Here is a 115,343-nt window from a genome sequence, read left to right on the forward strand (position 1 = left end):
TTAAATTGCATGCGCAATTTAACTAAGTTCGAGAAACCAAATACAAGATTTGGACTTGTTTTTTATTTTCATGTGCCTTAATAAAAAATTAGTATAAAAATAATTAAAAAGTAAGAAATTTATAATTCTCTTTATATCTATGAGTATAATAATTGTTGTATAATTTTAATATAAGAGATAAGAAGAGAGGTGAGAAATTTGCAAGAACTTTTATCTATGTTAGAAAAAAGCTTTTCTAATATGTCATTATGGTCTGTATTAGATATATTAGTGGTATCTTATATATTCTATAAAGGATACATGTTAATAAAGGAAACAAGAGCGGAACAGTTATTAAAAGGGATAGTATTAATTATAGCTCTAATTCCAATTAGTTATTTATTAAAATTAGATATGTTGTATTTTATATTAAATAAAACATTAACTATCGGGGTATTATCTGTTATTATAATTTTTCAACCAGAAATTAGAAGAGCTTTAGAACACTTGGGAAGAAGTGCTTTTGATGATAAGCATTATTTTTACAATAAGGAAGACTTAAATACAATGATTAACGAGGTTGCAGTAGCAGTACAAAATCTATCTGAAAGCAAAACGGGTGCATTAATTGTTATAGAACAAAGAACAGGTCTTAACGAATTAATTGGTGCGGGAACGTTATTAGATGCAAATGTAACCTCAAACCTTTTAGAAAATATATTTGTAGTGAATACTCCGCTTCATGATGGAGCAACCATAATAAGAAATAATAGAATCTTAGCATCAGGGTGTGTTTTACCGTTAACCGGAAACAATACCATTAATAAAAAATTAGGAACTAGGCATAGGGCTGCGCTGGGGTTATCAGAAGTATCTGATGCAGTAATAATAATTGTTTCAGAAGAAACAGGTGTAGTGTCATTAGCGATAAATGGACGAATAACAAGAGGGTATGATAAAGAAAGATTAAAAACTGTAATATCTAAAATAATAGAAAATAGATATGAGAAAAAAGTAAAAACTGCTGGGGAGAAGGTGAGGTCATGGATAAAAGTGAAAACGGAACGTTAATTGTGAAAATTATTTGTTTATTGTTATCCTTTGGCTTGTGGCTGTATATCTCAAATGTTGAAAATCCTTCAAGAACTTATGATCTCAAAAATATTCCAGTAGAATTAATTAATGAAAATTCTGTAACTGATGCAAAATTTGCAATAGTGAATAAGCAGCAGTTTACGGTTGATTTAAAATTAGAGGGACCATCAAGTGAAGTGCTGAAGGTTAAAAAGGAAGACTTTAAAATTGTAGCTGATATGTCGGCTTATGCGCTGAAAAGTGGGGAAAATACCATACCAGTTCAAATTGTAAGTTATCCAGATAATGTTAATATTAAAAATAATGGTTTTCTAGGAATAAAGGTTAGTTTAGAAGAACTAACTCAGAAACAATTTACTATAAAGTCTAAGGTAAAGGTGAATTATAAAGAAAATATTTATGAGAAGCAGCAAACAATAAATCCACAAACGGTAACAGTAACAGGAGGTAAAAGTTCAATAGAAAGAATTAGTGATGCAATAATAACTGGAGAAGAAAAAGATGTAGATAAAAATAGGGAAAGTGATTATAGCATAAAACTTGTGGATTCACTTGGAAATGAAATTACTAATGTTGAACCTGATAATAAAACAGCTAAATTATCAATTGCAGTAACAAATGGGAAAGTAGTACCTATTAATTTAAAGACTACAGGAGCGGTGCCACAGGGATTTATTTTGGATGGCTATGATTTAAGTAAAAATAATGTAAATATATTAGGTGATAGTCAGAATTTAGATAAGATACAATCAATAGACACTGAACCGGTGGACATGTCATCGTTGAAATCTGATAGTGAAATGAATGTTAAGCTTATTTTGCCTGAAGGAATCTCGGTTCAAGATGGAGAGGGCATTATTGATGTTAAATTTAGAATAAAAAAGGAAGAAAGTGCAACTAAAAATTTAGTTTGTAATATTCAATATAGCAACTTAAACGAGGCATTTTCTTTAGATAATCCGAATTTGACAGCGAACGTAACATTAACTGGAACTCAGGCGGATTTAGATAAGATAACTCCTCAAAATGTAAGTGTTGTACTAGATTTGTCTAGTGTAAAAGCGGAAGGGACTTTTGAGTATACACCTAAAGCGACTCTTACCGGTGCAGGAAATGTATTAATATCAGATGTCGGAAGTGTAAGTATAGTAGTTAAAAAGAAAACCTAGTAAAAGGCCACAGTATTATTCAAATTATTAATACTGTGGTTTTTTATGATATAATTTCATTAACTTAGTTTGAATTAATACTAGATAGGATATAATACATTTTGTATGATTTTAAGATTAAGGTTTAAAGCAGGAAAGACGATTTTATTTGAAAGGATATGGTGAAAAAACTGTGGCTATAAGAATAAATAACATAAATTTAGGTTTAGATGATGACATAAGCAGTTTGGAAAATAGAATATGTAAAAAGTTAAGTATATCTAAGGAATACATAAACAAAGTAAATATAGTAAAGAGAAGTATAGATGCAAGAAAAAAGAATGATATAAAAATAAGTTATGCCGTTGATGTAATTTGTGATAAGGAAAAAAAGATATTATCTAGAATACATGATAAAGATATAAAGCTTGAAGAAATAAAAAAAATTGAATCTGTAAAGCAAGGTACAGAAGAACTAAAATCCCGGCCTGTAGTAATCGGATTTGGTCCGGCAGGAATTTTTGCTGCATTAACTTTAGCGAGGTATGGTTATAAACCAATAGTATATGAGCGTGGAGAGGATGTGGATCAAAGAACAGCAACCGTAGAAAAGTTTTGGAAAACTGGAGAACTTAATCTTGAATCAAATGTTCAATTTGGAGAAGGAGGAGCTGGTACATTTTCTGATGGCAAATTAACTACACGAATTAAAGATCATAGATGTGCATTTGTGCTGGATGAACTAATAAAGGCAGGGGCGCCGGCAGAAATAAAATATGAAAGTAAAGCTCATGTAGGAACAGATCTTTTAAAGAATGTAGTTAAGAATATAAGAGAAGAAATCAAGAGTCTTGGTGGAGAAGTTTCCTTTAACTCCAAGTTAGAGAAAATATCATATAGGGACGGAAAATTAAAAAGTATTATTGTAAATGGTAAGGAAATATTATGTACGGCTTTAGTGCTTGCCATAGGTCATAGTTCGAGAGATACCTATGAAATGCTTCATAAAGAACAGGTTTCTATGGATGCAAAAGCTTTTGCTATAGGAGTAAGAATTGAACATCCGCAAGAATTGATAAATATTAGTCAATACGGTGAAAGTCATAAACATCCGAAATTACAAGCAGCAGATTATAGATTAACTTATCAAAGTGAAAAATTAAAAAGAGGAATATATTCATTTTGTATGTGTCCTGGAGGCGTAGTAGTTGCCGCAGCATCGGAAGAGGGCAGGCTTGTATCAAATGGTATGAGCTATCATGCAAGAGATTTAGAAAATGCTAATTCAGCTTTAGTGGTAACTGTCTCCCCAGAAGATTTTGAAGGGAATTCTCCGCTATGCGGTATGGAGTTTCAAAGACATTATGAAAGTCTTGCATTTAAGTTAGGTGGAGGTAATTATAAAGCACCAATTCAACTTGTTGGAGATTTTATGAAAGATAGAGCATCTACTAAATTGGGGAAAGTTATACCAAGTTATACCGCAGGATATGAATTCAAGGAATTAAAGGAATGCTTACCTAGTTATGTTGTAGAAGCACTTAAAGAAGGAATTTTGAATTTTGATAAAAAAATAAAGGGATACGCTAGAGAGGATGCAGTTTTAACGGGAATTGAAACAAGAACTTCAGCTCCAGTTAGAATTAATAGAAATTCTACTCTTGAAAGCATAAATGTTTGTGGACTCTACCCAACAGGAGAAGGTGCTGGATTTGCAGGGGGTATAATATCAGCAGCAGTTGATGGGATAAGGGTTGCTGAGCATATAATTGAAAAGTTTGATTTACCCCAGAATACGTAAGGGTAACAGGATAATGGGTTAAGAAAAATATTAATTATATATTAATAATGGTGCTATAGGAATTGAAAAAGATTAAAAAATAGTTAAATAATAAAAATAATATTCTGAAAATTTAACATTTCCAGTAATTTTTTGTTACAATAGAATATAGAAGGAATATCTATAAACTAGATTGACACAAATTTAACAAATAATTAAACTAATTATAATATAAGTTAAAAATTATTAAGGTAAGAGGTGTAAAAAGATGAGTAAAAACTTCGATGATTTATTATCAAGACTAAAGGAAGTTCCAACAAAGAAAGTGGCAGTAGCAGTAGCGCAAGATGAACCTGTGTTAGAGGCTATAAAGGAAGCTACAGAAAAAAATATTGCTCAAGCAATATTAGTTGGAGATAAACAACAAATACATGAAATAGCAAAAAAGATAGACTTAGATTTATCAGATTATGAAATAATGGATATCAAAGATCCAAAGAAGGCTACTTTAGAAGCTGTAAAATTAGTTTCAAGCGGTCATGCTGATATGCTAATGAAAGGATTAGTAGATACTGCTACATTTTTAAGAAGTGTATTAAATAAAGAAGTTGGATTAAGAACAGGAAAATTAATGTCACATGTTGCAGTTTTTGATATAGAAGGCTGGGATAAGTTATTATTTTTAACTGATGCAGCATTTAATACATACCCTGAATTTAAGGATAAAGTTGGGATGATAAATAACGCAGTAGTAGTTGCACATGCATGTGGAATAGAAGTTCCTAAGGTAGCACCTATATGTCCGGTTGAAGTTGTAAATGCTAGTATGCAATCAACAGTTGATGCTGCATTATTAGCTAAAATGAGTGATAGAGGACAAATTAAAGGTTGTATCGTAGATGGACCTTTCGCATTAGATAATGCAATATCAGAAGAAGCTGCTCATCATAAAGGCGTTACAGGTCCTGTTGCCGGTAAAGCAGATATATTATTATTACCAAATATTGAAGCAGCTAATGTAATGTATAAAACATTAACATATTTCTCAAAGTCAAGAAATGGTGGACTTTTAGTAGGTACATCAGCACCAGTAATTTTAACTTCAAGAGCTGATTCATTTGAAACAAAAGTTAATTCAATAGCTTTAGCAGCATTAGTTGCAGCAAAAAATAAGTAATAAGTAAACATATAATTATCAATGCATAATTATGGGAAAATTTATATAGAATTTATTAAATATTTTAAATTCTGTAGGATTTTTCCCTGATTTGTGCATTGTGAATTTTTATCATGCATAAGTTTAAGGGGGATTCGGAATGTCATATAAGCTATTAATAATAAATCCAGGTTCAACATCAACTAAAATTGGTGTTTATGAAGATGAAAAAGAACTATTTGAAGAAACATTAAGACACACAAATGAAGAAATAAAGAGATATGATACAATATATGACCAATTTGGATTTAGAAAAGAGGTAATATTAAATGTTCTAAAAGAAAAGAACTTTGATATAACTACTTTAAGTGCCGTTGTTGGAAGAGGTGGAATGCTTAAACCTGTTGAAGGTGGAACATACGCAGTAAATGATGCAATGGTTGAAGATTTAAAAGTTGGAGTTCAAGGGCCACATGCTTCTAACCTTGGTGGAATAATTGCGAAATCAATTGGGGATGAATTAAATATTCCTTCATTTATAGTAGATCCAGTTGTTACAGATGAATTAGCAGATGTAGCTAGATTATCAGGAGTACCAGAACTTCCAAGAAAGAGTAAATTCCATGCTTTAAATCAAAAAGCAGTAGCTAAAAGATATGGTAAAGAAAGTGGAAAGGGATACGAAAACCTAAACCTTGTAGTTGTACATATGGGTGGTGGTGTTTCTGTTGGAGCTCATAACCATGGAAAAGTTGTAGATGTAAACAACGCTTTAGATGGAGATGGACCATTTTCACCAGAAAGAGCTGGATCAGTTCCAATTGGTGATTTAATTAAAATGTGCTTTAGTGGAAAATATAGCGAAGCAGAAGTATATGGTAAGGTTGTAGGAAAAGGCGGATTTGTTGGATACCTAAACACAAATGATGTAAAAGGTGTTATTGACAATATGGAAGCAGGAGATAAAGAATGCGGAGCAATATATAAAGCATTTGTTTATCAAATTGCAAAATCAATTGGGGAAATGTCAGTAGTACTAGAAGGTAAAGTAGATCAAATTATCTTTACTGGAGGAATTGCATATTCACCAACTCTTGTTCCAGACCTAAAAGCAAAAGTAGAATGGATAGCTCCAGTTACAGTTTATCCAGGAGAAGATGAATTACTTGCTTTAGCTCAAGGTGCTATTAGAGTACTTGATGGGGAAGAACAAGCTAAAGTTTATTAATAAGTAAGGGTAACACTTAGAAATTATTTTTAATTATTTCTAAGTGTTATTTTTTATTTAAAAATAAATGATATAATAATAAAATAATCATGATGATACTTAGTAAATAGTAAATGTAGTTGGGGTATGTTATGGATAGATTTAATTGTATTTTAAATGACGAAAGATATATGTATTATTTAAAAAGGAACAAGAAGTTTGAAAAGGGTAGAAAGTATTGTAAACATAATTTGAAACATTTTTTAGATGTAGCACGAATTGCCCAATCAATAAATTTAGAAGAAAATTTATGCTTTGAAAAAGAAATTATATATACGACTGCAATTTTACATGATATAGGAAAGTCTTATCAATATGAAAATGGTACGCCTCATGAAATAGCTTCATGGGAAATTGCAAAAGATATTTTAATAGATTATGAATTTAATGAGGAAGAAGTAGAATCTATAAAACAAGGCATATTGGGACACAGGGATAAAGAAAGTGAGGGATTTTCATTACTCATATATAGAGCAGATAAGCTTTCTAGATTGTGTATTACTTGTAAATCTAAAGATAACTGTAATTGGAGCGATGAAAAGAAGAATTTGAAAATATATTATTAGGAGGCTTTAAATCAGATGAAAATAGGAAATGCTGAATTTAGAATTGGAGAAAAAACATATATTATGGGGATACTAAATTTCACCCCTGATTCTTTTTCAGATGGAGGAAAATTTAATAATATAGATATTGCAATGCAGCATGTAAGAAAAATGATAAATGATGGAGCAGATATAATAGATGTAGGCGGGGAATCTACAAGACCAGGCTACACAATAGTAAGTGATGAAGAGGAGATTAGCCGAGTTGTACCAATAATAAAGGCTATAAAGGAAAATTTCAATATCCCAGTATCTATAGATACTTATAAGGCAAGAGTAGCTGAAAAAGCAATAGAAGCTGGAGCAGATCTTATTAATGATATATGGGGCTTTAAAAAGGAAAAAGATATAGCAAAGGTTGCCGCAAAATATTGCGTACCTTGCTGTTTAATGCATAATAGAGATAATACAGCTTATAAAAATTTAATTGAAGAGATATTAGAAGACTTAAAAGAAAGCATAAAAATTGCTAAGGATGCTGGAGTTAAGGATGAGAATATAATATTAGATCCAGGTATAGGGTTTGGAAAGACTTATGAGCAGAATCTGGAGACTATGAATAATCTAGAAAAGCTTAAAGAGTTAGGCTATCCTATACTACTAGGAACCTCTAGAAAATCTATGATAGGATTAACTTTAGATTTACCTGTAGAAGAAAGAGTAGAGGGAACAGTAGCTACTACAGTTATAGGTATAATGAAAGATGCCTGCGATTTTGTAAGAGTTCATGATGTGCTCGAAAATTCACGAGCTGCAAAAATGACTGATGCAATTGTAAGAAGATAGGATGGATGAATTTTGGATAAAATGTATATAAAAGACTTAGAGTTATTTGGTTTTCATGGAGTTTTTGAAGAAGAGAAAAAGTTAGGCCAAAAGTTTATATTATCCTTTGAATTAGAATTAGATTTAAAGCTGGCTGGTAAGACTGGAGACTTAACAAAATCAGTACACTATGGTGAATTATGTGAAAAAATAGAAGAAGAATTTAATAGGGAAAACTATGATCTTATAGAAACAGTAACTTTAAATTTAGCAGACTTTATTCTTAATGAATATAAGCTTATAAGTGGTGTTAAGGTATTCTTGAAAAAGCCTTGGGCGCCAATTAAAAAGCATTTAGATACTGTTGAAATAATGATTGAAAGAAGAAGGCATAAAGCATACATAGGATTAGGTTCTAATATGGGAGACAAAGAAAGATATTTAGAAAGCGCAATAAGCAAAATATCAAAAGAAAAAAACATAGATTTGAAAAAACAATCATCGTTTATAATAACAAAACCATGGGGATACTTAGAACAAGAAGATTTTGTAAATGCGGTTATTGAAGTAGAGACAACATTAGAGGCAGAAGAGCTTATGGATTTACTTCTTAAAACTGAAGAAGAGTTAAATAGGGAAAGAACAATAAAATGGGGACCTAGAACAATTGATTTAGATATTATTATGTATGATTCAGTAATCTCTTCTGATGAAAAAGTAGTTCTTCCACATCCAAGGATGCATGAAAGGGAGTTCGTATTAAAACCATTAAATGAAATTGCACCATATCTTATGCATCCAGTACTTAATAAGAGGATATTTACATTACTGGAAGAATTAAATCTAAATAAGTAATTTAAGATATATAATAATTATTATAAGACAGGAGTAATTTATGAGAAGTTCATTAAAATTTAGTAACAAATTAAGTATGTTATCGGAAATGGCGTGTGAATCTAGATTTCAAATATTAGAATACGAAAATTTAGATGGAGCAACTGATGTTCAAACTGCTTTGGGACTTAACATAATGAAAGAAAGTGGTATAAAACTAAAGCAAGTTAGAATAATATTGGAGGATAGTTCAGTAAAGCTAGAACCAGGGTCTTTAAGCTATATGAAGGGTAATATAGAAATAAAGAGTAAGCAAGGTGGCTTAATAGGATTTGGTAAAAAAATAATATCAAGTAAGTTGACAGGGGATACTGCATTTAAACCTACGTACAGTGGAACTGGAGAAATATTTTTAGAACCTTCTTTTGGCCATTTTGCACTGGTAGAGTTAGAGGATGATGAGATAATAGTAAGTGATAATATGTTTTGTGCATGTGAGGAAGGCATCGAAATAAATGCAGCCATGCAAAAGAATGTATCCTCAGCGTTTTTAGGCAATGAAGGTTTATATCAAACTAGGATAGAAGGAAACGGGATAGTTGTTCTCAAGGTTCCAGTTCCAGAGACTGAAATTTTCAAATGTATATTAATTAATGATACATTGAAGGTAGATGGAAATTTAGCTATTTTAAGAACCGGAAATATTGAATTTTCAGTAGAGAAATCTTCTAAATCCATTATTGGGACTGCTGTTAGTGGAGAAGGCATGGTTAATGTATACAGAGGAACAGGCGAAGTGTGGCTTATGCCAACAAAAAGTGTATATAAAGATTTGAATATAAGAGGAATGAGTCAAATAATTAAACCACAATATGAAATGGATGCTGAAGATGTTTAATTTAAAATAATCACATTAGGGCAGTAGATAATTTTTTATAACAAAACTATCTACTGTCCATTCGAATTATATAGACTGTTAATTTAAAATTGATGCTTTCATATATTAAAGTTGTAAAGTAAGCTGCAGATGGGTATAATTAAAGGTAAATAATTATACAGTGAGGTGGTAAAATGAGTTCTTTAGAGTCAAAGATCAAAAGTAAAGAATTAGATTTATTTTTTAAAGCAATTCTAGAACTTAAAGATATAGATGAATGTTATAAGTTTTTTGAAGATGTGGCAACTATAAACGAAGTAAAAGCCTTAGCTCAAAGAATACATGTGGCTAAGTTGCTTAAATATAAAAAGACTTACTCAGAAATAGCTGAAATAACAGGTGCAAGTACAGCTACTATAAGCAGAGTAAATAGATGTCTAAACTATGGAAGTGACGGATATAATTTGGTGCTGGATAGGTTAAAGAATGAAGAGATAGAGTAATTTAGGATGAAAATTTTAATATACTTAACTGATGTATAAAAATAGCTAATTTTAATAAAAAGAGGAGATTGTAAATAGCAATCAAAAGCATTATACTATTTAAGGTGATAAATTTGGAAAGGTCATAAATAATAGTGACTTTTACTATTAGCTAAAAATATTATAGTATAAGGAAATAGCTATATATATTGAATAAAAAAGTGAGGTAAAATTATGAGTAGAATGTTTGGAACTGATGGCGTTAGAGGAGTTGCAAATACAGAATTGACAGCAATAACAGCATATAATCTTGGAAGAGCAGGGGCATATGTATTAACAGAAGGAGCTCATAAACCCAAGATATTGGTTGCAAAAGACACAAGAATATCAGGAGATATGTTGGAATCGGCATTAATATCAGGAATACTATCAGTTGGAGCTGAAGCTGTAGTATTAGGAGTTGTACCTACACCTGCTGTTGCATATTTAACAAGAAAGTACGGTGCTGATGCAGGTGTTATGATTTCAGCATCACATAATCCAGTAGAATATAATGGTATAAAGTTCTTTAACGACAAAGGGTACAAGCTTTCGGATGAATTAGAAGATGAGATTCAAAGCGTTATTGAAAGTAATTTTGAAGGAGTGCCAAGCCCAATTGGTACAGATTTGGGAAGAGAAACAATTGAAGTTTCAGCTTTAGACGATTATATAGAATTTGCTAAGAATACAATACCTTATAATTTAAAGGGATTAAAAATAGCTTTAGATTGTGCAAATGGAGCAGCATATAAGTCATCAGTAAAGGCATTTAGAGAATTAGGTGCGGATGTATTTGTAATTAATGATAATCCAGATGGAACAAATATCAATGAAAATTGTGGTTCAACACATCCAGAAGAGCTAATGGAATATGTAGTTAAAAAAGGATGTGATTTGGGATTTGCCTTTGATGGTGATGCAGATAGGTGCTTAGCAGTAGATGAAAAGGGAAATTTAATAAATGGTGATTTTATTTTAATGCTATGTGCAAAGCACTTAAAGGAACTTGGGAAGTTAAAGGATGATACATTAGTAGTAACAGTAATGAGTAACCTTGGTTTGGATATATGCAGTAAAAAAGAAGGGATTAATCTCGTTAAAACCAGTGTTGGTGATAGATATGTTTTAGAAGAAATGATTAAAGATAAATATGTTTTAGGTGGAGAACAATCAGGACATGTTATATTTTTAGATTATAACTCAACTGGTGACGGTTTGGTTACAGCACTTCAAATTGCTAATATTGTTAAGAAAAAGGAAACTCCTCTATCAGAGTTATGTACAATAATGAAGGAGCTACCACAAGTATTGGCTAATGCAACAGTGCCAAATGATAAAAAAGATTTATACCTAACTGATCCTGAAATACAAATGGAAATTAAAAAAATAGAAGATGCGTTAAATGGTGTTGGAAGAGTTCTAATAAGACCATCTGGAACAGAACCACTAGTTAGAGTAATGCTTGAAGGTGAAGACCAGGCAGAAATAGATAAAATGGCTCATAATCTAGCTGAATTGATAGAAAAGAAATATAATTAAAGTTTTTTTATATTAGCATAAGAGAATCCTATTAAAATAGGGTTCTTTTTAGTTTATTGATTTTTAGGATAAAAAATACATAAAATATTATAATTATAGGTACAAAAGAAATAATTAAAGGTTAAAATTATAAATGATTTAAAAATAATTCAATTAGCTTATTATGAATAACAAATACTTATTAAGGGGATAAATAAAGTAATAATATGTACAAAGGAGGCAATTATATGGAAAAAGAACCTTATAACGAGTATTTAGTAGTTATGCCAACTGGTAATTGCAAAGGATTTAACGATATAGAGGGTGCAAAAGCATATATAAATATGTATTATGAATTAAGACTTGATGATGTTTTTCATAAAGATGGTTACAATGATGCTACAGAAATAGGTGGAGATGAATATAGATATAACGTATTTACTCAATTAGGTGCTGAAGAAGGAGCTAAATGTGAAATCTACAAGACTGAAGCATTTATTGAGGAAGTTAATAAGGAATTAATATTTGATGAAGATAAGGAAGAGGTAATTTCTAAACTTTGTGAAGCAAAAATAAATTTTAATATATTTGATTATGGTTTAGATGAACTTTTAGCAAATATTCAAGAGGTAGAATATATGGAGGATTTTGGAACTCATATAGCTAGATTCTAAAACACATATGTAAATACTTACAATAAAAGTATAAAAGTGAGTATGTTTAAATTGTCAATCAATATCAAATAAATGATTTATATATTCAAAAAATATGCAAAATGATTAACAAATTAACAAAAAAATCGACATTAAGATGATAAATAGTTAATTTGCATGTTTGTTTTACGGATAAAAAAACAAGAATGAAAAATATATTACTAAATTATTGACAATAGTAAAAACAAAGAGTACAATTCTATCTAACAGGAAAATTTAATAGGTCCTTAAGTATTAAATGCTGAGATGGAGACAATTGTTTAGCAGACAAGTTGCAGAGAGTCGATGGTTGGTGAGAATCGATACTTTAGCTTAATGGTTATCGCTCCTGAGCAGAATAAAGAAAGAGAAAGAAATTTCTCGAGTAAAAGATATCCGGTGTGCATCCGTTATATGCAAGGGTTTGTTAGAACCTAGTGATATTATATAAGGCGGAATATTATCCCACTTCTTATGATTCATATCATTAAGGGTGGATTTTTTTAACCATTTTTAAGGGGGGAAAGCTATGGAGAAGCATGTACTATCTGCTTTAGTTAAGAATTCATCTGGTGTTTTAAGCAGAGTAAGCGGATTGTTTTCAAGAAGAGGGTATAACATAGACAGTTTAACTGTTGGCAGAACTGAAGATCCTTCGATTTCAAGAATGACAATTACACTTATGGGCGATGATAATGTATTAGAGCAAGTTAAAAAGCAATTAAATAAATTAGAAGATGTAATAAGGGTTATAGACTTTAAGCCTAATGAATCTGTCTACAGAGAATTAGTGTTGATAAAAGTAAGAGCAAATGCTGAAAATAGAGCAGCAATAAATGAAACAGTAAAGATTTTTAGAAGTAAGATAATTGATTTGTCTACTGATACATTAACAATAGAACTAACTGGGGATGAAAATAAAATATCTGCATTAATAAACTTAATGGAGGAATACGGAATAGAAGAATTAGTTAGAACTGGTGTTACAGCTCTACAAAGAGGGGAAAAAACAATTAAAAATTCTATTGAAAGTTATTAATGTATAAGAAATATGGATAATGGCAATAAAGCAGTAAAAATGAAAAGGGGGGTAATGATATATGGCTCAGAATCAGGTAAAAATATTTGATTCTACTCTAAGAGATGGAGCACAAGGTCAAGGAATTTCATTTTCATTAGAAGATAAGATTAAAATAGTAAAGGCCTTGGATGAGATGCAGATCGATTATATTGAAGCTGGTAATCCTGGATCAAATCCAAAGGATATGGAATTCTTTAAAAGGCTTAAAGATATGCACCTTAAAAATTCTAGAGTTGCAGCATTTGGATCGACAAGAAGACCTAATATTAATGTTGAAGATGATAAAAATTTGAAAGATTTATTATCATCAGAAGCAAATACGATCGTTATATTCGGAAAGTCATGGGATTTTCAAGTGACAGATATCATAAAGACTTCTTTAGATGAAAATATTAATATGATAAAAGACACAATAAAATACTTGAGCAAAAAAGAAAAGGAAGTAATCTTTGATGCAGAGCATTTTTATGATGGATACAAAGCAAATAAAGATTATGCAATGGCAACTTTAAGTGCAGCCGAGGAAGCTGGAGCAGAAGTAGTTGTGTTATGTGATACTAATGGAGGAACACTACCTCAGGATATATATGAAATAACTAAAGCTGTGAGAGCACAATTATCTATAGAGGTAGGAGTTCACAGTCATAATGATGTGGGGATGGCAGTTGCAAATTCAGTTATGGCAGTGCAAGCAGGGGCAGTGCAAGTTCAGGGGACTTTTATTGGTATAGGTGAAAGATGTGGAAATGCTAATTTAAGTGTAATAATACCTACATTAAAATTAAAACTTGGATATGAGGTTCTAAACAATATCGAATTAACAAATCTTACAAAGACATCAAGATATATTGCAGAAATCTGTAATATTACATTAGCAGACGAAAATCCTTTTGTAGGAAGTTCTGCATTTGCTCATAAAGGTGGAATGCATATAGATGCAGTAACTAAATCACCAAAGTCTTATGAGCATATAGAACCTGAATTAGTAGGAAATAAAAGAAGATTTTTAGTTTCTGAAGTTAGTGGAAAGAGCACAATATTGCAGGAAATAAAAAAAGTATTTCCCAATATATCTAAGGATGATAATTCAGTTCAAAAAATTACTGATAGATTAAAAGAATTAGAATATGAAGGGTATCAATTTGAAGGTGCAGAAGGAACTGTTGAGTTAGTTATAAGAAAGATTATTGGAAAATATAAACCTTTCTTTAAATTAAATCATTTTAAGATAATTGGAGAACAGCCTTATGGAACCGAAGAATTCTCATCAACAGCAGTAATAAATATTACCGTTGATGGAAAGAGTGAAATGACAGCAGCAGAAGGAGAAGGACCTGTAAATGCGTTAGATAAGGCAATTAGAAAAGCTCTAGAGGTATTTTATCCTGAAATAAAACAAGCAAGACTTGTGGATTATAAGGTTAGAGTTTTAGATTCAGAAAGTGCAACTGAAGCAAAGGTAAGAGTTTTAATTGAATCAACAGATGGAATTGAGAATTGGAGTACTGTTGGAGTATCCCGAGACGTAATTCAAGCTAGCTGGATAGCTCTAGTGGATTCAATAGAATATAAATTAATCAAAGATATTGAAAGAAAAGTAAAAGCATATTTTTAAGGAGATGATTAAAAATGGGAATGACAATGACACAAAAAATCTTAGCAGCACATGCAGGTCTAGAAACTGTAAAAGCTGGACAATTAATCGAAGCAAATCTTGATTTAGTTTTAGGAAATGATATTACTACTCCAGTAGCTGTAAATGAATTTAAAAAGTTTGGGGCAGATAAAGTATTTAGTAAAAGCCAAATAGCTATAGTTCCAGATCACTTTACTCCAAATAAGGATATAAATTCAGCAGAACAAGTTAAGTATATTAGAGAATTTGCTGATAAAATGGAAATAGAGAACTTCTTTGAAGTTGGAGAAATGGGAATTGAACATTGCTTACTTCCTGAAAAAGGATTAGTAGTTGCTGGAGATGTTGTTATAGGTGCTGACTCGCATACTTGTACATATGGAGCTCTTGGTGCTTTCTCAACAGGTATAGGATCAACTGATATGGCAGCTGGTATGGCTATAGGAAAGTGTTGGTTTAAAGTACCATCAGCTTTAAAGTTTGTTCTTAAGAATAAACCTGCAAAATGGATAAGTGGAAAAGATATTATATTACACATAATCGGAATGATTGGTGTTGACGGAGCATTATACAAATCAATGGAATTTGTTGGTGATGGATTACAATACCTTTCAATGGATGATAGATTTACAATGGCTAATATGGCAATAGAAGCTGGTGGAAAGAATGGAATTTTCCCAGTTGATGATAAAACTGTTGAATATTTAAAAGATCATGCATCTAGAGAATGGAAAGTTTATGAAGCTGATGAAGATGCAGAATATGATGAAGTGTTTGAAATTGATTTAAGTACTTTAAGACCAACAGTTTCATTCCCACATTTACCAGATAACACAAGAACAATTGATAATACTGGAGATGTAGCTGTTGACCAAGTTGTAATTGGATCATGTACTAATGGTAGAATTTCAGATTTAAGAATAGCTAGAGATATCTTAAAAGGAAAGAAAGTTAAGAAGGGTATCAGATGTATAGTTATTCCTGGAACTCAAAAGATTTATTTACAAGCAATAAAAGAGGGAATAGTTACAGACTTGGTTGAAGCTGGAGCAGCATTCTCAACACCAACTTGTGGACCATGTTTAGGTGGGCATATGGGAATCTTAGCAAAAGGTGAAAGATGTGTATCAACAACAAACAGAAATTTTGTAGGAAGAATGGGGCATGTTGAATCAGAAGTATATCTTGCAAGTCCAGCTGTGGCAGCAGCATCTGCTTTAACTGGAAAAATCACTGACCCAGAATTAGTCTAGGAGGTATTTAGTAATGAGCGTAAAAGGTAAAGTTTTCAAATACGGAGATAATGTAGATACAGACGTAATAATCCCAGCAAGATATTTAAACACATCAGATGCTAAAGAGCTTGCTGCACACTGTATGGAAGATATAGATGTTGATTTTGTTAAAAATGTAAAAGATGGGGACATAATCGTTGCAAATAAAAACTTTGGTTGTGGTTCTTCAAGAGAGCATGCACCACTTGCAATTAAGACAGCTGGAGTTAGTTGTGTTATAGCATCAACTTTTGCTAGAATATTCTATAGAAATGCAATTAATATTGGTTTACCAATTCTAGAATGTGATGAAGCAGTAAAAAATATTGATGCTGGGGATGAATTAGAAGTTGACTTCTCAACAGGTCTTATTAAAAATTTAACTAAGAACCAAGAATATCAAGGAGAAGCATTCCCTGAATTCATGCAAAAGATTATCGATAATGATGGATTAATTGGATATATAAGAAATAAATAAGCGAAAATTCAATTAATATGAAAATTATAACAGAGTTGACTTGATATAATTTAGCAATAAAGAGATAATAATAAGTAAAGATTATTTAATATGAAATAAGCAATAAGAATTAGGTAATTAAGGGGGATTTTATAATGAAATATAATATAGCGGTAATACCAGGAGATGGTATAGGCCCAGAAGTAATTAATGAAACTATTAAAGTTTTAAAAGTTATAGGGGATAAGTTTGGACATAGATTCGAATATGAATATGTATTAGCAGGTGGTTGTGCTATAGATAAAGAAGGAACACCACTTTCAGACGAATCATTAGAGGTATGTAAGAAAAGTGATGCGGTTTTATTAGGAGCTGTTGGTGGACCAAAATGGGATAATGGTAAAGTAAGACCAGAACAAGGATTATTTAAATTAAGAAGTGGAATGAATCTTTATTGTAATTTAAGACCAGCGGTTTTATATGCGCCATTAAAAAATGAATCACCACTTAAAGACAGTATTGTTAAAGATGGTATAGATATCTGCATAGTAAGAGAATTAACTGGTGGTATTTATTTTGGTCAAAGAGGAACAGAAGAAGTTGATGGTGTAAAAAGTGCTTATGATACTGAAAGATATAATGTAAATGAGATAACTAGAATTGCTAAAAGTGGATTTGAAATAGCAATGAAGAGAAACAAAAAGCTTACAAGTGTTGATAAAGCTAATGTTTTAGATAGTTCAAGACTTTGGAGAAGTGTAGTTAATGAAATAGCTAAGGATTATCCAGAAGTAGAAGTAAATCATTTATATGTTGATAATGCAGCAATGCAAATAGTAAGAGACCCGAACCAATTTGATGTAATGGTAACTTCAAATTTATTTGGAGACATCTTATCAGATGAAGCAAGTATGGTTACAGGATCAATAGGATTATTGCCTTCAGCATCTCTTGGGGACGGCACACTTGGTATGTATGAACCAATTCACGGAAGTGCTCCTGATATAGCAGGGCAAGGAATTGCAAATCCTTTAGCAACTATTCTTTCAGCAGCTATGATGCTTAGATACAGTTTTTCATTAGAAGAAGAAGCTAAATCAATTGAAAATGCAGTTCTTGCAGTTCTTGAAGATGGATACAGAACAGGTGATATAATGACAGAAGGTAAGAAGAGAGTTGGAACTGTTGAAATGGGAGAACTAGTTTGCGAAAAACTAAAGGCTGCAAAATAGTGTATAATTAACATAGGAGAAGTTACTGTATAATTCCTATAGAACATCAAGTTTTATAGGAGTTATATGGGAACTTTATTATTAACAAATAATAATGTATAATTCACAATATATAATAAAGGAACAAAATGCATGATTTAAAAAGATATTATTAGAAATTTCAGAGAGATTTCATCCTTAATTGTGAATTGAAAATCATTTTATAAGCAAAGGAGTGAGTAAAATGTTATTAACGGGGGCTGAAATCTTAATAAAGTCGTTACTTGATGAAGGAGTAGAGACTATATTTGGATATCCAGGCGGAGCAGTATTAAATATATATGATGAATTATATAAATATAAAGATAAAATTCATCATGTTTTAACTTGTCACGAACAAGGTGCATCTCATGCAGCGGATGGGTATGCAAGAGCTACTGGTAAAGTGGGAGTTTGTCTTGCAACATCAGGGCCAGGAGCTACTAATTTAGTAACAGGTATTGCTACTGCATACATGGATTCAATTCCTATGGTTGCTATAACAGGAAATGTAGCAAAGCCATTGCTTGGGAAAGATAGTTTTCAGGAAGTTGACATAACTGGAATTACAATGCCTATAACAAAACATAATTATATAGTAAGGGATGTTAATGATCTACAAAACATAATTAGAGAAGCTTTTTATATAGCTCAAGAAGGTCGTCCAGGACCAGTTTTAATTGATATTCCTAAGGATGTTACTGCAGATAAAACGCAGTATGTTAAATTAATTCCTAAAGAAGTTATTAGAAATTCAGAGTATATTACAGAAAAATCATTACAAGAAGCTGTAGAGTTAATAAATCAAAGCAAGAAACCGCTTATATACGCAGGTGGTGGCGTGGGAATATCTGGTGCAACATCAGAATTGATAAGTTTTGCAGAAAAGATAAATGCGCCTGTATCAACATCGCTTATGTGTATGGCAGAATTTCCGAATGATCATGAACTATATACTGGAATGATAGGTATGCATGGAACAAAAGCATCTAATATTGCTGCAACTAAATGTGATTTATTAATAACCCTTGGAGCTAGATTTAGTGATAGAGTTATAAGTAATCAAAACCATATTAAGAATGCAAAAGTATTACAAATAGATGTTGATCCAGCAGAAATAAATAAAAATATAAAAGTTGATACATGTATTGTAGGAGACTTAAAGGTAGCATTAAGTCAATTAATGCCGTTAATTGAAGAAAAGAGAAATGATGAATGGATTAATACAATAAACAATTTGAAAGAAAATAAAAAAGTGGTATCAAATTGTGGTTTAACTCCAGAGTTATTTTTTGATAAATTAAATAAATTAAATGATGGGAATTTTATAATTTCTACTGAAGTTGGCCAACATCAAATGTGGGCAGCACAATATTTTAATTTCAGAACCGAAAGAACTTTTGTAACTTCAGGTGGTCTTGGAACAATGGGATATGGACTTGGAGCTGCAATAGGAGCGCAAATCGGTAAGCCGGATAAAAGAGTATTTAATATTGCTGGAGATGGTAGCTTCGGAATGAACTGTAATGAATTAGTTACTGCAGTAAAAAATAAGCTTCCATTAATACAAGTAGTAATGAATAACAATTGTCTAGGAATGGTTAGACAATGGCAAGATTTCTTCTATGAAGGAAGATATTCTGAAACCACTTTAGATAGACCAACAGATTATGTCAAACTTGCTGAAGCTTTTGGAGCTAAGGCATTTAGAATAACAGAAGTAGATGAAATAGATGATGTTTTAAGAAAAGCTCTGGATTCAGAAGGTCCAGTTCTTATAGATTATTTAATAAACAGTGATAAAAAAGTTTTTCCTATGGTTGCACCTGGTGCACCAATTAATCAAATAATAAGCGAAGAAGATATTAATAACAATTAGGAGGTCATTGAACATGGCAAAAATGTATTATGAAAAGGACACAGATTTAAATTTATTAAAAGGTAAGACAGTTGCTATAATAGGTTATGGTAGCCAAGGTCATGCACATGCATTAAATCTTCATGAAAGTGGAATAGATGTTGTTGTTGGTTTATACAATGGAAGTAAGTCTTGGGCTAAAGCGGAAGCAGCTGGATTAAAAGTTGCAACAGTTGCAGATGCAGCAAAAGCAGCTGATCTTATAATGATCTTATTACCAGATGAAAAACAAGCTAAAATCTATAATGAAGAAATAGCTCCAAACTTAGAAGAAGGAAATGCATTAGTATTTGCTCATGGATTTAACATTCACTTTGGTCAAATAGTACCACCTTCTTATGTTGACGTATTTATGGTTGCTCCTAAGGGGCCAGGACATTTAGTAAGAAGAACATATACTGAAGGTGCTGGAGTACCTTGCTTAATAGCTATACATCAAGATGCATCAGGAAAAGCAAAACAATACGCTTTAGCATATGCTAATGGAGTTGGTGGAGCAAGAGCTGGTATTCTTGAAACTACTTTTAAAGATGAAACAGAAACTGACTTATTTGGAGAACAAGCAGTACTTTGTGGTGGATGTGCAGAACTTATAAAAGCTGGTTTTGAAACTTTAGTAGAAGCTGGATATGCTCCAGAAAATGCATATTTTGAATGCTTACACGAAATGAAATTAATCGTTGATTTATTATATCAAGGTGGATTAAGCATGATGAGATACTCAATTTCAGATACTGCTGAATATGGAGATTACCAAATTGGTAAGAGAATCATCACTGATGAAACTAAGAAAGAAATGAAGAAAGTTCTTACTGAAATCCAAGATGGTACATTTGCTAGAAACTGGCTATTAGAAAATGCTATGAATAGACCAGGATTCAATGCAAGAAGAAGAATGGAAGCAGAACATCCAATCGAAAAAGTTGGTAAAGAATTAAGAGGAATGATGAGCTGGATTGATACAGCAAAAGTAGATTAATATTTAATTAATACTATTTTTAATAAGGCGGGATGTTTAACAAATATCTCGTCTTATTTTTTTGGTATAATATAATTGAGAAGTATTTATTTTATTTATAATAATTATAAATTTGCTATAGGCGTTTCCATTAAGATTTAGCAGTATGAGATTGTATTTTTTAAATCACAAATTAGTTATCGTTTTTGGACAATGTAAGATAGAATAGTAGTGAAGAAGTTGGGGTAATAAAATGAATTATGTATACATTGTAGAATGTTCAGATGGTACATTTTACACAGGTTGGACAAATAATTTAGAAAAAAGGATTGAAGCGCATTCAAAAGGAATTGGAGCAAAGTACACAAAAGGGAGAGGTCCTGTTAAACTAATATATCATGAAATATTTGCAGATAAAAAAGACGCAATGCGAAGAGAATTCGAAATAAAAAAGTTAGCCAAAAAAGAAAAGTTATTATTAGTCTATGGATTTCGCAAAGAAGATAAAGATAAATAATAAAAAATCATGTTATGCAACCGATTTTATTAAAAACGTACTATACTAGAGGAAATCGTAATAAATTAAAGAAAAACAATTAAATTTAGCCTAAAACGAATAAAAATATTACTTGTAAAAGTTTTCTTTGACTGTTATACTTAAATCATAAAATGAATAGCACAAGAAAAGGTTAACAAAAGGTCTGAATAGTATGTAAAGCTATAAAGACTAAATTTTTTCAGGTTTTCGCAAACGCTTGCGAAAAGGAAATACTTATATAAAGTTAACATTATATATCTAAAAATATTTATTTTAGATATATGTTATAATTAAATATATAATTTTTAATTTTTGACAATAGCCAAAAATTAGATGAATTTCAATGGAGGGGTATTCATATGAAAACAAAAAAAGTATTATCAACAATTTTAGCTTCAACATTAATAGTTGGAACTATGGTTGGATGTGGAACATCATCAAGCAATGGTTCTCAAAGTTCAAGCAATTCTGGAAGTGGTAAAACAATTAAAGTATTTCAATTAAAAGTTGAAATCAATGACCAACTTCAAGCACTTGCTAAAAAATATGAAGAAGAAAAAGGAGTAAAAGTAGAAATAAATTCAGTAGGTGGTGGAGCTGACTACGGTGCAGCATTAAAAGCTGAATTTGCAAAAGGTGCTGATGCTGAACCAGATATATTCATGATTCAAGGTACTTCAGACTATGAGCTTTGGAAACATAAGATTGATGATTTAAGTGATCAAGGATGGGTTAAAAATGCTGTTAAAGGTACACTTGATGCAGTAACAGTTGATGGGAAGGTATACGGTATGCCTGCAGCAACAGAAGGATATGGACTAGCATACAATAAAGCAATCTTAGATAAAGCTGGTATCGATCCCAAATCTATAACTTCATTTGATAAATTAAAAGCTGCTTTTGAAACATTAGACAGCAAAAAAGCAGACCTTGGAATTGAAAATGTTGTATCTTATACAACAAAAGAAAATTGGGTAACTGGTAATCATACATTCAATATACCATTTGCAGCACAAGAAAAACCAAAAGATTTTCTTGCAGATTATATGAACAAAAAAGCAGATTTAGTAAATAATAAAGAATTTAATGATTGGGCTAATTTAGTTGCATTATTGTGTAAATATGGTGGAGGAAAAGCATTAGATACTATAGACTATAGTACTCAAGTTGGTAACTTCGCACTTGGTAAGACAGCATTTATCCAACAAGGTAACTGGTGTGCTGGAGATTTAAAAAACTTAAAAGCAAACTTCGATATGGGATTTGTTCCATTATGTATTAACAACGATGCTAACGACAAAGCAAATACATCTATTCCAGTAGGAGTACCAATGTACTGGGTAGCTAATAAGGATTCTAAAGTTAATAAAGAAGCTAAGGAATTCTTAGATTGGATGGTTTCTAGCAAAACTGGACAAGAAGCTTTAGTTAAAGATATGAATATGATTCCTGCATTCACAAACTTTACAGTTGAAAGCGATAATCAGTTAAATAAATCAATTTCTGAATACAACAAAGCTGGAAAGACTCTTCCATGGACATTCACTGGTTTCCCAGATGGATTTACTATGAATAACATAGGACCTGTATTCTCTGAATTCTTAAAAACAGATATGGGAGATGCAGCTAAGAAAGACTTCTTACAAAAACTTCAGGATGTAAAGAGAGAAACTCAAAGACCTGCTTCTAATTAATAATTAAATTTAATTCATGGGGAAAATAACTTTCCTCATGAATATTTTATACATAAGATTAAATAATAAAAATATGTGGAATTTAAAATGCAGTAATAAGTCTTACTAAGAAAGGAGTAACTATATGAGTAAAATATCAAAAGCTAATAGAGATTTTTGGATATTTGTTGGACCTGCTTTGTTTGCTATAACAATGGTTGTAATAATACCATTTATAATAGGTATATATTATACATTTACAAATTGGAATGGTGCTAGTCCACAATATAATTTTGTAGGAATAAGTAACTATTCAAGTCTTCTTGATGATCAACAATTTATATATTCTTTGAAAATAACTATTTTATATACGATTGCCAGCGTAATAACCATTAACTTAGTGGGATTTGGGTTAGCGTATGCTGTTACAAGAAGGTTAAAAACTAGTAACTTTTTAAGAACAGGTTTCTTTATGCCAAATTTAATTGGAGGATTAATCTTAGGATTTATATGGCAATTTATGTTCAATTCGGTATTTACAGGAGTAGGACAAAATTTAGGCAGTAAAGTGCTTGCAACATCAATGTTACAAGAGCCAACTACAGCAATGTTTGCAATGTTAATTGTTTCAACATGGCAATATGCAGGATATATAATGGTTATATATATAGCTGCACTTGAAAATGTACCAGCTGATTTAATAGAGGCTGCTCATATTGATGGAGCTAATGGATGGCATACGTTTAAGAATATAACAATACCTATGGTAAGACAAGGAATAACAATTTGTATGTTCTTAACCTTGGCAAACTCGTTTAAGTTATTTGATTTAAATTTCTCCCTAACACCTGCAAAAACTACTGAGATGTTAGCTTTAAATATATATAAGGAAGCATTTGTATTGAATAATATGGGGATAGGACAAGCAAAAGCCATTATATTCTTTATACTTGTAACTGCTATTTCTTTAACACAAGTTTACTTTAATAAGAAGAAGGAGGTAGAGGCATAATGGAAGCAAATAAAGCTGTTGATACTGCACAAAAAACTAAATCAAACAAAAAGTTAAAAACTCTAGATACTTATACAGGTAAATTAGGACTATTAGAAGTGTTTGCATGGTTGTTACTAATATTATATATGGTGCCATTTTATTTAATGATTATTAACTCATTTAAACAAAGAAGAGAAATTTTTGCGAATACCACAGGATTACCAGAAATGTGGAATTACAGTAACTATATAGACGCCGCTAATAAAATGAACTTGGTAAGTTCTTTTGTTAATTCTATGATAATAACTGTTGGCAGTGTAATATTATTACTTCTATTTTCTTCAATGGCTGCTTGGCTATTAGTACGTGATCAAACTAAAAAGAGTAAAATAATATTTTATGTATTTACAGCCGGAATGATTGTTCCATTCCAAGCGGTAATGTTACCACTTGTAAAGTGGATGGGTAAAATTCAATTAGGACCATTTAAGATGATAGGATCATATTATGGATTGATATTTATGTATATAGGATTTGGTGTAAGTATGAGCATATTCTTATATCATGGATTCATTAAAGGTATACCTCAAGAAGTTGAAGAAGCTGCAACTATTGATGGATGTAGTAAATGGCAAACTTATACAAAGGTAGTTTTACCATTGTTAAAGCCTATTACTGTTACAGTAGCTGTATTAAATAGCATATGGATATGGAATGACTTCTTATTACCTTTCTTAACATTAGGCAAAGATTTAAGAACTATACCATTAGCTATGAATAATTTCTTTGGAGCATTTTCAAAGCAATGGGAACTTGCAATGGCAGCTTTAGTTATGGCAATAATACCAATAATTATATTCTATTTCTTTGTTCAAAAACATATAATCGCAGGTATTGTTCAAGGGTCAATAAAATAGTTATCGAGAAAAATAGAGAGACTATTATAAAAGTTTAAATATAAAATGATTAGATAAGGATTTTTAATCAAAATTTAACCTATATCAATAAGTCTTATAACTATATATTTGGCCTATGCAGGTATATAATTTAAATTTTAGTTAAGAAACCTGTAAATTAAGAAGGTCTAAGAAATATTTTTGAGATAGTCTCTCAATTTTTACTATAGCAATATATGATTCATATTTTGTTATAAGTCATCAATAGCTAGTTTATAGGTTGTAGCGCAAGCGGTTGCCTAAAGAATATCTGATATTAAGGCCTTTCGTGCAAAATAAATTCAGAACAAAAGTCGAATTAGGAGGAAAATATGAATAGAGGTAGTGGTATTATTATGCACATTGCTTCTCTACCAGGAAAGTATGGGATTGGAACATTTGGTAATGAAGCATATGAATTTGGAGATTTCTTAAAAAAAGCGGGACAAAGGTATTGGCAAATATTACCCTTAGGCCCAACAAGTTTTGGAGATTCACCATATCAGTCTTTTTCAGCATTTGCTGGAAATCCATATTTTATAGATTTTGATATACTAGAGAAAGATGGATTGTTAAGTAAGGAAGACTATGAATCAATTAATTTTGGTGATAATTCTGAAGATATAGATTATGGAGTAATATTTACAGAAAAATTTAAAGTATTAAAAAAAGCCTTTGAAAATTATAAGTTAAAAGGTTTGAAGGAATTAGAAGAATTTGAAGAAAAAGAAGCTTATTGGTTAGAAGATTATGCATTTTATATGGCAGTTAAAAATCATTTTGATTTAAAAAGCTGGCAAACGTGGGATGAAGATATTAGGCTAAGAGAGCCAGATGCTATATCCAAGTATAAAAAGTTGTTAAGTAATGAAATAGAGTATTGGAAGTTTTTACAGTATGAATTTTATAAACAGTGGAAAGCATTAAAATCATATGTGAATGAACTAGGCATCGAAATAATCGGTGATATGCCTATATATGTTGCAGAAGATAGTGCTGATGTATGGGCAAATCCTGAAGCATTTTTACTTCATAAAAAGACATTAAAACCACTTAAAGTTGCCGGCTGTCCGCCAGATATATTTTCAGCAACTGGACAACTATGGGGAAATCCAATTTATGATTGGAATTACATGGAGAAAACGGATTACAAATGGTGGGTTGACCGTATAAGACAAAGTTTAAATTTATATGATGTTCTTAGGATAGATCATTTTAAAGGATTTGAATCATATTGGTCAATTCCTTATGGTGATACGACAGCGGAAAATGGTGAATGGGTTAAGGGACCAGGAATAAAAGTATTTAATGCAATTAAGGACGAGCTTGGAGATGTAAATATAATTGCAGAAGATTTAGGAACGTTAACTGAAGAAACAATTAAGCTAAGGAATGATACAGGTTTCCCAGGAATGAAAATATTAACATTTGGATTTGACTCAGGTAGCGAAAATCCTTTTTTACCTCATAACTATGAAAAGAATTTTATTGTTTACACAGGTACTCATGACAATGACACTGTTAGAGGATGGATGGAGACAACTGCTCCGAAAGAACAAGTGAAAAATGCAATGGAGTACTTAGGGTTAAATAAAGAAGAAGGCTATAACTGGGGCTTTGTAAGAGGAGCCTGGAGCAGTATTGCTGATACTGCAATAGCTCAAATGCAGGATTTTCTGGATTTAGGAAATGAAGCTAGAATTAATTTACCATCAACACTTGGCAATAATTGGAGATGGAGAGTTAAGAAAACATCAATTACCGACGAGCTAGCTGAAAAAATTAATAAGATTACTAAGCTTTATGGAAGAAGTAGGCAAGAAAGCAAAGTGGAATTGGCTGAGAATTTATTAAATTAATATAACCTTTACTAAATAATCTTTACGATATTAATATTGTAGAGATTATTTGTATATTATATGAAAATTATTTAGAATCTAATTTTTACTTATTTCTTATAAGTTTCTCAATATTTGTCTAAAAGTTTTAGTTAAAAATGATATATAAGATGTTTATGTATTGTCTAATAAAACTAAATAATATACTGTTTGTAACATTATTATAAATATGATAATATTAAAAATATTAGTACTATTTAATTTAAAATGTTGGAATAAATAATATTATGTTTGAAATAAATGTTAAAATAGTTTATTAATATGGAAAGGAGCAGAGGATATGAAAGTCACAATAAAAGAAGTAGCAAAAGAAGCAAACGTATCACCATCCACGGTATCTAGAGTTATATCTGATAGTTCACAAATAAGTGAAGAGACTAAAGAAAAAGTTAGAGAAGCAATAAAAAGACTGAAATATAAGCCAAATGCAATTGCAAGAAGTCTTGCTAATAAGAAAAGCAGGATTTTAGGAGTGGTTGTTCCAAATGAAGCACAAGATTTGATTACTAACACATTCTTCATTCAAGCAATGAAGGGAATGAGCAGATATGCTCAAAATAAAAAATATTATATAACTTATGCATTTAGCGAAGATGAAAAGACAGAACTAGAGTATATGAATAATTTTATAACAAGTAATTTAGTGGATGGCATTTGTTTACTACGTGCTAGAAGTGATGATAAAAGTATTAAATTCCTAAAAGAAATGCAATTTCCTTTTGTAGTAATAGGACGGCCTGAGGAGACAGAGGATTTATTATGGGTAGATAATGATAATTTTCAAGCTACTTATAACTTAGTGAATGAACTCGTAAAAAAGGGACATAAATCTATTGCTTTTTTAGGAGCAAAGAAGGAATGGAATGTAACAAAAGATAGATTTAAGGGATTTAAAGTAGCCTGTGAGATCAATGGAATTTCAATACAAGAAAATAGTGTTGTAATGGTGAAAGATTTTAATGAGGAAGAAGGAAGAAGCGGGACTATTAAATTATTAGAAGGTTCTAATCCAACTGCAATAATAGTAGAGGATGATGTACTAGCCTTTGGTGCACTTAAAGTTCTAAATGAGAGAAATATTAAGGATATTGATGTAATAGGCTTTAATAACAATCCATTGGATGAATTTCAGAGTCCACCTTTATCATCAGTAGATATCAATTCAGCAGAGCTTGGATACTATGCCACAAAAATTTTAATAGATTTTTTAGAAAGTAACGAAAGAACTACAGACCATTATATTATTGATACTAAGTTGGTAAAAAGAGAGTCATTTAAGTAGAGATTAAATAAATTTATGTTTTTTTGATATATTCGCAAGCGATTGCAAATAAAAGGAGATTTTTATGACTCACTTACCCTGAAGATGGCGGGTTATTTTGCAGATTATTTTTTAATTGCCTAATATAATATGAAAGGAATTCTTTATAATTAAAATATTTTTAGTTTTAAAGAATTCTTTTAATTACACTTTTCCATAATTAGTCATGGTAATTATGAAAAAAATAGTCTATAATATTGTTAACGTTTAACAACGTTACAGTCTTAAATATATTAGGAAAAATTAAAATTCAACATGCATCATTGCAAAAGATTTTTACGCGATAACTATAAGTAAATTAGTGTTGTTTAAAACATGTATTGTCAATATATATTTCTTATATAAAAGTCTACTGTGGAAGAGGGGAGTACAATGAAAACAAAGAAGGAACAAGACAAGACCAATAAAAGGAAAACCAGGAAGATTGGAAAGAGTCTTAAAACTAAAATAATAATAAGTTATATAATAGTGTTAAGCTTTATGACATTTATAGCAAGCGTTTGCGTTGTGCAAATGAGAAATGTGCTTGTAGAGCTTGGATCAACCCAAGAAGTAATCAATAATGCAGCAGTTCAAGCTATCACAAAACAAAACATGAGAGCATCAATTACAACACTTCAAGGTTCGGTAAGTAAATTTAGCAATATAGCTATTATAGTCTCAATTATTGGATTTATAGTTACATTGCTTCTTGCAATTATAATAATTAGAGGAATTCTTAGCCCATTAAAAGATTTGAGCAAGCTTTCTCATTCATTAAGAGAAGGTGATTTAACAGCTAGACTTGCGGGAAATTATGACAAAGAATTTGGGGACGTTATAGAAAGTTTAAATGATGCAATAAATGCCAATAGAGCAATGGTTGGAAATATATATTCATACGCAAAATTATTAATAAAATCTAGTGTAGATCTCAACGAAATAATGAAAAGCATAGATAATAGAATATTGGAAGTGAATTCTTCTACACAAATTATTTCTGGAGAAGTTGAGCAATTAAGTGCAGTATCGCAAGAGGTTAATGCATCTACATTTGAAATAAAAAGTGTCGTATCAGGATTAAATGAACTTGCTGTGACAGATAATAAATCAGCAGAAATTATTAGAGGTAAAGCGGTTAAGGTTAAGGAAAAAGGCCAAACAGCAGCAGAAAATGCCAGAAAAATATATGCAGAGAAAATAGAGAATATTACCCATGCAATTGAACAAGGTAAAGTGGTTCAAGATATTAAAATGATGGCAGATGTAATAGCTGGAGTATCAGAACAAACTAACTTATTAGCACTTAATGCAGCTATAGAAGCAGCAAGAGCTGGGGAGCAAGGAAAAGGATTTGCAGTAGTCGCTGATGAAGTTAGAAAATTAGCTGAACAAAGCACTGATGCAGTTGATAAAATAAAAAAGGTCATTACGGAAGTACATGGTGCATTTAAGAATTTAAGTGAACACAGCAAAGATTTATTAAATTTCTTAGAAGAAGATGTTGATGAAGATTATGAATTGTTAATAGAAACTGCGACAAGTTACGAAAATGATTCAAGACTAATTACTAATATGGCAGAAGAGATTCAAAATACAAGTATGACCATTGAAGAAATTATTACACAAATTACACAAGGAATAAATAGAGTTAGCTTAAATGCTGAAGAGACAGCAGGTAAATCCCAAGATATACAAAGAAATGTGGACGAAGTTACAAGTCAGGTTGGCAATATAGTTAAAGCTATTAATGAACAAACTACTATTGCGGAAGAACTTAAGGACGTAATAAACGTATATAAAATATAGTTTAAATAAAATTATATTTGTAGAAACCTAAAGCATAATATGCTAGTATTTGTATAAGAATAACTCCAAGTCTAAAAATTAGGGGATTATATATGAATAAAAGAGGTATTAAGCGAAGGTATGAGAAAAAGCATAATGGAGGTATTAAAAATATAATATTAGTTATTACAACTATATTTATTATTAGTGCATTCGGAATATATTTAAAGAGCGGAAATATATTGATTATGCATAAAAATGAAACGAGTGAAAATGATAAGCAAGTTAGTACCGAGGAAAATAATCTATCTGAGATGAATAATCAAGAAGAAATTATTGTAGAAAAACCAGTTAAAAAACAGATTTTATTGTCTTTTGCAGGAGATTTTACTTTAGGAACCGATACTAAATTTGCATATGAGGGTAGTTTGCCAGCAGCATTTATAAAAAGTGGGAAAAACTATTCATATTTTATGCAAAATGTTTCAGAAATATTTAAAAAAGATGATTATACATTAGTAAACTTAGAGACTACGCTTACAGATTCAAATGTGAAGGCCAATAAAGATGGAGATGTATTTTATAACTTTAAAGGCCCTAAGGAATATGTTAACATTCTAACTCAGGCATCTATAGATGGGGTTACGATAGCTAATAATCATATTTATGATTATGGAAGTCAAGGTGCAAAGGATACTATTGATACCTTAAAGGAAAGTAATGTTGATGTTTGTGGGGAAGGATATAAAATTTTAAAGGATATTAAAGGCGTTAAATTTGGATTCTTAGGATATACGGGTTGGGAATTTTCGAAAGATCTAAAAGCAAAGATAGTAAGTGATATTAGTGAATTAAGAAAGCAAGGAGCAGAAGTTGTTATTCCTTATTTTCACTGGGGAATAGAGAGAACATACGAACCATATGATGTTCAGCAGAGTTTGGCTAGGTTTTCCATTGACAATGGTGCCGATGCAGTTATAGGATCACATCCCCATGTTATTCAAAGCATGGAAAATTACAAAGGCAAGCTTATAGCTTATTCTATGGGAAATTTTTGTTTTGGGGGAAACTCAAATCCTCCAGATAAGAGGACATTTATACTTCAAGCTAGGATAAATATTGAGAATGATAAATTAATAGATATTGAATATAAGGTACTCCCTGCAATGATATCGTCGAGAAATGATAGAAATGATTACATTCCAACTTTAGCAGCTGGCGAAAATAAAGCTAATATATTAAAAACTCTAAATCAATTATCTCCAACTTTAAATGGCAATATTAATGGGGAATTTTTTAAATTAAATTCTCAATAATAGTTTTAGCAGTTATATATAATCAAATTAAAAGAGGCAAAAATGAAGCAGACACTTAATAGTATTAGGAATATATACTTAAGATTTTATTCCGGATACTACCAAGTGTCTTTTGTTTTTGATTTCTATCTTTAAGAATTGTTTATATGGGATTAAGAAAATTTTAATGTTTTGTTAAGATATAATTTAACGTCTCAGTGTTATACTTAAAAAATATTATAGGAAAAATATGATTATTAAATAAAAATATGGTTATGTGTATCTTATTAAATAAGTACATAATATGCGAAAATAAAGGAGGAAATACTTTTAACACAACAGTATTAGAAATCTTAATTATTGGATAAGTGAAAGAAGGTTATTAACAGTGGGGGTAAAAATAAATATGCCAAAATTAGATATTAAAAAATTAAAACCTAAAGGTATTAGCGTTAAAGGTTTTAAATTGAAAAAGAGACCAAGCAAAAAGGTAATATTCATAGGTATTGCATTAATAGTGATATTATCATTTACAGTTGTAAGACTTATAATGCCAAAACCGGCACCTGAAATTAAACACACAGTACTTTCAAAAGGGAAAATTGTAAACAGTGTTAATGTTTTAGGAGAAATAAAATGTGAAAATACTGTGAACATATATAGTACATTAAGTAATGTAGTTAAAGAGGTTAAGGTAAAGGCTGGAGATAAGGTAAAAGCGGGGGATGTTTTAGCAATATTAGATTCAGCAGATTTAGAAAAAGATGTTGAGCAGACAGAAGCTACAGTTAAAGCAGCAGAAGCTGACGATAAAATTAAGCTAGATGATGCAAAAAAGGCTTATGATGATGAGTTAAGCTTATATAATAGTAATTCTAATACAGAGGTTAAAAATGCAGAAGAAACTTTAAGATTAGCAAAAATCAACTTAGATGATAAGAAGAAAATATATGAAAATAATAAAGCATTATATGATGCAGAAGCAATTACTCAAAGTGACTTAAATAAGTTTGAAATAGATTATGAGACTGCAAAGTCAGACCATGAAAAAGCCTCAGTAGCATTAGAAAATGCAAAAGTTAAAGCTAGTCAATCTTTAAATACAGCCAAAGTTAATTATGAGACAGCACTAAATAAAGTTAATAATAATAGTCAGGAGATCGGACTTGAAAAGCAAAAACAACAATTAGAAAATTGTACAATAAAAGCAACTACTGATGGAACAGTTACTGCTGTTAATGCTGCTGTAGGAAATTCAGGCAGCGGAGTTTTATTCGAAATTGAAAAATTGGATGACCTGGAAATAACTGCTTCAATTAAGGAAGTTGATATAGCAAATATTAAAGCCGGTCAAAGAGTAGAAATAAAAACAGACGGAACAGGGGAAGATATTATATCTGGGGAAGTAATAAGCGTCACACCAGCAGCTAAAAAAGGAAGTGTTTCTCAAAGCCAAGGTCAAAGTACATCTGGAACCCAATCCGGAGGGACAAGTTCTGATGCAACTTTTGAAGCTAAAATTAAAATCAACGATTTAAATGAGAATATGAGATCTGGTATGAGTGCAAGAGTAAATATTATTACAAGTGAAAAGTCTGATATCTATGCAGTTTCATCTGAAAGTATAGTTCAAAATAATGATAGTAAAAGCATATATGTGGCAGAAAAGAGTGGTAAAAATCCAAATGAATATATAATTAAGGAAGTACCAGTAAATATAGGCCTTGAATCAGATTTTAATGTAGAGATTTCAGGTGACGGAATTACTGATGGAATTATAGTGATTGACGACCCTTCAACTTGTAAAGTTGGAGATAAAGTTCAAATAAAATAGGGGGTGAGTTTATTGAATGATAATATAATAGAAATGAAGAATATTGTCAAAAGTTTTTATGTTGGAACTCCCAATCAATTAGACATTCTTAAGAATATTGATATAACAATAAAAAAGGGTGAATTTGTATCCATAGTTGGTGCATCTGGGTCTGGAAAAAGTACCTTAATGAATATTATAGGTGCTTTGGACAGGCCTACAGCCGGAACATATTTCTTAGATGGTACTAATGTTAATGAAAAAACAGATAATGGATTATCGGATGTTAGAAATAAACAAATAGGTTTTGTATTTCAAACATATAACTTAATACCAAGAAGCTCAGCCTTGAAAAATGTTGAACTACCAATGCTTTACTATGGAGCGAATAGACATGAAAGAAGAGAAAGAGCAGGAAAACTTTTAGAGCTTGTTGAAATGAGAGATAGGATGATGCATCTACCTAATGAATTATCAGGTGGGCAAAAACAAAGAGTAGCTATTGCACGGGCGCTTGCTAATGATCCAAGTATAATACTTGCAGATGAACCCACTGGAGCTCTTGATTCTGCAACAGGAAGATTAGTTATGGATTTATTTCACAAGGTTCATGAATTGGAAGGTAAGACTATTGTTTTCATAACTCATAACTATGAATTGGCAGAAGAAACAGAGAGAATTATAACATTAAAGGATGGAAAAATTGTATCTGATAAGTACAATGACAATTATGTAAGAAAATTTCCAAGTGGTGAAGAGATATGTTTATAAAAGAAAATATATTACTTGCAATAGCAGGTATAAAATCAAGTAAAATGCGTTCGTTATTAACTATGCTTGGGATTATTATAGGAATATCAGCTGTTATAGGAATTGTTTCTATAGGAAATGCAATTACTGCAAAAGTGTCAGGAGAGTTGGATAAACTAGGTGCAAATAATATGTACGTCCAAGTAAGAGAGAAAAGTGACAATGGTTCTGAAGGGGAAAGGTATTCAGGCAAATCCCCAGAAGATAGCGATCTTATTTCTTTAGATCAAGTTAATTCTATTAAAGAGGCGTTTAGCGATAGAATTAGCAATGTGAGTATAGAAGCAAATACTGGTCAAGGGAAAGTAAAAGACGGATACTTATATGCCAATGTGGCAATTACAGGGGTAAATGATGAGTATAAAGATGTTAGCAATGTTAAAATGATTAGTGGAAGATTTATTTCTGATAAAGACATTAAAGGAATGAAAAAGACAGCTGTTGTTTCGGATAAGCTTGTTAATAATATGTTTAAAGGGAAGACTGATCCTTTAGGTAAAGAAATTAAAGCTTATGTCCAAGATAGTATTGAAACATATGTTATTGTGGGCATATATAAGTATGAACCGCCTTCATTCCTTGAAGGGGGAGGAACTGCAGCTAAAGAAAAAGATATCCAATCTAATCTGTATATTCCAGTAACTACAGCAAAATCGGAACAAAAGACTAAAAACTATAGTTATTTCATGATTAAACCTAAGGCTAATGTTGATTCGGATAAGCTTGTTAAGGATATAAAAAAATATACTGATAAGTTATATAAGAACAATAAATATTGGGAGTTACAAGTTTTTAACCTCCAAAATCAGGCAGAATCTATTACATCAGTACTTGGTATGATATCTTTAGGAATATCTGTAATTGCGGCTATAGCATTGCTCGTAGGAGGAATAGGAGTAATGAATATAATGCTTGTATCAGTTACGGAAAGAACTAGGGAAATTGGGACACGAAAAGCTCTTGGTGCTAAAAGCAGTCATATAAAAATGCAGTTTATAACTGAATCAGTTATAATATGTTCAATTGGGGGGACAATAGGAATAATATTAGGAATAGGAATGGGGATAATAGCCTGCTTGATATTAAAATCACCAATATCAATATCTATACCAACAATCCTAGTAAGCTTTACTTTTTCAATGGCTATAGGTGTTTTCTTTGGATATTATCCAGCGAAAAAAGCAGCAAGCCTTGATCCAATTGAAGCCTTAAGATATGAGTAAATTTACTATTTTAATCACATAGAAAGTCGATAATTTTACTATTATTTATTGACAAGTGAATTTAACTATGTATAATTAGTATTAACAAATAAATATTTGGATAAGTTAATCTTATTAAGAGTGGTGGAGGGACTGGCCCTTTGAAGCCCGGCAACCTGAAAAAAATTTCATATAAATTTTTTCGTTGGTGCTAAATCCTGCAAGAGAATATCTTGAAAAATGAGAGGAATTAAGTCTTATTAGAACTTATAGTATGGCTACAAAGTCACTTCTTATTTTTGAAGTGGCTTTTTTTAATTACTATTATCTGCAAAGCATTAAGCAAACATAAACTAAAGGAGGCAAAACAATGACTTTAAAAAAATCTTTTGAAACAATTGCAGTCAGTGGAGTATCAGGTGGAGATAAAGCTACAGGAGCAATAAGCTATCCAATATATCAGGCCGCAACATTTAAGCATCATGGACTTAATAATAGCACAGGATATGATTATGCAAGAGCTCAAAATCCTACACGAGAAGAAGCTGAAAAAACATTAGCTGTTTTAGAAGGTGGAAAATCAGCAATAGGATTTTCGTCAGGAGTTGCAGCAATTACTGCCTGTATACACTTGTTTAAATCCGGGGACCATGTGATTTTATCTGATGACTTATATGGAGGAACATATAGATTATTTGATGATATTTTTAAAGATTTTGGTCTTGAAGTTACCTTTATTGATACGACAAAGATTGAAAATATAGCAAATTGCATAAAAGAAAATACGAAAGCCGTTCTTATAGAGACTCCTTCTAATCCGATGATGAAGGTTACGGATATAAAGGCAGTTGCAGAAATAACAAAAGCAAATAATTTACTACTAATTGTAGATAATACGTTTTTAACTCCTTATTATCAAAGACCACTAGAACTAGGTGCAGACTTGGTAGTACATAGTGGAACAAAGTTTTTAGGTGGGCACCATGATTTACTGGCTGGTTTTATAGTTGGAAATGATGAAGAAATTTTACAAAAGCTTAGGAGAATTCACATGTCAACTGGCGCAACCTTATCTCCGTTTGATTCATGGCTAGTTTTAAGAGGCCTAAAAACCTTGCATATAAGGTTAGACAGGTCACAAGAAAACACAATAAAAATAGCAAACTTCTTAAAGAACAATCCTAATGTAGAAAAGGTCTATTATGTGGGATTAGAGGATTTCGAAGGATATGAATTAAATAAAAAACAAGCAACGGGCTTTGGAGCAACCTTATCTTTTAGAGTTAAAGATAAGCAACTAGTAGCTAAGATTCTAGAAAGCGTTAAAGTTATAAGGTTCGCTGAAAGTTTAGGCGGAGTTGAAACCTTAATTACATATCCGATAACTCAAACCCATTCAGAAATTCCAGAAGATATTAAGAAAAGATTAGGTGTAGATGAATATTTACTTAGATTATCAGTTGGTATAGAGAATGTTGATGATTTAATAAATGATTTAGAAAATGCTATTGGTAAATAAATGAAAAATGAATGATTAATAATGAATGATTAAGGAAAAAAGTCAGAGACTTTTTGAAAATTATAAATTGTTAACTGAAAGAAAGAGGGGCAAATTATGAATTTCGGAACTAAATTAATACATGCAAGTGGAGATATAGATCCTACAACAGGTTCTGTAAGTACTCCAATATATCAAACATCAACATTTCATCAATTTGATATAGAGAATTTTGGTAAATATGATTACGCAAGGTCGGGAAATCCAACTAGAGACGTAGTGGAAAAATTAATAGCAGAGCTTGAAGGCGGTGAGTGTGGATTTGCATTTGCTTCAGGGATGGCAGCTATTTGCTCTGTATTATCAATATTTTCAGCAGGAGATCACATTATAATCTGTGGGGACGTTTATGGTGGTACATATAGAGCAGCTACAAAATTATTTTCAAGGTTTAATATTCAATTTACTTTTGTAGATGCTTCAAATATTGAAGAAATAAAACAATCATTTAAGGAAAATACGAAGGGATTGTATTTAGAAACACCTTCAAATCCATTATTAAAGGTAATAGACTTGAGAGCAGCTAGTAGATTAGCCAAAGAAAACAATTCAATTACAATAGTAGATAACACATTTATGTCACCATATCTTCAAAGACCATTAGAACTGGGTGTTGATATAGTTGTACATAGTGCAACTAAGTTCCTTGGGGGGCACAGTGATGTTATAGCAGGTCTTGTTGTAGCTAAAACAAAAGAGCTTGGGGATAGAATTTATCAAATACAAAATACTTTCGGAGCAGTTCTTGGACCGCAAGACTCATGGCTTTTAGTTAGAGGCATTAAAACCTTAAAAGTTAGATTAGATGCACTTCAAAAAAGTGCTCAAAAGTTAGCAGAATGGCTTGAATCAAGAGAAGAAGTAGAAAAGGTATATTATCTTGGATTACCTTCTATGGAAGGAAGAGAGTTGCACTTAGAGCAAGCGGATGGTGCTGGCGCAGTGCTATCATTTAAATTTAAAACTTTTGAGAGAACTAAAGTTTTCTTAAATAATGTTAAAAACGTAGCTGTGGCAGTAAGTTTAGGTAGTGTAGAAACTATAGTTTCATATCCAGCTAAAATGAGTCATGCCTCAATTCCAAAAGAAGAAAGAGAAGAACTTGGGATAACAGATACACTAATAAGAGTTTCTGTAGGTCTAGAGGATATTGATGATTTAATAGAATCATTTAAAGAGGCGATGGAAAAATAAATTGTGAAGCATTGGTAATAATATAATATAAATGATTAAGGGGATGATTGAATTAATCATCCCTTTAATCATACTTTTGGTTGATAAAATAATTCTATTTAATTCAGTAAAATATAAGTGAAGAAATAGAAAATATAAAGATATTATCTAATTATATATTTTGCTTTATAGTTAGTAATAATGAGAAAATTTTACTTCAACTTTTTCAATATAGTTATAAGGTTTGATATAGAATCGTTCAACATAATTATCTCATCATCAGAAAGAGTTGAGATTTTATCAGCAAATGATTTGCTAATTGCAATACGAAAAGCATCTAGCAATTCACAAGCTTTTGAAGTAAGTTCAACTCTTAAAATTCTTCTATCATTAGGATCAGGATATCTATTAACTAATCCATAACTAATTAAGTTATCAATGATTGGAGTCATATTAGGTTTTGATATATTTAAGTTATCTGCAATTTGTGAGATAGGAGATGATTTAACCTCTGCAAGATAAAAAATAACCTTTATATGCGATGGAGGAATAGAAAAACCAGGAATACAATTTTCTAATTCCTTTGATGGAGAATGAAAATTTTTAGCTATATCATTTTCCTTAAGTATATACTTTTTAACAATCCATAAAAAGTTAACTAAGGAATCGGCAACTTTAAATAAATTATCTTTATCCATATTCAAACAAATCCTTCCTAAGTTAATTTATGAGTAAATTATAAACTATTAACAATTTGAAAACAATAGAAAAGATTATTGACTTATAATAGTTATAAAAATATAATCAATATATGATTAGAATATATTAGTATAATAATTTAAAAATAAACAAAAAAATTATAAAAAATATAAGTTGGAATTAAGTATTAATTAAGGAAAAGATAATATATTTAACTTATTATTAGTTTAATGGAATACTTTTTGTTTTTTCGTATTGGATAAAGTTTTACATTTAGTTTATAAAACTAACTAAGATATAAGAAATTTATTGTAAATAGGGGGACAGGGAATGAAAAACGTAAAAAAAATAGTTATATATGCAGTAATTGTTATGGCCGTAATAGGTTGTGCTGTTGTAGCTAAAAATAAACTATCGGCAAGTAAAAAAAATACTAATACAGTAGCTGTTGCAGCTAAAACATCAGTTGAGGTACAGACTGTTGCAACAACAGAGAAAAATTTTGGGGATACATATAAAGCTACATTAGAAGCATATCAGCAAGGTATTATAACAAGCAAGATATCAGCAAAGGTTGTTTCAGTATCAATTGAAAATGGCCAATACGTAAATGCGGGTGATACAATAGCTACCTTAGATGACCAAGATATACAAAATAGTATAAAAACTGCACAAGCTCAATTGCAAGTATATGAGAATCAATTAAATTCCTCAAAAGCATCTTTAGAAAAGTTTAAAGTGAATTTAGATGATGCGCAACGTAACTATGATAGGCAAAAAACTCTTTTTGAAGGTAACGCAATATCGCAAGCGGATTTTGAAGCTGCTGAAAAAACTTTAAACAATGCAAAAGCTGACTATGATTCTGGAAATGCAAGTATTGGGACATCTCAAGCTAATATTGAAGCACAAAAAGTGACTATAGCAAATTACCAGGATAATTTAAAGAATACAGTAATTAAGTCGCCTATAAGTGGTGTGATAAGTGATAAAAGTTTAAATATTGGACAGATGGCAACTCAAGGTGGAGTACTATCAAAAATCAATGATATTTCATCTGTATATGCAACAATACAAGTACCGCAAGACAAGGTAAATAGCGTAAAAATAGGACAAGCAGCTACGATTAAAGTTGACGGAAGCGATAGGACATATGATGGGACTGTACAAAATATGGATTTATCAGCTGATACAACTTCTAGAGTTTTTAATTGTAAAATAAAAATAGATAATAGCGATAAATCGTTATTACCTGGAACTTATGGAAAAGTAACTCTTGTAAGTGATCAAAAGATTGAAGTGATTACAGTACCAGTAAATGCTTTGGTTGGAAATGAAGGTAATTATTCAGTATTTATAAATGATAATGGAACTGCCAAAAAAATAAAAGTTACTATTGGAGAAACTAACGATAATAATGTAGAAATAACATCTGGTATCAAAAATGGAGATCAAATAATTTGTACAAATACAAGTACGCTACAGGATGGTGATTCTATAGATGCAGTTTCTAAACAAGATGGCGGTGCTGAAGACACAGCTTCTAAATAGGGGGGATGACAAATGAATATTGCAAATATTAGTATTAAAAGGCCCGTATTTATTTCAGTTGTAATGATTGTCCTTACTATTTTAGGATACGTATCTTATGGAAAGCTTGCAATTAATGATATGCCAGATGCTGATTTGCCTTATGTGTCAGTTAGAGTTACAGAAAATGGGGCAACGCCGGAAGCAATCGAAAGTAAAATAACTAAAAAGGTAGAGGATGCAGTACAGCAGATTTCAGGGGTTCAAAATATAACTTCAACTGTAAATTCAGGATCTTCACAAACTGTAATAGAGTTTGATTTAAGTAAGGATGGAGAAATTGCAGCACAGGAGGTTAGAGATAAAATTTCAAGTGTTAGAGGGCAATTACCAACAGATGCAGATGATCCGGTCATTTCAAAGTTTGATATGTCTGCAACGTCTATTATATCTATAGCTGTTTATGGTTCAAGTAATAATCAGGAAATGGCAGATTTTGTAGATAACACTCTAAAGCCAAAGTTGTATGCAGTTTCAGGTGTTGGAGCAATAAATGTATCTGGTGAAGATACAAGGGAAATTCATATAAAATTAGATAATAATAAGTTACAACAATATGGCCTTACTTCAAGTGCTGTGATTAATAGTATTAAAAGTGATAATATTGACCAGTCTACCGGAAAAGTTATAGATGGAGATAATGAAATCTCTATTACTACAACCAGTAAAATACAAAAAGTAGAAGATTTTAAGAATATTTTAGTATCTAATAAAAATGGTAAAGAAATTAGAGTTAAAGATATTGCAACGGTTGAAGATGGCATTGTGGAGAGAACAAGCCAGGCTTATTATCAAGGAAATCCATCAATCGGTATTGACATAATTAAGCAATCTGGTTCTAATACTGTTGAAGTTGCAAAAGACGTTAAAGCAGCATTAAATAAAGTTAAATCGTCATTGCCTAAGGATATGAAGGTTGAAGTAGTTAGTGATAATTCAACCTCAATACAAGATACAGTAAATGATGTTATGAAAACTATTCAACAAGGATGTATATTGGCAGTTATCATTGTATTCTTGTTTCTAAATGAATGGGAAAGTACTCTTATAAGTGCATTGTCTCTTCCAATTTCAATAATAACTACATTTATTTGTCTGAAACAGATGAACTTCTCATTAAATACAATGTCTTTAATGGCGCTGTCATTGGCAGTAGGTCTTTTGATTGATGATGCTATAGTTGTTATAGAAAATATTGTACGACATCTGCATATGGGAAAATCAGCAATAGATGCTGCCAGAGAGGCTACATCGGAAATTGGTTTTGCAGTAATAGCAACAACTTCAGCTGTTATTGCCGTATTTTTACCTATGGCAATGATAGAAGGAATGCTTGGAAAGTTCTTCATTGAATTTGCGCTTACAATTGTTTTTAGTATGGCGATTTCATTATTTGTATCCTTTACTCTTGTACCTATGTTGTCATCCAAAATGCTTAAGGAAGGGAAAAAGGAAGGCAAAACCTTTATTGGTAAGTTCTTTAGATGGTTTAATGATAAATTTGATGTTTTAGCTGAGAAGTATTCACATCTTTTGGCTTTTCTTCTTCATAGAAGACTGATAGTTTTAATTGCTTGTGCAGGTATGTTTGTTGGAAGTATATTTATTGTTCCAGTGTTAGGTTTTGCTATGATGCCTTCAACAGATAAAGGACAATTAACTGTTAGTGCAGACTTTGATGCAGGAATAACCTTAAATAATGCAGAACAGAAAACAAAACAGCTTGAAGAAATTGTTAAGAAAAATCCAGAGGTTCAATATATTTATTCAACTGTAACTAGTGGAAGTACGTCAATTAATATTACATTAGTTGATAAAAAGCAACGTAAGGATAGTGCAAGAGATATAGCTGAGAAACTTAGAACTGATTTAAAGGGGCTTCCAGGAATGGAGGTTACAGTAACGGCACCATCTATGGGAGGCGGTGGAAGATCGTCTAAAGATGTAACTTATGATCTTGTTGGAAGTGATAGAGAAAAAGTTCAAGCTTTTGCAGAAAAAATAAAAGCAGATATGGCAAAAGATCCACAAGCAAGTGATGTGGGCATTAATACCAGTTCGGGTAGACCAGAAGTAAAGATTGATGTGGATCGTGATAAAGCAGCTGATTTAGGAGTTAATGCTTCAGACGTTGCCAATACTTTGACTACGCTATTTAATGGTTCAACTGTAACTAAATATGATGGTGGAACAGATAGGTATGATGTTAAAGTTCTATTGCAGGATGATGAACGTAGTAATATTAATGATCTTAATGAAATTTATGTTTCAAGCTCAAGTGGCAAGCTGATTCCTATAACTCAGGTAACTAAAAAAGTTATTGGAACCACTTCTTCAACATTGCACAGATATAACAAGCAGGCACAAGTGGAACTCTCAACTAATGTTAAAGGTGCAGCTACAGGTACTTTCCAAGATCAATATTTGGCTAAGATAAAAAGTGAGATGCCGGAAGGAGTTTCATTATCTATTGGAGGATCAAATGGAAGCATGCAAAAGAGCATGGTTAGTATGGAACAGAATGCAGTTTTGTCAATTTTATTTTTATATTTAATTATGGCAGCTCAATTTGAAAGTTTTGTTGATCCGATAGCTATAATGTTTGCATTACCACTTGCGATTATTGGAGCAATACTAGGGCTATTTGTTTGCGGAAGTCAATTAAGTATGGTAGCCTTAATAGGTACAATAATGCTTATGGGACTTGTTGCGAAAAATGGTATCTTGCTTGTTGATGCCGCTAAGGAGAGAATAAAAAAAGGCATGCCGCGAAATGAAGCTTTGGTACAAGCTGGACTTGTAAGATTGCGTCCAATAGTAATGACTACTTTAGCTATGATATTTGGTATGATTCCTACAGCATTAGCTACAGGAGCAGGTACTGAGATGCGTAAACCAATGGCACAAGCAATAATCGGAGGATTAATTACATCAACAATATTGACATTGTTTGTAGTACCAATAATATACACGTTACTTGATGGTTTAAAGAGAAGATTTAGAAGAGTATTTCAAAAGAAAGTGTCAAAAGATAGTGAAGAAACAAATTTAAGCTTATAAACATGTGAAATTTTTAAAAAGACCATGCTAAAATTTAATTTAATTTTAGATATGGTCCCTACAAGTATTAAGAAAAATGTATTATATAGTAAGACAAAAATTTAGTGAAGAGGAGAATATACATGAGAAAGAATATAAATAAATTAGTTGCTTTTGCAATAGGAGTAAGTATTATGAGCGGAAGTATCATACCAGCATTTGCGGCAGATACTACACAACAAACTGCAACAACTGCTATTGCAGGAACACAAATAGTAAATGGAAAACCACTTCTAACTTTAAAAGATGCAATAAATGCAGCTATTAGCAATAGTGATACATTGGCTCTTGATGAAAAGAAGATAAATTATCAGGATAAGATTAATGATCTTAATGAAAAAATGGACGACAATACTGGCGTTAGTGGTGATAAGAAGGATCTTAATGATGATACTCGTGATAATACATTAAATCAACTTAAGCAACAAAGAGATTTTGATGAAGATTCACTAATACAAAAAACTACAACTGCTTATAATGGCATTGTTACAAGCCAAATGAAGATAGATAAGGCGACAAAGGATATAGCGGTTAAAAACACACAATTGAATAATGCAAAACTAAAGCAAAGTTTAGGAATTACAACAACTCTTGATTTACAAGCCACAGCACTTCAAGTTGAAAATTTACAAAATGCACTAAAATCTAGTCAAAACGCATTGAAGGATGCAGAATATAGCTTTAAAGTATTAACTGGTAAAGATGTAACACTATATAGCTTAGAGCAAGATATTAAATATGAGGCATTTAAAATAGATGGTTCTGTAGATGAATATCTAGATAATGTTATAGATTCAGAATTAAAATATAAAGAGCAATTAAGTAAGCTTAATAAAGATTATTATAATGATTCAAATAATCAAGTGACTGAAGATGATGTAAATACTGCAAAAAATACATCTGATAGTGCTACAATGCCAACAATAGGAAGTAGTGAAACTTTCGATCAATATATGAATGATTATAATACGTACGAAAAAAAGAAAAGTGCCTATACAAATGCTTTGTCAGGGCGTTTAGCATATTTAAATACTAAATTAGGTGTTTATACAGCTGAAACAACTTTAAATGATACTAAAAAGCAATTAAAGGATACTTTAAGAACATTATATACCAACCTTCTTACAACAGAAGATAATATCAATTATATAAAGCAGAATATAGAATTAACAAATAAACAACTTAGTAATGCGAAGCTTAAATATGATTTAGGATTAATGACTAAATCTGATTATGACGCTTTAGTTGTTAATAGTTTGGACTTAGACATTCAATTAAGAAGTGCTATTGATGGATATAATACTTTAAAAGAGGAGATTCAAAAGCCTTGGACACTTTCTTCTGGTGCAAGTGGACAAAGTAGCGCTAAGTAGTTTGTTTTACATTAAAAATAGAATTAGTAGAGATTGATTCATTAATATATATAACTAATTTATATATGCATAAAATTAGTGAAAGTGGTGAAAGTGTACTTATGCTGCGTTAGTATAGGTACACTTTTTTTGTATTTTAAATTTGTCATTGAAAACGTAACTCAATTTTGAAGTTGTTTAAATTGAAAAGGTTTTAGACATGCTATAAGATAATAACTGAAAGAACTAATACTAAAGTATATAAATAAAATAAATGGAGGTTTTATTATGGAAACTAACAAATCGTCTCTAAAAGGAAGCGTACAAAGATTAGGTAGTTTTTTAAGTGGTATGGTATTACCTAACATCGGTGCATTTATTGCTTGGGGTTTAATTACGGCTTTATTTATTCCTACTGGATGGATTCCAAATGAATACTTTGGAAAGCTAGTAGGTCCAATGATAACTTACTTATTACCATTACTTATTGGGTATACAGGTGGTAAGCTTGTATATGGACAAAGAGGAGCAGTAGTTGGTGCAATAGCAACTGCAGGTGTTGTAGTCGGAGCTTCTATTCCAATGTTCTTAGGAGCAATGATTATGGGACCATTTGGTGGATATGTTATCAAAAAAGTGGATCAATTGTTAGAAGGAAAAGTTCCAACAGGTTTTGAAATGTTAATTAATAACTTTTCAGCTGGAATTTTTGGAGGAATCGTATCACTTATAGGTTATACTTGTATTGAACCAGTGGTTACTGCTTTTTCAAACACATTAGGAAGTTTGGCTACTGTAGTTACTAATATGGGACTTTTACCTTTAATCGATATATTTATTGAGCCAGCGAAGGTATTATTTTTAAACAATGCAATTAACCATGGTATATTATCTCCACTTGGAATTCAACAAGCACAAGAATTAGGTAAATCAATATTCTTCTTACTTGAAGCAAATCCAGGTCCAGGTCTTGGTATACTTTTAGCTTATACATTCTATGGTAAAGGCAATGCAAAACAATCAGCTCCAGGAGCTATAATCATTCACTTCCTTGGAGGAATACATGAAATATACTTCCCATATATCTTGATGAAACCAATATTAATATTAGCAGCAATAGCTGGAGGAATTTGTGCAGATTTAACTTTCGTATTAACTGGGGCAGGACTTCAAGCACCAGCTTCACCAGGAAGTATCTTTGCAGTAATGGCTATGACACCTAAAGGTGGATATGCATCTGTTTTAGCAGGAGTTGTTGTAGGTGCAATCGTATCTTTCTTAGTTGGATCAATAATTCTTAAAGCTTCAAAAGACAATGGAGAAGAACAAGACATTAATGAAGCTCAAGCTAAAATGAAAGACATGAAAGCTGAAAGCAAAGGTGTAAAGGCTACAGAAACTACAGTTAACATATCAACAACTGATGTTAAGTTAATAGTATTTGCTTGTGATGCAGGTATGGGATCTTCTGCAATGGGAGAATCAATCCTTAAAAAAGCTTTAAAAGATGCCGGAATTAATGATGTTGCTGTTAAGCATTCATCAGTTGATAGTATTCCACAAGATGCTGATGTAGTATTTACTCAAGAAAACCTAGTTGAAAGAGCAAGAAAATCAGCAAATACAGCTAATATAATTACAATTAAGAACTTCTTAGATCGTTCAAAATATGATGAGTTCATAAGTACATTAAAATAGCAAAAGGTTAATCTAATAACAGGTTATAAAATCTTAGCAATAAAGGACAATTGATGTGATTGTCCTTTGTTGTAAGATTTATAAATATAAGTAATGATACTGGGTATTTTTTTTGCACATGTAAGTTAAAAAATTATCAAAGTTTAATATTTTGGAATAATTACTTTATTAAAATGATAATGTAACAAACAAAAGATAATATAGTTTAAAAGAAAAATTATAATTTATTCAATAAATAATCAATGGTGTTTGAATTTTATTTCCAATTAAGAATATTTAATGGGAGAAAACAAAAGTTTTTTCTTAAAAGATCAAAAATATTGATTGATAATTAACAAACAATGTTTAAGTACATACAGTCTTATTGAAAAAGTATAAACCAAGTTCACTAATTGAGTATAAATCAGATATGTTAAATAAATTAAAAGGGGAGAATATTAATGAAAGTGACAAATGTTGAGCAATTAAAGAAGAAAATGGAGCAAATTAGAGCTGCTCAAAAGAAATACGCTACTTATACACAAGAACAAGTAGACAAAATTTTTAGAGAAGCAGCAATGGCAGCACTTGATGCAAGAATACCACTTGCTAAGATGGCTGTAGAAGAATCTCGCATGGGTATATTTGAAGATAAAGTTATTAAGAACCATTTAGCTTCTGAGTATGTTTATAATAAATACAAAAATGAGAAGACTTGTGGTGTTTTGGAAACAGATGATGCTTTTGGTATCACAAAAGTTGCAGAACCAATTGGTGTTGTTGCAGCTATCGTTCCAACAACTAATCCAACATCTACTGCTATATTTAAAGCATTAATATCTTTAAAAACAAGAAATGGTGTAATCTTCTCACCACATCCAAGAGCAAAAAAATCAACAATAGAAGCAGCTAGAATAGTTCTTGAAGCAGCCGTTAAAGCAGGTGCTCCAGAAGGAATAATAGGCTGGATAGATGAACCATCAATTGAACTTTCAGGAATAGTAATGAAAGAAGCTGATATTACACTTGCGACTGGTGGTCCGGCAATGGTTAAGGCGGCTTATTCATCAGGTAAACCAGCGTTAGGTGTTGGTGCAGGTAATACACCAGTTATAATTGATGAAACTGCTCATATTAAAATGGCTGTTAACTCAATTCTTCTTTCAAAAACTTTTGATAATGGTGTTATCTGTGCATCAGAACAAGCTATCATTGCAATAGATAAAATTTATGATGAAGTTAAAAATGAGTTTATCGAAAGAGGATCTTATTTTTTAACAGGTGATGAGGTTGACAAAGTAAGAAAAACAGTAATGATTAATGGTACTGTAAATGGAGAAATAGTTGGTCAATCAGCTTTTAGAATAGCACAATTAGCTGGAATTGAAGTTCCAGAAGATACAAAAGTATTAATTGGAGAAGTAGAATTAATCGGACCTGAAGAACCATTATCTCATGAAAAATTATCTCCAGTCTTAGCTATGTATAAGGCAAAAACTTTTGATGATGCTTTAGATAAAGCTTGTAAGGTTTTAGCATACGGAGGTATGGGTCATACTTCAGTTCTATATACCAATGAATTAACTTGCAAAGATAGAATTGAAGCCTTTGGAGCAGCAATGAAAACTTCAAGAACATTTGTTAATATGCCAGCTTCACACGGTGCAGCAGGTGACACATATAACTTCAGAATAGCACCATCATTTACTTTAGGCTGCGGTTCTTGGGGTGGAAATTCAATATCAGAAAATGTTGGAGTTAAGCATTTATTAAATATTAAGAGCGTGGCAAGAAGGAGAGAAAATATGCTTTGGTTTAAGGTTCCTGAAAAGATTTATTTTAAGTATGGTTGTTTAGGAATGGCTCTTGAAGAACTAAAGGATATGGAAAAGAAAAAAGCATTTATTGTAACGGATAAGATTTTGTACGATTTAGGAGTTCTTGATAATGTTACTAAGGTATTAGAACAAATAGGTGTAGACTATAGAATATTCTATGATGTACAGCCAGATCCAACTCTTGAAAGCGCAAGAAAAGGTGCTAAAGAAATGCTTAACTTTGAACCTGATACAATAATAGCAGTTGGTGGTGGTTCACCAATGGATGCTGCTAAAATCATGTGGGTTCTTTATGAACAACCAGATGTTGCATTTGAAGATTTAGCAATGATATTTATGGATATCAGAAAGAGAATCTACAATATGCCTAAGATTGGCAAAAAAGCTTCTTTTGTTGCTGTACCAACATCAGCAGGTACTGGTTCAGAAGTTACACCATTTGCTGTTATCACTGATGAAAAAACAGGGGTAAAATATCCATTAGCGGATTATCAATTAACTCCTAACATGGCTATCATTGATGCAGAATTAATGATGAATATGCCAAGAGGATTAACGGCATCATCAGGTATAGATGCTCTAGTTCATGCAATAGAAGCTTATGTATCGGTGCTTGCGTCAGATTATTCTAATGGTTTAGCATTAGAAGCAGCAAGATTGATATTTAAATATTTACCAATCGCATACACTGAAGGAACAATTAATATAAAGGCAAGAGAAAAGATGGCTCATGCATCAACAATAGCTGGTATGGCATTTGCAAATGCATTCCTTGGAGTATGTCACTCAATGGCGCATAAACTAGGTGCAGAACATCACGTACCACACGGAACAGCAAATGCATTATTAATTAATGAAGTAATCAGATTTAATTCAGTAGAGGATCCAAGAAAGCAAACTGCATTCCCACAATATAAATATCCAAGTGCTAAATCTAGATATGCTAAGATAGCGGATTATCTACAATTAGGCGGAGAAACAGAAGACGAAAAGATAGAAGCATTAATCAAGGCTATAGATGAATTAAAGATGAAGTTAAATCTGCCAATGACAATTAAAGAAGCAGGGGTATCAGAAAAGAAATTCTATGCTACCTTATATAAGATGTCTGAATTATCTTTTGATGATCTATGCACAGGCGCAAATCCAAGATATCCATTAGTGAGCGAAATAAAACAAATGTTTATTAATGTTTATGATCAAAAAGAAGAAATTAAGGAAGAAGTTGCAATAACAGAAAAGTAATTCTTAAATCAATGTTTAGGCACCTGAAAATTTTGATTGTGCCTTATATAAAAGGGGCGATAAATGTGAATGTTGAAGAAAACAAAGCAATAGCAAGCATGAAAGAAGAAATATCAGAGCTAAAAGAAGAAATGCTTAAGTTGAATAATTTAGTCTTTGATATGATAAAAGAACTTAAAATTAATGCAAGTATGAAAATGGACAGTGAAAACTCTAAAGAAATTGATGATATTTTGAAAAAATGCATGGATAATTTTTAACATAATAATCTCCCAGCTTAAGTGCTGGGAGCCCTTTATACTAAAAACATATACTTAATTAAAAGTTCAGTCAAATCAATATTTTCAAAGTTTAAATTTGTCATTGAAAACGTACCACAAATTTGAACTTGTTTAAATTGAAAACGTATTTGGTATGATTTAATATAGAAAGTGAAAGAAGCAATATTAATTAACATTGATGCATTTGCTTGAAAATTAATTAAGATTCTAGTTACATTCGCATTATTATTTCTAAATGAATGTCGACTAAAGTGATACAAATAATTAAAATAAATTTACGTCAAGTTAATGACTTTGTTTCTAGTGGATGCATGGAATTTTCTGCAAAGGGAAAATCTATTTTCAAAGAAATTAAAAAAATGTAGTTAATAATAATTTAAGCATTCATGAAAATAGATTCTTAGGTTATTACAAAAAATATAAAAAATAAAAAGTAAGTCAGGTGATATATAATGAATAGTTTAACGCCGAGACAGCAATTTATATTGAGCACAGTATTAAACGAAGAAACTTTCAATATTAAGCGTCTTCATAAAGATCTTGATATCAGTGAAAGAACTATTTTAAGAGAAATTTCTGCTATTAACAAGAGATTGAAAAAAAATAGTATAACTATATTTAATGACGAAGATATGAACTTAAGCATTTCAGGTAAAAAAGAAAATATAGAAGATATAAGGAAATCTTTAGAGATGGTTCCAATTCCATGGTTATTCAGCAAAGAGCAAAGACAAATAGTAATTATATGTGAACTATTAGTTAGCAAGGAACCATTAAAAGCTTCTTATTTTTCTCACAAGTTTAATGTTGTAATGGGAAGCATAAGTCTAGATATAGATAATATTGAAGAAAGACTTATTTCTAAGAATCTATGCATTATCAGAAAAAGAAGTTATGGCATAAGTATTCAAGGGTCAGAATGGAATAAAAGGAATGCACTAGTGGAATTACTTTTTGAATTTAAACCATTTGAAGATCTATTAGCATTTCTTTATGATGAGAAAGTTGATCCTATAATTAAGAATTTTTTTAATATTGTTTTTGGAAGCGAAGATATTAAATTAATAAAAGATATATTGAAAAATATTGATTTAGGTTACCTTAAGGGGAATGATGTAAAGTATTTTAGTCTATTTATCCAATTGCTATTATCTATAAAAAAGACTAAAAATGAAGAAATTATACATTTACCTAACGATATTAAAGAAAATATATTATCCTTGGAGGAATATAAAAGAATACAACACCTAGGTGAAGTATTACAAGAAAACAATATAAATATACCTGAAGATGAACTTGTTTATTTGTGCTTGTACTTGAGTGACTATAAATATTACATTAATAATAAAAAATTCATAGAATCAGATATTAATTATGAGAATATATCTAAGGAAGTTACTGAAGAAGTATCAAAAAAGATACATGTAAATATTGTGGAAGATGAGCAATTAATAAGGGATTTGGCTCAGCATTTCAGGCAAACATTTTATATGTTAAATTTAGGCTTAAAAGTAATAAATCCATTAATTAGTGAAATAAAAGAGCATTATTCAGATTTATATACGGTTATAAAAAATACTTGCAGACTAATATTTTCTAGGTATAATTTAAAAATTCCACCAGAAGAAGTTGGATATATAACTATGCATATTGCAGTTGCAATACAAAAGCAGCAAGCAATGTTAGGGAATATTAAGGTGCTTGTAGTATGTCCAAGTGGCATAGGAACTTCAAGAATCTTATGTAATAAAATCAAAGCACTTTTTAATGAAATAGGAGTTATTGATGTAGTGTCATTGCATGATATCAATAGTGAAATGGATAAAAATAATTATGATTTGATTTTATCAACAGTACCAGTAAACTTAAAAACGAAAGACAATGTAATTGTAATTTCACATTTTATGACAGAAACTGATATAGATAAAGTTAGCAATTTCATATCTAATTTCAAAGCTAATAATACTGTAAAAGAACTGGAGTTATTTGCTGAAACAAAAGCTAATGAGGTTACAAGTAATGAGTATGAATTAGCTAATGTCATGGTTAAAAACTTTCAATTAAAAAAATCAAATAGTGAATCATTTGTGGATTTGATAAATTTTATTGTAGAGGATATTCATGAAATAAATATTGGAAAAGATAAGGAAGTAATAAGAAACCTTATTTTTAAAAGAGAAGAAAATGGTAATGTAGTTATTCCAGGAACTAATATTGCACTTATACACACTAGAAGTGATGAAATAGTAAATCCTTTTGTAGGAGTTTATAGAATTAATAACCCTTTGGCAATGAAAAGTGTAGGATTTTCAGAAGAAAAGGTAGATACATTTATAGTTATGTTTGCAAGAAATAATGAAAGTAATTATATACTTAAAATTCTTGGGAAGATAAGTGCATCATTAATAGAAAAGGAAGAGTTTGTAGATATTTTAAAATTAGGTAATGCTATAGAGATTAGAGATTATTTGATTAATATTATTAATAACGAGGAGGAAGATTAAATGGAAAAAGGAATTTTAGCAAAAGAAGGAATAGTATTAAATGTTGAGTCAGAATCTAAGGACAAGGCGATAGAAAGAGTAGGTAATCTCTTAATTAAAGGTGGCTATGTTAAAGATAATTATATAGAGGGAATGAAAGCTAGAGACGCAGAAGTTACAACTTATATGGGAAATGGCGTAGCAATACCTCATGGTATGAATGAATATAAGAAAGAGATACTTGAATCAGGAATAGTAATAGCACAATATCCTGATGGAGTAGATTTTGGTGATGGAAATACAGCATATATAGTAATCGGAATAGCTGGAAAAGGTGATGAGCATATGGAGATATTGTCAAAAATAGCTTTAACTGTTCAATACGAAGAAAATGTTGAAAGACTTAGAAATGCAAAATCCCCAGAAGAAATAATTGAAATTATAGAAGAGGGAGAGATGTAATATGAAAGCAATTCAATTTGGAGCAGGAAACATAGGAAGAGGATTCATAGGTGCATTACTTTCAAAAGCAGGATATCATGTAGTTTTTGCAGACGTAAATAAAGAAGTAATTGATAAAATTAACGAAGATAAAAAGTATACAATACATGTTATGGATGTAGAGTGTGAAGAAATAGTAGTTGAAAACATAAGTGGAGTTATTTCAATAAATAATGAGATTTTAGATGAGATAAAGGAAGCTGAAATTATAACAACAGCAGTGGGGCTTGTAGTGTTGCCGAGAATAGCCCCAACAATTGCTAGAGGAATAAAGCTTAGAAAAGAAGCTGGAATTAAAACTCCATTGAATATTATCGCATGTGAAAATGCCATAAAAGCAAGCTCTCAGTTAAAGGCAGAAGTTGAGAAGTACCTAGATGAAGATGAAATTGTTTACTTAGAAGAATTTGTTGGATTCCCAGATTGTTCAGTAGACAGAATAGTTCCACCAGTTAAAAGCGAAAATATTCTAGATGTGGTAGTTGAGAAATTCCATGAATGGAATGTTGAAGAAAAAGCTTTTAAAGGAACAATTCCAGCAATAGAAGGTATGAACTTAGCTGATAATTTAATGGCATATATAGAAAGAAAACTATTCACATTAAATACTGGTCATGCTATTACAGCATATATCGGAAATTTAAAAGGATATAGCACTATAGATGAAAGTATAGCTGATGAAAAAATATATAATATTGTTAAAAATGCCATGACAGAAAGCGGAATGGGATTAGTAGAAAAATATAAATTTGATGAGGAAGCTCATCTTAAATATATTAATAAAATAATTGGTAGATTTAAAAATCCTTATTTAAAAGATGATGTATCAAGAGTTGGAAGAGAACCTCTTAGAAAATTAAGTGAAAGTGATAGATTAATAAAACCACTAATGACTGCTAGAGGGTTTAATTTATATGTGGACAACCTATTACTAGGAGTAGGTGCAGCGCTTCATTATAAGAATGAAGAAGACCCACAAAGTGTAAAATTACAAGAATTGATAAGTAAAAAAGGAATAAAAGATGCTGTAGCAGAGATAGCAAATATAAATGATAATGATTTGTTAGAAAAGATAGAAAAGGCTTATACAGATATTTTAGAAGTATAAGAATTTAAGGTGGGTTTTTATCCACCTTAAATGTATTGTCGCATTATGATATTACTTGTACATTTTCCATAAGAATCCATGTAATACTTGCAATGGATCTTGTAACAAAAAAGTAATATTTAAATATATATAATATATAGACAATTGAAAATAATATGATAAAATAGTCAGTAGGCATAAAAGAAAGTGTGGAGGTGATGATTAGAGGGAAGAGTAATTTATATTTTGAAAAAAAGCGCCAGGACTAAGTGAAAAAGGAGGTTAATTAGCTGAAGCTAATTAACTAAGTTCGACTAACCAAATCATAGATTTGGAGTCTCACTTATCACTTAAGTTGACGAGGTTGGGGAGTATCGAAACTTCGGCGGGTGCCCCACGGTATCGCACTACCGTAAACGACTGGTAAAACTGTAAAGCGATTTGCAGCACAAATTCAGTCTGGTGTTAAAACCTTTGTTTTAGTTTTAATTCCTAGGATTATTATGCCTTTTTATATGATTTTTCTGCTAGGATGGAATTAAAAGAGGACTAAAATTAAATATGCAAAAAAAGAGAGGAAGAATAAAAATGTGCGGAATAGTTGGATATTTTGGAAATAAGACAGCAAAAACTTTTTTAGTAGATGGATTATCAAAGTTAGAGTATAGAGGTTACGATTCAGCAGGTATTGCAGTAGTTAATGAAGGTAAGGTAAATGTGGTCAAGCATAAAGGTCGTCTTACTAATTTAACAGAAAATTTAGATGGCAATAAAGCTGAAGGTACAGTTGGTATCGGTCATACTAGATGGGCAACTCATGGAGAACCATCAGATATTAATTCACATCCACACCAAAGTTCTAAAGGAGATATTACTGTAGTTCACAATGGGATTATAGAAAACTATTTAGAATTAAGACAATGGCTTAAAGAACAAGGATATGAATTTATCTCTCAAACAGATACTGAAGTAATACCAAATTTAGTTCACTACTATTATAAAGGAAATCTTTTGGAAGCAGTAGTAAAGGCAACTGAAAGATTAGAAGGAAGTTATGCTTTAGGAGTAATAAGTGGACAAGAACCAGATAAATTAGTAGCAGTAAGAAAAGACAGTCCATTAATTGTAGGTTTAGGACAAGGCGAAACATTTATTGCTTCAGATATTCCAGCGATAATAAGTTATACAAGAGATATTTATCTTTTAGAAGATAGAGAATTTGTTGTATTAGATAAAGATGGTGCTAAAATCTTTAGCGCTGACGGAACAGAAATAAAGAAAGATGTCTTCAAAGTAACTTGGAATGAAGATGCTGCTGAAAAAGGTGGATATGACTCATTCATGTTAAAAGAAATCAACGAACAACCAAAAGCTATTAAAGACACAATGGCTTCAAGATTATCAATGAATAATCCTATTAATTTTGAAGACTTTAAATTATCAAAAGAAGATCTTGATAAAATAGATAGAATCTTTATAGTAGCTTGTGGAACTGCATATAATGCAGGTTTAATGGGAAGAGTAGCTATTGAAAGATTAGCAAAGATTCCAGTTGAAGTTGATATAGCATCAGAATTTAGATATAAAGATCCATTAGTAACTAATAAATCTCTTGTAATCACATTAAGCCAATCAGGAGAAACTGCTGATACATTAGCAGTTCTTAGAGATTGTAAGAAAGTTGGAGCTAGAACTTTAGCTATAACTAATGTTGTAGGAAGTAGCATTTCTAGAGAAGCTGACAATGTAATCTATACAATGGCAGGTCCAGAAATAGCTGTAGCTTCTACTAAAGCATATACAACACAAGTAGTTGTAATGTATTTAATGGCAATGTATTTCAGTGAATTAAAGGGATTAATGACTAAGGAATTAGATAAAGAATTAAGAGAAGCTTTACTATTAGTACCTGAAAAAGTTCAAGTAATCTTAGATAAAGCAAATGAAATAGAAGAAATTGCAAATCTTTTAACTAACGAAAAAGATGTATTCTATTTAGGAAGAGGTGCTGATTATGCATTATGTATAGAAGCATCATTAAAGCTTAAGGAAATTTCATATATCCATTCAGAAGCTTATGCTGGTGGAGAATTAAAACACGGAACAATTGCGCTAATAGAAAAAGGAACTAAAGTAATAGCTTTATTAACTCAAAAATCATTAAGAGAAAAAATGGTAAGTAATATAGTTGAAGTTAAGGCTAGAGGAGCAGAAGTAATTGGTATTGCTTATGAAAATGATGTATTAGATGAATCAATTTTCGATAAAGTAATCAGAATTCCAGAACTTCTTAACTTAGTTTCACCAATAGTAGCTGTAATTGCATTACAACTTTTAGCTTATTACACAGCTAAGAATAAGGGTTGCGATATAGACAAGCCAAGAAACTTAGCTAAATCAGTAACTGTTGAATAATTAATGAGATAAAATATTTTATAGAGCATAAAGGAGTCAGGATTAAATCCTAAACCTTTATGCTCTTTTTATCTTTTTAATTATTTATAAAGAGTATTTAGGCATTAGGAGAATTATTAAATAAATTAATTTTTATTGAAACATAGGTCCGATATATTCTTCGTATGGAATAAGAACCGCCACTCCCGTTTCATCTAATTTATATGGTATAGATATACCCTCAACAGGATTTCTATCATAAACTAAATTCATCCCTACAGTATAAATTGCATTAGCTACATCAGCAGTACTTTGTGAAGCAGTCCCTAACATAAAGCCCTTTGAAACTAATTCTTTAGCCTCGGGTACACCGTCTAATCCAACAACCGGAATCGACTGAGACTTATTTCCATTATTATATCCATATCTTTGAAGAGCTTGAACAGCACCTATTGCCATGGAATCATCATTCGAAATTATTGCTTCTATTTTATTACCATATCTGAAAAACAATGAGCCAACAGTGTTTTTAGCTGATTCTTCGTCCCACTCCAAAATAGGTGATGCAAGTTCTTCTGTTTTTATGCCAGCTCCTTGAATAGTTGAAATTGAATATGCTGACCTATCAATAGATGTCTTATTAAGCTTTTCACCAACTAGCAATACATATTGCAATATGTTATCTTTATTTTTATCAATCAATTGTTTATGACTATTCCAGGCATCTACAATCATTTTTCCTTGCAAAGTGCCACCTTGTACTGAATCTGTTCCTACATAAAAAGCTTTTTTATATGATTTAATGGGATCCAGTGAAAATGGTACTCTATTAAAGACCACTACAGGGACGTTATATTTTGCAATTGTGTCAATTTCACCTCGTATTTCAATTAGATTAACCATATCTAATAATATAAGATCAACGCCTTTATTAAGTGCGTTTTGAATATCTGTGTCTTGTGTTGATTGATTAAAATTGGCATTATAAAAAGTAAATACAACTTTCCCTGGATTATTCTTTTGAATATCTTCAAAAGTTTTGCGAAGGAGTATAATGTAATCATCATTAAGATCTCTTGTAAATAAGCCTACTCTAACAGGGGGCACTTGGCGATATTGTGTGCTAGCATCGATAGGCATGTATAAATTAGTTCCTAGCACAATAATGAATATAATTGTAAGTAAAGCTATATTTAAGAGTCTCCTAAATATTTTCATTTGAATCCTCCTAGCAATTTATTTTATGGTCTTATTATGCGTTAACAAAGAAGAGTTTATACTAAATCAATATTTTAATGGAGATATTAGTTATCAGCAATCTAACGTAACAATTTCTATATTATTTCTAAAAACTCTAGGCATATATCTAGAAGGAATTTACTGAGTTTGGTATAATTAGTTTATGTAAAGGCGGTGAGACGATGAAAGTTGAATTTTGTTATGCTGATGGTGGTCAAGTTAAAATCGTTCAAGACTCAGAAGAAATAAAAGATATTTTAAACATTGTAACCAAAGAAGGCTCTAAAGTTCATATATTTAATGAGCAACAGGAAAATCTATATGGATATGTAAGTGAAGTTTTATATCAGATAGATCAAGATACTGGGGAAGCATTCTTGTCAATATATATATCAGAAGATTTTAAATACACAACGCAAGGTCGTATTTTAGATAAGCTGTCAGCTATAGAAAAGAAGATAAAAGAATTAGGTTAAGATCAAAGAACTCTAAAAAATAGGGTTCTTTTTAATTAGAAAATCTTGTATCCAATTAATAAGGTTTCCTCCCCCAAAAAGGAAGAGGAATCTTATATAAAATCAAAGGTGCTTTAGGTGTGTGCGATAGTGACGCAATTTTGATTCACTTTGAGTTTTGCACATTTTCTCAAGATTTGAAACCATCTCATCCTTATCCTTTGGAAGCTGACCTTGAACAAAGATGGCGTTTGAGGCACCTAGAGTAGCGAAGTATACTGGAATATTTAAATTTTTAATAAGTGTTTTTAATTCATCCAATTTCTCTAATTCTGTCTCCTCAGCCCATTTGCCTGACTGAATCTCTGCAAACAGTTCAGATTCTGGATAAACAGTAAGCATAGAGGAACCAATAATCTGTGGATTAGTCTGATTAAATATTTTAGCGGTTTCCATTGCACCAATTTTTCCTCGTCCAGCACCAGATATGCCTGCTAGATAGAAATAATTATATTTGATATTTGCTGCATCCAAACGGTGACTTTGAGTTATGATTTCTTCCGGTGAATAACCTTTATTCATGAATTCAAGAATTTCCCCATCACCAGTTTCCACACCAATAGTAAGACTATCATAACCAAGCTCCTGTAAAGCCTTTAATTCATCATCTGTCTTTAGGGCAATATCAGTAACACGAGTGAAACATCCTATTGTTTTGCATTCAGGTAGATATTTATGAATTAGATCCGCGATTTCTTTTAGTCGCTGGAATTTCAAAACAAAAGGATTTGCTCCAGTTAAGTAAACGCGGTTAGATTTTAGACTGCCCCAGGAACGGAATGCAGTCTGCACCTCTGCTAAATCTGCTTCAATATCTTCCAAGGGTGACATTCTAAATTTGAAAGGCAGGTCATCATAGAGAGTACAAAATTTGCACTTGTGATGAGTGCAGCCAGCAGTAACTTCAATTAATAGAGAGGACGCCTCGTACGGAGGTCTCCAAATAGTTCCAGTGTAATGCATATATTGTTATCTCCTTTATAGAAATTTTTTTATAAAACGAGTCTTAAGATGGCGGCCTCCCGTTTCTGATTTATATGTTACAGCAGAGGTTTTTCTAATTCAAGTACGGTCTTTTTATGATGATAGTATTATTTTTAATACTATGTTCAAGAAAAAGTAGTACATTGCTCTTTTTTTTATCATGAGGTATACTGTTCATGAAATGGAGGGATAAAATGGCAGATAATAAGTTTCGCGACAAAGATACTATGGCCCGCTGTGTGCCAATGAGCATGCTGCAATCTATATTGAACGGTAAGTGGAAAATATTAATTTTATGGTATATAGCCTTTTATAAAGTTCAACGCTTTGGCGAATTGATGCGTCGGCTGGATGGTATAACACAGTCTACACTTACCAAGCAGCTACGGGAGCTGGAGGAAGACGGTTTTTTGCATCGGGAAATTTACAAAGAAATTCCACCTAAAGTTGAATATACTTTAAGCGAACTGGGAGAAAGCTTTATTCCTGTTTTGAACGCAATGATGGCTTGGAGTGAAACTCATTTGTGTCCAGGTTATATAAATCCATATAAGAATCAAGAAGAAGCAGAAAGCGAGCAGTAAAAAATGGCTGCTTTGATATAGTAGTTTTTTACGAACTTATAACAACATTTTGATTAAGAATCATGAATGGAACGAAGGATAAACCCTGAAGCCATTCATGATTTTTTTGTTAAATAGACTAACTATTGTGTTTTAATTTGTATTAGTATGATTAAATTGACATTTATGTATGATGAGGGTAAAGTTTAAAATAGATATGAATATATAAATAAATTGAAAGTTTGATTTGAAAGAGTGAGAAAATAAAAAGAAAAACGTTCTATATAATAGAGAGGAGGATGTTCATGGAAGAGCAGGATTTAACATTCAAAACTAATAGTGGGAAATTTAATTATAGAGTTGGGGCAATTATTATTAGAGACAAGAAAGTACTTGTGGTTAAAAATGATAGTGCCCCTTATTATTATTCAGTAGGTGGAAGAGTAAAGCTAAATGAAACATCTGAAGAAGCTGTTATTCGTGAGACGTTTGAAGAGACAGGCATAGAACTTGAAGTAGACAAATTAGCCTTTATTCATGAACATTTTTTCAATGAAGAAATAACAAAGGAAAATTATCATGAAATTGCTTTTTTTTATTTAATGAAAGTGCCTACTAGCATGGAGTTTGTTTGCAAAAGCTTTGGAGACCAAGGAGCAAAAGAACATTTACATTGGTTGCCTATTGAGGATTTGGACAGCTATCACTTGTATCCAGAATTTTTTAAAACTAAATTATCAAGAGGCATAAATAGCATTGAACACATTATTTCAAAAGAATAAAACTATATCGTATGAACATAGTCGTTAGTTAGCTATCTTCAAAGTAAGATACAAATATTATGTATACAGTGTATAGGCGTGAATAAGGGTGTTAATAAGGTGGACAATAGAAAAAGAGCATGACTTATAGTTTATCATATAAGGGGAGATGAATAAGTTTGGAACAAATGCTGTTTGAAACAAGGAATGATTTTAGAAATTGGTTAAATGATAATTGTACCACAAGTGGTGGCATTTGGTTGGAATTTAGCAAGAGCTCAAGTATTAAAACTCTTAAGGCTAGTGAAGCTCTGGAAGAAGCATTGTGCTTTGGGTGGATTGATGGTCAAATGCAAAGTATAGATGAAACGAAGTATTTAAAATATTTTTCATCAAGAAGAAAAGGAAGCAAGTGGTCAGAAAAAAATAAAAATCTTGTAAAAGAACTTGAAGCTAAAGGCCTAATGACTGATTTTGGACGAGCTAAAGTTGAAGAAGCAAAGAAAAACGGAATGTGGAACGCACTTAAACCTGAAGCTATAACGGATAAACAAGTGCAAATGTTAGTAGAATTAATAAAAGATATTGAACCAGCGTGCACAAATTTCAATGCTATGTCACCCTCTGCCAGAAGGAATTATACAGGACTATATTTTGATGCTAAGTCTGATGAAGCAAAAAAGAGAAGACTTGAAAAAATAATATATAGACTTAATTTAAATTTAAAACCAATGTAGGAGAAATTGCTATGAATTTAAGATTATAAGAAGCTTGAAATTAAAAATATGGCTTTTGAAGATTATGAATGCTCTGATAATTCATTTGATATGATTTATTCCGCATCTGCTTTTCATTGGATACCAGAAGAAACAGGCTATTCGAAAGTTTATAGACTTTTAAAAAGCGGAGGCACCTTTGCACGTTTTGATAATCACCCTTATAAAGATAAAGAAAACGAACCGCTTCATGTTGCTATGCAAAGAGTATACACTAAATACATTCCACATGCTGATTTGTCAGCGGAATATAATGATGAAAGCAGCTATGCACATTTTAAGATTAAGGAAATTGGTTACGTTCTGTCCAAAGCATATTGGGGAAAGGGATTAATGCCTGAAGCGGTTACTGCAGTGATTAGATTTTGTTTTAATAAATATAAACTAGATGCATTGACTATCTGTCATTTTTCATCTAATAACCAATCTAAAAAAGTAATAGAAAAATGTGGATTTACATTTGCAAAGCAAAGTGAGCATTATGCTAACCAACTGGAATTAACTTTTGATGGTATGCAATACATATTGTTAAATAAAGCAAATTGAAATTTTCAGGAGAAATAAAGTGTTATGAGTTTAAAATATATCAAAGCAAAAAAAGAAGATGCAAATATGTTAATAGAAATTTATAATGTATCATTCTATGATGATTATATTAAGTACGGAGAATGCCCTGCTTATGGAAGAACAAGAGAAAGCATGGAAGCATCTATTGAGAGATTTCCTAAGCTGATTATTTATCATGATGATATCCCGGTTGGAGTTATTTCAGTTGAAAATAAGGGGAAAGGAGAATATTATCTCGGATGTCTTTGTATAATTCCAAAATATCAAAGCAAAGGTATTGGTACGCAAGCAGTTAAATATATGCTGGATTATTATAAAAACTGGAATAAGATAACCTTAATAACACCTGCAGACAAAGATGAAAATATAAATTTTTATACAAAGAAGTGTGGATTCATAATAGATGGCACAGATGTGGATGGAAATGTAGAGGTAGTACATTTTCTAATGGAACGATAAATCTCAATTTGTTGAAAATATTAGGAACATGATTTGTATTTTAATGTTCGGATATAACATAATAGTAAGAAATAGTAAGGAGAAAAATGCAGAGAATATGGATAACTGGTTCATCAGAGACAGGCAAAACCACTTTGACTAATATTAGTGGTAGTAAAATATATTTTATTTGATTATCCTAAAAAGAAAAATAAAAGACAACAATTATTTAATGGAGCTAAAAAAGATGTGATTATTCTAAGTGGAAGAAAAAGTATAAGGAAGTGATTGGAATGATCTTAAATAGAGGGTATATATGTTCTTTGCGACATTTTTAAAAGACGTGAAAATTATAGTTATTACCGCATTGTACTTTTAAAGTAAAGTATACATTTGAGGAGATAGTGTTATAGAATGAGTCAAATTAATGTTGGAACTCAAAAAATAGAAACTGAAAGATTAATTTTAAGACGATTTGTCATGGAGGATGCTCATGATATGTTTAAAAATTGGATAAATGATAAAGAGGTTCAATCAAACTATGGTGAGCCTGTATATGAAAATATTAGTTTAGTAAAAAAACTTTTAGAAAAATGGATTTCATCATATTCTAATGAGGAGTTTTATAGATGGGCTATTATTTTAAAAGAGAATAATGAGAATATTGGACAAATTGCCTTTTGTAGTATAAACATAAATCATAATTACGCTGATATAGAATATTGCATAAGTAGATATTACCAAGGAAAAGGATATGCAACAGAGGCATTAAACGCAATTATTAAGTTTACATTTGAGAAAACAGGATTAAATAGATTGGAGGCATTTCATAGAGGGAAAAATCAAACATCATCTAAAGTTCTTAAAAAATCAAAAATGAAGTATGAGGGTACAATAAGACAATCTGTTTATTATAAAAATAAGAATGAATATGATGATAAAATCTACTATGGAATTATAAGAACGGATTATTTTAATGAATAATCATTAATTTACATGACTGATACAATCTTGTAAGGAATAGCGATTTATCATTAAAAGCTTACAAATGTCTTTTAGGAGGGATACAGTGAAATATTTATTATGGGATTTTGATAATACTTTAGCCTATAGAGACGGAATGTGGAGTAGCACATTATATGAATTACTAAATGAACATGGATATAATAATTTGAGAATGGATGACATAGGATCTTATTTAGAAAGTGGATTTCCATGGCATTCTCCAGAAATAGCTCATAAGGAATTTTTTAAAGATAAAAACTGGTGGGAATATATGAATGAATATTTTAAGGGGATATTAAAAAAGCTTGGAGTCGAAGATGTTGTTGCTAACAAAATATCGAGTTGTATAAGAGAAAAATATATAAATCCAAGTAATTGGCGTATCTATGACGATACTATACTTTGCTTAAAAAGTGCAATCGAAAAAGGATATTCTAATATAATACTTTCAAATCATGTGCCTGAATTGGAAGAGTTAATGAAGAGTTTAGGTATAAGAGATTATTTTATAAAAGTATATTCCTCAGCACATGTAGGGTATGAGAAACCTAATTTTAAAATATATGAAAAAGTGCTTTTTGACTTAAATGATGCTGAAAGTATAACTATGATTGGAGATAATTATACTGCTGATATACAAGGAGCAAAAAGAGCGGGTATTGAGGCAATATTAGTAAGGAAAGACAATGAATATAATTATGAGAGATACTTTTCTACATTAAAGGAATTGGCTGATTTTATATAGTGATTAAATAGTAATACCATTAATTAGTACATTCTCAAAATACAGAATGTGCTAGCTTCACAGGGTGTTTCAGTAATATATGAAGTTTTAAATTTTTAGGAGGTGTAAAATGGAACAAAAAAGAATTGCAGGGGAAAAGGCAGTAGAGTATATAAAGGATGGAATGATATTAGGGTTAGGAACTGGCTCTACAGCGTATTACATGATTAAAAGGGTTGGAGAACTGGTTCAAAATGGTATCAACATAAAGGCAGTTGCAACATCAAAAGGTACAGAGAGCTTGGCAAAAGAGTTGCACATTCCTTTAGTATCAATAGATGAAGTGGATTTTGTTGATTTAGCAATTGACGGTGTAGATGAAATAGATAAGCAATTTAATGCTATTAAAGGCGGCGGTGGAGCATTATTTAGAGAAAAAATTGTTGCTAATTTGGCAAATGAAGTAATTTGGATTATGGATGAAAGTAAATTAGTTGATAGTATTGGCGAATTTCCTTTACCAGTTGAAATATTGCCATACGGCTATAAACACATAATTAGAAAATTAAAGGATTATTCTTTAAACCCTGAAATAAGAATGAAAGACGAAAAGTTTTTTATAACTGACAATGGTAATTATATAGTTGATTTACATATAGGAAAATCAATGAACATTGATGAGGTTTATAAAAAAGTTAATCCAATAACAGGAGTCTTGGAAGTAGGATTATTTCTTAATATGTGTAAGCGCATTATTGTAGGAACAAATAGCGGTGTAAAGGTTATTGAGAACGACGAGAATAAATTGCAGGTGAATAAATAACAGTACATTAAATTATGTATTTAGTTCATATTGGAGGAGTGGGAATGAGAGAATGTACTTTCAAGGAATTATCAATAAATGAATTAGAAGAATGTGCTGAAGTTATAAGGAAAGGCTTTGGAACAGTAGCAAAAGATTTTGGGTTAAATAATGAAAACTGCCCCACAAATGGTACATTTATCAAAGTTGATAGATTAATTGCTGATAAAAACAAAGGCAATTTAATGTATTCAATAAATGTTGATGATAAAATTATTGGGTTTATGCAATTAGAAAAGAAGAGTTGTGAACATTATGAGTTAGAGAAAATTACAGTTTTGCAGGAGTATAGACATTTTGGTTATGGAAAAAAATTATTAGAATTTGCTAAAAAAATAGTTAAAGAGTTAAATGGAAAAATCATTAGTATTGGTATTATTGAAGAAAACACGATTCTAAAACAGTGGTATCAAAAAAATGGTTTTGTACATAAAGGTACTAAAGAATTCGAATTCTTACCATTTAAAGTTGGATTTATGGAAATAATCATTGAATAAAATGAAGTTGATTTTTTAAAAAGGTATGGAAATTAAAAATATAGCTATTTAGATTGTAAGTTTGGAGAGGTGATTAGATCATGGAAATATGGGATGCATATAAACAAGATGGCACACTTGCTGGGTGTGATTTGATTCGAGGAGAAGCAATTCCTAAAGGATTATTTCATTTGGTAAGTGAAATAATAGTTAAACATAAAGATGGAATGTATCTGCTTATGCAAAGAGATTGGAAAAAGCCTAATTTTCCTGGACTATATGAAGCAAGTGCTGGTGGTAGTGCAATAAAAGGTGAAGAACCGAATACTGCAGCAATTAGAGAACTTAAAGAAGAAACAGGTATTGAAGCAAAAGAATTAAAGCAGATATATAAATGCATGAGCAAAGAGACAATATTTTATGGCTACTTGTGTGAAACTGATTGTGATAAAGAGTCTATTATACTTCAAGAAGGGGAAACTATATCATATTTGTGGTTGACTAAGGGAGAGTTTCTGAGCTTTGTTGAATCTGATAAATATGTACAGTCACATAAAGAGAGAATAAGTATATATTTGGATTCAATTAGACAATATAATTCAAGATGAATTTAGAAATTACGGCTATGGCCTTTATGCAGTTGAAACGAGACATAATAATGATTTTATCGGCTTTATTGGATTCCACTTACCAAACTTCAACTTTCAATTTACTCCTTGTATTGAAATAGGCTGGAGACTTAAGTATGAAGCGTGGGCTAACGGATTTGCAACAGAAGGGGCAAAGGCATGTTTAAAATATGGATTAGAAACACTAGAATTCAATAAAATATATAGTTTCACTTCAAAAATAAATATTCAATCAGAAAATGTAATGAAGAAGATTGGTATGGCAAAAGTTATGGAATTTGAACATCCGAATATTATTGAGGGGAGTCCTCTAAGGGAGCATGTACTTTATTCTATTGATTCAAATAGTTCACCTTATTAGTATAGAATGTTCTTAAATGGAATAAAAATTATAATTTAGAAATTTTAAAATATAAGTTGAAATGCATTTTAAAGCATTATATGATGAATTCAGGCATCGATGTACTCTATTAAAAAGAAGGTAAGTTATGAATATTAATATTGAAATGATACCATCATACAAAATTGCTTATATGCGAAAAACAGGTCCTTACGGTTCAGAGAATGTACAAGTAATGGAACAATTAAAAAGTTGGGCTAGAGAAAGAGACTTATTAAATGAAAATTCAATTATATTAGGAATAGCTCAAGATAATCCTAAGATTACAGAACCTAAAGATTGTCGCTATGATGCTTGTTTAGTTGTTTCGAAGGAATTTGAGGTTGATAATAAGTATATTAATTTTGGAAAAACTATCGGTGGGAAATATTGTGTGTTTAGAATAAGTCATACAGCAGATGCTATGCAAAAAGCATGGATGGAGATATTTTCGGAGTTATCAAAAAGAAATTATGAATTTGATGATAGAAGGCCCATTCTTGAACGATATGCAATGGAGATGATAAATAAGCATCATTGTGAAATTTGTGTACCAATATTATAAAAGGATATTAAAACAAATTTCCTACAAAAAAAGATTATAGGTAAAAAAATATAGCCTCTTAATAAGATAGTTATTATAGAGGCTATCTATAACATAATTATATAAAGGAGATAGAGTATGACAGAATTCTGGGAAACAAGTTTTATAGAAAATCAAATGATGTGGGGATTTGAACCTTCAGACTCAGCAATTTTAACAAAGGACTTTTTCATTGAAAAGAAAGTTAAGGATGTATTGATACCTGGTATTGGATATGGTAGAAACGCAAAGATTTTTATTGACAACGGAATAAATGTAACAGGTATTGAGATTTCAAAAACAGCGATTGATTTGGCAAAACAAAAAGGGCTTAATATTAATATTTTTCATGGTTCAGTAACTGATATGCCTTTTGATAACAAACTTTATGACGGTATATTTTGTTATGCACTTATTCACTTATTAAATAATAGTGAGAGAAATAAGTTTATTAAAGATTGCTATAATCAGTTAAAGCCAAGCGGATATATGATTTTTACTACTATTTCAAGAGAAGCTCCAATGTTTGGAAAGGGCAAACAGCTGGATAAAGACTATTTCGAGATAATGGAAGGGTTAAAAATGTTTTTTTATGATTCTGACTCAATAAAGCAAGAATTTGGAGAATATGGACTAATAGAATTTTTTGAAATTATTGAGCCACATAAGAATATGGAAAATAAACCTCCATTTAAATTTATAGTGATAAAATGTAAAAAAGAACTATAATTTATAGGTGTAGAAATTAAATAATAAGATATATATGCTAGGCACTTTAAGGAATTTTGAAGTGCCTAGCTTTTGTATTAATTTAAAAACTTAATGCAAACAGGGTTTGGTATATATTCAGAAATGTTTAAGTACGTTAATTCTCCAGTTGATTTATCAATTGAATACAATTCAACATTGTTTGTAGTTTGATTTGCTGCAATTAAAAATTTACCTGAAGGTGATAGGGAAAAATCACGTGGAGCTTTACCTTGCAGCTTAGTATTTGATACAAAAGTCAATTTTCCAGAGATTGAATCAACTTTAAATACAGTTATGCTGTCGTATCCACGGTTTGAAGTGTATAAATAGCTGCCATCAGAAGAAAGATGAATTGCACCACCAGTACTTTCAACGGAGCAATCATCAGGAAGCATAGATATATATTGAACTGCTTCAAAAGTTTTATTAACTTTATCATATTTTAACACTGAAACTTCTGAGCTTAACTCAGTAAGCAAATATGCAAAGTTACCATTTGGATGAAAATCCATGTGTCTTGGACCAGAACCAGGTTTTAAATTTATACTTCTGTCAGAATCCTCTTTTAGATATCCATCCTTTAAGCTATATAAAGATAGCTTGTCCAATCCTAAATCAATAGTATATATATACTCTCCATCAGGGGTAAAATCAGCGAAATGAATATGAGCGCTATCTTGTCTAGGTTTATTAGGACCAGAGCCAACATGAACTGCAGTGTCTAAATCTTTTTCAATGCTGCCGTCAGAAGCAATTTTATAGGAAATAAGTTCTGCTTTGTGATAATTTGAAGTAAATACATATTCATTGGCTTTATCTAGAATTATATGACAAGGTGATTTGCCACTTCTAAGGCTATAATTTAGAGGAGTTAGGCTATAATTAGCAGGATTTATTTCAAAGGCTGCAACTCCTCCTTTTTCACCATTCTCATTATTCTTTACAACTGAGTAAAGATGTGTATTATTTTTATTAATTGTTAAGTAAGTAGGATGTGCAAGCTCACTAACAAGTTCTATATCTTCTATTTTACAATCATTTTCATTAAGCGTAAGTTTATATATACCTTTACTATCACCATAAGTATACGTTCCAACATAAGCAATATATTTTCCGTTTTCCATAATGACTACCTCCATTTGTTTTTTTTAAGATAAAGTGCGTACAATAATGTTTAAGTCGGTAATTAAATCATATCTATGCAAGTAATATGATAATACAATATCATTCTATAAGTTATATATTATAATAGCAAATTAATAATAAAAATACAAATTATTATAGAGCCCATTATTTACATATATTCGAAACTAAATTCATATGATAAATATACAAAAAACATGATAAATATACAATCGGATTATACACAAATTGATATAATAAGGCTAAATCGAAGATATTACTCATGGGTATAAAAATAAATAATTTAATTAAGGTGGGAAGAATAATTATGTTAGAAAAGAATTTAAGTGAAATCTTAAAGAAAAGGTTTAATAAAGCAATTAACAAGGCGAGTAATGAAGAAATCTATTTAGCATTATTAGAATTATCAAAGGGTACAATTAAGAAAAAAGGAGCTAATAAGGGGAAGAAAAAGTTATACTATATTTCAGCAGAATTCCTAATTGGTAAATTATTATCTAATAACTTAATTAATTTAGGCCTTTATGAAGAGGTTAAAGATGTTTTAGCTAAGAATGGTAAGGATTTGACTGAAATTGAAGAAATTGAATTAGAACCTTCATTAGGAAATGGTGGACTTGGAAGATTAGCAGCTTGTTTCATTGATTCAATTGCGACTTTAGGTTTAAATGGAGATGGTGTTGGATTAAACTATCACTTTGGATTATTTCAACAAGTTTTTGAAGATCGTAAACAAAAAACAATTAAAAATCCATGGATAACAAGCGAAAGCTGGTTAAATAAATCTGATATTAAATTTGAAGTTCCATTTGCAGGATTTACAGCTACTTCAACACTATATGATATAGATGTAACTGGCTATGATCAAGAAGCTTCAAATAAACTTCGTCTATTTGATATAGATACAATAGATGAAACTTTAGTTAAAGAAGGAATTAACTTTGATAAAGAAGATATTAAGAAGAATTTAACATTATTCTTGTATCCTGATGATAGTGATGAAGCAGGACATTTATTAAGAATTTATCAACAATACTTTATGGTTAGCAATGCTGCTCAATTAATCTTACTTGAAGCAGAAGAAAATGGATATGATCTTCATAAACTATATGAACATGTTGTAGTTCAAATTAATGATACTCATCCATCTATGGTTATTCCTGAATTAATAAGACTACTTGGAGAAAAGGGAATACCAATGTCAGAGGCTATTGAAATAGTATCAAAGACTTGTGCTTACACTAACCATACAATATTAGCAGAAGCTTTAGAAAAATGGCCAATAGCTTACTTACAAAAGGTTGTACCACATTTATTACCAATAATCAGAGAATTAGACAACCAAGTTAAGCTTAAGTTTAAAGATGAAAAAGTAGCTATTATAGATAAAGATAAGAGAGTTCACATGGCTCATATGGATATTCACTATGGATACAGCGTTAATGGAGTTGCTGCGCTACATACTGATATCTTAAAAGAAGAAGAGCTAAAACCATTCTATGATATATATCCAGAAAAATTCAATAATAAGACTAATGGTATAACTTTTAGAAGATGGTTAATTCACTGTAATAACAAATTAGCTGATTATATTTCAGAACTTATCGGAGAGGGATATAAGAAGGATGCTACTAAGTTAGAAGAATTAGCAAAGTTTATAAATGATAAAGCTGTACTTAATAAACTTGGAGAAATCAAAAGAGAAAACAAGGTTGCATTAAAGAAATACTTAAAAGAAACTCAAGGTGTAGAAATTGATGAAAATTCTATCTTTGACATTCAAATTAAGAGACTTCATGAGTATAAGAGACAACAAATGAATGTACTTTATATCATTAGCAAGTATTTAGATATAAAGAGCGGTAATAAGCCAACTACTCCTATAACAATGATATTTGGAGCTAAAGCTGCACCAGCTTATATAATTGCACAAGATATAATTCATACTATTCTTTGTCTACAAGAAATAATTAATAACGATCCAGAAGTTAATAAATATTTAAAAGTTGTTATGGTTGAAAACTATAATGTAACTAAGGCTTCTAAGTTAATACCTGCTTGTGATGTATCAGAACAAATTTCTCTTGCATCTAAGGAAGCATCAGGTACTGGTAACATGAAGTTCATGCTAAATGGTGCATTAACTTTAGGAACTGAAGATGGAGCTAACGTTGAAATTCATGAATTAGTTGGAGATGAAAATATCTATATATTTGGTGAATCTTCTGAAACAGTTATTGAACATTACAAGAAGGCAGATTATGTTTCTAAGGAATTCTATAAGAAACCAGCAATTAAAGAACTAGTTGACTTTATTATAAGTGATGAAATGTTAGAAGTTGGAGATGAAGAAAACCTTACAAGACTTCATAAAGAATTAGTTAATAAAGACTGGTTCATGACTTTACTTGATGTAGAAGATTATATTAAGACTAAAGATATCGTATTTAAAGATTATGAAGATAGAGAAGCTTGGAATAAAAAAGTATTAATTAATATCAGCAAAGCAGGATTCTTCTCTTCAGATCGTACAATTGCTCAATATAATGAAGATATTTGGAAGTTATAATTGCTAATATTAAGTTAAACTTGACTTGATTGGTATCGATGCCGGTAAGCATTAAATTCAACTAATAAAAGAGACTAAAAATTTGAGAGTTCAAATTTTTAGTCTTCTTTTGCTAAATTAAAAGCTATGCTTTTTATCCAAAATTATTATTTCTATATTCAGAAGGTGAAACCCCAGTAAAAGATTTAAAGACCTTATGAAAATGACTTTGATCATGAAAACCTAGAGTTAAACCTATTTCTAAAATACTACTAGTAGTAGTCACAAGCAAAACCTTTGCTCTATCTATTCTTATTTTCTTAGCATATTTCATAATAGTCATTCCCATATGCTTTTTAAAACAATCAGATATGTAACCTTCAGATAAATTTAAGTCGCTAGCTAATTTTTTTAGTGAAATCTGGCTTTCTATATTGAGATGAAGATGCTTTAATATTCTATTAATTACGAAGTTATCTTTAACCTCAACATCGTTTATAAGCAAGTTGATATATGTATCTATCATTTGTATTTCAAGCTCTTGAAGAGCCTGCAAAGTATTGAGGGCTGGAATTAAATCATAAAATTTATTGTACACAGGATGAAGGTATCTAGTTAAAATACCATTTTCAACTATCTCTCGAGTATACATAGCATTCCAAATGATCAAATCATTTTTCTTATCCTGTATTGGTATTTCATCAGCAATTTCTGCTAAATGCTTCTGTTTAACTATTTCTAATATCTGCGGTTTTGCTCTAAGCTCAATTAAAAAATAGATATCATTATTAAAAATATCCATATCTGATTTGAAAGAGTTATCCAATATACATCCATCCTATCTAGTTATTAATTTTAATATTTACATGAGATATATACATATTATATTAAATATATACAAATAAAATCAAGCTTATTTGATATAATTGCCATAAGTGGGTTAAATATCTTTCGATGTATATTAACTATATTAAAATTAATTTAAATAAGCAAAAAAGAAAGAGGTGAATAGCATGATAGAAGTTGAAAACCTAAAAAAAGAATTTAGGATGAATAAGAAATATCCTGGATTCAAAGGGGCAATAAAATCATTTTTTTCAAAGGAATATACCAATAAAGTTGCAGTTGATAATATAAGTTTTAAAATTAATGACGGAGAGATTGTTGGATATATTGGTGCAAATGGAGCAGGAAAATCTACAACTATTAAGATGATGACGGGTATTCTCACTCCAACTAGTGGAAAGGTTTTAGTAAATGGAAAAGTACCGTATAAAGATAGACAGGATAATGCTAAGAATGTAGGAGTAGTATTTGGGCAAAAGACTCAGTTATGGTGGGACCTGCCTTTATCGGAAACCTTTTCGCTTCTAAAAGATATTTATGAGGTTGAAGAAGAAGAGTATAAAAAAAGAATGGAATTTCTTAATGAAGTATTAGACTTAGAACCTTTTATGTTAAGTCCTGTTAGAACTTTATCATTAGGACAAAGAATGAGGGCAGATCTTGCAGCAGCATTTATACATAATCCAAAAGTAATATATTTAGATGAGCCAACAATTGGATTGGATGTAGTTGTTAAAGATAAAGTTAGGAAAGCAATTAAAAAAATAAATGAAGATTATGAAACAACAGTCATTCTAACAACACATGATTTAAATGATATAGAGGAATTATGTAATCGTATAATAATAATTGATTCTGGAAGACTGATTTATGATGGCGGGCTGAAAGAAATAAAAGAAAAGTATGGATATATGACTAATATAGAAATACAAATGAAACAAAAAATTGAGTTAGATGAGGTGGAATATATCAAGGAATTGGATGAAGAAAACATAAAACTTGATATTAATGAAAATAAACTTACAGTAACTTTTAATAAAAATAATACCTCAACTACAGAGATTATAGGCAGGTTAATGGAGAAAAGCAATATTATAGATTTTTCGGTGAATGAGACAAGCATTGAGGAAATAGTTAAAAAAATATATAGAAATGAGGTGTAGATAATGAGTAAAAGCAGGAAATTAAAGACTTATCTACCCTTTGCAATAAATGTTTTCCAGAGAAAATTATCATATAGGGCTGATGCAGTTATTTTTATATTAGGTCAAGCAGTAATGCTTGCAGTAACTTATTATTTATGGAAGGCAGTGTATGGGAGTTCTCAAAATAATATAATGAATGGATTTTCTCTAAATGAAATGATCATATATATTTTAATATCGTTCATTACCTCTTTAGTTATATCAGCAGATATACTTCAGGATATGTATAGAGAAGTTAAAGATGGTTCAATTGCAATTAATTTAATTAGGCCAATTAGCTATGAAAAAAGAATGATATTTCAAGGGCTCGGTAATATCATGTATAATTTTATAGTTATATTTGTAGCCTCTTTCATAGTTATAACGATTTTGTATTATAAATATACGGGAAGTATAAATTTAGTTAATATTATGTTTTACTTTGTAAGTGCAGTATTAGGGATGCTCATAAATTTATATTATAGATATGCTTTCGGATTACTCTCGTTTAAAATAACTAACATGTGGGGATTGTCGCAAATGATGGGGGCTGTATCAGAATTATTATCAGGGACTTTAATTCCACTGGTATTCTTCCCGAAAGCAGTTCAAGGGATATTCAGTTTTTTTCCGTTTAGTTCAATGATATATACACCTACTATGATTTATTTGGGTAAGTTAACAGGCGCTGAATTAATTAAAGAAATAGCAGTTCAAGTGGCATGGCTGATAATATTAGTAGTAATAGCAAGAGTTATGTGGAATACCCTAATTAAAAAGATTACTATTTTAGGGGGATAATTTAAATGAAGAAATATTTAATTCTATATAATAAATTTTTACAACAATATATAAAATCATTAATTGAATATAGGGCTGATTTTATTTTAGGCTTAATAGGTTTTACTTTAGTTCAGGGAGCAAATATAATATTTATTAAATTAATTTTTAATACAATTCCGAATTTAAGTGGGTGGAGTTTTTATGAAATATTATTTATATATGGATTTTCACAAATACCAAGAGGAATTGATCATATATTTACAGATAATCTATGGATGCTGAGTGGGTATATAATAGTTAATGGAAATTTCGATAGATATTTAATAAGACCGTTAAATCCATTGTTTCAGGTTTTGGCAGAAAGATTTCAACCAGATGGATTTGGTGAATTAATAATAGGAATAATTTTAGCTGTTATATCCTCTAATAATTTAGGTATTAATTTTACATTTAGCAAGCTAGTATTATTTATATTTGCTGTTATATGTGGAAGCTTAATATATACAGCAATAAAGCTTGCAGTAGCGTCTATAGCTTTCTGGCTTAAATTTGCACAGTCGTATTTATTTATGACATATCAGCTAAGTAATTTTACTAGGTATCCAATTGGCATTTACCCTAATACAATACGAAATATACTGACGTTTATAATTCCATTTGCATTTACTGGTTATTATCCAGGTGCTTATTTTTTAGGAAAGGGAAGTTTATTTTCAGGAGTTATATTGACTTTTCTAGTGGCTATTATCGGATTATGTATTTCATATTTAATATGGCTTAAAGGGATTAACAAATATGAAAGCTCTGGAAGTTAGAAAACAAAATATTAATTACAATTAAAACAGGTTGAAAGACCTGTTTTTTTTAAATTTTTAATTAATATAGTTAAATTTTGAATGAGTAATATCCTATATTTTGACTTTATTTTATTAAAGATTTAATAAAATAATTAATTATTTCTAAAGAAGTGTAAGTATAAGACGATAATAATAATCATATGTAATAAATTGCAGAAAATACAAAAAATAATGATGAAAATAATATTCATTACCTATAAGGAGGAGTAAAGTGAAATCAAAAAAATTCAAGTTTAATAGTATACGTACTAAATTGATTATTAGTTTAGTAGGGATATGTGTAATTCCACTAATAATATTAGGTTATGGTGCTTATTGGCAGGCAAATTCAATTCTTAATGAGAAATTAAAAGTGACAAGCCAGCAAACACTTTCGGAAGTAAATGATGGAATAGATAACTACTTTAATGGTTTTTCAAATACTGTTAAAATGCTGTCAACCAATTATAATTTCGTTAATGCTGAAAACAGTGAACCATATAGTTATATACCAGGACTATTGCAAAATGTAAAAGAAAGCAATAATGATGCATTTAGTGTGTATTTTGGAACCGCTGATGGTAGATTTCAAATATACCCAAATGATAAAATGCCAGATGGATATAATCCAACTGAGAGACCTTGGTATAAGCAGGCACTAGAACACAAGGGGCAAGTAATTGTAACATTACCGTTTAAGGACAGTCAAACAGGTAAAAACACTGTTTCCATAGCTAGGACTGTTGAAAAAGACAATAAAGTGGTAGGTGTTTGCGCAATGAATATTTCTATAGACACGCTTACAGAGAAAATTGCTTCTAAGAAGATAGGAGCTACTGGTTATGTATTTGCTTCTGATGTTGATGGAAAGTATATGATTGCGCACCCTAGCAAAGATTTATTGGGTACAGATGCAGCTTCTAAGCAATCATTTTGGGATAAAGCAAAATCATCTGATAGTGGATTTGTAACTTATGAGTATAATAATGTTAAGAAGTTTGGAGCTTATGCAACAAACAATGTTACTGGGTGGAAGCTTGTAGCTACATTAGATGAAAAAGAAATTTCTAATGATACAAATTCAATATTGGTAACAATGCTAATCATAGTATCAGTTATATTCTTAATTTCTATAGCATTATCTTTAATACTAAGCAAGGGTATAGCAAAAAATATTAAAAATTTAAAAGGGGTATTCGGAAAAGCTTCAAGTGGAGATTTAACTGTATCTATAGTTCCATCAACAAGGGATGAATTTATGGATTTAGCTTATTCTTTTAATGAGATGATACAGAATATAGCAGAACTTATGAATAATGTTACTAAGTCATCTAAAATTGTTCTTGAGACTTCATCAAACCTTGCAAGTATGTCGGAAGAGGTAACTGCGTCAGTAGCAGAAGTTGCAAAGGCTATAGAGGAAGTTTCAGAAGGCGCAACAAATCAATCACAAAATGCTCAAAATGGAGTTTCAGAGATGAATGAACTATCAAGTAAGTTAGACAAAATTAGTACAAATTCTAACGAAATGGATAGACTTTCTATAAGTACTAAGGAATTAGGCGCAAAGGGCTTATCCATGGTAGATACATTAATAGAAAAATCACATAAAACTAAAATAGCTACTACTGAAGTTAATGATATAGTTGCAGATATGAATGAAAGTACTAAGAAAATAAATACCATATCTGAAACCATATCTGAAATAACAGAGCAAACTAATCTTTTAGCATTGAATGCAAGTATAGAATCTGCACGTGCAGGTGAAGCGGGCAAAGGTTTCGCCGTTGTAGCAGAAGAAATAAGAAAATTAGCAGAAGAGTCTAAAGCATCAACTGAAGAGATTAAGGCGATTATAACAAATATTCAGAAAAAATCTGATACAGCTGTTAAGGCGATTAAATCTACTGAATATGTAGTAAATGAACAAGATTTAGCAGTAGATCAAACCCAAGAAATATTTAAAGAAATCCTTAAAGCAATTGAAACAATGATAAATAAGGTTGAAGAAATAAAATTATCTATCACTGATGTAAATGAAAAGAAGCAAAGTGCAGTATCAGAAATTGAAAATATTTCATCCATTTCCCAAGAAACTGCCTCTGCATCAGAAGAAGTAACGGCTTCAACTGAAGAGATAACTGCTGTTATGGATAGATTTACAAAATATGCAGATGAACTTCAGGTATTAGCAGAAAAATTGGATTCGGAATTAGAAAAATTCAAAATTAATTAATTATAGCTTATGATAACTTAATACTATTATTAAAGAAGAAACACCTATATTTATTTTTTTACAATAAGTGTTTCTTCTTTTATATATTGTTTAATGGTGCTTTTTGGTTTTAGACAGCTAGGCTTAGTCATGATAAAATAAAAGAAGATATATAAAAATTAAGACAGATGGTGAGCAAATGATCAAGGTAAAATTAGAGAAAAGCAAGAGCGGAAAATTAATATTTAAATTAAAAGTTGATGAAGCTAATAAGGAGAATATTTTATTTAAAAGAGCTCTAATGGAAGCAAAAACTATTAAAGGAAGATATGAATATGAAGTGCCTTTACGATTTTTTATTCCAATATGTAAAAATATAAATAAGGAAAATTTAATTTTAGACAAAAATAGTATATTATCTTATTTAGAATTTTCGGATGTATATGATCAAAATTATTATACAGACATAGATGCAACAGCAAAATATATGAGAAAGTGGAGAGAAGAAGGCTGTCCGGATATTTATAGGATTACTATAGACAAAGAGACTTATGAAATAAAGAAGGAAATAGTCTTTAGGAGACCTGAGATTAAAGTTAAAGAATTTAAATTATAGTATTTTTCAAAAAAATTAAAAAGGAATATCTCAAATTAGAAGTAATAATTTGAGATTGTACCTTTATATAATGTTTACTGGCGATATATTATGCTTGTTACTATGTGAGTAATTTGTGAGGAACAGTTAACAAGAATTAATTCCTCTATAGAATTTGAAGTTATGTCTTTTAATAATAACAAGTCATTGGCATTAACTTTAAAAATTTTATTATTAATAATTGATTTGAAACTTCCATTAGTAACATAAAAGCAGACTGACACTAAATCGTTACCTAGTAAAGCATTATATTTAAATTTAGTATTTTTTTTAGGATTAATATTTAAATGGATTAATTCACCATTGTAATTTTCTCGTGTCATTAAATTAAAAACAGAAGCTTGACCATAAGTTGTAGTTTTCCAATCACCCATAAAGTTATCTTGATCAAAAGGATTAAGTAATTTTTTATACTTATTTTCGTGATTGAGAGTTATTTGACCTTCAGTAACCATGAATTTTCGTGAAACTTTTGGCAGGCTGCTAAAAGTAGATTCAGGTATATCTATCTTAGCCACTCCAAGTCTCCATAGAAAATTTCTACTAGCATAGTTAGAATTTGACGGGTATGTTGTTAATTCCGTAGCCATGCCGCCGGACCAAAATGTTGGTTTAAATTTATCTTGCTTAATTAATTCAACATTATAATTCATAAATTACTCTCCTTTGAATGCATATTTAATTTTCATCTTATTATATTAAAAGATATATGTATAATCAATAAATATAAGTACATATAAAATATAATTTATTAAAACAATATATAAATAATGGATTAGAAGTACTATCACATGTATAAAATCATGGACATAATACAAATTAATAAGTAAAATTATAATTAATATGGTAAATTATCATAGAAAATAACATTTAATTTTATTATCAAATAAAAATATAATCGTAGGAGCTGATATTATGAGCATCTTTGAAAATAAGAAGGCATTAAGAAAAGAGATTTTAATAAAACGTAAAAATATGAATACAACTGAAAAAGAGAAGATGGATAAAATGATATCAGACCAACTTTATGAGAGCAGGTATTACAAAGAAGCAACCAATATATTTATTTATATATCATATGATTCGGAAATAGATACTAAAAGTATAATTTGTAAAGCTTTGAAAGATAATAAGAGAATATATATACCGAGGACTGAATTTGAAACTAGAATCATGGACGCAGTTGAAATTAAGTCTTTTGATAACCTTATTGAAACCAATTATGGACTTTTAGAACCTTCAAAAAAAGATCCTCATATAAATCCTAATGAATTAGACTTAATAGTAGTTCCAGGGGTAGCTTTTGATAGAAACGGCGGGAGAATGGGTTATGGAGCAGGTTTCTATGATAGATTTTTTAAGAAGATTAATGGTGATAATATAAAAAAAATAACGAAATTAGCATTGGCCTATAGCCTTCAAGTACTAGATAAGGTTCCAATGAGTGAGCAGGATGTTCCAGTGGATTTTATTATAACTGAGAAGGAATTTATAGGATAATTGATTGTTATAGGATAGTAACTTACATGTATTAGGGGGAGAACTATGGAGTGTAATGAGAGTAATTTTATTTACTTGAAAAAAACTAGTGTAGAGAAATATTATGAAGAGTTAATTAGGGCTGAACATTTATGTGAGTACTTTCCTGCTATTACTAAGATTATTATTAGGAAAGTATTGGAGGCGATTTTAAAGGATATTGCTGAGAAACATAAAATTGAAAGTAATACATCAGCATGGAACTTACTTAATAATATTGAACTTAGTACTAGTTTTTCTTTTCCAGAAGAAATTATTAACTATATTGAAACTGTACTGATTAACGGATACGAACATGCTTCACGTAATAATAGAAATAGAAAAATTTTAAAACATCCTATTGAGATTTTAGAGAGCATGCACAATATTTTGTGCTGGTATTTAAGAAAAACAGAAGGTCAGAAAATTAAATTAGTTAAGAACTTGAGCTTTAGGGCGCCAAGTACTATTGAATATATGCAAAAGGAAATTAGTAAAATTAGAGATGATATATCACTTAAGGATAAGCAGATAAATAATCTGAGACAAAAGATTATTGAGGTTAGCAGCCAGTCAAAGGCTATTGGTGAATTAAATAATATTATCATAGAAATAAAGAAAGAAAAATCTTACCTTGAAGAAACTAAAATACTGTTGACTAAGAAAATTGAAGTGCAGAAAAATCAAGTGGCACAAGTAGAAAATGATTATAAGTTTTACATGAAAAGGCTTGATAAACTAAAGCAGAGATGTAACGAAAATCAGGAACTGCTTTTTGAAAAAGAGAGTCAGCTTGTTAAGGCTGAAATAAAAAATCAAGAATTAAAAGATTTAATAAGAAATTTAGAAGAACAGGATAATAAGATAGAAGATAGTGAACACTATCTTGAAGAAGAATTAAGAAAAGTAAGACAAGCATATGAAAAACTAGTAAAGCTGACTAATCAATATCAGGATATCTTGGAGACGGTAGAATTTTCTTACAGCAGTGATTTACAAAAATCATTAGAAACTCAAAAAAATAATGTAACAATGGAAATAAATTTTCAAAATAGAGTATTTAATGAGAATATAATTAATTATAACAAAAATATGGCTGAGGTCAAAAGAAAAGTACTAATATTCAAAGAAATTCTAAACGAAAAAATTAAAAGAGGAATCAAATATAAATCACTGTATAAAGGATTTTTAAGGCTAGAGGGTAAGGAGCTTAGGATTATATATACGATTATTAATAATATTAATACAGCGCCAAGCTTTATAAATAAATCTAAAGAATTATTTTTGAAATCTAATGAAGAGAAATTTTTAACACTACTGAATAAAAATTTAGAAGACCTGAAAAATGTAAGTGATGATGAAATTAAATTACTATTATATTATAAATTAATTAAATTATCTCAAGTTCCACTAGGAAGCATATATAATAGGAAACAATTTATTAAAGCTCTAGAAAATATGGTTGATAAGGCTTATGAAATTTTAGAAAGCAAAAAAGACTTTAAGGGTGGAGTAAAAAAATTAGACGCTATAATTAGATATTATCTAGATAAAATAATATCTTCTTTAAAGAATAAAAATATAAATTTACATATAAGTGAAGAATTAACTGATAAAATCTATGGAAAAATTATGGAGTTAAAGCAAAATGAAGAAAATATAATCAAAGAAAAAATATATTATGATAAATTCAATTTAGATAACATGTCAGAAGTGATGTTTAAGTCATCCATAAAATCACAGCCCTTTATATTTATATCAATAATGGTAGACTTGAGTAATTCCACTTCGTATCAGGAGATTTCTGCAATTATATTTGAAGTTGAAAGCTTAATATCAAATAGAACATTATCTAAGGCATATGGCGAGGGCGGAGTGAATTCAAAGCTCTTAAATGAGTATTTTATGGTGTTGCTGTTTTTATATAGCGGAACTGCTTCTATAAATCAAAATCAACAAATGGAACTACTACCATTATTAGTACTTGGGATAATAAGCATAGATTTAATTGAAAATAATGATGAAGCCAATCTGGAAAGTTATACTAGGATGATAGAGTCTTGGAAACGAAAACAGCAAAAATATAATGATATCTTTATGGAAAAGGAAGAAATGGAGAGTTCATTGGAATTTTTGTTAGAAGAAAGCCAAAGAGTAGAATTTATTATTAAACAATTATCGGAATCTAGTAATTTACTTGTACAAAGATACGAGAACTATAGGGAAGAATTTAAATCTATTATTTTGAATTCTGAAAAAAGAATTCTTCTACCATCGTATATGAACTATGATGAATTACGTAGTAAAAAAGAAATAGCTGAAAATAATATTAATAACTCTAAAAATAAACACGGAACATTAAAAAGTATGTTTTCTCTGGAACTTTGGAAGGAACAGGCAAATAAGCTTGTTAATGAATCAAATATGATTGAAGTTGAAAATAAGCTGATTGAAGAAGCAAAGCAAAAGCCTTATTTTAAGAAGGAATACTCAGTTTTTGCTGAAATAGAAAATGAAATTCAGAAAACAAATGAGTTAGTGAATAAGAATAAAGAAGAACTAAAAAACAAGAATTTGTTAACAGGTAATATGAAAAATAAAATTACTGAATTAGAAAAACAGCTCACAACAATAAAGGACGCATATCCAGATATAGAAGAAGGTTACTATTAAAAAATTATGTACAAGTAGATTGATTTTGCTAAACTGAAGTGCATTACTATAATAGAAATAATGAGCATGTTTTGTAAAGTGTTTCATTAGGAATTTTAATGGTTATACTTCTTAGATTATAAGTTGTTCCACAAAGCTTGACTTTGAGGCTAGCTTTGTGGACGCAACTTGTAATCTTAGAAGCATCCATTAAAATTCCTTAGAAAACGGAACAAAAGCATGCTCATTATTTCGATAAGTCATGCACTTAAGTGCAGAATTATCTTTCTTTGTTATCTATTTCTGTTACAATTCTTTCGATGAATGCATCTAACTTAACAGCACCTTCATCATCATTCTTTCTGCTTCTTACAGAAACTTCATTGTTTGCAGCTTCCTTTTCCCCAACAACTAAGATGTAAGGAATTCTTTCAAGTCTTGCTTCTCTAATTTTATAACCAATCTTTTCAGCTCTGTAGTCAGCTTCTGCTCTAACGCCTCTGTTTTTTAAGGCTTTTGTAACTGCTTCAGCATAATCATTGTACTTATCAGAGATTGGTAATACTTTTGCTTGAACTGGAGATAACCATGTTGGGAAAGCACCAGCATATTCTTCTATAAGCATAGCTAAAGTTCTTTCGTAGCATCCAATTGATGATCTATGGATTATATAAGGACGTTTCTTTTCTCCGTCTTTATCTACATAGCTCATATCAAATCTTTCAGCTAAAGCAAAGTCAATTTGAACTGTAAATAAAGTGTCTTCTTTACCATGAACATTTCTAAATTGTAAATCAAGTTTTGGACCATAGAAGGCAGCTTCATCATCAGCTTCAACATAATTAATGTTTAAGTGATCTAAAATGTTTCTCATTGTATCTTGAGTTTTATTCCAAGCATCAGGATCATTGATGTATTTTTCAGTATTGTTTGGATCCCATTTAGAGAATCTATAAGTTATTTTTTCAGCAATTCCTAAAGTTCCCATTAAATATTGAATTAATTCAACAACGCCCTTGAATTCTTCCTCTAATTGTTCAGGTGTAACAATCAAATGACCATCAGCTAAAGTAAATTGTCTAACTCTTATAAGACCATGCATTTCTCCTGATGCTTCATTTCTAAATAGAGTAGAAGTTTCGCCGTATCTTATAGGAAGATCTCTATAGCTGTGTTGTTCAGCATTATATATAGTGTATTGAAATGGACAAGTCATAGGTCTTAAAGCAAATACTTCATCATCTTTCTCCTCATCACCTAATACGAACATGCCATCTTTGTAGTGATCCCAGTGACCAGAAATTTTGTATAAATCGCTTTTAGCCATAAATGGAGTCTTAGTTAAAAGATATCCTCTTTTTTCTTCTTCATCTTCAACCCATCTTTGAAGAAGTTGAACTATTTTAGCTCCTTTAGGCATTAGCAGCGGAAGTCCTTGACCTACATTTTCATCAGTAGTGAATAGTTTTAATTCTCTACCAAGTTTATTATGGTCTCTCTTCTTAGCTTCTTCTAAAGCTTCTAAGAATTCATCTAGATCAGATTTCTTTAAGAAAGCAGTACCATAAATTCTAGTAAGCATTTTGTTTTTTTCGTTACCTTTCCAATAGGCACCAGCACTTCTAGTAAGTTTAATTGCTTTAACTGGTTTTAATGATATAAGATGAGGGCCAGCACATAAGTCAGTAAATTCACCCATTGTATAGAAAGAAATTACTTCATTTTCAGGAAGATCATTTATTAATTCTACTTTATAAGGCTCATCCTTCATTAATTCTAAAGCTTCGCTTCTAGGAAGTGTAGATCTTTCAATTGAAGGATTTTCTTTTATTATTTTTTGCATTTCTGCTTCAAGTTTTTCAAGATCTGCAGCTGTGAAGGCAGTTTCTCTATCGAAATCATAGTAGAAGCCATTGGCAATAGAAGGTCCTATAGCTAATTTTGTTTCAGGGAATAATCTTTTTACAGCATAAGCTAAAACGTGAGATATACTGTGTCTTACAGCGTCCTTACCTTCTTGCGAATCAAAAGTACAAATGCTTAACTCCACATCTTCATTAACTTCTTGTCTAAGGTCAACAATTTTACCATTGATAATACCACAACAAGCATTTCTAGCTAAACCTTCACTAATTGATTTAGCAATTTCATAAACTGATAAACCAGCTTCGTATTCTTTAACTGATCCATCTTTTAAAGTTACCTTTATCATTTTAAAACTCCTTTCAAAATATAAAAAAATAGTTAATTTCTTGAATTTGAATAATAATTGTTGTTAGCATAAATAATTATTTAGATTAGATTTTTGCAAATAAAAAAACTTCATCTCAAAAAATAGAGACGAAGTAGTATCCGTGGTTCCACTCTAATTACCTAAAACGTGCTAATTAAAATAGTCTAAATATTAAAAATGTGATGATATAAAGACTACTAAAAATAACCATAAATAATAGGTCACTTAAATTTATCGTAACGTGATAAATACGGGCTTTATTAGAGCCGCTCAGAGGTGGTTTTCAGTCTAAATTTATTTAAGAATACTCACACCAGTATATTCTCTCTCTGAAAAATAAGATTTTAGCTTACTGTCCTCATCAACGCATTTTTATATTAATATTATTTTTATTATAATCATTGAATTTTTGTATGTCAATAAATTAGACAAAAAAATCTATAGATCAAGGATGGGATTATAAGAATATTTTAACTGTTTTAACAATGTTTTAATCATATTTTAATAAGAAGTTTATTATGGTGGCATAAAATAGAATTATGTAGACTCAGAGTAGATATTTATTTCAGGAGGTAGAAATGAATAAAAAAATTAGAAGTATTAAAACAAAAATCATTATGTTCGTAGTACCCATGTTATTAGTTGGATTTATTGTGCTATCCGGATTAGGATATAGATTTGCAAGCAATTCGTTAAAAGAAAGTAATTTAAATATAATGTCAGAGATGACAAAGAATGCGGCTTCTAGAGCAGATGATGAAATAAAGAGTGAAATTAAAAACCTAGAGGTAATTGCAAGTAATCCTGAAATTAGTAATGAAGATATTCCGTTGGAAAAAAAAGTGGAGATTCTTAAACCGTCATTAAAAGCAATTGGGCAATTAGGAATGAGCATAAGTGACAAGAATGGAAATTCAATAGATACATTAGGAAATAAAAAAGTAGTAAAAACAACCCAAAGTTTTATGAAGTCAATCAAAGGAGAAAATTCTATAACAAGCCCTTATGTAGACCCAATCACAAATAAAAAAGTTATATCATATTCAGTTCCAATTAAAGATTCATCTAGTAATGTTATAGGGGTTATAACATCAGTAAAGGACTGTAAAGATTTTTCTATTTTAAATAATGAAACGAAATTTTTGAACACAGGAAGTTCCTTAATCGTAGATAGTAATGGTAATTTTATTGTGGCAGAAGATGAAAGCCTTGTGTCTGGAAATAAAAATATAACAAATATGACTTCAGATAAGGAATCATTAGATGATTTAAATAATATAGGAAAAAGTATGATAATTGGAACCCAATCCGGAATGGGGAAATACACTTATGAAGGAAAGGTAAGATATATAACATATTCTCCAATTGGAAAGACTGGTCTTTCTATTGGAATTACTGTTGAAGAAAAAGATTTATTAAGTGCATTAAATAGTTTGGGAATGGTTGACGCTATAGTAACAATTATTATGATACTATTAATTTCTGTAATAATCGTAGGTTTTACTATTAGATTAATAAATAGATTATTGGGAGCTAAAGATTATGTTGATGGCATTGCAAAAGGCGATTTTTATTCTAAAATTGACCCTAAATACGCTAAAGGAAATGATGAAATAACTGAAATATGCACAAGCGTAGAACAGGCAAAAGAATCTGTAGGAAAGATGATAAGAACAGTTAGAAATAATGCCAATGTAGTTCAAGATGGTTCAGTATCATTAACAGAAGTTGCGGAACAGTTAGCAGTTCTTACTGAAGAAATTTCCGCATCCATTGGAGAAGTCGCAATTAATACTAATAAACAAAGCCATGAATTCGAAGAAATAACCAGTAAATTAACTGAGTTTGGTGATAGTATAAATGTAGCTAATGACAATATTCACTTAATAAATCAGGATGTATCAATAGTAAGTGATAAATCGTTAGCAGGAACTAAAGACATAGAGGAATTAAATAGTGGAATCACAAGTGTTAATGATACTTTCGAAAAATTTGCAATTAGTATTGAGTATATACAAGGAGATATGAAAAATGTTGGTGAAATTATTAACATCATTAACGGAATTTCAGAACAAATAAATCTTTTAGCTTTTAATGCTGCAATTGAAGCTGCTAGTGCAGGAGAAGCAGGAAGAGGATTTAACGTTATAGCTCAAGAAGTTAGAAAGCTTTCAGATAAGAGTAAGGAATCCGCTCAAAATATATCTAAAATACTAAATAGACTTGTTAATGTAATAAATAAAGTAGTAGAAGAATCTAAAAATATGGACAGTGAATTAGAAAACCAAAAAAATAATATTTATCGAGCATCAAATTCTTTTTCAGAAATAGCACAACTGGTTAAGGAAATTACACCTAAAGTTGCAAATATAAGTGATGCATTTATTGATATTAACCACAATAAAGATTTAATAGTTGAAACAGTGTATGAATTATCTGAAGAAATAAAAGATACATCAACTTCATTAGAACAAGTAACAGATTCATCGGTAGAACTTGCAATACTTGCAGAAAAAGTAAATAACAGCTCAGATATTCTATTAGATAAAGCTGGGGATTTAATAGAAAAAGTTAAAATGTTTAGAATAGAACAAGAAGATTATAGTGCAGAAGCAGCATTTAGTGTAGAAGTCTTAAGTACAGATTCAGAAGAGTTAGTAATAAGAGATGAAGAAACAACCATAGGAGTAGAGGAATCAATTGCAAGCTCTGAAGAAGGAAGCATAGACGCAGAAGAAATAAATATCAATGTTGAGGAAGCAAGAATAAACGAAGAAGCAAAAACAACTGAAGAATTGAATACTACAGGTACAGGCTACGTAAGAGAATTGGATTTAACGCTAGAGGAAGAATTAAAAGAGTTAGCTATGCCATCTAACGAGGCGCTTGCACTTGGATATGTAGCTGATCGGGAACTACATTTATCACTAGTAGAAAATTTTGTTGATTTAAGTGTATCTCCATTAGAAAAATTTGAAGCCGAATTACCAACAAAAGACTTTGGATGGGGCTGTGCTAAGGTTACAGAATTGAAAAATTATATAAGACAAAGAGAAGTAGTACAAGAGCATGAAGATGAGTTTGAAGACTTAAGCAAGTACAATATATCTTAAGATTTATTAAGACCTATGAATAGTTAATACATTAATAGAAAATTTATAATAGTTTGCAAAGCAAAACCACCTGCTTAATTAGTTGAGTAAGTGGTTTTTTTCGATAATTTTTAAATGTAAATTTCTAGTAACTATCTTCAATTAATTTATCTAAGGTTAAATTAACAATCATTTCTTCTGAGTAGAATTTTTCACCCATAATTTTGAAAATAACTTCTGATTTTTTATAACCCTCTTTGTAAAGTTTTAAATTTTTAGTTATTCGTTTAAGAGTATTTTTGGGGATATTTAATTCTAAAGCTAATTCTTTAAAAGAATAATAATCCTTTTTTAACATTTCATATAATTTTATTTGAAGATCCAGCTTATACCTTAAATCAACTTCCTTAGATTGATGGGGACCATATTTCCCTCTATGATGAGATGGACACAAATACATATAATTTAATTCAATATCAAAGCCGCCTTCACTTCTGTGAACAATATGATGTATATCAGCTTCTGCATTACATATTTCACATAAACACAATGTTTAAATCCTCCTTAGAATTTAACTCATATATCTATATATAGAGTTTTAAAAATTTATTTAAGTAAATTAAATTCAAATTTTCAACTTTTTATGTTAATGAAACTATATTGCTCATATCTTATGTCAAAGTATTAACATGTAATATTATAAAGTAATAAAATAAAAATATCAATTTTAATAATTTTGTTACATATATTAACAAAATATAAATAAAATGTAATATAATATAAAGAAGGGATAATACTAATTATAAAATAATTTTAACAAAATTTATAGCATATTAAACCTAATTAAATTGTATTATATACTATATAATACAATTTGGACAAATATATTGTGTATATATTATGATTTTAATTATTAATAGGAAGGTGAGTTGAAGTGAGGGACAAGTATAATTCATTCAAGTATTGGGAAAACGTTATCAGCGAGAACAAGACAAGAAGAGGTCATATGCTTATGCAAAAACCACCTACTGAAGGAAGTTTTTATTTTCATAGTCTTATATTTGGAAATAAAAATGGAATAAATAATATGTGGGGGTATTTTCCAAATATAAAAAGTTTGATTGGGTATATTCAATACTCATTCTTACAAGAGGCTTTTTATAAATGGATATATGGGAAAGATAAAATAGTTACTAGAATTCCACATTTAACAGTGGATAAAATTGTTCGTGAAGCAGAGAGAGCAAAAAAAATAAGTAGAGAAACTGCTGTAGATATGATAAGGGATTATGAATTTATAAATTGTTTATGGAATTGGCCAACTAATAAAATAGAAGAGGAACTTAGAAAATTTATTAAAGAGTTTAATAAGAAGTGGATTGGGGACAATAAAGAATTTTTATATTTAAAAATTTTTAAGACATCAGAAGAATTAGGTGAGTTTGTAATTTCATCTTCATTATTAACAAGTACGGAAAAGGAATTAGAAAGTAAAATAGGCATGACAATGGATGAGTGGAAAGATGTTTGCAAATTTGCTCCGATTGATTCTGATAAAGGAGAAATATTTAGAAAGATTCTATTAAATAAATTAAGCGAAGTATTTTAAGCTATTAGCATTTATTTAAAAATAAATAGTTATCAGGGAGCTAACAAGATTAAGGAAGATGCCTTAAAATAGATTTAAGTACAATATGGTGGATTTTAACAAAGAAATCGGTATATTGTGCTGTTTTTTTATTTTAAGACAACTCTTCTGTTCTTTATTATTAATAGTAATCTTCTAATATTTTTCAACAGAAGCTATACTTTGAGCTGAGATTCCAAGCATTTCACCAGTAAATCCGAGTCCCTCTTCTGTGGTCGCTTTTATATTTATTTTACTTATATCTATATTAAGAGCCTTTGATATATTTTCTCTCATATTTTCAATATGAGGCATCATTTTTGGTTTCTGAGCTATTATGGTAGCATCTATATTATTTATTATATAACCTGCTTCAAAAATAAGTTTGCCTGTTTTCTCAAGCAATAAAATACTGGATATGCCCTTAAAGGCATTATCTGTGTCCGGAAAATGTTTTCCAATATCACCAAGTGCACAAGCACCTAACAAAGAATCCATTATAGCGTGAAGAAGAACATCCGCATCAGAATGACCTAAAAGTCCTTTCTCGAAAGGAATTTCAACTCCTCCTATAATTAATTTTCTATCTTCAACTAGCCGATGTACATCATATCCTAATCCAACTCTCATACATTCACCTCATTTAAATGTTTTAATCTTGTATACATTTTAACATAATATAAGAGTCGTATAAAATATATATAATATACAATTAATTATAGTTAGTTAGAAATACGTTTTTTCTTACTTACATATATATGTTCAGAGGAAGTAGTCTTAAGAATTCTTAGTTTAGAGATTAATAAGGCAGCAATCTTATTTATAATAAAATGTATAAATGTTATTCTACGTTTTTTTATAAAATCTACATATATTATTTTTTCTTTCATAAAGTAATCTCCCCAATATTGATTTAAAAATAGATATATAAAATCTTATGGATAAGGAATTTTCTATGCTATAATACATAGTATGAAGGAGTTGGATAAAGGGTTAATATTTTAAAGGAGTGTTTACAATATGGAGAATTTGGGATTTAGTAAAAATAAATATGTATTTGCTGCCATCCCGTCAATGGTATTAATGGGATCCTCAACGGAGGAGAATAGAAATAGGCAAATTGCATTATTTTTAAAAGAACTAAATGCATATAATGTTTTACTTAAAGACTTGGTAAACTTTCCAATAAGGGAGAATGACAGGAATTTAGCTTTAAATGTAGCATATTATTTAACTCATAACGAAGAACTACTGGAGATAATAAGTAGAAAAAAGGATTTGCCTATATCAAAAATAAGTAAATTAATAAAGATTAAACCTGATTATTTAACGAAGTGCAAAGATTATATTATAGCCTACTACATAATATTATCCAATCCTAATTATAAAGGCCTGCAGGATTTGCTTAAAATAATTTTGAAGGAAGATAACAATGTAAGAAGTATTCAAGATAAGAAACAGCAATTGCATAAAGGTTTAGTAATAAGAGCATCAAAAAAAACGGCATACATAATAACCTCTAAAGGTGAATTTTTGAAAATAAAAACCAGTAATAAAGTTGATATTGGTGATATATGTGAAGGCAGAAAAAAGAGTACTTTAGCGAACTTTAAAATACATATTTCTATTCTATTATTAATACTAATATTTATTGGAGCTGGGATTGTTATTGAATATAGAAGAACCGAAAGCATAATTATAATAGAAACAACCTCGCCTATAAAGATGCATGTTAATAAATTCAATAAGGTTATATATACATACTCTCCTACAGAAAAGGGAAAAGAGCTTATTAATAATACCAATATGCTAAATAGAGATATTGATGATGCTGTGGCGAATACATTTGAATATGCATTAAGCAACAATATGCTGGATTTAAGTAAAAAAACATTAATCACAGTAAATGGACAAGCAATAAAGTATGGTTCTCTTATTAAGACTAATAAGGTTATATCTGAGAATAAAATTCCTATAGCAATAAACAATGCGGGTAATCAGCAAAATTTACCTAAGTATATATTAGAGGATGAAAAAGATACAGGAAAATAAAGCGTATAGAATTTAATACCAAGGCAAAAGCTTAAAAGAATGCAGCAAGTATCACTTGGTATTAAAGTAGAATATTTATAGCCTTCAGCTGAAGGCTATTTTTCTGTTTTGCTTAAAATTTCTTTAAAGGTTTCCATATTATATTTAGAACTAACATATATCCTATCTAATTTAAGAGGATTATCATTTCTATCAGAAAGCCCCCTATTAGTAGTAAAACCTAATGTATAACCAGCAGTTTTAGCTGCTTTTATAGTATCATCATTAAAGTTTCCGAAAGGATAGGCAATAGAAGTTACTTCTTTACCAGTTATGGATTCTAAAGTTTTTTTAGATTCACTCAATTCCTTTAATTGATCATCATATGTCAGCTTATTAAGTTTAGGATGGGTAACTGTGTGACTTTCGATGTCTATACCATAGTGTGACATTTCACTTATAGCATCTTTTGATAAATAATAGGAACCATCTAAGTTAGAAGTTATACAGAAAATAGTTGCTACCATATTTAAATTCTTTAGTATTGGAAAGGCATTACGATAGTTATCCATATAGCCGTCATCAAAAGTAATGACTATGCTATTTTTGGGTATAGGAGCATCTTTTAGTAAGTAGTCTTTTAATTCGCTAATGGTTAGGGTAATATAACCTTGATCTTTTATGTACTGGAGTTGTTTTTTAAGCATTTCAGGAGTCATTGTTACTTCATTATCCGCAGATTCATTAATTGAGTGATAATAAAGAACTGGTACGCCTACATTATTATTAACTAAATTACCTGCGTGAGCTAGCCTTATATCTTGTGCTTCATTATTACTATCAGCGTCATAATGATCTTGTACGTTAACTTTATTATCAGAATCGCTTATAAACTTACTTTCTTTATTTGTAATTTCTTTTGTGGAAATTTTATTATATGTTAAACATCCTGATAATATAAGCACAAAGATTGCAATTGGAAGAGTTATCTTTTTTGGAGATGTGGAAATATCTTTTAGAAAACCATTTCTTTTGGAACTATTTTTCTTAGTCATAAATTTATAAACTGCCTCCTTTACTTAATATTAATCAAAGTATTTCTTATAATTATACCCCAATCTAAATAAATCTTACCAATATTTATGATAAATTTTAAAAATACTATTTTATTTCGGTAAAGCAAAACCAGAATAAGATTATATTAAGAGTAGCATAATATAAAAATAGTACAACTTATTAACATTATCCACAAACGCTTGTGGATAACATGTTATAAAAGTGTTGATATACATAATATTACATGTTGATTTTGTGGATATAAAATGAATAAAGTCGCAAATGGCATAAATAAAGGAGGCGCTAATGTGGGTGTTTTAACTAATATAGCAGGAATATTTGTTATGGGTTCAATGTTATTTACAATTTATCCACAACAATTGTGTATAAGTAGTGGATTAAAAAGTGAAAAGCAACTTAAAGTTGAGGAAAAGTTAATAAGTAAAAACTTAGGGTATTTGAAAGAAGACATTAAAATGCCTCAATTTGTTGATGGAAATGATAAAAAAAAGATAAGCTTAATTAATAACAAAATTAATAGTGATATCTTACCCAAAGTTGAAGAAGCTGAAAAGACATCAAAAGAGTATTTTAAAGGTATAGAGAAGGAAATACCTAGATTTCCTTATGAAATTAATTCAAGATATACAGTTACCGAAGATAATAAATCAATTATTAGCGTATTTAATGATTATTATGAGTTTCTGGGAGGAGCTCATGGAATGACAACGAAGACTTCGTATACTGTAGATAAAGAAAAAGAAGGTTTAATAACTTTAAAGGATTTATTTAACGAAGGATATGACTACAAAGATATAATTAATAAAGAAATAAAAGAACAGATAGGTAAAAATCCAGAAAATTATTTTGATTCAGGGGCTGAATTCAAGGGAATTAGTGATAATCAGAATTTTTATATAGAAGATGATAATCTTGTGATCTACTATCAATTATATGAGTTAGCACCATATGTATTTGGATTTCCTGAATTTAAAATCCCATTAAAATTATTTGATGAAAATTTTGTGTATTATAAAGATTGGTAAGACAAACAATAAAGTAATAATAAGGATTGTATGGAGGAGTGTGAAGTTGACAACAGCACTTCCCTATGCATACAATCAATATCATAATTAGTAAGTATAATAAATATTTATTTTTAAGGAGAAGAAACATGGCAGTTATTTATAATAATTTATATCAATTTAGCAATTATGTGCAACCAATTAACTTAACATTTCATCAATATCTTTTATTGACTGATGAACCTTTACTTATTCACACAGGAAATGTGCAGCAGGCAGAAGCTTTAATTCCCCAATTGAAGGAGACTCTTAATGGAAAGGATTTGAAATATATTTTCATTTCTCACTTTGAAGCAGATGAATGCGGTGGATTATCAGTAATACTCAAACATTTTCCACAAGCTAAATCAATTTGCTCTGAAGTTACAGCACGTCAGTTAGGTGGTTTTGGGATTACAAATGATATTATTATCAAAAGGGCTGGAGAGAAACTAAGCATTGATCAAGGGGAGTTGGAATTTATAAATTATCCTTCTGAAATGCACCTATGGGGAGGATTATTAGTAATCGAAAACCAGAGTAAAATATTTTTTAGCAGTGATTTAATGTTCAATTTAGGAGAAGCAGCAGGCAGAATTGTAGAATCCAAGTGGTCTGCAGAAATAGATAGTATTAGCCATGAACAGGTACCTGATGCAGATAAAAGAGGTCAGTTACAGCAAAATCTTGCAGAGTTAAGTCCTAACTTTATAGCTACTGGACATGGCCCTTGTATTAAGCTTTCATAAATATTTAATTAATGCAATTAAAACAATGAAAGGAGTTATTATACATTAAATATGTATAACTAAGAAATTAATATGATGAAGATAAATGTAATTTTGTTAGCAGCAGGAAACAGCAGTAGGGTTCAACCCAATAAGTTATTGGAATACATTAATAGCAAGCCAATGTACATGAATGCAGTAGAAAAGGTTTTGAAATTAAACTTTAATAAAATAATTTTAGTTACTCAATATGAGGAAATTAAAGAAGCGCTATCAGGTAAGCCTGTGTTAGTTATTATGAATGAAAACACTGAGAAAGGATTATCTCATTCCATTGAACTTGGTATCCGGGCTGATATGGAAGCTGATGCTTATATGTTTATGGTTTGTGATGAACCGTTTTTAACATTGGATAGTATCAAAAAATTAATGGATGCATTTATAGAAAGTGATAAAGGAATTGCATCTTTTAAGTATAAAGGGGCCCTTGGAAATCCCAATATATTTTCACAGAAATATTTAGATGAGTTATTGGATTTGAAAGGCGATTTTGGTGGAAAATTTGTTATAAGAGATCACATGGATGATGTAGAAATAGTTGTAATTGATAATGAAGAAGAAATAACAGATATTGACACTATAGAAGAACTGGAGCAACTAAACTCAAGGAAATAATTAAGAAAATTACACCGTAGTATAATGTTAAGCATTATACTACGGCGCTGATTTATAAGAACTTAGTTTAAGTATTTTTGTAAGAACCTGTATTTTGATTGCCTCTAAATCCATAGCCATCAGAAATTATTCGACCTATTCCCGTAACCTTACCTGTAATACATCCCCTACAGTGAGCAGGTGTATCGCCTGTACATATTTTACCTGGATATAAGGCATAAAGCTTTCTGTATTCACCTTCTGTGACATTAGGCATTACAACATTAGCACCGCTTTGAAGTGCGATTATTCTACCATTTGGAGCTAGAGACTCCATTGCAGTTGTTGCAGGAATATTTATATCAGGGAGAATTAAACGTGTCAAAGCCATTACTTTAAGAGCTAAAGTTAGGCTTCCACCTTTAGCATCCTTTAGAGGTGTATCTTCATTTGGTATAAAAGGTCCTATTCCTATCATGTCTGCATTAATTTCTTTGAAAAATAGTATATCATTAGCTATAGAGTCTAAAGTTTGATTTGGAAGGCCTACAAGAATTCCGCTTCCAACTTCGTATCCTAAATCGCGTAAGTTCTTTAAACAATTCAATCTTTCTTCAAAGCTCATATTAGGGTCCATATCTTCATAAAGTTTTTTATCTGTTGTTTCAATACGTATTAAATATCTATCTGCGCCGGCTTCCTTAAATGATTTATACTCCTCATAAGTTTTTTCACCTAAGCTCAGTGTTAGTGCAACACCTAATTTTTTTATCTCCCTAACAATATTGGTCATTCTCTCTTTGGTAAAGTAATCATCTTCTCCGCCCTGAAGAACAATTGTCCTATAACCATAGCTAACTGCTTTTTTTGCAAAATCTAAGATTTCTTCTTGCGTTAATCTATATCTTTCAAGATTTTTATTGTCTCTTCTTAGTCCACAATACATGCAGTTTCTCTTGCATATGTTTGTAAATTCAATTAGACCTCTAAGATGAACATAGTCTCCTAAATACTTTTGGCGAACCTCATCTGCAGCTTTAAAAAGTTCTTCATTTATATCATCATTTTGCAATAATTCCAATATTTCTTCTTTATCCAAGTCATGAGTGATCTTAGCTTTTTCAATAAGTTTATTCATAGTTCCTCCTAATAAAAGAAATTAGCACACGAAAAAATAATAGACAAGTATATTGATATATTATTTTTTCAGAGTGCTTTAACAACTAACTATTATCAGTATACTATAGAATTCAACCTCATAACAATATAATAGCTTGTTTAAATGTAGGAGAGTTAAATTATATTATGCGTGTAGTGGTTGATATTGACAAAAACTGAAATATTAAATTAAAATAGGTGTATAATTAGTTAAATATATTGAACTATTTTAGGAGTTGATATTTTTTGATCGAAAAAGACTTTGAGTACATAGCTAATTATTTATGGCAGCAGTCTATAAATAATATTAATTCAATTTTATCAAATGAAGAAAAGAGACAGTTTAACATAACGGATTATTACTATTTAACAACAATATACAATATGGATAATCCTAATCTAGGAGAGATTGCAGAAAAGCTAAAGCTTACTAAACCGGCAATATCAGCATTAGTCAAGAGACTTGCAAAACATAATTTGATTGAAAAAATAAAATCAGAAGAAGACGGTAGAATATATTATCTAAAAGTTACTGAGAAAGGTGTAAAGATAATAGAAGGTGATAATGCTCTTTATAAGGAATTTGCTGATTTGATAAGTGAAATGGCTTCAAAAGAGCAGCTAGAGGAATTAAATTACTTTCTGGATAAAATTGTTAGGGTGTTAAAAAGTAAAGAATAGCATATAGAAACAAAAAAACAAATTTTTTTAGAGAAATAGTTAAATGTATTTAATTAAATGCTATGAATTAATTTTGGGGAGAGTACGAAATGTAAAAAATAATATTATTAAGCATGGGGGACAAGTAGAATGAAAATATTGAAAAACTTCTTTTTAGTCACAGATATTGGTTTTGTAGTTTATTGGTTTATTACTTTATTTCACCTTATTCCAGAAGAGTTGCTATTTAAAGATTATAAGAATCCTATCTTAGTCTCATGGAATTGGTCATTTATTCCATTGGATTTACTTATTTCATTAACAGGATTTTTAAGTTTATATTTGTATTACAGAAAAAATACATTATGGAAAAGGTTAAGTATAATTTCTCTTGTACTAACTTTTTGTTCAGGACTTCAGGCTATTTCTTTTTGGTCGATAAGATATGATTTTGATTTTCTGTGGTGGATTTTCAATTTATATTTAATTATATATCCGTTATTTTTCATAAAGAATTTATTAACGGAGAGATTAGAATGAGGTGCGTTATGATAAACTGGATTTATTTAATCTTAGCTATAATATTTGAAGTTTCAGGAACTATATCAATGAAGTTGTCAGAAGGCTTCTCAAATATTAAATATGCTATTGTTATGTTAGTTTTTTATATACTAAGCTTAAGTACGTTAACACTAGCATTGAAGAAAATACCAATTGGCGTTGCGTATGCAACCTGGTCTGGTGTTGGGATAATACTCCTATCGATTATAGGAACTGTACTCTTTAAGGAAACAATTAATCTGCAAAAGGTAGTTTTTATAGCACTTATAATAGTAGGCGTTATAGGATTAAATTTGACATCGACAATGCATTAGGTTTAATGCCTCAAATAAGAACATGTTGGAAAACAAGCGATGATTTGTATTTCTAACATGTTTTTTATTTTTACGAAAAAGATAAATTATATATTTTTTTTAGGATAAACTATATACAGTTTGTTTGAGGTAAGCAAAACTTTTAAATGAAAAAGTTATAAGCATAAAAATTTAAAATATTGGAGGTAAGATATGAGAGTTACAAATCCAGAGGAACTAACAAGGAGAATAGCGGAAATAAGAAATGCTCAAAGAGAATTTGCAAAATTTTCTCAAGAAGATGTAGATGAAATATTTAGGCAGGCAGCTATGGCAGCTAATGATGCAAGAATTACCCTTGCTAAAATGGCAGTAGAAGAAAGCGGAATGGGAATAGTGGAAGATAAGGTAATAAAAAATCATTTCGCAGCTGAGTACATATACAATCAATATAAAGATACAAAGACCTGTGGAGTTATAGAGAGAGACGAAATGTTTGGAATAACTCATATAGCTGAACCTATAGGGGTGATAGCGGCAATAGTGCCAACAACAAACCCAACATCAACAGCTATATTTAAAACCTTGATTGCGTTAAAAACAAGAAACGGAATAATTATAAGTCCACATCCTAGAGCAAAAAATTCAACAATAGCTGCAGCAAAGATAGTTCTAGAAGCAGCAGAAAGAGCCGGAGCACCAAAAGGGATAATTGGGTGGATAGATGAACCATCAATAGAAATGTCCAGAAACGTAATGGCAGAATCTGATATTATATTAGCTACAGGCGGTCCAGGAATGGTTAGAGCTGCATATTCATCAGGAAAACCAGCTATTGGAGTTGGAGCTGGAAATACTCCAGCTATAATTGATGATACAGCACATATAAAGATGGCTGTAAATTCAATTTTGCTTTCTAAAACTTTTGATAACGGAGTAGTTTGTGCGTCAGAGCAAAGTATAATAGCTATGGAATCAGTATATGATGAAGTTAGAAAAGAACTAGATGAAAGAGGTGCGTATATCCTTAAAGGTGAAGAAATTGATAAGGTTAGAAGCATAATATTAGATTCAAAGGGGTCTCTAAATTCAGAGATTGTTGGTCAGTCAGCTTACAAGATCGCAAAAATGGCCGGAGTTGAGGTATCTGAAGCGGTTAAAGTATTAATTGGAGAGGTTGAATCACCTGAATTAGAAGAACCATTTTCACATGAAAAATTATCACCAATATTAGGTATGTATAAAGCTAGAACTTTCGATGATGCCTTAAGATTAGCTTCAAGAATGATAGAATTAGGTGGATTTGGGCATACATCAATACTTTATACAAATCAAGTGGAATCAGTGGATAGAATAGAAAAGTTCGGAGTAGCTATGAAGACTGCTAGAACTTTAATAAATATGCCTGCATCTCAAGGTGCAATTGGAGACATATATAACTTTAAATTAGCACCATCATTAACTCTTGGCTGTGGTTCTTGGGGGGGGAATTCAATATCAGAAAATGTTGGACCTAAGCACTTAATCAATGTTAAGAGAATTGCCGAGAGGAGAGAAAATATGCTTTGGTTTAGAGTTCCCGATAAAATTTACTTTAAATTTGGATGTCTTCCAGTGGCTTTAGAAGAATTGAATGCAATGAAGAAGAAAAGGGCGTTTATAGTAACAGATAGGGTGCTATTTGATTTAGGATATACTCATAAGATTACAGATATTTTAAGTGAAAATCATATTGAGTATAAAATATTCTCAGACGTAGAGCCTGATCCAACATTAAAAGCTGCAAAGCTAGGTGCAGATGCAATGAGAGATTTTAATCCAGATGTTATTATAGCTATAGGTGGAGGGTCACCAATGGATGCTGCAAAAATCATGTGGGTAATGTATGAACATCCAGACGTTAGATTCGAAGATTTAGCTATGAGATTTATGGATATTAGAAAAAGAGTATATGAATTCCCTCCAATGGGAGAAAAGGCAATTTTAGTTGCAATACCAACATCAGCAGGAACTGGTTCAGAGGTAACTCCATTTGCGGTTATAACTGATCAACAAACAGGAGTTAAGTATCCACTTGCAGATTATGCATTAACTCCTAATATGGCTATAATAGATGCAGAACTTATGATGAGCATGCCTAAAGGATTAACAGCGGCCTCTGGTATAGATGCTCTGGTTCATGCAATTGAAGCTTACGTTTCGGTGTTAGCATCTGAGTATACAAATGGCTTGGCGCTTGAAGCAATAAGATTAACATTTAAATATTTACCTGAGGCATATAATGGAGGAACTACAAATATTAAAGCTAGAGAAAAGATGGCACATGCATCCTCTGTAGCAGGTATGGCTTTTGCTAATGCATTCTTAGGAATATGCCACTCAATGGCTCATAAGTTAGGTGCATTCCACCATGTGCCTCACGGAATTGCAAATGCGTTATTAATAGATGAAGTAATAAGATTTAATGCAACAGATGCACCTAGAAAGCAAGCGGCATTCCCACAATATAAATATCCAAATGCAGGATGGAGATATGCTAGAATAGCTGATTATATAAATCTAGGAGGAAATACAGAAGAAGAAAAAGTTGAACTATTAATTAAAGCAATAGATGATTTAAAAGCTAAAGTTGGAATACCTAAGAGTATAAAAGAATTTGGGGTTTCCGAAGAGAAATTTTATGCATCAATGGATGAAATGGTTGAGCAGGCTTTTGACGATCAATGCACAGGTGCAAACCCAAGGTATCCACTAATGAGTGAAATTAGAGAAATGTACATAAAATCATACAATGGACGGCAGTAAATAACAACTATAAATAAAATTAATAAGAGCTATATCAAAATAATTAAATGATTTTGATATAGCTCTTTTTCTTGAATTTAATTGTACAAATTTAGAAGAGCATTATGCAGCTCTCACACTTGGACTATTAGTTTCTCTTCCACTATTCTTTTCATTGTTTCTTTCAATAAAATCTCTAATAACTTTAACAGTTTGTATTATTAAGGTTGGAATGAGAGCAAATAAGTGAACGAACATTAATTCGTTAGTAGTAAGTGGAGTTATTTCAAATAATCCTTGAAGAGTAGGTACTTGTAAAACTATATTTACAAGTATAACTCCTGATATAAAGGCAATCCAGCTGAATTTATTATTGAAAACTCCAAGAGTAAAGATAGATTTTTTACCTCGGCAGTTAAATCCGTGGAATAGTCTAGCTAAGCACAAAGTACTGAATGCCATTGTCATAGCAAGTTCATGATTTCCTGCGGCTAAACCAATATGATAGGAAACCATAGTGAAAACTCCAATAAGCAAGCCCTGGCTGCAGATATCTATTATAAAATTTTTAGTTAAAATAGATCCTTTAGCGTCTCTAGGTTTATCTTTTAAAATACCTTTTTCAGATTTTTCCATACCAATCGCTATAGCAGGTAAACTATCTGTTAATAAGTTAATAAATAATAAGTGTACTGCGGCAAATGGAACAGGGAGCGCAAATATTGAGGAGTATAGTACTGCAAGTATTCCTGAAGCATTACCTGAAAGCAGAAATTTAATTGAATTCTGTATATTAGCATAAATATTTCTTCCATTAGTAACTGATTTAACAATAGTAGCAAAATTATCATCAGTTAAGATCATTGAAGCAGCATCTTTTGAAACTTCAGTACCTGTTATACCCATTGCAATACCAATATCAGCTTGCTTTAATGCAGGAGCATCATTAACACCATCTCCTGTCATTGCAACTATCTTACCTTTATTTTGCCATGCTTTTACTATTCTTATTTTATTTTCAGGTGACACTCTTGCATAAACTGAAATGTGTTCTAGTTTTGAATTAAGTTCATCATCAGACATTTTATCAAGTTCTAATCCCTCTACTGCGGAGTCGCCTTCTTGTAATATTCCAATTTTTTTAGCAATAGCAGAAGCCGTAATCTTGTGATCTCCAGTAATCATAATTGGTTTAATAGAAGCTTTAATACAATCGCTAACAGCCGCTTTAGATTCTTCTCTAGGTGGATCAATCATTGAAATTAAACCTAAGAAAGTATAATTATACTCATCATCTAAAGTGAGTTCTTTTTTTTCCTCAAGTTCTCTGTAGGCAAAGGCCAAAACTCTTAATCCTTGAGATGATAGTTCGTTATTAGCATTATTTATATTAATCTTATCATTGTTAGTGAAGTCTTTTACTCCATTTGTAGTTTTTATTGAAGTTACCCTGTTAAGTAATACATCAAGAGCGCCTTTAGTAACCATTACATATTTACCATTAATTTGATGAAGAGTACTCATAAGTTTTCTATCAGAATCAAAAGGAATTTCTTTAAGTCTTGGGCAAGTGCTTCTACATTCAATTTCATTTAAAGAGTATTTATGACCTAAGTTTACTAAGGCAACTTCTGTTGGATCACCTATTTCAGCACCATCTATAGAAGTAGAATCGTTACATAGTACAGAGCTAGTTAGAAGGAAATTTGAATCAGAATCTTTAGAATCTATTTTACTGCAATCAATTAATTTATTATCAACGAAAATCTTTTTAGCAGTCATCTTATTTTGTGTTAGTGTACCGGTTTTATCAGAACAAATAACAGATACGCATCCAAGACCTTCAACAGCTTTCAGTTTTTTAATGATAGCATTTTCCTTAGCCATTGATTGTGTACCTATAGCAAGCACAATTGTAACTATAGAGCTGAGTGCTTCTGGTATAGCCGCAACAGCAAGAGCAACTGCAAACATTAATGAGTCTAATAGATCTATGCCCCTATACATGCTTAAGCCAAATACAATAATGCAGATTCCTATTATTCCAAAGGCTAGCTTCTTAGAAAATTCATCTAAGGAAACTTGAAGTGGGGTACTTTTTTCTTGAGTTTCTTCCATAAGGGTAGCTATTTTACCAAGCTCAGTATCCATACCAGTATTAGTGACTAGAACAGTAGCTCTACCATAAGTAATTAAGGAACTTGAGAAAACCATATTCTTTTGGTCACCTAAGGCAACTTCATCTTTGTTGATAACTTCAGAAAACTTGTCCACGCTTTCTGATTCCCCAGTTAATGAACTTTCATTAACCTTAAGAGAGAAGTTTTTTAAAATTCTACCATCGGCAACAACTAAATCTCCAGCCTCTAGTAACAAAATATCTCCTGGAACTACAGATTTAGAAGGTATTTCAATTTTAACTCCATCTCTAATAACTTTAGCATTAGGTGCAGATAGTGCTTTTAGACTATCTAGAGATTGCTCGGCTTTAACATATTGAACAGTACCTAAAATAGCATTCATAGTTATAACAGCCAAAATTACAAAAGTACTTTCCGTATTCCCGGTCGCAGCTGAAATAATGGCTGCAGCAATTAATATAATTACTAACAAGTCCTTAAATTGTTCTATAAATATAGATAGAAGATTTTTTTTCTTTTTTTCATTTAAGGTGTTATAACCAACAGAACTTAGCGTTTGAGCAGCTTTTTCACTCGTCAGACCATCTAAGGTCACATCAAATTTTTCTAGAGACTCATCGGCAGTTTTAGAAAAGTACTTTTCCATAGGACATCTTCCTTTCGAATTAAAAATTATTTACAATTTTAGAAACTAGAGTCTATAAGCAATAAAAAAAGACTTTTAATATAACTTCAGATTTTTGAAGTTATATTAAAAGTCTCGTTACCAGCATGGGCATATAACACCAGGTTAGAAATAACCGCGATTGTTGATGTTATATTTATAACTACTCCCTCTTAATATACTTAGTTTATATTTATTATTATAGTAGTATATGAGTTTTTTGTCAATGGAATAAATGGTACTGTATACTATATTACAGTTTTATTCCAATAATAAGTATTGTAATCGTATTAATTAATTAGTATAATTAAAGCGCACACGTTAACAATTTAAGTGTTTTATATAAATAATAATGCTACAGGGGGAATGTTAAAGTGAAATTAGGAAAAATGAGAAATGTAAAAATTGTGCAGAGTATAGTAGCAATAGTGATTTTATCGTTGTTATCTACAATCACAATTGGAATTTTAGGTTACATAGATACATCTAAAATGTATAATGCAAATTTAGCAATGTATGATAATGTTATTCCTAAACTAAGTGATTGGGGTGATGTTAATGGTAATATGGGAGTTTTACGAAACACGTTAACTAAAATAATTGATAGGCCGTTTGATGAAGCAAATGAAAAAGCAATGTTAGAGTTAAATCAAAATATAAACGAGGTAATAAATAGACAGGTTTCCGAATCAGAAGATAATGCAGAAGAGCATGAATTAGTAATGAAGTTTAAGCAAGAATATGAACAATACTATTCATATATACCTAATATTATTGAACAGAGAAAGCATGATTTAGTTCCAGATAAAAAGATTACCAATGATGCTATGGGTGTGTATGGAAATCAAATAGCTAAAGATAATAAAGCGCTAGTACAACTTCAAAAAGATAAAGCAACAAATGAACTTAATAAGTCTATGAGTGTATATAAGAAAAATATAGTTATGTTTACAAGTATTGTGGGAATATCTATTCTAATTTTAACTATTATATCAGTTTGGATAATAGTTATGATTAGACATTCAATTAAAGAATTTGTGCATAAAGTTTCTATTTTATCAGAAGGTGATTTTACAGTGCAGTTTGATAGTCAGCTAACTAATGAATTTGGAGTAATGCAGAAGGCATTAAGTAAAACAATAAAATCTATAGCCATAATTATTTCTACTATAAAAACTGATTCCAATCTTGTAAATAACCAATCTGTAGAACTTTCAAGAGTCTCAGAAGAAATGACTTCTTATATAGAAGAAGTGTCCAATTCAATTCATGATATAGCAAAGGGATCAGGCGATCAAGCAAATAATCTGATGTCAATAAACAATAGTTTAAGTTCATTTAGTAATAAATTAGAAGTTATAGCAAGATCTGTGGAGAAGGTGGATAAGAATACTGGTAATATTAGTAGTGAAGCAAATAAAAGTGATACTAGGTTAAAGAATATTGGTATTTCTATAAACGAAATTGCAGCATCTTATAATGAAGCAAAAAAGAGAGTAAGTCAATTGAGTTTTAGTGTGAATAAAATAAATGAAATAACTAACATGATTAATGAAATAGCAGATGAAACTAATTTACTAGCTTTAAATGCTGCTATTGAGGCGGCGAGAGCAGGGGAGGCAGGAAGAGGATTTTCTATTGTTGCAGATGAAATTAGAAAACTTGCAGAACAGTCTAAGAATTCTTCGGAAGATATTAATAAGTTATTAAATGTTATAAGTTCGGAAACTAGGTTAGTTGAAGAAACAACAGATTCAGCTAACAAGAAGCTGGAAGAGCAGATTCACATAATAGCTTCAACTATAGTTTCATTTAGAGAAATAGTACAATCAATAGATGGTATAGTGCCACAAGTTCATGAAATAAATAATTCTATAAACGATATTAATAAGAGAAAAAATGATATAGTAGAAAATCTGGAATTATCATCTGCTGTATCGGAAGAAAACTCAGCTGCGTCGCAGGAAATTTCAGCATCGGCAAAGGAAATGGGTGATTCCGCGTTTAAAGTTTCAGAATCTGCAGAAGAGCTAAGGAGTATAATGGGACAGATTACAAAGGAAATTGAAAAATTTGTTGTGTAATTAAAGTGAGAATAAGGAATAGTTTTAATATATTTTTATTTCTTATTTGAGTTATAATAGATTGAGAGAATATATTATGGAGGTTTATTATGACTGGACTTGTGCTTGAAGGCGGAGCTTTCAGAGGGTTATTCACAGCGGGTGTATTAGATGCACTTTTAGATATAGAAGCAGAAATAAAATATATAGTAGGGGTATCAGCAGGGGCTACTAATGCATATTCATTCGTTTCTAAACAAAGAGGAAGAAATTTAGAGATAATGGAAAGATTTATGGATAATAAAAGGTATATTAGTTATGGAAATCTAATTAAATGTAGATCAATTATGGATTTAGATTTCGTATTTGATGAAATTCCTAATAAACATTGTATTTTTGATTATAAAACTTTTTATGAGTTTGATGGTAAAATGTTAGCCGGAGCATTTAATATTGAGACAGGAGAAAATGAGTATTTTGATAAAGATTTATTAGATAAAAGGAGCTCAATTCTTAGAGCTAGCATAGCAATTCCGTTGATGTTTCCATTTGAAAAGATTAACGGACAGTATTATGCAGACGGAGGCCTTTCTGAGCCCATACCAATCAATAAATCTATATCAGATGGAAATGATAAGCACATAATTGTTTTAACAAGAAATGAAGGATATAGAAAGAAACAGTCAAAGGCTAATGAATTAACATATAGAATTTATAAAAATAAATATCCCAAATTAGCTAAGGTGTTAAAAGAAAGACATATTAAATATAATGAACAATTAGATTTTTGCAAGAGATTAGAAGATGATGGAAAAGCAATTATTATAAGACCAAGTATAAGCATGGATATAAGTAGATTTGAAAGAGATAAGGTAAAATTAAAGGCAATATATCAAAACGGGTATGATTTAATTACAAATGATAAAGAGAGATTACTTGAATATTTAAGGTGAATTTTTGCCATAAAATGCTCCCTTCATAGAAACAGTTTTATTATTTTAACTGTCTGCTATTACAAAGGGAGCATATGATTTCTACTTAAACTAACAATGTAGAGTTAATTATATAGAATAATTATTATGAGTTTATTACCACATGCTGTTTTTTACTAAGTTTCCCCAAGTAGTATAACTGCCCCAAGAACTAGTCATGTCTAGCCATGAATTTGAAGAATCATTTCCGCACCAAGACCATGCAATAAATCCAATTCCATTTGTTTTGCAGTAACTCATTAAGTGAGCAGCATCCACTTTACAGCCAAGGTTATTACTACCATTATTGTAATTATAACCGAATTCTCCAACTATAATTGGAATACCTTTACTTTTACAACTGCTTAAGAATGAATCTATTGTTGAATTACTGTTCCATGAACCATACATGTGTATGCTGAAGATAACGTTTTTATTAGTATTAGAATTGTACACATCAAGAGCATAATTTAAGATATCACTGCTATCTTGTCCCCAGCCGCCTGCATCGATTACGATAGTTCCAGTATAACCAGCTGTACGTATCTTGCTTACAGCGCTTTTATAACCATCTCTCCAAACAGTACTATTAGATGGTCCCCACTCGTTAGCAATATTTAACCAAGCCTTAGGGTGGTTGTACATTACAGATAAAATGTCGCTACGTACCCAATAATTTACACAAGTATTTAATGTGTCTGTAGTAGATCCGCCTGTTGCATCATGAAGTTCAACAATTGGTTTTAATCCCAAGTTATCACATTTTGTAAGAAAATCATTTAGTCTGGAAGCTGAACCACTAGTACTCCAAACAAGACGAACAGTATTGAAACCTTCACTATCAATTTTATCAAGAGCTGAATATGATTGACTATCATACCAGATGGCAGGTACATTCGCACCCCTTATCCATGACGAATCTTCTGCAGCCTGTACAGGAGACTGGAAAGCTAATATTGATGAACATAAAAGTGCCATAGATAATATAGATTTACATAATTTTCTTTTCATTTTTAACACCCCGCATAATTTTTATTTAAGTAACATTGTACTTATGCTTTTTTATAATAATTTTTAGTACTAAAATTATTAATAATTATCAGTCACTGATGATAACATATTCACATAACCTAAGAATTAAGTAAATATAATTTTCCCTAATGTGAAAGATTAGTAGTGGAATGGAAGTAATGTATATATTTTAAAAAAAATATTCTTTTAATCACCAAAAATGTACATTTCATTCCGGTAATATTGGATTTTTACCAAATGTAGTATACCAATTTAAATAGAATCAACGTATATTTTAGTTTTATGATTATATTTAGATTATGCAATAGCTACAACGACTGCATCATTTCATCCATTGGGACTGAAAATAAGCAAAATTATTACTAATTAAATTAATATTATAAAAGATATGACTTTAGATATTAAAAAAATTGTATAGCGATAAAAAATGTTATATTATAAATTATAGAAACAATAAAAAATTAATCCAATAAAAAACAAACCTCAATAAATGCTTACCTGGAATAATTGTTAGTGATTAGGAAGTGTTGGGATATATTCTATGTGATTATATAATATATGCAATTATGATTAATGGTATAGATTGGAGAGTGGTATTTTTGTATTCTATTATTATAGTAGAGGATGATTGCATGCAAAGAAAAATTCTAAAGAAGATGCTTTTATCTACATGTGAATTTATGAAAATTTATGAGGCTGACAGTGAAATTACAGCTTTAGATATAATTGAAAATCATAATATTAATATGTTTTTAATAGATATTGGATTAAAAGAATCCTCGGGATTGGATCTTGCAATGAAGATTAGAAACATCCCTAAATATGAATTTAGGCAGATTATTTTCTTAACAACTCATATGGAATATATAACACAAGCATTTAAACAGACACATTGTTATGATTATATACTGAAACCATACAATCAAAAGGTAGTACAAGCTATGTTAAATAAGCTTATACTTCATGAAAATAGTAATTTAAAAAATGAAAGTGATAGCACTGAAAAGGATAAAGTCAGGGAAGTTGTTATAAATTTAAAAAATGGCATATATGTAGGAATTAAAATAAATGATATTGTATTTATAGAGGTTATGGGTAAAAACTGTGAAGTAAATACCATCAATGGAACATATGTTGCTAGTAATGTGAGTTTAAAGAAAATGATACAATTAATTAATTGTGAATATATAATCCAAAGTCACAGGGCCTTTGCAATAAATAAGAATTATATATCTAAAATAGAAAAGTTAGATGCTAAATTAAGTAACGTATATTTCACTAAATATTCCAAAACGGCTCTTTTAGGATATAAATTTAAAGATAATGTTATGTCTGAATTTAGAAAAGGGAAAGTGATAATATGTTAAGCACTGCTATAATAAATGTTATGAATACGTTTAGTATAATCTACCTATGGGCAATTCTAAACAAGAAGAATGGTAGTATATTTAAGTTGTTATTAGGTGTTCTTAGCGCTTCGATTTTAGTTACAGTTGTTGAAACATTAAAATTAAGCTTTTTTATACCGTATGTAATATTTATTTTAAGTATTAAAATTATATATAAGATGGATGTAAAGCAAGCTGTATTAGGATTTTTTTTAGTACTAGTTATAGTGATGAGCCTAGAATTAATCTTGTCTTTATTTATTAATAAATTAGTTTATGATACCACATCTATGGCTATTATTGTAGAATCAATAATACTAATTGGAGTACTTATATTTTCAAAAATAAACTTACAAATTAGGAATGTTCCTTTTGAAAATAAAGATAATATTATTCTATTTCATTTTATTTCAATATGCAGTATATATGCTATTATTTTTAAGATTATTTGGGAGTATGATGATACAATAATTTTAAATAATTTGTTTTTTGTATCAGTAGTATTTTGCATATTAGCTATTTCTCAACTTCTAATATATCTATATTTTATTAAGGTAATAAGAGAAAAAGAGGCATTGAAGGTTTCAAATGAATATAAATCAATTATTAGCGAAATAGTTGAGGAAATAAAACAAAGACAACATGATTTTATTAATTATAAGAATTCCATAAGGGGAATGGTAGAAGTATTAGATGAAAAGGATTTAAAGCAATCTATTAGGAATTATATGAAAGACGAAGATATGTATGATAATGAGATAAATGAGCTCATATATATTGATAATATAGTTGTTAGATCCATAATATACAGGAATATGTGCAACGCAAAAAAGCATAATATTAATTTTCAATATAAGGTTGAAAATAATGTTTTAGAAAATACATTGAATTATTATGAATTATCTAATGTATTAAATAATTTATTAAATAATGCCTTTGATGAAGTAATGAAAGAAGAATGTATTGAAAAAAATATTGAAATTAACATTTTTAATCAAAATAAAGAATCCCATTTAGTAGTTAAAAATCAAATAGTAAATCCTAATGATATTAACATAAATGAGATTTTTACAAGAGGTTATTCAACTAAAAATGCAGGTATAAGAGGTTATGGTTTGTATAATGTACAACAAATAGTTAACCTACATAAAGGGTATATAAAAATTAATGTAGAATGTCATGAAATTATTTTCGATGTTTATTTTAATAATTCTTCAGGGTAATCTGGTTCACCCCATACACTTACGCAACTTGATTTAGATATTAAATTAAACAAGTTAAGAAGCATGGCTGAAAAAAAGCTTATAGATCTTTGCATTTAAAACAACTCCTTTCATACTAACAATAAGAACTTGAACAATTTGTAAGAATATACTTAAAAATATGCAATTGCATATTTGTATATTAGATAGTTTAAAAAATAATATTCCCCAAAAGGTCAGCGATAATAAAGAGATTATTTTTAATGTAGCTTTATTTTTTACAGGCCTTTTTTCATTACGACATGGAGCATAAATCAAAGTTATAATAAAAGATATTATGAAGAGAACTATACTAAAATTAGCATTTAATTTAGGAGATAATGTGCTAAACAGCAGTATTACTATGAAGTACATTACACTAACAATTAAACACGAAATATAGTTTTTGCAATGCATACCTCCTATAAAGGGCCTTGTTGAAATTAAAATAGTATAAGACAATAAAAATAGAGGTAGTTCATTTAAGTTTAAGAATATTAAGAATATAATTAGAATTTTTGTTAGATCACCTAAAATCACTTCCAGTGTATATTGAATTTTTAGCAAATCAGTTTTGGTTAAAGTGGAATTATTTTTCTCAAAATATCTTGTTATAAAAGTTGATGCTGATTTTATCATTTTAACCTCATGTGTAATTGTTTTTTATATAAAAAATATGGACTATAATTAGTATAAATTCAATATTGTTAGCATTAAAAGTATATTTCCAGGAACTAAAAGAACATATGATAAATAAGTAACCAAATTTCAAAAAATAGTACTGAAAAAGTATGGAATAATGTTTACAAAAGATTATATTAAGGTATTAAGACAAAAATAGAATAAAAAAATATAAGGGTAAGGGAGTTCTCTCTTACCTTTTTGTTTTACAATGAATAAATCAATATTACTTTGAGAAAAGTATATAAAATAATAAAAAATATATTGAAAAACAATCCTAAATAATATAATATTAAGATATACTAATAATAAACAATAATAAATAAGTGGGAAGGAGAAAGAGAAATGGGTGAATTAATAATGTCTCCAAGAATCAAGAGTTTAAAGAAAAAAATGCTATCAGAAAAGAGATATGCATCTATTGAACAAGCACTTATAATAACTGAAACGTATAAGGAAAATGAAGATAAACCAGTTATTATAAAAAGAGCATTAGCATTAAAAAATTCTCTTTCAAAGTTAGAAATCGGTGTTGATGATGAAGAATTGATAGTAGGTAACCGTACTAAAGGGGTTAGATATGGTGTTGTATTCCCAGAGAGTGGCAGTTCATGGGTTGATAAAGAATTTGAGACTTTACCAACTAGAGCTCAAGATAAATTTAATGTGAACTCGGAAGATATAGAAACATTTAGAAAAGTGATTAAGCCATATTGGGATGGACACTCATTAGAAGATGTTATTAGACAGAGATACGGAAAAGAAATTGATGATATTGCAAAAGTTGTAAAGATAAATCAAAAAGATCATGCTCAAGGTCACATTTGCCCAAATTGTAGAGAATGGCTTGCACTTGGACCAGAAGGCATTAAACAAAGGGCAATTGAAAAAATGAAAAATGCAACTAAAGAAAATAAGGACTTTTATGAAAGTGTAGTTATTGTTATGGAAGGTGCTCAAGAATTTATGATGAGATACCATGATTTAATGAAAGAAAAAGCTGCTTCAGTATGTGAGGAAGAATTAGTATCAAGCATGCTTAAGGTTGCAGAGATTTGCAAGAATATTTCTAAAAGGCCGGCACAAACTTTCCATGAGGCTGCGCAAGCAACTTGGTTTTTATTTGTTATACTTCATATGGAATCAAATGCATCATCATTTTCACCGGGAAGAATGGATGAATTTTTATATCCATATTATAAAAGAGATATTCACCTTGGTAATATAGATGATGAGAAGGCTTTAGAAATAATTGAATGTCTTTGGCTTAAGTTTAATGAAATAGTTTATTTAAGAAACTCTCATAGTGCCAAGTTTTTTGCAGGTTTCCCAATAGGATTTAATATTGCAATCGGCGGTCAAGATGAAAATGGAAATGATTTTTCTAATGAATTATCTTTCTTATTTTTAAAAGCTCAAGAACATCTAGGGCTGCCACAACCTAATTTATCTGTAAGGCTCCATAAAAACACATCAGAAGAGCTATTAAAAGAGAGTATAAAGGTTGTCGCAAAAGGAAGTGGAATGCCGCAGTTTTTTAACGATGAATGTGTGATACCATCTATAATGGATTTAGGAATTAAAGAAAAAGATGCAAGGGACTATGCTATTGTTGGATGCGTAGAACTTACAACTCAAGGTAATAATCTTGGCTGGAGTGATGCAGCAATGTTTAACTTAAACAAGGTTCTAGAGCTAACCATAAATAATGGTAAATGTTTAATCTCAGGAGATTCACTAGCTCAAGACTTAGGTAATTTAACTACTTATGAAAAGTATAAAGATTTGGAGGAAGCATTTGCTAAGCAAATAGATTATTTCATTGACAAAATGATTTTAGCTTGCGAGCAAGTTGAAAAAGCTCATATAGACGTTTTGCCTTCACCATTTTTATCATCAGTTATTGATGATTGTATTGAGAGAGGAATGGATGTTACGGCAGGTGGAGCTGTATATAATCTATCAGGGATTCAAATGATACAAGTTGCAAATTTAGCAGACAGTTTAGCAGCAATAAAACTTCTAGTATATGATGAAAAGAGAATTTCTAAAGAAGATTTACTAAAAGCTATTCAAAATAATTTCGAAGGTTATGAAGTTATAAGAGCTATGTTGTTAAATCGTGCGCCTAAGTATGGCAATGATATTGAGTGGGTAGATGAAATAGGAGCTAAATGGGCAAGATATTTTAATGGGAAACTTAAATCACATAGAAATTACCGTGGAGGAATATATCATACTGGAATGTATACAGTATCAGCCCATGTTCCAATGGGGGAGAATGTAGGAGCCTCTCCAGATGGAAGATATGCAAAAGCTCCTTTAGCTGATGGTGGTATGTCACCAGTATACGGTAGAGATATTGCAGGGCCTACGGCGGTTTTAAAATCTGTATCTAAATTGGATAATAATTTAACTACTAATGGCGGATTGTTAAACATGAAGTTTTTGCCTGAATTCTTTAAGAATGAAACGGGTATAGATAAATTCTCAAAATTTTTAAGAACCTTTGTAGATTTAGAAATACCACATATCCAATTTAATGTTTTACGAAAAGAAGATTTATTAGCAGCACAAAAAAATCCTGAAAATTATCGTAGTTTAACTGTACGTGTAGCAGGATATACAGCATATTTCACTGAACTTGCAGGAGAATTGCAAAATGAAATTATAGCAAGAACAAGTTATGGAGATATATAGTTTATGGAAAAAGATTATGCTTCTTTAACAGGAAGGATTTTTGATATACGAAGATTTTCAACACATGATGGTGATGGCATAAGAACAACAATTTTCTTAAAAGGCTGTCCGCTCAAATGTGTTTGGTGTCAAAATCCAGAGGGTATTTCGCCCAAAGGGCATTTGATTCATTTTGAAAATAAGTGTATTAATTGTGATTTATGCGTTAAAAATTGTTCTAATAAATCAGTTATACAAGAAAATAATAAAATATGTGTTGTTCAAGATAAATGCACAGATGAGGAAAATAAAGTTGTTACAGATATTTGTCCAACTGGTGCATTAACTATGGATTCAAAAAATTATACTTTAGATGAAGTTATTGAAATAGCATTGAAGGATAAAGCATTTTTTAAATACGGTGGTGGAGTAACTTTATCTGGTGGGGAACCACTTTTTCAGAAGGAATTTACAATTGCCTTACTTAAAAGGTTAAAAGAAGCTGGAATCAATACAGCAATTGAAACTTCTTTATTCGTTCCAAGCGAATATATAATAGAGGCGTTACCTTATTTGGACATAATTTTTGCAGATTTAAAGGTATTTGATGATGATAAGCATAAAGCTTTCACAGGTGTTAGTAATGAGCTAATTAAGAAGAACATCAGGCTCATTTTAGAAAGTAATAAGAAGGATGCTGTAATTATTAGAACACCATTGATACCTCAATTTACAGCAACTAATAATAATATTCATAATATAAGCGGATACATTTCAAGTATTTATTCAAAAGTAAGATATGAATTATTAAATTATAATCCACTTGCCAAAGCAAAATATAATTTATTAGATAATTTAGATTACTGCTTTGAAGAAAATCCTAAGATGTATACTGATGAAGAAATGAAAGAGTTTTATAATGCTGCTTATTCAGCAGGAATAAAAAACTTAATTATATAAATTTGAAAAAGAGAGGAAGAGAAGCGATGTTAGTATTAATTGATGATGCAAATTTAGAGGAGATTAAAAGAATTTATGAATTCTATCCATGTGATGGGGTGACAACTAATCCATCTATTTTAAAGAAACAGGGTGGAAATCCTATGGAGGTATTGAAAGCAATTAGAGAATTCTTGCCAGAAGGAGCACAGCTTCATGCTCAAGTAGTATCCTTAACTGCTGAAAAAATGGTTGATGAAGCACACCATATGTTAGATGTGCTAGGAAAAGATACTTATATTAAGATTCCTGTAACAAGTGAAGGAATAAAAGCTATTAAATTATTAAGTAAAGAAAATGTAAATATTACAGCAACAGCTATTTATACTTCAATGCAGGCATTTATTGCAGCAAAAGCAGGAGCAAGATACACAGCACCTTATGTAAATAGACTTGATAATATGGGGGCAGACGGTGTTCAAGTTGCAAGAGATATTCATGACATGTTCAAAAAGCATAATTTAAATGCTGACGTATTAGCAGCTAGCTTCAAAAACTCACAACAAGTTTTAAATTTATGTAAGTATGGAATTGGTTCAATTACAGCAGCACCAGATGTAATAGAAGGGTTAATCAAACATGATGCAACTACAAATGCAGTAGATGTATTTACAAAAGATTTCTATAGCTTAGTCGGCGAAGGAAACACAATGGAGAACTTATAATTAAGAGTATAACTTACCGAAATAATGAGCATGCTTTTGTTACGGTTTCTAGGAAATTTTAATGGGTGATTCTAAGATTAGAAGTTGTGCCCAAAGTGCTAGCCTCAAAGATAAAACTTTGAACTAACACATTTGGAACAACTTCTAATCTAAGAATCAAAACCATCAAAATTTCATATGAAACACTTCACAAAACATGCTCATTATTTCTAGTTAAGATATACACTTGATTATGGTAAGGGTTTAACCAACTTATAGCTCTAAGAATACTTATTCAGTGGATTGATTGGACAAATATTATAGTGTATATCCATGTAATTACTTGTTGGCTAGTCTGAATTTATGAGGAGAATGACCATAATATTTTTTGAATAGTTTACTGAAATAATAAGCATCATTATAGCCAACAGATTGAGCTATAGATTTTACTGGGGATTCTGTGGAGATTAATAAATCTTTAGCTTTCTCTAATCTGAGATTTATTAAGTAATTAATAGGAGATTCACCAGTTTTCTCTTTAAATACTTTAGATATATAAACCGAACTTAAATACATGTTTCTAGACATGTCATCAAGTGAAACATTATTCATGTAGTTCTTGTCAAAATACTCTAAAATAATCTTTACTATATTTGATTTGTCATAAAACGGAAAGTCATATCTATCAATTTTCTTTGTATTTTTTACATAGTTAATTTCCTTTAAGAAAAGAGCAATTAATTTCATTATAAGGCTCTTTAATATTAATTCTTTTCCTACCTCGCAGGCTTCCTGCTCTTCTATTATTTCTAAACAACATTTATGAAAATCTTCCTTATACTGTTTGAATTCCAATGGAACTTCAGTAGTTTGTTTTAAAATATAATCGAAGGGAAGTCCATCAATTTGGATGTTGCGAAAACCTATATGCAGTTCAGTAGTTTGTTCACCTTTGCTTAATGATTCTTTATGATAAACTCCTGGGTTAAAAGGAAGCAGGGTTTTTTCGTGAATTTTATACATTTTATCTTCGATTTTATAGGTTACCGAGCCAGAAACGACATAGCTAAATTCAATGAAATCATGACAATGGTATTCAGCCTTTATGAAATCTTTATTATCAAATTTAAATGCATATAAAATTTCTGGATTAAAATTTTCAATGTTGATACCTACACTACACACGTCAATATCACCTCTTTTATCTATATCCATCTTAAAAAGAATTGCT

At 30.3% G+C, this 115,343-nt stretch carries 96 protein-coding genes, 1 pseudogene, 1 riboswitch and 1 other annotated feature; of the genes and pseudogenes, 81 read left to right on the forward strand and 16 right to left on the reverse strand.

The window, feature by feature from the left end; genetic code table 11:
* Positions 1–198: 198 nt before the first annotated feature.
* From cdaA to COL3_RS00380, 32 genes are all read left to right on the forward strand, one after another.
* Positions 199–1,050, forward strand: a complete 852-nt coding sequence (gene cdaA / locus COL3_RS00225) for a diadenylate cyclase CdaA (RefSeq protein ID WP_008426667.1) — start codon at positions 199–201, stop codon at positions 1,048–1,050.
* Complete coding sequence (locus COL3_RS00230) at positions 1,023–2,243, forward strand: CdaR family protein (protein ID WP_008426669.1); 1,221 nt, start codon at positions 1,023–1,025, stop codon at positions 2,241–2,243. The genes cdaA and COL3_RS00230 overlap by 28 nt, the downstream gene beginning before the upstream one ends.
* Positions 2,244–2,415: 172 nt before the next feature.
* A complete protein-coding gene (locus tag COL3_RS00235; RefSeq protein WP_035283976.1) occupies positions 2,416–4,023 on the forward strand; it encodes an FAD-dependent protein in 1,608 nt (535 codons plus the stop codon).
* 247 nt (positions 4,024–4,270) lie between these two features.
* On the forward strand, positions 4,271–5,179 hold the full coding sequence (ptb, locus tag COL3_RS00240) for a phosphate butyryltransferase (protein WP_008426674.1): 909 nt from the start codon (positions 4,271–4,273) through the stop codon (positions 5,177–5,179).
* Positions 5,180–5,318: 139 nt separating this feature from the next.
* Positions 5,319–6,386, forward strand: coding sequence for a butyrate kinase (buk, locus tag COL3_RS00245; RefSeq protein ID WP_008426676.1), 1,068 nt, complete (start codon positions 5,319–5,321; stop codon positions 6,384–6,386).
* A 131-nt stretch (positions 6,387–6,517) separates the two neighbouring features.
* Positions 6,518–6,991 (forward strand): HD domain-containing protein, encoded by a 474-nt coding sequence (locus COL3_RS00250; RefSeq protein WP_008426678.1) that lies wholly within the window; start codon positions 6,518–6,520, stop codon positions 6,989–6,991.
* Positions 6,992–7,006: 15 nt separating this feature from the next.
* Positions 7,007–7,816 (forward strand): dihydropteroate synthase, encoded by an 810-nt coding sequence (folP, locus tag COL3_RS00255; RefSeq protein ID WP_008426680.1) that lies wholly within the window; start codon positions 7,007–7,009, stop codon positions 7,814–7,816.
* A gap of 12 nt (positions 7,817–7,828) precedes the next feature.
* The gene (gene folK, locus COL3_RS00260) at positions 7,829–8,650 is read left to right on the forward strand and encodes a 2-amino-4-hydroxy-6-hydroxymethyldihydropteridine diphosphokinase (RefSeq protein ID WP_008426682.1); all 822 of its coding nucleotides are present in this window, start codon (positions 7,829–7,831) and stop codon (positions 8,648–8,650) included.
* Positions 8,651–8,690: 40 nt separating this feature from the next.
* Positions 8,691–9,527, forward strand: coding sequence for an AIM24 family protein (locus COL3_RS00265; protein WP_008426685.1), 837 nt, complete (start codon positions 8,691–8,693; stop codon positions 9,525–9,527).
* A gap of 173 nt (positions 9,528–9,700) precedes the next feature.
* Positions 9,701–10,009, forward strand: coding sequence for a YerC/YecD family TrpR-related protein (locus COL3_RS00270; protein ID WP_008426687.1), 309 nt, complete (start codon positions 9,701–9,703; stop codon positions 10,007–10,009).
* Between the two features lie 213 nt (positions 10,010–10,222).
* Positions 10,223–11,569, forward strand: coding sequence for a phosphoglucosamine mutase (gene glmM, locus COL3_RS00275; protein ID WP_008426689.1), 1,347 nt, complete (start codon positions 10,223–10,225; stop codon positions 11,567–11,569).
* 227 nt (positions 11,570–11,796) lie between these two features.
* Positions 11,797–12,222 (forward strand): hypothetical protein, encoded by a 426-nt coding sequence (locus COL3_RS00280; RefSeq protein ID WP_008426691.1) that lies wholly within the window; start codon positions 11,797–11,799, stop codon positions 12,220–12,222.
* Between the two features lie 547 nt (positions 12,223–12,769).
* Positions 12,770–13,279, forward strand: coding sequence for an acetolactate synthase small subunit (gene ilvN, locus COL3_RS00285; protein ID WP_008426693.1), 510 nt, complete (start codon positions 12,770–12,772; stop codon positions 13,277–13,279).
* A 61-nt stretch (positions 13,280–13,340) separates the two neighbouring features.
* On the forward strand, positions 13,341–14,936 hold the full coding sequence (cimA, locus tag COL3_RS00290) for a citramalate synthase (RefSeq protein WP_008426695.1): 1,596 nt from the start codon (positions 13,341–13,343) through the stop codon (positions 14,934–14,936).
* A 14-nt stretch (positions 14,937–14,950) separates the two neighbouring features.
* A complete protein-coding gene (leuC, locus tag COL3_RS00295) occupies positions 14,951–16,210 on the forward strand; it encodes a 3-isopropylmalate dehydratase large subunit (RefSeq protein WP_008426697.1) in 1,260 nt (419 codons plus the stop codon).
* Between the two features lie 13 nt (positions 16,211–16,223).
* Positions 16,224–16,709 (forward strand): 3-isopropylmalate dehydratase small subunit, encoded by a 486-nt coding sequence (gene leuD, locus COL3_RS00300; RefSeq protein WP_008426700.1) that lies wholly within the window; start codon positions 16,224–16,226, stop codon positions 16,707–16,709.
* Positions 16,710–16,843: 134 nt separating this feature from the next.
* Positions 16,844–17,920, forward strand: coding sequence for a 3-isopropylmalate dehydrogenase (leuB, locus tag COL3_RS00305; RefSeq protein ID WP_008426702.1), 1,077 nt, complete (start codon positions 16,844–16,846; stop codon positions 17,918–17,920).
* Positions 17,921–18,143: 223 nt separating this feature from the next.
* Positions 18,144–19,817 (forward strand): biosynthetic-type acetolactate synthase large subunit, encoded by a 1,674-nt coding sequence (gene ilvB / locus COL3_RS00310; protein WP_008426704.1) that lies wholly within the window; start codon positions 18,144–18,146, stop codon positions 19,815–19,817.
* Positions 19,818–19,830: 13 nt separating this feature from the next.
* Complete coding sequence (gene ilvC / locus COL3_RS00315) at positions 19,831–20,835, forward strand: ketol-acid reductoisomerase (protein ID WP_008426706.1); 1,005 nt, start codon at positions 19,831–19,833, stop codon at positions 20,833–20,835.
* A 232-nt stretch (positions 20,836–21,067) separates the two neighbouring features.
* Positions 21,068–21,331, forward strand: coding sequence for a GIY-YIG nuclease family protein (locus tag COL3_RS00320; RefSeq protein ID WP_008426708.1), 264 nt, complete (start codon positions 21,068–21,070; stop codon positions 21,329–21,331).
* A 380-nt stretch (positions 21,332–21,711) separates the two neighbouring features.
* The gene (locus COL3_RS00325; protein WP_008426710.1) at positions 21,712–23,046 is read left to right on the forward strand and encodes an extracellular solute-binding protein; all 1,335 of its coding nucleotides are present in this window, start codon (positions 21,712–21,714) and stop codon (positions 23,044–23,046) included.
* A 124-nt stretch (positions 23,047–23,170) separates the two neighbouring features.
* The gene (locus COL3_RS00330; protein ID WP_008426713.1) at positions 23,171–24,037 is read left to right on the forward strand and encodes a sugar ABC transporter permease; all 867 of its coding nucleotides are present in this window, start codon (positions 23,171–23,173) and stop codon (positions 24,035–24,037) included.
* Entirely contained in the window at positions 24,037–24,936 is a 900-nt protein-coding gene (locus COL3_RS00335) for a carbohydrate ABC transporter permease (protein ID WP_008426714.1), read from the forward strand. The genes COL3_RS00330 and COL3_RS00335 overlap by 1 nt, the downstream gene beginning before the upstream one ends.
* 350 nt (positions 24,937–25,286) lie before the next feature.
* Positions 25,287–26,813, forward strand: coding sequence for a 4-alpha-glucanotransferase (gene malQ / locus COL3_RS00340; protein ID WP_008426716.1), 1,527 nt, complete (start codon positions 25,287–25,289; stop codon positions 26,811–26,813).
* A 319-nt stretch (positions 26,814–27,132) separates the two neighbouring features.
* Positions 27,133–28,134: a LacI family DNA-binding transcriptional regulator gene (locus COL3_RS00345; RefSeq protein WP_008426718.1), complete on the forward strand. Its 1,002-nt coding sequence runs from the start codon at positions 27,133–27,135 to the stop codon at positions 28,132–28,134.
* A 411-nt stretch (positions 28,135–28,545) separates the two neighbouring features.
* Complete coding sequence (locus tag COL3_RS00350; protein WP_008426720.1) at positions 28,546–29,961, forward strand: methyl-accepting chemotaxis protein; 1,416 nt, start codon at positions 28,546–28,548, stop codon at positions 29,959–29,961.
* Between the two features lie 92 nt (positions 29,962–30,053).
* Positions 30,054–31,256, forward strand: a complete 1,203-nt coding sequence (locus COL3_RS00355) for a CapA family protein (RefSeq protein ID WP_008426722.1) — start codon at positions 30,054–30,056, stop codon at positions 31,254–31,256.
* A gap of 385 nt (positions 31,257–31,641) precedes the next feature.
* On the forward strand, positions 31,642–33,069 hold the full coding sequence (locus tag COL3_RS00360; RefSeq protein WP_035283981.1) for an efflux RND transporter periplasmic adaptor subunit: 1,428 nt from the start codon (positions 31,642–31,644) through the stop codon (positions 33,067–33,069).
* A 12-nt stretch (positions 33,070–33,081) separates the two neighbouring features.
* Complete coding sequence (locus COL3_RS00365; RefSeq protein ID WP_008426727.1) at positions 33,082–33,819, forward strand: ABC transporter ATP-binding protein; 738 nt, start codon at positions 33,082–33,084, stop codon at positions 33,817–33,819.
* The gene (locus tag COL3_RS00370; protein ID WP_008426729.1) at positions 33,810–35,081 is read left to right on the forward strand and encodes an ABC transporter permease; all 1,272 of its coding nucleotides are present in this window, start codon (positions 33,810–33,812) and stop codon (positions 35,079–35,081) included. The genes COL3_RS00365 and COL3_RS00370 overlap by 10 nt, the downstream gene beginning before the upstream one ends.
* Positions 35,082–35,189: 108 nt before the next feature.
* Positions 35,190–35,307, forward strand: a riboswitch (SAM riboswitch).
* A gap of 123 nt (positions 35,308–35,430) precedes the next feature.
* Positions 35,431–36,579, forward strand: coding sequence for a PLP-dependent aspartate aminotransferase family protein (locus tag COL3_RS00375; RefSeq protein ID WP_008426731.1), 1,149 nt, complete (start codon positions 35,431–35,433; stop codon positions 36,577–36,579).
* Positions 36,580–36,675: 96 nt separating this feature from the next.
* Complete coding sequence (locus COL3_RS00380) at positions 36,676–37,812, forward strand: PLP-dependent aspartate aminotransferase family protein (RefSeq protein WP_008426733.1); 1,137 nt, start codon at positions 36,676–36,678, stop codon at positions 37,810–37,812.
* Positions 37,813–38,003: 191 nt separating this feature from the next.
* On the opposite strand, the gene COL3_RS00385 is transcribed toward COL3_RS00380, so the two are convergent.
* Positions 38,004–38,489 (reverse strand): MarR family transcriptional regulator, encoded by a 486-nt coding sequence (locus COL3_RS00385; protein WP_008426734.1) that lies wholly within the window; start codon positions 38,487–38,489, stop codon positions 38,004–38,006.
* A 331-nt stretch (positions 38,490–38,820) separates the two neighbouring features.
* On the opposite strand from COL3_RS00385, the gene COL3_RS00390 reads away from it, so the two are divergent.
* From COL3_RS00390 to glmS, 10 genes are all read left to right on the forward strand, one after another.
* Positions 38,821–40,041: an efflux RND transporter periplasmic adaptor subunit gene (locus COL3_RS00390; RefSeq protein WP_008426735.1), complete on the forward strand. Its 1,221-nt coding sequence runs from the start codon at positions 38,821–38,823 to the stop codon at positions 40,039–40,041.
* A gap of 12 nt (positions 40,042–40,053) precedes the next feature.
* Entirely contained in the window at positions 40,054–43,140 is a 3,087-nt protein-coding gene (locus COL3_RS00395; protein ID WP_008426736.1) for an efflux RND transporter permease subunit, read from the forward strand.
* A 122-nt stretch (positions 43,141–43,262) separates the two neighbouring features.
* Positions 43,263–44,552 carry a TolC family protein gene (locus COL3_RS00400; RefSeq protein WP_008426737.1) on the forward strand — a complete coding sequence of 430 codons (1,290 nt, stop codon included), beginning with the start codon at positions 43,263–43,265 and terminating at the stop codon, positions 44,550–44,552.
* A gap of 267 nt (positions 44,553–44,819) precedes the next feature.
* A complete protein-coding gene (locus COL3_RS00405; RefSeq protein WP_008426738.1) occupies positions 44,820–46,229 on the forward strand; it encodes a PTS mannitol transporter subunit IICB in 1,410 nt (469 codons plus the stop codon).
* A 440-nt stretch (positions 46,230–46,669) separates the two neighbouring features.
* Positions 46,670–49,291, forward strand: a complete 2,622-nt coding sequence (adhE, locus tag COL3_RS00410; protein WP_008426739.1) for a bifunctional acetaldehyde-CoA/alcohol dehydrogenase — start codon at positions 46,670–46,672, stop codon at positions 49,289–49,291.
* A gap of 65 nt (positions 49,292–49,356) precedes the next feature.
* The gene (locus COL3_RS00415; RefSeq protein ID WP_035283965.1) at positions 49,357–49,551 is read left to right on the forward strand and encodes a hypothetical protein; all 195 of its coding nucleotides are present in this window, start codon (positions 49,357–49,359) and stop codon (positions 49,549–49,551) included.
* A 473-nt stretch (positions 49,552–50,024) separates the two neighbouring features.
* Positions 50,025–52,076 (forward strand): BglG family transcription antiterminator, encoded by a 2,052-nt coding sequence (locus COL3_RS00420; protein ID WP_008426741.1) that lies wholly within the window; start codon positions 50,025–50,027, stop codon positions 52,074–52,076.
* Entirely contained in the window at positions 52,077–52,517 is a 441-nt protein-coding gene (locus tag COL3_RS00425; protein WP_008426743.1) for a PTS sugar transporter subunit IIA, read from the forward strand. It abuts the gene before it with no gap.
* Position 52,518: 1 nt separating this feature from the next.
* Positions 52,519–53,664, forward strand: a complete 1,146-nt coding sequence (locus COL3_RS00430; RefSeq protein WP_008426745.1) for a mannitol-1-phosphate 5-dehydrogenase — start codon at positions 52,519–52,521, stop codon at positions 53,662–53,664.
* Between the two features lie 567 nt (positions 53,665–54,231).
* Positions 54,232–56,058, forward strand: coding sequence for a glutamine--fructose-6-phosphate transaminase (isomerizing) (gene glmS, locus COL3_RS00435; protein WP_008426747.1), 1,827 nt, complete (start codon positions 54,232–54,234; stop codon positions 56,056–56,058).
* Between the two features lie 132 nt (positions 56,059–56,190).
* On the opposite strand, the gene COL3_RS00440 is transcribed toward glmS, so the two are convergent.
* The gene (locus tag COL3_RS00440) at positions 56,191–57,255 is read right to left on the reverse strand and encodes a galactose ABC transporter substrate-binding protein (RefSeq protein ID WP_008426750.1); all 1,065 of its coding nucleotides are present in this window, start codon (positions 57,253–57,255) and stop codon (positions 56,191–56,193) included.
* Positions 57,256–57,458: 203 nt separating this feature from the next.
* Here COL3_RS00440 and COL3_RS00445 point away from each other — a divergent pair, with 203 nt between their 5' ends.
* Positions 57,459–57,752, forward strand: coding sequence for a hypothetical protein (locus COL3_RS00445; RefSeq protein ID WP_008426753.1), 294 nt, complete (start codon positions 57,459–57,461; stop codon positions 57,750–57,752).
* 102 nt (positions 57,753–57,854) lie between these two features.
* On the opposite strand, the gene COL3_RS00450 is transcribed toward COL3_RS00445, so the two are convergent.
* Complete coding sequence (locus COL3_RS00450; RefSeq protein ID WP_008426755.1) at positions 57,855–58,754, reverse strand: radical SAM protein; 900 nt, start codon at positions 58,752–58,754, stop codon at positions 57,855–57,857.
* A 215-nt stretch (positions 58,755–58,969) separates the two neighbouring features.
* Between COL3_RS00450 and COL3_RS00455 the strand changes: the two genes are divergently transcribed.
* From COL3_RS00455 to COL3_RS00520, 13 genes and pseudogenes are all read left to right on the forward strand, one after another.
* A complete protein-coding gene (locus COL3_RS00455; protein ID WP_008426757.1) occupies positions 58,970–59,359 on the forward strand; it encodes a helix-turn-helix domain-containing protein in 390 nt (129 codons plus the stop codon).
* A 284-nt stretch (positions 59,360–59,643) separates the two neighbouring features.
* Entirely contained in the window at positions 59,644–60,120 is a 477-nt protein-coding gene (locus COL3_RS00460; RefSeq protein ID WP_008426759.1) for an NUDIX hydrolase, read from the forward strand.
* Positions 60,121–60,287: 167 nt separating this feature from the next.
* Positions 60,288–60,836 (forward strand): YdeI/OmpD-associated family protein, encoded by a 549-nt coding sequence (locus COL3_RS00465; RefSeq protein ID WP_035283982.1) that lies wholly within the window; start codon positions 60,288–60,290, stop codon positions 60,834–60,836.
* A 39-nt stretch (positions 60,837–60,875) separates the two neighbouring features.
* Positions 60,876–61,421 carry a GNAT family N-acetyltransferase gene (locus COL3_RS29165; protein ID WP_278286606.1) on the forward strand — a complete coding sequence of 182 codons (546 nt, stop codon included), beginning with the start codon at positions 60,876–60,878 and terminating at the stop codon, positions 61,419–61,421.
* Between the two features lie 24 nt (positions 61,422–61,445).
* Positions 61,446–61,901: a GNAT family N-acetyltransferase gene (locus tag COL3_RS00480; protein ID WP_008426764.1), complete on the forward strand. Its 456-nt coding sequence runs from the start codon at positions 61,446–61,448 to the stop codon at positions 61,899–61,901.
* A gap of 393 nt (positions 61,902–62,294) precedes the next feature.
* A complete protein-coding gene (locus COL3_RS00485; protein ID WP_008426766.1) occupies positions 62,295–62,864 on the forward strand; it encodes a GNAT family N-acetyltransferase in 570 nt (189 codons plus the stop codon).
* An 85-nt stretch (positions 62,865–62,949) separates the two neighbouring features.
* Positions 62,950–63,630: an HAD family hydrolase gene (locus tag COL3_RS00490; RefSeq protein WP_008426769.1), complete on the forward strand. Its 681-nt coding sequence runs from the start codon at positions 62,950–62,952 to the stop codon at positions 63,628–63,630.
* A 109-nt stretch (positions 63,631–63,739) separates the two neighbouring features.
* Positions 63,740–64,432, forward strand: a complete 693-nt coding sequence (gene rpiA / locus COL3_RS00495) for a ribose-5-phosphate isomerase RpiA (RefSeq protein ID WP_008426771.1) — start codon at positions 63,740–63,742, stop codon at positions 64,430–64,432.
* A 44-nt stretch (positions 64,433–64,476) separates the two neighbouring features.
* Positions 64,477–64,968: a GNAT family N-acetyltransferase gene (locus COL3_RS00500; protein WP_008426773.1), complete on the forward strand. Its 492-nt coding sequence runs from the start codon at positions 64,477–64,479 to the stop codon at positions 64,966–64,968.
* Positions 64,969–65,048: 80 nt separating this feature from the next.
* Entirely contained in the window at positions 65,049–65,555 is a 507-nt protein-coding gene (locus tag COL3_RS00505; protein ID WP_008426774.1) for an NUDIX domain-containing protein, read from the forward strand.
* Positions 65,545–65,778: pseudogene (locus COL3_RS29170) on the forward strand (GNAT family N-acetyltransferase); the annotation flags it as partial. The gene COL3_RS00505 and the pseudogene COL3_RS29170, both read left to right, overlap by 11 nt.
* Before the next feature lie 286 nt (positions 65,779–66,064).
* Positions 66,065–66,520, forward strand: a complete 456-nt coding sequence (locus COL3_RS00515) for a GyrI-like domain-containing protein (protein ID WP_008426776.1) — start codon at positions 66,065–66,067, stop codon at positions 66,518–66,520.
* A 117-nt stretch (positions 66,521–66,637) separates the two neighbouring features.
* A complete protein-coding gene (locus tag COL3_RS00520) occupies positions 66,638–67,267 on the forward strand; it encodes a class I SAM-dependent methyltransferase (protein WP_008426778.1) in 630 nt (209 codons plus the stop codon).
* 77 nt (positions 67,268–67,344) lie between these two features.
* On the opposite strand, the gene COL3_RS00525 is transcribed toward COL3_RS00520, so the two are convergent.
* Positions 67,345–68,412 (reverse strand): lactonase family protein, encoded by a 1,068-nt coding sequence (locus tag COL3_RS00525; RefSeq protein ID WP_008426780.1) that lies wholly within the window; start codon positions 68,410–68,412, stop codon positions 67,345–67,347.
* 326 nt (positions 68,413–68,738) lie between these two features.
* Here COL3_RS00525 and COL3_RS00530 point away from each other — a divergent pair, with 326 nt between their 5' ends.
* Positions 68,739–71,000 carry a glycogen/starch/alpha-glucan phosphorylase gene (locus COL3_RS00530; RefSeq protein WP_008426782.1) on the forward strand — a complete coding sequence of 754 codons (2,262 nt, stop codon included), beginning with the start codon at positions 68,739–68,741 and terminating at the stop codon, positions 70,998–71,000.
* 133 nt (positions 71,001–71,133) lie between these two features.
* Here the strand turns inward: COL3_RS00530 and COL3_RS00535 are convergent, their stop codons facing one another.
* Complete coding sequence (locus COL3_RS00535; protein ID WP_008426785.1) at positions 71,134–71,805, reverse strand: AraC family transcriptional regulator; 672 nt, start codon at positions 71,803–71,805, stop codon at positions 71,134–71,136.
* A gap of 187 nt (positions 71,806–71,992) precedes the next feature.
* Between COL3_RS00535 and COL3_RS00540 the strand changes: the two genes are divergently transcribed.
* The 5 genes from COL3_RS00540 (at position 71,993) to COL3_RS00560 (ending at position 77,459) form a co-directional block, all read left to right on the forward strand.
* Positions 71,993–72,988, forward strand: a complete 996-nt coding sequence (locus COL3_RS00540) for an ATP-binding cassette domain-containing protein (protein WP_008426786.1) — start codon at positions 71,993–71,995, stop codon at positions 72,986–72,988.
* A gap of 3 nt (positions 72,989–72,991) precedes the next feature.
* Positions 72,992–73,810, forward strand: coding sequence for an ABC-2 family transporter protein (locus COL3_RS00545; protein ID WP_008426789.1), 819 nt, complete (start codon positions 72,992–72,994; stop codon positions 73,808–73,810).
* Positions 73,811–73,815: 5 nt separating this feature from the next.
* Positions 73,816–74,607: an ABC-2 family transporter protein gene (locus COL3_RS00550; protein WP_008426791.1), complete on the forward strand. Its 792-nt coding sequence runs from the start codon at positions 73,816–73,818 to the stop codon at positions 74,605–74,607.
* A 253-nt stretch (positions 74,608–74,860) separates the two neighbouring features.
* On the forward strand, positions 74,861–76,864 hold the full coding sequence (locus COL3_RS00555) for a methyl-accepting chemotaxis protein (RefSeq protein ID WP_008426793.1): 2,004 nt from the start codon (positions 74,861–74,863) through the stop codon (positions 76,862–76,864).
* A gap of 178 nt (positions 76,865–77,042) precedes the next feature.
* The gene (locus tag COL3_RS00560; protein WP_008426795.1) at positions 77,043–77,459 is read left to right on the forward strand and encodes a hypothetical protein; all 417 of its coding nucleotides are present in this window, start codon (positions 77,043–77,045) and stop codon (positions 77,457–77,459) included.
* A 74-nt stretch (positions 77,460–77,533) separates the two neighbouring features.
* Here COL3_RS00560 and COL3_RS00565 read toward each other — a convergent pair whose 3' ends face one another.
* Positions 77,534–78,151 carry a HutD family protein gene (locus tag COL3_RS00565; RefSeq protein ID WP_008426798.1) on the reverse strand — a complete coding sequence of 206 codons (618 nt, stop codon included), beginning with the start codon at positions 78,149–78,151 and terminating at the stop codon, positions 77,534–77,536.
* A gap of 262 nt (positions 78,152–78,413) precedes the next feature.
* Here COL3_RS00565 and COL3_RS00570 point away from each other — a divergent pair, with 262 nt between their 5' ends.
* Entirely contained in the window at positions 78,414–78,998 is a 585-nt protein-coding gene (locus tag COL3_RS00570; RefSeq protein ID WP_008426800.1) for a 5-formyltetrahydrofolate cyclo-ligase, read from the forward strand.
* A 45-nt stretch (positions 78,999–79,043) separates the two neighbouring features.
* Positions 79,044–81,689 (forward strand): hypothetical protein, encoded by a 2,646-nt coding sequence (locus COL3_RS00575; RefSeq protein WP_008426802.1) that lies wholly within the window; start codon positions 79,044–79,046, stop codon positions 81,687–81,689.
* A 259-nt stretch (positions 81,690–81,948) separates the two neighbouring features.
* On the opposite strand, the gene thrS is transcribed toward COL3_RS00575, so the two are convergent.
* Entirely contained in the window at positions 81,949–83,880 is a 1,932-nt protein-coding gene (thrS, locus tag COL3_RS00580) for a threonine--tRNA ligase (protein WP_008426804.1), read from the reverse strand.
* A 121-nt stretch (positions 83,881–84,001) separates the two neighbouring features.
* Positions 84,002–84,275, reverse strand: a binding site (T-box leader).
* 204 nt (positions 84,276–84,479) lie between these two features.
* On the opposite strand from thrS, the gene COL3_RS00585 reads away from it, so the two are divergent.
* Complete coding sequence (locus COL3_RS00585) at positions 84,480–87,014, forward strand: methyl-accepting chemotaxis protein (RefSeq protein ID WP_008426806.1); 2,535 nt, start codon at positions 84,480–84,482, stop codon at positions 87,012–87,014.
* A 124-nt stretch (positions 87,015–87,138) separates the two neighbouring features.
* Here the strand turns inward: COL3_RS00585 and COL3_RS00590 are convergent, their stop codons facing one another.
* On the reverse strand, positions 87,139–87,543 hold the full coding sequence (locus tag COL3_RS00590) for an HNH endonuclease signature motif containing protein (protein ID WP_008426808.1): 405 nt from the start codon (positions 87,541–87,543) through the stop codon (positions 87,139–87,141).
* Between the two features lie 384 nt (positions 87,544–87,927).
* On the opposite strand from COL3_RS00590, the gene COL3_RS00595 reads away from it, so the two are divergent.
* Complete coding sequence (locus tag COL3_RS00595; protein WP_035283968.1) at positions 87,928–88,602, forward strand: hypothetical protein; 675 nt, start codon at positions 87,928–87,930, stop codon at positions 88,600–88,602.
* Positions 88,603–88,776: 174 nt separating this feature from the next.
* Here COL3_RS00595 and ispF read toward each other — a convergent pair whose 3' ends face one another.
* Positions 88,777–89,250, reverse strand: coding sequence for a 2-C-methyl-D-erythritol 2,4-cyclodiphosphate synthase (gene ispF, locus COL3_RS00600; protein WP_008426811.1), 474 nt, complete (start codon positions 89,248–89,250; stop codon positions 88,777–88,779).
* Between the two features lie 390 nt (positions 89,251–89,640).
* On the opposite strand from ispF, the gene COL3_RS00605 reads away from it, so the two are divergent.
* Entirely contained in the window at positions 89,641–90,672 is a 1,032-nt protein-coding gene (locus COL3_RS00605; RefSeq protein WP_008426815.1) for an anti-sigma factor domain-containing protein, read from the forward strand.
* A gap of 95 nt (positions 90,673–90,767) precedes the next feature.
* Here COL3_RS00605 and COL3_RS00610 read toward each other — a convergent pair whose 3' ends face one another.
* Positions 90,768–91,706: a polysaccharide deacetylase family protein gene (locus tag COL3_RS00610; RefSeq protein ID WP_008426818.1), complete on the reverse strand. Its 939-nt coding sequence runs from the start codon at positions 91,704–91,706 to the stop codon at positions 90,768–90,770.
* A 309-nt stretch (positions 91,707–92,015) separates the two neighbouring features.
* Between COL3_RS00610 and COL3_RS00615 the strand changes: the two genes are divergently transcribed.
* From COL3_RS00615 to COL3_RS00625, 3 genes are all read left to right on the forward strand, one after another.
* Positions 92,016–92,753: a DUF3298 and DUF4163 domain-containing protein gene (locus tag COL3_RS00615; protein WP_035283970.1), complete on the forward strand. Its 738-nt coding sequence runs from the start codon at positions 92,016–92,018 to the stop codon at positions 92,751–92,753.
* Between the two features lie 128 nt (positions 92,754–92,881).
* On the forward strand, positions 92,882–93,520 hold the full coding sequence (locus COL3_RS00620; protein ID WP_008426822.1) for a flavoprotein: 639 nt from the start codon (positions 92,882–92,884) through the stop codon (positions 93,518–93,520).
* Between the two features lie 72 nt (positions 93,521–93,592).
* Entirely contained in the window at positions 93,593–94,174 is a 582-nt protein-coding gene (locus tag COL3_RS00625) for a nucleotidyltransferase family protein (RefSeq protein ID WP_008426824.1), read from the forward strand.
* 67 nt (positions 94,175–94,241) lie between these two features.
* Here COL3_RS00625 and hydE read toward each other — a convergent pair whose 3' ends face one another.
* On the reverse strand, positions 94,242–95,291 hold the full coding sequence (gene hydE / locus COL3_RS00630) for a [FeFe] hydrogenase H-cluster radical SAM maturase HydE (RefSeq protein ID WP_008426825.1): 1,050 nt from the start codon (positions 95,289–95,291) through the stop codon (positions 94,242–94,244).
* A gap of 266 nt (positions 95,292–95,557) precedes the next feature.
* Between hydE and COL3_RS00635 the strand changes: the two genes are divergently transcribed.
* The 4 genes from COL3_RS00635 (at position 95,558) to adhE (COL3_RS00650) (ending at position 99,630) form a co-directional block, all read left to right on the forward strand.
* Positions 95,558–95,992 carry a MarR family transcriptional regulator gene (locus COL3_RS00635; RefSeq protein WP_008426827.1) on the forward strand — a complete coding sequence of 145 codons (435 nt, stop codon included), beginning with the start codon at positions 95,558–95,560 and terminating at the stop codon, positions 95,990–95,992.
* 129 nt (positions 95,993–96,121) lie between these two features.
* The gene (locus tag COL3_RS00640; RefSeq protein WP_008426830.1) at positions 96,122–96,511 is read left to right on the forward strand and encodes a YvaD family protein; all 390 of its coding nucleotides are present in this window, start codon (positions 96,122–96,124) and stop codon (positions 96,509–96,511) included.
* Between the two features lie 11 nt (positions 96,512–96,522).
* Positions 96,523–96,846, forward strand: coding sequence for a QacE family quaternary ammonium compound efflux SMR transporter (locus COL3_RS00645; RefSeq protein ID WP_035283992.1), 324 nt, complete (start codon positions 96,523–96,525; stop codon positions 96,844–96,846).
* 192 nt (positions 96,847–97,038) lie between these two features.
* On the forward strand, positions 97,039–99,630 hold the full coding sequence (gene adhE, locus COL3_RS00650; RefSeq protein ID WP_008426834.1) for a bifunctional acetaldehyde-CoA/alcohol dehydrogenase: 2,592 nt from the start codon (positions 97,039–97,041) through the stop codon (positions 99,628–99,630).
* A 102-nt stretch (positions 99,631–99,732) separates the two neighbouring features.
* Here the strand turns inward: adhE (COL3_RS00650) and COL3_RS00655 are convergent, their stop codons facing one another.
* The gene (locus COL3_RS00655; RefSeq protein WP_008426836.1) at positions 99,733–102,396 is read right to left on the reverse strand and encodes a cation-translocating P-type ATPase; all 2,664 of its coding nucleotides are present in this window, start codon (positions 102,394–102,396) and stop codon (positions 99,733–99,735) included.
* A gap of 392 nt (positions 102,397–102,788) precedes the next feature.
* On the opposite strand from COL3_RS00655, the gene COL3_RS00660 reads away from it, so the two are divergent.
* Together COL3_RS00660 and COL3_RS00665 are read left to right on the forward strand one after the other, a co-directional pair.
* Positions 102,789–104,498 carry a methyl-accepting chemotaxis protein gene (locus COL3_RS00660; RefSeq protein WP_008426837.1) on the forward strand — a complete coding sequence of 570 codons (1,710 nt, stop codon included), beginning with the start codon at positions 102,789–102,791 and terminating at the stop codon, positions 104,496–104,498.
* Between the two features lie 89 nt (positions 104,499–104,587).
* Positions 104,588–105,430, forward strand: coding sequence for a patatin family protein (locus COL3_RS00665; protein ID WP_008426838.1), 843 nt, complete (start codon positions 104,588–104,590; stop codon positions 105,428–105,430).
* A gap of 135 nt (positions 105,431–105,565) precedes the next feature.
* Here the strand turns inward: COL3_RS00665 and COL3_RS00670 are convergent, their stop codons facing one another.
* Positions 105,566–106,459 (reverse strand): cellulase family glycosylhydrolase, encoded by an 894-nt coding sequence (locus tag COL3_RS00670; RefSeq protein ID WP_008426839.1) that lies wholly within the window; start codon positions 106,457–106,459, stop codon positions 105,566–105,568.
* Between the two features lie 620 nt (positions 106,460–107,079).
* Here COL3_RS00670 and COL3_RS00675 point away from each other — a divergent pair.
* On the forward strand, positions 107,080–107,847 hold the full coding sequence (locus COL3_RS00675) for a LytTR family DNA-binding domain-containing protein (protein WP_180277906.1): 768 nt from the start codon (positions 107,080–107,082) through the stop codon (positions 107,845–107,847).
* Positions 107,848–107,867: 20 nt separating this feature from the next.
* Positions 107,868–109,091, forward strand: coding sequence for a GHKL domain-containing protein (locus COL3_RS00680; protein WP_347474363.1), 1,224 nt, complete (start codon positions 107,868–107,870; stop codon positions 109,089–109,091).
* On the opposite strand, the gene COL3_RS00685 is transcribed toward COL3_RS00680, so the two are convergent.
* Together COL3_RS00685 and COL3_RS00690 are read right to left on the reverse strand one after the other, a co-directional pair.
* On the reverse strand, positions 109,067–109,186 hold the full coding sequence (locus COL3_RS00685) for a hypothetical protein (protein ID WP_008426842.1): 120 nt from the start codon (positions 109,184–109,186) through the stop codon (positions 109,067–109,069). The genes COL3_RS00680 and COL3_RS00685 overlap by 25 nt on opposite strands.
* Positions 109,146–109,748, reverse strand: a complete 603-nt coding sequence (locus COL3_RS00690) for an accessory gene regulator B family protein (RefSeq protein ID WP_008426844.1) — start codon at positions 109,746–109,748, stop codon at positions 109,146–109,148. The genes COL3_RS00685 and COL3_RS00690 overlap by 41 nt, the downstream gene beginning before the upstream one ends.
* Positions 109,749–110,135: 387 nt before the next feature.
* Here COL3_RS00690 and COL3_RS00695 point away from each other — a divergent pair, with 387 nt between their 5' ends.
* The 3 genes from COL3_RS00695 to COL3_RS00705 are packed head-to-tail and all read left to right on the forward strand — an operon-like array spanning position 110,136 to position 114,133.
* On the forward strand, positions 110,136–112,490 hold the full coding sequence (locus tag COL3_RS00695; protein ID WP_008426846.1) for a formate C-acetyltransferase/glycerol dehydratase family glycyl radical enzyme: 2,355 nt from the start codon (positions 110,136–110,138) through the stop codon (positions 112,488–112,490).
* 3 nt (positions 112,491–112,493) lie between these two features.
* The gene (locus tag COL3_RS00700; RefSeq protein ID WP_008426848.1) at positions 112,494–113,429 is read left to right on the forward strand and encodes a glycyl-radical enzyme activating protein; all 936 of its coding nucleotides are present in this window, start codon (positions 112,494–112,496) and stop codon (positions 113,427–113,429) included.
* A gap of 26 nt (positions 113,430–113,455) precedes the next feature.
* Entirely contained in the window at positions 113,456–114,133 is a 678-nt protein-coding gene (locus COL3_RS00705; RefSeq protein ID WP_008426851.1) for a transaldolase family protein, read from the forward strand.
* A 318-nt stretch (positions 114,134–114,451) separates the two neighbouring features.
* On the opposite strand, the gene COL3_RS00710 is transcribed toward COL3_RS00705, so the two are convergent.
* Positions 114,452–115,327, reverse strand: a complete 876-nt coding sequence (locus COL3_RS00710; RefSeq protein ID WP_008426853.1) for an AraC family transcriptional regulator — start codon at positions 115,325–115,327, stop codon at positions 114,452–114,454.
* Between the last annotated feature and the right edge of the window lie 16 nt (positions 115,328–115,343).

It is taken from the genome of Clostridium sp. LS, assembly GCF_002760435.1.
Taxonomy (GTDB): Bacteria; Bacillota; Clostridia; order Clostridiales; family Clostridiaceae; genus Clostridium.

Bases quoted from the DNA above. Each gene is read 5' to 3' on its own strand.
- COL3_RS00230 (WP_008426669.1), top strand. From the start codon at position 1,023: ATGGATAAAAGTGAAAACGGAACGTTAATTGTGAAAATTATTTGTTTA.
- ptb (WP_008426674.1), top strand. From the start codon at position 4,271: ATGAGTAAAAACTTCGATGATTTATTATCAAGACTAAAGGAAGTTCCA.
- buk (WP_008426676.1), top strand. From the start codon at position 5,319: ATGTCATATAAGCTATTAATAATAAATCCAGGTTCAACATCAACTAAA.
- COL3_RS00250 (WP_008426678.1), top strand. From the start codon at position 6,518: ATGGATAGATTTAATTGTATTTTAAATGACGAAAGATATATGTATTAT.
- folP (WP_008426680.1), top strand. From the start codon at position 7,007: ATGAAAATAGGAAATGCTGAATTTAGAATTGGAGAAAAAACATATATT.
- COL3_RS00265 (WP_008426685.1), top strand. From the start codon at position 8,691: ATGAGAAGTTCATTAAAATTTAGTAACAAATTAAGTATGTTATCGGAA.
- COL3_RS00270 (WP_008426687.1), top strand. From the start codon at position 9,701: ATGAGTTCTTTAGAGTCAAAGATCAAAAGTAAAGAATTAGATTTATTT.
- glmM (WP_008426689.1), top strand. From the start codon at position 10,223: ATGAGTAGAATGTTTGGAACTGATGGCGTTAGAGGAGTTGCAAATACA.
- COL3_RS00280 (WP_008426691.1), top strand. From the start codon at position 11,797: ATGGAAAAAGAACCTTATAACGAGTATTTAGTAGTTATGCCAACTGGT.
- ilvN (WP_008426693.1), top strand. From the start codon at position 12,770: ATGGAGAAGCATGTACTATCTGCTTTAGTTAAGAATTCATCTGGTGTT.
- cimA (WP_008426695.1), top strand. From the start codon at position 13,341: ATGGCTCAGAATCAGGTAAAAATATTTGATTCTACTCTAAGAGATGGA.
- leuC (WP_008426697.1), top strand. From the start codon at position 14,951: ATGGGAATGACAATGACACAAAAAATCTTAGCAGCACATGCAGGTCTA.
- leuD (WP_008426700.1), top strand. From the start codon at position 16,224: ATGAGCGTAAAAGGTAAAGTTTTCAAATACGGAGATAATGTAGATACA.
- leuB (WP_008426702.1), top strand. From the start codon at position 16,844: ATGAAATATAATATAGCGGTAATACCAGGAGATGGTATAGGCCCAGAA.
- ilvB (WP_008426704.1), top strand. From the start codon at position 18,144: ATGTTATTAACGGGGGCTGAAATCTTAATAAAGTCGTTACTTGATGAA.
- ilvC (WP_008426706.1), top strand. From the start codon at position 19,831: ATGGCAAAAATGTATTATGAAAAGGACACAGATTTAAATTTATTAAAA.
- COL3_RS00320 (WP_008426708.1), top strand. From the start codon at position 21,068: ATGAATTATGTATACATTGTAGAATGTTCAGATGGTACATTTTACACA.
- COL3_RS00325 (WP_008426710.1), top strand. From the start codon at position 21,712: ATGAAAACAAAAAAAGTATTATCAACAATTTTAGCTTCAACATTAATA.
- COL3_RS00330 (WP_008426713.1), top strand. From the start codon at position 23,171: ATGAGTAAAATATCAAAAGCTAATAGAGATTTTTGGATATTTGTTGGA.
- COL3_RS00335 (WP_008426714.1), top strand. From the start codon at position 24,037: ATGGAAGCAAATAAAGCTGTTGATACTGCACAAAAAACTAAATCAAAC.
- malQ (WP_008426716.1), top strand. From the start codon at position 25,287: ATGAATAGAGGTAGTGGTATTATTATGCACATTGCTTCTCTACCAGGA.
- COL3_RS00345 (WP_008426718.1), top strand. From the start codon at position 27,133: ATGAAAGTCACAATAAAAGAAGTAGCAAAAGAAGCAAACGTATCACCA.
- COL3_RS00350 (WP_008426720.1), top strand. From the start codon at position 28,546: ATGAAAACAAAGAAGGAACAAGACAAGACCAATAAAAGGAAAACCAGG.
- COL3_RS00355 (WP_008426722.1), top strand. From the start codon at position 30,054: ATGAATAAAAGAGGTATTAAGCGAAGGTATGAGAAAAAGCATAATGGA.
- COL3_RS00360 (WP_035283981.1), top strand. From the start codon at position 31,642: ATGCCAAAATTAGATATTAAAAAATTAAAACCTAAAGGTATTAGCGTT.
- COL3_RS00370 (WP_008426729.1), top strand. From the start codon at position 33,810: ATGTTTATAAAAGAAAATATATTACTTGCAATAGCAGGTATAAAATCA.
- COL3_RS00375 (WP_008426731.1), top strand. From the start codon at position 35,431: ATGACTTTAAAAAAATCTTTTGAAACAATTGCAGTCAGTGGAGTATCA.
- COL3_RS00380 (WP_008426733.1), top strand. From the start codon at position 36,676: ATGAATTTCGGAACTAAATTAATACATGCAAGTGGAGATATAGATCCT.
- COL3_RS00385 (WP_008426734.1), bottom strand. From the start codon at position 38,489: ATGGATAAAGATAATTTATTTAAAGTTGCCGATTCCTTAGTTAACTTT.
- COL3_RS00390 (WP_008426735.1), top strand. From the start codon at position 38,821: ATGAAAAACGTAAAAAAAATAGTTATATATGCAGTAATTGTTATGGCC.
- COL3_RS00395 (WP_008426736.1), top strand. From the start codon at position 40,054: ATGAATATTGCAAATATTAGTATTAAAAGGCCCGTATTTATTTCAGTT.
- COL3_RS00400 (WP_008426737.1), top strand. From the start codon at position 43,263: ATGAGAAAGAATATAAATAAATTAGTTGCTTTTGCAATAGGAGTAAGT.
- COL3_RS00405 (WP_008426738.1), top strand. From the start codon at position 44,820: ATGGAAACTAACAAATCGTCTCTAAAAGGAAGCGTACAAAGATTAGGT.
- adhE (WP_008426739.1), top strand. From the start codon at position 46,670: ATGAAAGTGACAAATGTTGAGCAATTAAAGAAGAAAATGGAGCAAATT.
- COL3_RS00420 (WP_008426741.1), top strand. From the start codon at position 50,025: ATGAATAGTTTAACGCCGAGACAGCAATTTATATTGAGCACAGTATTA.
- COL3_RS00425 (WP_008426743.1), top strand. From the start codon at position 52,077: ATGGAAAAAGGAATTTTAGCAAAAGAAGGAATAGTATTAAATGTTGAG.
- COL3_RS00430 (WP_008426745.1), top strand. From the start codon at position 52,519: ATGAAAGCAATTCAATTTGGAGCAGGAAACATAGGAAGAGGATTCATA.
- glmS (WP_008426747.1), top strand. From the start codon at position 54,232: ATGTGCGGAATAGTTGGATATTTTGGAAATAAGACAGCAAAAACTTTT.
- COL3_RS00440 (WP_008426750.1), bottom strand. From the start codon at position 57,255: ATGAAAATATTTAGGAGACTCTTAAATATAGCTTTACTTACAATTATA.
- COL3_RS00445 (WP_008426753.1), top strand. From the start codon at position 57,459: ATGAAAGTTGAATTTTGTTATGCTGATGGTGGTCAAGTTAAAATCGTT.
- COL3_RS00450 (WP_008426755.1), bottom strand. From the start codon at position 58,754: ATGCATTACACTGGAACTATTTGGAGACCTCCGTACGAGGCGTCCTCT.
- COL3_RS00455 (WP_008426757.1), top strand. From the start codon at position 58,970: ATGGCAGATAATAAGTTTCGCGACAAAGATACTATGGCCCGCTGTGTG.
- COL3_RS00460 (WP_008426759.1), top strand. From the start codon at position 59,644: ATGGAAGAGCAGGATTTAACATTCAAAACTAATAGTGGGAAATTTAAT.
- COL3_RS00465 (WP_035283982.1), top strand. From the start codon at position 60,288: ATGCTGTTTGAAACAAGGAATGATTTTAGAAATTGGTTAAATGATAAT.
- COL3_RS00480 (WP_008426764.1), top strand. From the start codon at position 61,446: ATGAGTTTAAAATATATCAAAGCAAAAAAAGAAGATGCAAATATGTTA.
- COL3_RS00485 (WP_008426766.1), top strand. From the start codon at position 62,295: ATGAGTCAAATTAATGTTGGAACTCAAAAAATAGAAACTGAAAGATTA.
- rpiA (WP_008426771.1), top strand. From the start codon at position 63,740: ATGGAACAAAAAAGAATTGCAGGGGAAAAGGCAGTAGAGTATATAAAG.
- COL3_RS00500 (WP_008426773.1), top strand. From the start codon at position 64,477: ATGAGAGAATGTACTTTCAAGGAATTATCAATAAATGAATTAGAAGAA.
- COL3_RS00505 (WP_008426774.1), top strand. From the start codon at position 65,049: ATGGAAATATGGGATGCATATAAACAAGATGGCACACTTGCTGGGTGT.
- COL3_RS00515 (WP_008426776.1), top strand. From the start codon at position 66,065: ATGAATATTAATATTGAAATGATACCATCATACAAAATTGCTTATATG.
- COL3_RS00520 (WP_008426778.1), top strand. From the start codon at position 66,638: ATGACAGAATTCTGGGAAACAAGTTTTATAGAAAATCAAATGATGTGG.
- COL3_RS00525 (WP_008426780.1), bottom strand. From the start codon at position 68,412: ATGGAAAACGGAAAATATATTGCTTATGTTGGAACGTATACTTATGGT.
- COL3_RS00530 (WP_008426782.1), top strand. From the start codon at position 68,739: ATGTTAGAAAAGAATTTAAGTGAAATCTTAAAGAAAAGGTTTAATAAA.
- COL3_RS00540 (WP_008426786.1), top strand. From the start codon at position 71,993: ATGATAGAAGTTGAAAACCTAAAAAAAGAATTTAGGATGAATAAGAAA.
- COL3_RS00545 (WP_008426789.1), top strand. From the start codon at position 72,992: ATGAGTAAAAGCAGGAAATTAAAGACTTATCTACCCTTTGCAATAAAT.
- COL3_RS00550 (WP_008426791.1), top strand. From the start codon at position 73,816: ATGAAGAAATATTTAATTCTATATAATAAATTTTTACAACAATATATA.
- COL3_RS00560 (WP_008426795.1), top strand. From the start codon at position 77,043: ATGATCAAGGTAAAATTAGAGAAAAGCAAGAGCGGAAAATTAATATTT.
- COL3_RS00565 (WP_008426798.1), bottom strand. From the start codon at position 78,151: ATGAATTATAATGTTGAATTAATTAAGCAAGATAAATTTAAACCAACA.
- COL3_RS00570 (WP_008426800.1), top strand. From the start codon at position 78,414: ATGAGCATCTTTGAAAATAAGAAGGCATTAAGAAAAGAGATTTTAATA.
- COL3_RS00575 (WP_008426802.1), top strand. From the start codon at position 79,044: ATGGAGTGTAATGAGAGTAATTTTATTTACTTGAAAAAAACTAGTGTA.
- thrS (WP_008426804.1), bottom strand. From the start codon at position 83,880: ATGATAAAGGTAACTTTAAAAGATGGATCAGTTAAAGAATACGAAGCT.
- COL3_RS00585 (WP_008426806.1), top strand. From the start codon at position 84,480: ATGAATAAAAAAATTAGAAGTATTAAAACAAAAATCATTATGTTCGTA.
- ispF (WP_008426811.1), bottom strand. From the start codon at position 89,250: ATGAGAGTTGGATTAGGATATGATGTACATCGGCTAGTTGAAGATAGA.
- COL3_RS00605 (WP_008426815.1), top strand. From the start codon at position 89,641: ATGGAGAATTTGGGATTTAGTAAAAATAAATATGTATTTGCTGCCATC.
- COL3_RS00610 (WP_008426818.1), bottom strand. From the start codon at position 91,706: ATGACTAAGAAAAATAGTTCCAAAAGAAATGGTTTTCTAAAAGATATT.
- COL3_RS00620 (WP_008426822.1), top strand. From the start codon at position 92,882: ATGGCAGTTATTTATAATAATTTATATCAATTTAGCAATTATGTGCAA.
- COL3_RS00625 (WP_008426824.1), top strand. From the start codon at position 93,593: ATGATGAAGATAAATGTAATTTTGTTAGCAGCAGGAAACAGCAGTAGG.
- hydE (WP_008426825.1), bottom strand. From the start codon at position 95,291: ATGAATAAACTTATTGAAAAAGCTAAGATCACTCATGACTTGGATAAA.
- COL3_RS00640 (WP_008426830.1), top strand. From the start codon at position 96,122: ATGAAAATATTGAAAAACTTCTTTTTAGTCACAGATATTGGTTTTGTA.
- adhE (WP_008426834.1), top strand. From the start codon at position 97,039: ATGAGAGTTACAAATCCAGAGGAACTAACAAGGAGAATAGCGGAAATA.
- COL3_RS00655 (WP_008426836.1), bottom strand. From the start codon at position 102,396: ATGGAAAAGTACTTTTCTAAAACTGCCGATGAGTCTCTAGAAAAATTT.
- COL3_RS00665 (WP_008426838.1), top strand. From the start codon at position 104,588: ATGACTGGACTTGTGCTTGAAGGCGGAGCTTTCAGAGGGTTATTCACA.
- COL3_RS00670 (WP_008426839.1), bottom strand. From the start codon at position 106,459: ATGAAAAGAAAATTATGTAAATCTATATTATCTATGGCACTTTTATGT.
- COL3_RS00680 (WP_347474363.1), top strand. From the start codon at position 107,868: ATGAATACGTTTAGTATAATCTACCTATGGGCAATTCTAAACAAGAAG.
- COL3_RS00685 (WP_008426842.1), bottom strand. From the start codon at position 109,186: ATGCAAAGATCTATAAGCTTTTTTTCAGCCATGCTTCTTAACTTGTTT.
- COL3_RS00690 (WP_008426844.1), bottom strand. From the start codon at position 109,748: ATGATAAAATCAGCATCAACTTTTATAACAAGATATTTTGAGAAAAAT.
- COL3_RS00695 (WP_008426846.1), top strand. From the start codon at position 110,136: ATGGGTGAATTAATAATGTCTCCAAGAATCAAGAGTTTAAAGAAAAAA.
- COL3_RS00700 (WP_008426848.1), top strand. From the start codon at position 112,494: ATGGAAAAAGATTATGCTTCTTTAACAGGAAGGATTTTTGATATACGA.
- COL3_RS00705 (WP_008426851.1), top strand. From the start codon at position 113,456: ATGTTAGTATTAATTGATGATGCAAATTTAGAGGAGATTAAAAGAATT.
- COL3_RS00710 (WP_008426853.1), bottom strand. From the start codon at position 115,327: ATGGATATAGATAAAAGAGGTGATATTGACGTGTGTAGTGTAGGTATC.